We start from the raw sequence: 112,874 nt of genomic DNA, 5'->3' as shown, positions 1-112,874 counted from the left end.
AAGATCGTCGTGGTCGAACAGTTCCAGACGGCCGAGGCGGTCGCGTCGTCGGCGTTGCTCAAGCTGGTGGAGGAGCCGCCGGCGAGCACGATCTTCGTGCTGCTGGGCACCGACGTACCACCACATCAGATCACCATCGAGTCGCGGTGTACCCGGGTCGACTTCGCCGCGCTGTCGGTCGAGGCCATCGCGGATGCCCTGGTGGTCGAGGGTCTGGCCGACCCCGAACGGGCCCGGGTGGTGGCCGCGGCGGCCAACGGCGATCTCGGCCGCGCCCGGGTGCTGGTGCTCGACGAACGACTCGCGGCACGCCGCGACGCCTGGTGGTCCGTGCCCGACCGCCTCGACGGCACCGGCGCGGCGGCCGGCGCCCTGGTGGAAGAGCTGCGGATGATGATCGACGATGCCGCGACGGCCCGGGTCGCCCGCCACGACGAGGAGCTCGCCGCGCTCGATGCGCGCGAGGAGCAGCTCGGCACCCGGGGGTCGGGTCGTCGCGAGATGGAGACGCGCCACCGGCGCGAGCTCCGCCAGTACCGCACCGACGAGCTCCGGTTCGGACTGGCCACACTGGCCCGCCGCTACCACGAGGCGATCGCCGCCGGCGACCCCCGCCAGGGCCCGCTCGATGCCGTCGATCGCATCCGCCACACCGCCGAGTCGCTCATCCGCAACCCCAACGAAGCGCTGCTACTGCAGGCCTTGTTCGTCCGCCTCGCGCCCCTCGGCTGACGACGCCGCGCCCCGAGTTCCGAGGAGGATCGGCGAGGCGGTTTTGGTACCTTCTGTGTCCTGCCCGAGTAGCTCAGTTGGTAGAGCAACGCTCTCGTAAAGCGTAGGTCACGAGTTCAACTCTCGTCTCGGGCTCCACTCGCTCCCTCGGGAGCATTGAGGAGGCCCCCGTGGCTGATCCAGCCACCTTCGCAGACGACGCGATGGACTTGATGCCGTCGCTGTACGGCGCGGCCCTGCGCATGACCCGCAACCCGGCCGATGCCGAGGACCTCGTGCAGGAGACCTATCTCAAGGCCTATCGCGCCTACGAGCGTTTCGAGGCGGGCACCAACCTCAAGGCGTGGATGTACCGCATCCTCACCAACACCTACATCAACGCCTACCGCAAGAAGCAACGTCGTCCCGACGAGCAGGACCTGGGCGAGGTCGAGGACCTCTACCTGTACCGCCGCATCGGTGGACTCGAAGGCGCCGCGCTCGGACGCAGCGCGGAGGACGAGCTGATGGATCTCTTCGGCGAAGCCGAGGTGAAGGACGCGGTCGAGGACCTCCCCGAGCACTATCGGATGCCGATCCTGCTCGCCGATGTCGAAGGCTTCGCCTACAAGGAGATCGCCGAGATCCTCGATGTCCCGATCGGCACGGTGATGAGTCGTCTGCATCGTGGAAGAAAGCAGCTCCAGAAGCGGTTGTACGAATTCGCCGCACAGCGAAGGTTGCTCCCGGATGATCCGGAGCCCGCCGCCGTCGGTGCCGAGTCGAGCGACGAGAACTGATCATGGCAAACACTCCAGAGCCCGATCCGTGTGCGGGGGACCCCGACTGCCAGCAGGCGTTGGCCGAGCTCTACACGTATCTCGACGGCGAGTTGACTGTGCATCGTCGCACCATCATCCGCACGCATCTCGATCGCTGTCCGCCCTGCGGTGATCGCTACGTTTTCGAGACCGAGCTACGCCAGGTCATCTCGATGCGCTGTCAGGAAAGGGTGCCCGATGCGCTGCGTCTCCGTATCGCCGAGGCCATCCGCAACGAGATGGGTCGCTGACCCGACTTTTTCTCGCTCGAGGGGAACTCTTCGGCGGCTCGTGACGTTGTCGACGGTATGCGAGTTCAAGCCGAGCGCTTCACCAGTATCGAACGGAATCTCCCCCTCGCCGACGGTGGCCGAGTGTGCGACGAAGCGGGTTGCACGACCCAGCTCAGCGTCTACAACGAGCAGGAGTTCTGCGCGTTGCACGCGGTCATGGTCGTACCCCGCATGCGAGGGAAGATCCTCGACGACTGAGCCCGCCCGAGACCGGGTGACAGCGAGCTGAAATCTGTTGTTCATGTGGCGGCGATACGCCCGCCACGTTGAGCCGTCACGGTGGGCCCATGGAACTCACCGGTGTGCTCGAGAATGACCGGATCGGTCGGCGCTACTGGAGTGTTCGCCGAGCGACGGCGCCGCTTCATCGAGGCTGGCTCAACGTCGACCGACAGGGTCTCGCCAACGTGCCGACCCACGGTGGCGTGATCTTCGCCGCCAACCATCTGTCCTTCATCGACTCGGTGCTGCTCATGTACTCGTGCCGCCGTCAGGTGACCTTCCTCGGCAAGGCCGAGTACCTGACGATGCCGGCCACCCGGCGACTCTTCCCGGCCGCGGGGATGATCCCCGTCGATCGTTCCGGCAAGAGCGTGGGTCGCAGCCTTGGACTCGCGATCGACCGTCTGAAGGCCGGTGAGATCGTCGGGATCTTCCCCGAGGGCACACGCTCCCGCGACGGCCTGCTGCACGAGGGCCACGTCGGCGTTGCCCACTTGGCGCTGAAGAGCGGCGCGCCGATCGTTCCCGTCGGCATCATCGGCTCGGACGCGGCGATGCCGGCCGACTCGCTGCTGCCACGGCGCTCGCCGATCACGGTCCGCTTCGGCGCTCCGATCGATCTCGGTCGTTGGACCGGCTGCCGCCCCACCGGCGCGGTGAAGCGCGAGATCACCGACGAGGTGATGGACACGATCGCGGTTCTCACCGGCCAGCCCCGCGAGCGCGACGCCGCGGCGAATCCCCCCACGCCGGTGTTCGCCGCCTAGGGCACCCGGCCCGGGCGCTCAGATCTCCGACCCATCGGGCCGGTAGGTGTGCCACACCCCTTCGGGGTCGCGCCATACGGCGAACCCTTTCTGTTTGTGGCGGTTGTGGCGCCCGCAGAGCGGGCCGCCGTTGTGTGGATGGGTCTCGCCACCGTCGGCGTGGTCGATCGAGTGGTCGATCTCACACCCTGAGGTTGGCACCCCACAGCCCGGCCAGGTGCAGTGGGCGTCGGACAGCCGCGCGGCGAGGCGAGCCCCGCCGGTGAAACGCCGGGCCCGGCCGAGATCGATGACGACACCGGACGCGTCGACCACGACCCGGCGCAGCTTGTCGACGAACACCGACGTGAACGCTTCGGTCGGATCGAGCGCGACACCGTCGAGCGTGCGACACACCGAGGAGGTCGGATCCAACGGCTGGGCGCCCTCGCCGCTGAACCGGCGGGTGAGTTCGGTGATGGTGTCGGCGTCCCACACGATGTTGTGCACGATCTCGGGACAGCCGGAATCGGGGCTGGCGGCCGCATCCTGGAAGACCTGCCAGACGGCATCGGCCCGGCGCTGGGCCTCGGTGCGGGGCAGATCGGCGGCCGTGGTCGCGTCGCCGAGTTCGGCGCGGGCCTTCTCCCAGTCGGCGAGGCGCTCGGCCGAGAGGTAGTGCTCGAGGATCTCCGACATCTGGGCGCCCTGCATCGCGCCGCAGCCGCCGCCCCATTGCCACCCCAGGTCGACCGGATCCTGCACGAGACGGAGGTCGCGGTTGTCGTGGTTGCGTGAGTTCGCAGGCTCGGCCCCGTCCTCGTCGGCGAGTCGCTCCCACGTGCGGACTTCCGTCTCGAAGTCCCGGTACGACAAGCGAGCCGCAATTCGCAGGAACCAGCCCTGGGCGGCCTCCATGTGGTCGCGCACCCGGGGATTGGCCCACACCCGCCCGAGCAGGTCGAACTGGTCGACACCCAGCACGCCTCGCTCGAGGGCATCGCGCACGTCGGGCAGCCCCTTGCACATGCGCGCGCCGCGCTCTCTGGCAGCTGCCGCGGCCGGCGACAGCCGGGCGCAATGGCGAGTCATCACCTTGGCCGAGGCGTGGGCGTCCCCCGCGTAGACGCCCGACGCATCGAGCTCGGCCTGCACCTGCAGCTGCACGGCCCGAAGACGACGACCGCACGACTCGAGCGAACGAATCAAACGAGCCGCCTCACGGGCCGATCCGAGCGAGACCGGTTCCCGCAGCATGGCGTCGAGCGCGTCGTGGAGTGCCGCCTCCATGCTCTCGGGCTCCTCGGATAGATCGAACATATGTTCGTAGTATGCGGAGGGGGTGTGACACCCCGCCGCCCGCGAACCGACCCGGCTGCGGACACCGGTGCCGGACGTTCTACACTCGGGGTCATGACTGCTGTTGTGTGGCACTTCTGGATCGCGGTTCCGCTCGCGGCGAGCGCGCTGCTCGTCGCCATCATGCTCATCGCCGGCTATGTGGGCACGGTCAGCCGCGCCCGCTACCCGCGGGACTGAGGCGGATCCTTTGGCGGCCGACCCCGTCGACTGGGAGATCGCGCGCAAGGTCGCGCGTCGTGTCGCGGGCAAGGAGCCGTTCACCGGTGCTCAGCACCGCGACGGCCTCGAAGAGGACTTCGACCGCTACACGGCGATGGCCGAGGACCTGGTCGCAGCCGAGACCGGCCTGCGCTCGCTGAGCGGCAACGCTCGCGGTCGTGTCACCGATCGCAATGGTTGGATCGACGCCAACCTCAACTCGTTCGCCCGGCTGCTGCGTCCGATCACCACGAAGCTCGGCGAGAAGATGGACGAGGGGGCCGGCCCGAACCTGGGTGGCAAGGTCGCCGGTGCCGAGCTCGGGATGATGCTCGGCTGGATGTCCACCCGCGTGCTCGGTCAGTACGACCTGCTCGTGATCGAGGACGAGAACCCCGACGAGCAGGACATCGTCTACTACGTCGCCCCCAATGTGCTGGCCCTCGAACGCCGCTACGCGTTCCCCAAGCAGGAGTTCCGGCTCTGGTTGGCCCTGCACGAGGTGACCCACCGGGCGCAGTTCACCGGCGTGCCCTGGATGCGTGAGCACTTCCTGGGTCTGGTCAACTCCACGATGGAGTCGGTCGACCCCGATCCGCAGCGCTTCGTGGCCGCCGTGCAGCGCCTCATGGAGGCCCGCAAGCGGGGCGAGGACCCCATGGACCAGGGCGGCATGATGGCGCTCTTCGCGTCCGAGGATCAGCTCTCGGTGATCAACGAGGTCGCCGGTCTCATGAGCCTGCTCGAAGGTCACGGCGACGTCACGATGGACCGCGCCGGCAAGGGACTGGTGCCCTCACAGGAACGCTTCGCCCGGGTGCTGCGCCAACGCCGCCAGAACTCGAGTGGTTTCACCCGGGTGTTCCAGCGCCTGGCCGGACTCGAAGCGAAGCTCAAGCAGTATGCCGAGGGTGAGCACTTCATCTCGGTCGTCGAGGACCACGGCGGTGCGGCCCTGCTCGACCGGGCGTGGGCCGAGCCGGCCAACGTGCCGTCGATCGACGAGATCCGCGAGCCCACCCTGTGGATCGCTCGCGTGGGCGCCGACGCCGCAGCCTGAACGTGGGCGCGGTCGAGATGCTCGACCGGTGTTCGTTTCCCGCGAGTGACGCGCCGCTGCCGATGGCCGTGAGCGGGGGAGCCGACAGCGTCGCGATGGCGTTGTTGGCCCGCAAGGCCGGCCGCGACATCGTGGTGTGGCACGTCCACCACGGCCTTCGCGCCGCGGCCGACGACGACGCCGAGTTCGTGCGGGCGTTCGCCGACGGGCTCGACGCGACGTTCCAGCTCCGGCGCGTCGACTTGGCGCCGGGCGGCGATCTCGAGGCGCGGGCCCGGGCCGCCCGCTACGACGCACTGCCGGCCGATGTGTGTGTCGGTCACACGGCCGACGACCGGGCCGAGACGGTGCTGCTCAACCTGTTCCGGGGCGCGGGCCTGGCCGGCGTCGCGGCGCGCATGGCCCGTGTGGCCCGGCCGATCATCCGGCTGCGTCGTCACGAGACCGTCGCGGTGTGTGCCGCTGCCGGGATCGAAGCGCGTGACGACGAGATGAACCACGACCCGGCCTATCGGCGCGTGGGAGTGCGCGACCGGTTGCTGCCGGCGATCGAGGCGGAGTTCGGACGCGACCCGGTGCCGTTGCTCAACCGCCACGCCGACCTGGTGGCCGACGCGCTGGTCGTGATCGAGCGCGATGCCGCCGCCCTCGACGCGACCGATGCGGCAGCGGTGAGCGATGCCCCCCGCTCGGTGGCGGGCGAGGCGCTGCGATCCTGGATGGCCCGCGAGCTCGGATCGGCCGACGGGATCGATCGGGCCGCCATCGACCGGGTCCTCCTGGTCGCCGACGGCACCCACATCGCGGCCGAGCTGCCGGGCGGCCACCGTGTCGCCCGCACCGCAGGGGTGTTGCGCATCGAGCGAGCCACGTGACGCACGACGTGGCCGGCGTGCTCGACGCCGTCGCCCGGTTCGCTGCGGGCCACGGCGTGCGGGCCGAGGCACCGGTGGTCATGTCGCACTCGTCGAACATCGTCGTGCACCTCGCGCCGGCGCCGGTGGTGGCTCGGATCGCCAATGTCACCGCCGCCGGCCGAGATCGGCCCGACCGCTCGTTGGCCCGGGAACTGGCCCTCACCGCCCACCTCGCGTCGCTCCACATTCCGACCACGGCGCCGTCGGCCGAGCTCCCGCCCGGTCCCCACGAGATCGGGGGCCGATGGGTCAGCTTCATCGAGCACGTGTCGCTCGCCCCGGTCGTCGACGACGACGCAGCGCGAGCCGGCGACGCGCTCGCCGACGTGATCGAGGCCATGGCGACGTTCCAGGATCCCGACGGACTCTTCGATCGTTCGCTGGCCGACGAGGCCGACGTGGTGCTCGCTCGCCTCGAGGGCCGTATCGATGAGGGCGACCGACAACTGCTGCTCGAATGGCGAGACGAGGCGTTCCTCCCTGCTGCGGAGGACGCCCAGCCCGTGCATGCGGATCCGCATCGCAGGAACATCGGGCGCCGTGCCGATGGCGAGCTCGTGTGGTTCGACTTCGACGATGCGGTGTGCGACTCGAGGCTCGTCGACGTGGCGACCCTGTTCCGCTCGTGGCCTGCCGCGGGAATGGTCGCCGGCGAACGGCTCGGCATCGATGTCGACGGTGCAGCGGTGGCCGAGCATGTCGAGCAACGCGAGGCCTGGGGCGGTATCTGGGGACAGATGTTCGTGCTCGAGTTGGGCGATGAACATGCGGCCTACGCGGCAGCCGCACTCGCTCGACGACGCAGGTAGGGTCGGCGCCGATGAGCATTCCGAAGGGCACGCTGGGCAAGACGGTGATCGGCGCCGACGCACTCGCCACGCGGGTGCGAGATCTCGGCACCGAGATCACCCACGACTACGCCGACCGTCAGCCGCTGTTGGTCGGCGTGTTGAAGGGCGCGTTCATCTTCATGAGCGATCTGGGGCGGGCGATCAACCTGCCGGTCGAGTTCGACTTCATGGCGGTGTCGTCGTACGGCGATTCGACCACCACCAGCGGCATCGTCCGCATCGTCAAGGACCTCGAGACCGACATCCGCGGTCGCGACGTCATCCTGGTCGAGGACATCGTCGACTCCGGCCTCACGCTGCGCTATCTGCGCCAGCTGCTGCAGGACCGCAAGCCGGCCAGCCTCGAGGTGTGCGCGTTGCTCGTGCGAGAGGGCGCCCGTTCCGACGACGTGCGTTACGTGGGGTTCCCCATCCCTCCGGACTTCGTGGTCGGTTACGGCCTCGACGTGGCCCAGCACTATCGCGAGCTCGACTCGATCCGGGTGTTCGAACCCGCAGAGTGATTCCCAGTCGCTAGCTTGCGATGCGTGAGCCACACACACGATGACGATTTCGACGCCACCCGCCCGCTGATCCCGGGCGTGCACGCCGCCGAAGTCGACCAACCCCGGATCGCCGCCGCCGTGCGCGAGATCCTCGAAGCGATCGGCGAGGACCCGTCCCGGGATGGCCTGCACGACACCCCCGCTCGCGTCGCTCGCATGTACGCCGAGGTGTGCGCGGGGCTCCACCAGGAGCCGGCCGAGCATCTCAGCACCACCTTCGAAGCGGGTCACGACGAGATGGTGATGGTCCGTGACATTCCGCTCTACTCGCTGTGCGAGCACCACCTCATCCCGTTCCTGGGCAAGGCCCACGTCGCCTACATCCCCAACAGCAACGGTCGCGTCACCGGTCTGTCGAAGCTGGCTCGCCTCGTCGACGGCTACGCCAAGCGTCCGCAGGTGCAGGAACGACTCACCCGCCAGATCGCCGACGCGATCGAGATCAGCCTGGAGCCCCAGGGCGTGCTCGTGGTGATCGAGGCCGAGCACCTGTGCATGTCCATGCGGGGCGTGCGCAAGCCGGGGTCGAGCACCGTCACCTCGAGCGTCACCGGCATCTTCCGCGAGAGCGCCGCCACGCGGGCCGAGGCCATGCGCTTCCTCGAGCGGCGCTGAGGGTTCCGCCATGACCCGCGTGATGGGCATCGTCAATGTCACGCCCGATTCGTTCTCCGACGGGGGTCGATGGCTCGATCCCGACCAGGCGGTCCGTCACGCCCGCACGCTGATCGACGAGGGAGCCGACCTCATCGACATCGGTGGCCAGAGCACCCGGCCCGGTTCGTCGCCCGTCGACGAGTCGACCGAACTGGCCCGCACGATCCCGGTCATCGAGGCGCTGGCCGGCACGATCGGCGCGGTCGAGATCTCGATCGACACCACCAAGCCCGGCGTCGCTGTCGCCGCGGTCGCCGCCGGGGCCACGATCATCAACGACGTGAGCGCCCGCCTCGAGGGCATCGCGGCCGAGACGGGCGCCGGTTGGGTGGCCGTGCATTCGCCAGGGCCGAGCGCGACGATGCAGGACGACCCGCACTACGACGATGTTGTCGAGGACATCCATGCCCATCTCGCCGACGCGGCGGCCCGGGGTCGAGCCGCCGGCGTGAACCGGATCTGGGTCGATCCGGGCATCGGCTTCGGGAAAACGACGGATCACAACCTCGAATTGGTCGGGAATCTCGATCGTTTTTCGGAGATTGCGCCGGTGCTGGTGGGCGTGAGCCGCAAGCGGTTCATCGGTGAGATCCATGCCCGGAGCGACGGAATAGCGCCGGAAACGCCGGTGACGCCACCCGACGATCGACTGGCCGGATCGGTCGCGTTGGCCGCGTGGAGCACACACTTGGGTGCCGACATCGTCCGAGTGCACGATGTGCGGGCTACGGTCCACGCCGTGCGAGTTGTGCAGTCATGAGGGGCAAATGGGCCCAAGGCATCCAGCCCCGACACTTTCGGTGGGTGATCAAGGATCGCATCGCCGTTTGTGAACGGCCCGGTGGTTACGGCGACAGTCATCGCAAGGTGCGCCGCCAGGAAGAGATCATCTGGCTGCGGCAACACGAGTTCGATTTCGTCGTCTCACTGATCGGTTCCACCCACAATCTCCACAACTACGAAGAGCTCGGCCTTCCGTTCCATCACGTCCCGTTCTCCGGGCCGGGCGACGGTCCGTTGGGCCTCACGCGGGCGATGGCCTCGATTCGTGACCATGTCGATCGCGGCCACAGGATCGTCGTGCACCGTGAGGAACTCGGCGAGCGTGTGTCGGGCCTGATGGCCGCCTACCTGCTCTGGATGGGTCTCGTGCCCGACGGCCCCCGGGCGGTCAACGTCACCGAGCGGCTGTTCGAGCGCGAACTGGGTCCGGTGGCTCGCGAACTCGTGGCCATGGTGGCCAAGTGCGCACCGTCGGCCGAGGTCGAAGTCGACGCGTTCACCGTGGAAGCCGGGCCGCTCGACGACGAGGCTGCCGACGCCGGCTCGCCCGATTCCGCCGACGGCGAGAGCGACTGAGCGCAGGGCCGTGGCCTCGCACGATGCCGTCATCCAGCTCCGCGGCATCCGCGCCCTCTGCATCTGCGGCGCGCTGCCCGAGGAGCAGGATCGTCGCCAGCCCTATGAGTTCGACATCGACATCGTGGCCGACCTCCCGGCCACCGACACCGACGTGCTCGACGACACCATCGACTACGGCGCAGTACTCGACCGCATCCAGGCGGTCACCCGCGACGAATCGTTCCAGTTGTTCGAACGCATGGCGCAGCGGGTCGCGGACGCCGTGCTCACCGACCCACGGATCGAAGAGGTCACGGTCGAGGTGCGCAAGCTCCGTCCGCCGGTGCCGCAGGACGTCGCGTCGAGCGGAATGCGCCTGACCCGTCGGCGATGACCGAGTCGCATCGGGCCTTTCTCGCGCTGGGCTCCAACATCGGCGACCGGGTGGCGCACCTGCGCACGGCGGTCGAGGCGTTGCCCGATCTCGACGCGGTGTCGTCCGTGTACGAGACCCCGCCGGTGAGCGAGGTCGAGCAGGATCGGTTCCTGAACATGGTGGTCCGGCTCCGCACGACGCTCGATGCCCGGGAGCTGCTCGAGGTGTGTCGCGAGCGCGAGGCCGCGGCCAACCGCGTGCGGGTCGTCCACTGGGGGCCCCGAACGCTCGATGTCGACGTGCTGTGGGTCGACGGCGAGACCGTCGACGACCCGCCGGACCTGCTGGTGCCGCATCCCCGCATGTTCGAGCGGTCGTTCGTGCTCGTGCCCCTCGCCGACGTGGGCGCCGACTTGCTCCCCGAGGGATACGACGTCGCCGCGGTGGCGGCCGCCGACGAGATCGCCAACGTGGGCGAGCTCGCCGAGCTCTGATGCGGGCCGGGCGTCAGATGCGCTCGGGCAGCACGGTAGGGCCGTGGGGCGACGTCATCAGATCGCCGGCCGAACCCCGGGGCCGACCGCGGCCCGCGAGCTCGTTGGCCATCTCGGGGTCGCCCATGACCCAACAGTTGCGCCCCTGATCCTTGGCGGCCAGCAGGCCGGCGTCGGCGACCCGCAGCGCCGCATCGAAACCGGGCGCCATCAGTGTGTCGCTCACGCCGAAGCTCGACGTGAAGCTCGGACCGTCGCTGACCCCGAGACGGGCGGCCAGCGAGAGCTGGATCCGTTCGATCGTGGCCACTGCGTCGACGGCGGTCATCCGTGGCTGGAGCAGGACGAATTCCTCACCGCCGAGGCGGGCAGCGACATCGCCCTCCCGCACACTCGACCGCAGGACCTGACCGAAGAGCCGCAGAGCCCGGTCCCCCATTTCGTGGCCATAGTGGTCGTTGAGGTTCTTGAAGTGGTCGAGGTCGCACATGATGACGGCGTAGTCCATGTCGGCGGCGGCGAAGGCGCGAGCCTCGTTCTCCAGCGTCCGCCGATTCACTAGCCCGGTCAACCCGTCGATCGATGCCTGTTCTCGAGCACCCTGGAATGCATGGATGGTGCCCAGCCGCGCCCCGGTCTGGCTGGCCAGCGCCGCGAGACGGTCGACGGTGAGTGCGTCGGGCTTCTCGCCGTCCGGACCGGTCGCGTGGATCACTCCCATCGCCTGTCCGTTGAACGTCACGGGCACGCAGACCGCCGAACACGGTTCCCCGCGCCGCTTGAGGTGAGGGCACGCATCGATTGCGTTGCTGGATTCGAACACGAGGCGGTGCCCGCGGCGGACGGCGACGCACTGTCCCGTGGAACCGACGGGGCAGTCGGGTGCACCGGCTTCGGGATGAGTGACGGCCTGTGTCACGTGGTGTTTGCTCGAGTCCGAGAGGAGCATCTCGCTCGGGTGCTCGCCGATGAGCACCATGGCCTCCTCGACGATGTGCTGGACGTCGCTGTCATCGGCGGCCATGTCGAAGGCGTCGAACAGTTGGCGACGGAACGCATCCTGCGATGCCTCGCGCTCGAGCTTCCCGACGAGGTCTTCGAAACTGTCGGCCATCGCGTCGAAGCTCCGGGCCAGTCCGCCGAGCTCGTCCGCGCTGCGGATCTCGTTGCGCACGTGGAGCTCGCCGGCGGCCATGGCACGAGCGATCTTGGAGAGCTGTCGGAGCTGCTTGGCGATCGAGTAGGCCACCAGTGCCGTGATGGCGATGATCATCGCCGTGCCGAAGGCCGACGTGACGAGGATGCCGTCCGTCGCCGACTGCTCGGCGTTCTCGGCCGTGATCGCGGCACGCTCGGCCGCGCCTGAAGTGATCGAGGTGATCTCGGCCATGTCGGCGAAGAGGGGCTCGGCCGTCGTGAGGAAGGCGTCGAGCCGGGTGACGGCAGTGGCCTGATCGTCGGCCGCGAGCGCACTGAGACGAGCGGCGTCCTCCACGTAGCGCGCCGTGGCGAGCTCCACATCGGGAAGCGCGAGCCCCGGCGAGACCGCCGGATCGAGGGCCGAGATCGCCTCCTCGTTCCGGGTGAGCGCATCGGCCGCATCGTCGAGGTCGGCCCGGACCTCGGCGGGGGTGCGAGCCGTCACTCCCTGGGCGGCGAGCACCGATTCGAGTACGGCGCTCTGCATGATCGAGAGCTGGATCACCGAGTCCTGGTGGAAGGTCTGGAGGCTGGCGAGCGCAGCGGCGTCCTCGGTGGCCGCACCGGAGGTCTGCAGGGCCTGGATCGAACTCCACGACGCCCAACCGGCGAAGGCGATCGCGGTCACGCCGAACGCGAGAAGACGACGTCGAATCGTGAATGCGTCGCGAAACCGGTCGCGGGGCCGTCGTGCTGTCCCCATGTAGTTCCATCGGCGGCGCCCGAGCCGGGCCTGATGATTCGAACGGACCATCCGTCGATGACCACCGGTTACCGTGAATGGGTGCAGATCCACATCGTCGGACCGGGGCGGGCCGGTCGTTCGCTCGGTATCGCGCTGCAGGACGCGGGCTGGCCCGAACCGAGGTATTTCGGCCGTGGCGAGGACCTCGGTCCGGCCGGGCGCGACGCGGACATGGTCGTGATCGCCACGCCTGATGACGTGATCGCCGAGGTCGCGTCGGCGCTGCCCCACACCGACGCGCTGGTCGTGCACCTCGCCGGATCACGCGGACTCGGCGAGCTCGGCGACCGCCGGCGGGTGGGTGCGCTGCACCCGCTCGTGGCGCTTCCCGACCCGCAGACCGGGGCGGCCCGGCTCGTCGGGGCCTGGTTCGCCACGGCGGGCGACGAGGCCGTCCAGCAGATCGTCGACGCGCTCGCGGGGCGGTCGTTCACCGTCGCCGACGCCGACCGGGCGCGCTATCACGCAGCCGCAGTGGTGGCCTCCAATCATCTCGTGGCCCTGCTCGGGCAGGTCGAAGTGATCGCCGCCGGTATCGGTGTGCCCTTCGACGCGCTGCTTGATCTGGCCGACGGGTCACTCGCCAACGTGCGAGCCCTCGGCCCGGCCGCCGCGCTCACGGGACCGGCCGCCCGGGGTGACGAGGCCACCATCCGGCGACACCTCGCCGCGTTGGGCGATGACGAGCGCACCGGCTATGAAGCACTGGCCGCGGCTGCCCGTCGGCTGGCCGGACGTCCGCAACCACTCGAGGGATAGCAATGCAGGTCCTCCGCACGATCGCCGAACTTCGCATGGTGCTCGATGGTGATCGCGCCGCGGGCGGTGCCGTCGGGTTCGTCCCCACGATGGGCTACCTGCACGACGGTCACGAGTCACTCATCGAGGCATCGGTCGCCGCCAACGACCGCACCGTGGTGTCGATCTTCGTGAACCCGCTCCAGTTCGCCGAGGGCGAGGACCTGGCCGACTATCCACGCGACTTCGACGCCGATCGGCGCCGATGCGAGGGGGCGGGGGTCGACTATGTGTTCGCGCCAGCGGTCGACGAGATGTATCCCCGACCGATCGACACCGTGGTCACGGTCCCCGGCGTCGCCGCGCCCCTCGAAGGGGAGCATCGGCCGACCCACTTCGCGGGCGTCGCCACGGTCGTCGCGAAGCTCTTCGCGATCGTCGGTCCGTGCCGGGCCTACTTCGGGGCGAAGGATTGGCAGCAGGTGGCCGTGGTGACCCGGATGGTCGACGACCTGAGCATGCCCGTCGAGGTCGTGCCGTGTCCGATCGTGCGGGAGCCCGACGGTCTCGCGATGTCGAGCCGCAACGTCTACCTCTCCGCCGAGGAGCGGGCCCAGGCGCCCACGCTGCGACGAGCGCTCGGCGCGGGCTTCGACGCGATCGACGCGGGGGAGCGCGACCCGGCCGCCGTCGAGGCGGTGATGCGCGGCGTGCTCGCCGAGGCGTCCCTCGGAGCGCCGGACTATGTCGCCGCGGTGCCGGCCGACTCGCTCGTGGCCGCCGGCCCCTTGACCGGCGAGGTCCGACTGCTGGTGGCGGTGAGGTTCAGCAAGGCCCGGCTGATCGACAATCTGGGCGCCACCGTCGGGAACTGATCGCTCCCGCCTGCGTATCCTCGGGAACATGACCGACTACAAGGCCGACTGGTATCCCGATCCGGGCGGGAAGCACGAGCTGCGCTATCACGACGGTACCGAGTGGACCGAGCACGTCTCGGACCACGGACGCCAGTCCGTCGAGCCGCTGGCCGGGCCGGGCGCAGTTCCCACGACCGGCATGAGCACCGAGAAGATCCAACGCCAGGTGGCGGAGAAGGCCGGTGTGGTCTCGGCCGGCGCGGGCGGCGGCACGATGTTCAGCGAGCCCGTCCTGGTGGTGAACCAGAAGGCCAAGCTGCTCGAGATCAACACCGAGTATGCGGTCTTCGACCAGCACGGCACCCAGATCGGCGCCATCCGCCAGGTCGGTCAGTCGAACCTGAAGAAGGTCGCCCGGTTCGTCAGCAGCCTCGATCAGTTCATGACCCATTCGCTGCAGCTCGTCGACGCCGGCGGCGCGGTGCAACTCACCGTCACCCGGCCGGCCAAGTTCGCGAAGTCGAAGGTGCACGTCGCCGACGCGTCGGGCAATCCGGTGGGGTCGATCGTGCAGAAGAACATGATCGGCAAGATCCGCTTCTCCCTCGAGGGTCCGCAGGGCGAGATCGGCACGCTCAACGGCGAGAACTGGCGGGCCTGGAACTTCAACCTGCAGGACGCCGAGGGCAACGAGGTCGCCCGGATCACCAAGACCTGGGAAGGCCTGGCCAAGACCATGTTCACGACCGCCGACAACTATGTGCTGCAGATCCACCGTCCGCTCGAGGAGCCGCTGCGCAGCCTCGTGGTGGCATCCGCAGTGTCGGTCGACCTCGCCCTGAAACAGGATTCACGAGGCCTGGGCTGACCCGGTAGCGTTTCGGCGTGCTTCTCACGATCGACGTCGGCAACACGCAGAACGTGCTGGGCCTCTACGACCTCGAGAGCGAGTCGGGCGACGGGGCGGGTGTCGGTCTCGTCGACCACTGGCGACTCTCGACCGATCCGGCCCGCACGTCCGATGAGTACGCGATCGCCATCCGCTCGCTGCTCGACACCGCCGACGTCGACCTCGAACACGACCTGATCGGCGTGGCCATCTGTTCCGGCGTGCCGCGCATCCTCGCGAACCTGCGCCAGATGGTGGCCCGCTACCTGTCGTTCGATCCGATCGTGATCGAGCCCGGAGTGAAGACCGGCATGCCGATCCTCTACGACAACCCCAAGGAGGTCGGCGCCGACCGGATTGCCAACGCGATCGCCGCCCACGACCTCTACGGCGGCCCCACCGTGGTGGTCGATTTCGGCACCGGCAACAACTTCGACGTGATCTCGGCCGACGGCGAGTTCCTCGGCGGGGCGATCGCGCCCGGCATCGAGGTCAGCCTCGACGCGCTGTTCGGACGGGCGGCGCAGCTGCGAGCCATCGAGTTGGTCGAACCCCGCAGTGTCATCGGCAAGTCCACCGTCGAGTCGATCCAGTCGGGCGCCGTCTATGGATTCGCGGCGATGATCGACGGCATGGTCGAGCGCTTCCGAGGCGAACTCGGTGACATCAACGTGGTCGCCACCGGCGGTCTCGCCCACCTCATCTCCCCGGTCGCCAACTCGATCGAACACGTCGAACCGTTCCTCACCCTCCACGGTCTCCGGATCGTCCACCAACGAAACGAACGATGACCGATCCCGTCCCGTACCGCGCCGACGTCACTGCCACGACCGCGCAGATCATTCACGACCATGCCGATCTCGAGGCGGGGGCCGAGACCGACGTCGTCGTGTCCATCGCCGGTCGTCTCATGCTGCGGCGCGATCAGGGCAAGCTCGCGTTCGGTGTGCTCCAGGACCCGACTGGCCGCATCCAGCTCTTCGCGATGGCGAAGCGCACACCCGACTTCGACGGTTTCACCGGTCTGTCCATCGGCGACTGGATTCTGGTCACCGGCATCGTGATGAACACCAAGCGTGGCGAGCTCTCGGTGCGCGTCGACGAGTGGACGGTGCTGGCCCCGGCGCAGCGCTCGTTCCCCGACAAGTGGCACGGCATCAGCGACCCCGACGTCCGCTACCGCCAGCGCTATGTCGACCTGTGGGTCACCGACGAAGCGCGCACGGCGTTCCGGCAGCGGTCGGCCATCGTCGCCTCGATCCGACGCTGGCTCGGCGAGCGCGACTTCATCGAGGTCGAGACCCCGATGCTGCACCCGATACCCGGTGGCGCGCTGGCCAAGCCGTTCACGACCCACCACAACGCGCTCGACACCGAGCTGTACCTGCGCATCGCCCCCGAGCTCTACCTGAAGCGCCTCGTGGTCGGCGGCATGGAACGGGTCTTCGAGATCGGTCGGGTGTTCCGCAACGAGGGCATGTCGACCCGGCACAACCCCGAGTTCACGATGCTCGAGCTCTACTGGGCCTACCACGACCACCACGACATGATGACGCTCACCGAGGAGCTCGTGGCGGCTGCCGCCACCGAGGTCATCGGCACCACCACGATCGACTACGACGGTCGCGACGTCGACCTGTCGACTCCCTGGCGACGGGCCACGATGGACGAGCTGATCCTCGAACACGCCGGCGTCGAGGTGAGCCTCGACACGCCGATCGACGAGCTGCGCGCCCTGTGCGAGAAGTTCGGCGTCGAGGTGAAGGACCACTACGGCCCGGGCAAGCTGATCCTCGAGATCTACGAGAAGACCACCGAGTCCGAGCTGTGGGGTCCGATCTTCGTCACCGACTATCCGGTCGAAGTGTCGCCGTTGTCGCGCGAGCACCGGGAACGTCCCGGTTACACCGAGCGCTTCGAGGCCATCGTCGCCGGTCGTGAACTGTGCAACGGCTTCTCCGAGCTCACCGACCCCGTGGTGCAACGGGAACGTTTCGAGGCCCAGGAGGCCGAGGGCGCGGCGGGCGACGACGAGGCGATGGTCGTCGACGAGGACTATCTGCGGGCGCTCGAGTACGGCCTGCCCGGCACCGCCGGTCTCGGCATCGGCATCGATCGTCTGATCATGCTCCTCACCGGTACCACCACCATCCGCGACGTGGTCCTGTTCCCCACCCTGCGCCCCGAACCCCCCGAACCCCCCGAAATTGAGGCGGACTAGCCACCTCTGCGGTGGTCAACTCCACCGAGAACGGTTGGGGTGAGGGTCAGCGGGGCTTGCGGCTGAAGCGCTTGCGGCCGAGAGGGGCGGCGGCTCGTTCGATCAGGTGATCGGCGGCGGCGCGCAGCGCCCGGGCACCCGGTGTGTCGGGCAGATCGGTGAGCGTGGCGGCGGCCTTGTCGGCCCAGGACTGGGCCGCGTCGAGCGAGAGACGTACACCGTCGCTGCGGCGCACGAGCTCGCGGGCCCGGTCGCGATCGGCGATCGTGATGTCGGGCGTCAGCAGTGGTCGCAGCTCGGCGGCGATGGCCGGTTCGCCGAGGGCGTGGATGACCGGCAGGGTGTAGATCCCCTCGATGAGATCGTTGCCGGCGGGCTTTCCGATCTGCTCGTCGGTGGCGATGATGTCGAGGATGTCGTCGACGATCTGGAACGCCATGCCGTAGGCGGCGCCGAACTCGGTCATCGCCTCGACCACCGGGCGGGGCAGGTCGCCGACGATCGCCCCGATGCGGCAGGCCGTGGCCAGGAGCGAGGCGGTCTTGCCCGAGATCGACCGCTCGTAGGTGTCGATGGTGCGATCGGGCTCGTAGGCCGACTCGAGTTCGAGGATCTGGCCCTCGCACAGCTCGGTGATGGTGGTGGCGAGAATGCCGGCCACTTCGGTGCCGAGGCCCGCGGCGATCTCCGACGACCGACCGAGGAGGTAGTCGCCTGCGAGGATGGCCCGCAGGTTGCCCCACTGGGCGTTGACGCTCTTGACGCTGCGTCGACTGGTGGCTTCGTCCATGACGTCGTCGTGGTAGAGCGAGCCGATGTGGACCAGTTCGACGGCACAACCGCCGCGGATCACGTCGATCGTGGCGGCCGAGCCGGTGGGGTCGAGCACCGATGATGCGGCGATCGAGAAGCCGGGCCGGACCCGCTTCCCGCCGGCGAGGATCAGGTGACTGGCGACTTCGGTGAGGAAGTCGCCGTCGGAGGCGACGACGCGCAACAGTTCCTGCTCGACCCGATCGAGGTCGGCTTCCATGCTCGGGAGGATGGCGAGTGGAGACGCAGCCACGTCGTGAGGCTACGTGAAAAACACCGCCCACGACGCAGTGGAGACGCAGTGGGGGGGTTCACGTGGACCACCGACCTGCCGATGGTGACGAGAGTAGTTGCCGGATTCGACCGTTTCAGGCCGAGTCACCCCGGTACACTCACTTGGACGACCCAGATGTGGGAGGGAAATACCGATGTTCGAGCGGTTCACCGACAGGGCTCGACGAGTGGTGGTGCTGGCGCAGGAGGAAGCGCGTCTGCTCAATCACAACTACATCGGGACGGAGCACATCCTTCTCGGACTGATCCACGAGGGCGAGGGAGTTGCCGCGAAGGCACTCGAGTCGCTCGGCATCAGCCTCGAGGCGGTGCGCAACCAGGTCGAGGAGATCATCGGTCAGGGCGGCTCGTCGCCCAGTGGTCACATCCCCTTCACCCCTCGCGCCAAGAAGGTCCTCGAGCTGAGCCTGCGCGAAGCACTGCAGCTCGGCCACAACTACATCGGCACCGAACACATCCTCCTCGGCCTCATCCGTGAGGGCGAGGGCGTGGCGGCGCAGGTGCTCGTCAAGCTCGGCGCCGACCTGAGTCGCGTGCGCCAGCAGGTCATCCAGTTGCTCTCGGGCTACTCGGGTTCCGGCGGCAGCGGCGAAGCCGGCAGCAGCAGTGGTGGCGGCGGCGACAAGGCCGGTGCCACCGCCGGCGGTTCGAGTGGGGACAGCGCGTCGGGTTCGCTCGTGCTCGACCAGTTCGGCCGCAACCTCACCCAGCTCGCACGCGAGAAGGGCCTCGATCCGGTCATCGGTCGCAGCCGCGAGGCCGAACGGGTCATGCAGATCCTGTCGCGCCGCACCAAGAACAATCCCGTGCTCGTCGGTGAGCCCGGCGTCGGCAAGACCGCCATCGTCGAGGGCCTCGCCCAGTCGATCGCGGCGGACAATGTGCCGGAGACCCTCACGGGCAAGCAGCTCTACACCCTCGATCTGGGCGCGCTGGTCGCCGGCAGCCGCTACCGCGGCGACTTCGAGGAGCGCCTCAAGAAGGTGCTCAAGGAGATCAAGACCCGCGGCGACATCATCTTGTTCATCGACGAGATCCACACGCTCGTCGGTGCCGGTGCGGCCGAGGGAGCCATCGACGCCGCGTCGATCCTCAAGCCGATGCTCGCCCGTGGTGAGCTCCAGACCATCGGTGCCACCACGCTCGACGAGTACCGCAAGCACCTCGAGAAGGACGCCGCCCTCGAGCGCCGTTTCCAGAAGGTCGTCGTCGACGAGCCGACCGTGGGCCACACGATCGAGATCCTCAAGGGTCTGCGCGATCGCTACGAGACGCACCACCGGGTCACCATCACCGATCAGGCGCTCGTGGCCGCGGCCAACCTGGCCGATCGCTACATCGCCGATCGTCACCTGCCCGACAAGGCCATCGACCTGATCGACGAGGCCGGTTCGCGTCTGCGGATCAAGCGCATGGAGACCCCGCCGGAATACAAGGAACTCGAAGCCGAGATCGCCGCTGTCGTCGGCCAGAAGAAGGACGCCGTCGAAGGCCAGCAGTTCGAAGAGGCGGGCCGCCTGCGCGACAAGGAGAAGGAACTCCTCGCTCGCCGCGAGTCCATGGAAGGCGAAGCCAAGGCGTCCGGTCTCGATCTGTTCGACGAGGTCGACGAAGAGGCCATCGCCGAGGTGCTCTCGCTGTGGACGGGCATCCCGGTCTACAAGCTCACCGAGGAAGAGACCGAGAAGCTCCTCCGCATGGAGGACGAGCTGCACAAGCGGGTCATCGGCCAGCAGGACGCCATCAAGGCCGTGTCGCAGGCGATCCGTCGCACCCGGGCCGGTCTGAAGGACCCCAAGCGCCCCAGCGGCTCGTTCATCTTCCTGGGCCCGTCGGGCGTCGGCAAGACCGAGCTCGCGAAGACGCTCGCCGAGTTCCTGTTCGGCGATGAGACCGCCCTCATCAGCCTCGACATGTCGGAATACATGGAGAAGCACACCGTCAGCCGCCTGGTGGGTTCGCCCCCTGGCTACGTCGGTTACGAAGAGGGTGGCCAGCTCACCGAGAAGGTGCGCCGCAAGCCGTTCTCCGTCGTGCTCTTCGACGAGGTCGAGAAGGCCCACCCCGACGTCTTCAACACGCTGTTGCAGATCCTCGAGGAGGGTCGTCTCACCGACTCGCAGGGTCGCTCGGTCGACTTTCGCAACACCGTGCTGATCATGACCTCCAACCTCGGCACCGCCGACCTGCGCAAGGCGCAGATCGGGTTCGGTTCGGGCAGCGAGGCGGTCAACTACGAGAAGATGAAGGAAAAGGTCAACGACGCGCTCAAGGCGCACTTCCGGCCCGAGTTCCTCAACCGCATCGACGACACGATCGTGTTCCACGAGCTGAGCCAGCCCGAGGTTCGCCAGATCGTCGACCTCATGGTCGGCCGCACGGCGATCCAGCTCGGTGGGCAGGGAATGGGCCTCGAGCTCACCGATGCCGCCAAGGACCATCTGGCCGACAAGGGCTATGACCCCACCCTCGGTGCTCGCCCGCTGCGGCGTGCCCTTCAGCGTCTCGTGGAGGATCCGTTGTCCGAGAAGCTCCTCTACAAGGAGTTCCGGGCCGGCGAGATCATCATCGTCGACGTCGAGCCCGACCCCGAGAATGACAACGAACTCATGGTCGTCTTCCGGGCGATCGAGGGCTTCGAGCCACCGGAGCCCGAGCTCGCCGACGCGGTCGACGGCGGCGAATCCTTCTAGCTGCGTCGGCCGGGGTCGTGATCGATCCTGGTCGCCGCGCTCGGCCTCTGGCGTCTAGCGTCGTCGCAATGCGTCGGGTCCGTCTGCTCTTTCTGGGGATACTCGTCCTCGTGGCGAGCGCGTGTCGTGTCGACACCACGGTCGACATCACCGTCGAAGAGAACGGGTCCGGTGTCGTCGCCGTCACTGTGGTGGCCGACGCCGCCGCGGTCGCGGCAGTACCGGACGCGCCCGACGGGTTGCGCTTCGACGACCTCGAGGCCTCCGGCTGGGTCGTCGACGGGCCCGACATCGATGCATCAGGGGCGATGACCGTCGCCCTGTCGAAGCCGTTCGTCAATGCCGACGCGCTGCCCGACGTCCTGGCCGAGATCGCGGGCGAGGGCGTGATCTTCGATGGCGTCACGCTCGAGAAGATGCACTCGTTTGACCGGATCGGGTTGGGTCCGGCGCACACCGAGTACCGGCTCACCGGCACGGTCGACCCGAACCCCGACCTGGCCGCCTTCGCCGACGCGGACCTCCTCGAGCTGGTCGGCATCGATGCCCGCGAGGGGCTCATCGACGAGCAGCGCAACGGGGACGACCAGGTGATCGTGCGGGTGCGGCTACCCGATCGCGAATCGTCGGAGACGGGCGTGGAAGAGCCCGAGGCCGTGGCGTGGGAGACGGTATTCGGCGCCACCTCGACCATTCAGCTCGATGCCACCTCGACGACCGACGACATCTTGCCGCGGGTCTGGGCGATGGTCGCGCTGCTGGCATTCCTGCTGTTCGCCGGCATCCTGCTCTCGCGTCTCGCCGGCCTGTTGCTGGCCAAGCTGCGCACGCCGAAGGGTCGCCGCCGTCGTGATGTGCGCCGCCGTCAACAGAACGCGGCCAGCCGGGCCGAAGAGGCCAACCGTCCCCGTCGGCGGATGCTCCGTCTGCTGATCGTCGATGTCCACGGTGTACTGGTGCGACCGTCGGACCCGCTCGAGGGAGTGTTGCTCCCGTTGATTCTGGCCGAACGCCCCGACGCGTCCGCCGAACGGGTGCGCGACCTGCACCGGCGCCTCACGCTGGGGCGGATGTCGGTCGAGGAGTTCTGGGCCGAGGTCGGCCTCGGGCCGATCGCCGAGGAGATCGAGACCAAATACCTGTCCACGTTCCGTCTGGTGCCCGGGCTCCATCCGTTCCTCGACCGGATGGCGGCCAGCCGTCTCCCTGTGGCGGCGGTGGGCAATCAGCCGAGAGCCTGGGGCGACCGACTCCGGCGCATGGCGGCGCTCGACGACTCGATCGCGTCGTGGATGGTGAGCGGTGATGTGGGCTCGGCCCTTCCCGAACCGGCGCTGTTCGAGGCCACGCGTCGCACACTGTCCGTCGATCTCTTCGATTGCTTCTATCTCTCGAACGTGCCCGAGCATCTCGACGTCGCGGAGAAGCTGGGCATGGCCACGGGTCTCTTCGTCGCCGGCGACGAAGAGGCGCCCGACACGAGCCACACGGTCGTGCGAGGGTTCGAGGACCTGCTCCGCAGCCGCACCAGCTGACGTCAGCCACCGCCTCACCCGGGTGTCACACCCGGCACCTAGGGTGCTCGCATGGCACGGATCAGAACGGTTCACCGCTGCACGTCGTGTGGCGCAGGGGCACCCAAGTGGGCAGGGCGTTGCGACGGCTGCGGCGAGTGGAACACCCTGGTGGAAGAGCTTGATGTGCGCGAGCCGTCGACCATCGTGGCCGGCGCCAACAGCGTGGCGATGCCGATCGCCGACGTTCCCGACGAGTCCAACCTGCTGCGACCGACCGGTCTCGCCGAGGTCGACCGGGTGCTCGGTGGTGGGCTCGTCCCTGGTTCGGTCACGCTCGTCGGCGGCGAACCCGGCATCGGCAAGTCCACGCTGATGCTCCAGCTCGTCGGCTCGGTGGCCGGCGGCGGGCAGAAGGCGCTCTACGTGTCGGGCGAAGAGTCGGCCTCGCAGGTGCGGAGTCGGGCCGATCGTCTCGGCGCTCTCCACGACGACCTGTGGCTCGTGGGTGAGACCGTACTGCCGCACGTCCTCGGTCATCTCGATGAAGTGAAGCCCGAGGTCGTCGTGATCGACTCGGTACAGATCCTGGTGAATCCCGATCTCACCTCGGCGCCCGGTTCGGTGTCGCAGGTCCGTGAATGCGCCCATGCGTTGGTGCAGGAGGCCAAACGGCGCGGCATCGCGCTGTTGCTCGTCGGTCATGTCACGAAAGAGGGCACGCTGGCCGGGCCGCGTGTGCTCGAACACGTGGTCGACACCGTGTTGGAGTTCGACGGCGACCGCCAGCACGGGCTCCGGCTCCTGCGGGCGTCGAAGCACCGTTTCGGCCCCACGTCCGAGGTCGGCCTGCTCCAGATGGACGAGTTGGGCCTTGCGCCGGTCGACGACCCGAGCGGGCTCTTCCTGGCCGACCGGGTCACCGGCGTGTCGGGTTCGGCGGTGGTGCCCACGGTTGACGGCAACCGTCCCCTGCTCGTGGAGGTGCAGGCCCTCGTGGCCCCCTCCCAGCTCGCCACCCCGCGGCGCAGCGCCCAGGGCCTCGACCATGGTCGGCTGGCCATGCTCCTGGCCGTACTCGAGCGTCGGGTCGGGCTGCCGGTGTCGGGCGCCGAGGTCTACGCCCTCGCGGTCGGCGGTGCCCGCATCGGCGACCCCGGAGCCGATGCCGGTCTGGCGCTGGCGATCACGTCGTCACTCACCGGTCACCCGCTGGCCGACGATCTCGTCGTCGTCGGAGAGGTCGGTCTCGGTGGCGAGCTGCGCCACGTGAGCCACATCAACCGCCGGCTCGGTGAAGCGGCCCGGATGGGGTTTCGGCGAGCCATCGTTCCCCACGCCACCGGCGAGGCGCCGGCCGGTCTCACCGTGCTGCGAGCGCCCACGCTCGCCGCCGCGGTGCAGTTGGCCGACGTCGGGCCGTCGTAGCCCCGACCGGTTCCCGCATGCGAAGATGCGCCGATGCGCATCACTCTCCCGTCCGGCAACCTCGCGGAAACCGCGGGCTCATCCACCGAGCGGGGCCTGGTGGTGGTCCCCGACATCATGGGTCTGCGTCCGCTGTTCGACGACCTGGTCGAACGACTCGCCACCGAGTGGGACTGCACCGTCGTTGCCCCTGATCTCTACGCGGGTCAGACCGATCTCGACCTGCAGGGCCGATTCGCGGCCGCGTCCGGTCTCCGCGACGACGACGTGCTCGGTGACATGGTCGCCGCGGCCGATGCCACCGGTGCGGCGAGCGTCGGCGCGATCGGGTTCTGCATGGGTGGCATGTACGTCAACAAGGCCGTATCGACCGGTCGCTTCGACCGGCTCGCGTCCTTCTACGGAATGATCCACGTGCCCGATGGCTGGGTCGCCGACGGACAGGGTGAGCCGCTCGACCACCTCGGCCAGGGTGATCCGAGGACCTTGCTGGCGGTGATCGGGACGGACGATCCCTACACACGGCCCGACGAGGTCGCTGCGCTGGCCGCGACCGGCGCGTCCATCGCCGCCTACGAGGGGGCCGATCACGGGTTCGTGCACGACCCCGATCGTCCGGCCCATCGCGCCGCCGACGCCGCCGACGCCTGGCGACGGGTGGGCGACTGGCTCTGGGGGTGAAGAACTCTGGGGGGTAGGGCTCCGGGCTACCGCGAACGGATCGAGAGCTGCTCGCGGTTCGTGATCACGTAGCGCCGGTCGCTCTGATCGAGCCAGCCCAACTTCACGAACGACGCGATGGCCTTGTTGACGCGTTCGCGGCTGGCGCCGACCATGCCGGCGAGTTCCTCCTGTGTGATCGGCAGGATGAACTCGTCGCTGTCGCCCGCGAGTTCGAGCAGCCGCTTGGCGGTGCGACCGGTGACATCGAGAAACACACTGTCGGCCAGGGTCTCGTCCATCGACCGCAGGCGTTTGGCCAGCAGCTTGACCACGTTCCAGAGCTCGGCCGGTTCGTTCTCGTAGAGCGCTCGCACCGGGCCGTAGGGAATGGCGAGAACGGACGAGGGCTCGAGGGCGCGGGCTTCGGCCGATCGACCCAGGCCGTCGAACAACGGCATCTCGCCGAACAGGTCGCCGGACTCCATGAGAGCGACGACCGATTCGCGGCCGTCGATGGACTTGTTCGCGATGGCGATGCGTCCGGACGTGACGATGTAGATCTGATCGGGCTCCTCGCCTTCGGTGAAGAGCACGTCACCCCGCCGCAGGGCTCGCTCCTCGGCGGCGGCGGCAATCGTGGTGAGCTGTGCCTCTCCGACCTCGGAGAAGAGCAACGTGGCGCGGAGAGTGCTGGTGTCAGACATGAGCGAGCACCACACTAGACAGGTGACCTCACCGCGTGCATCAGTCAACCCGAAGAGTGGCCGTACGCCGGGTCCGGTGTGGACGATCGTGGTGGCGGCGGGGTCGGGTGCCCGCTTCGGAGCACCCAAGCAGTTTCTCGACCTCGCCGGGATCCCCGTGGTCGAACGGTCGGTCGCCACGGCCGCCCGACACAGCGACGGTGTCGTCGTGGTGACCCCCGTCGAACCTCCCGAGGGGATGACCCCGATCACCGCGCCGCCCGGGGTCGAGTTCCGTTCGGTCACCGGTGCCGACTCCAGGACCGGATCGGTTCGGCGAGGACTGGCCGCGGTGCCCGAGTCGGCGGCGGTGATCCTGGTCCACGACGCGGCACGTCCGCTGGCCTCGGACGCCGTCTATGCGCGGGTGATCGCGGCTGTCGCCGGGGGCGCGGATGCGGTCACGCCGGCGGTGTCGGTGGCGGACTCGTTGCGCCGCCGCAGTGGGGGAGTGGTCGACCGTGACGATGTCGTGGCCGTGCAGACACCGCAAGGCTTCGCGGCCGAGGCGCTGCGCCGAGCCCATGCCGGCGGCGAAGAAGCCACCGACGACGTGACCGTTGTGGAGAACGACGGTGGCACAGTGGTGGTCGTGGACGGCGACCGACGCAATCTCAAGCTCACGACGCCGCTCGACATGGACCTTGCTCTCCACTTCCTCGAGGACGACACGGCATGACCGACACCATCCCCTTCCGGGTGGGGCAGAGCTTCGACGTGCACGCCCGCGCCGACGACCCGGCCCGCTCCCTCGTGCTCGGTGGGGTGTCATTTCCCGACGAACCCGGCCTGGCCGGTCACAGCGATGCCGACGTGGTCGCCCACGCGTGCATCGATGCGCTGCTCGGCGCGGCCGGTCTGGGTGACATCGGCGAGATGTTCCCCGACACCGATCCCGACCTCGCCGGCGCCGACAGCATCGAACTGCTGCGGCGAGCAGCCGCCGCGGTGCGCGACGCGGGATGGCGCCCGGGCAACGTCGATTGCTCCGTCGTGCTCGATCGACCCAAGCTCGCGCCGGTGAAGGCCGAGATGGAAGCGAACCTGTCGGCCGCCGCGGGCGCACCCGTCACCGTGACCGGTCGGCGCACGGAAGGCGTCGGCGCCCTCGGTCGCGGCGAAGGCATCGTCGCGTGGGCCGTGGCCCTGGTGGCGCGATGAGCTCCCGTGGACCGCAGAAGGGCCCGAAGGGCGGGCCCCGTCGTCCGAAGTCGAGCGGTCGCGGCAAGGGGCAGCCCCGCAACCCTCGCGCCCGCAGCGGCGCCAAGGGCGGCCGCAGCCGCGACGGCCAACGGGGCACGACGCCGATCCGTGACGGCGACGCGGGCCAGTCGAAGGGCGAGTCGTTGGGTGGCGACCAGGTCGAGGGTCGTCACGCCGTGCGTGAACTGCTGATGGCGGGCACCCGTCGTACTCGCGAGGTCGTGCTCGCCGGTGACCTCGACCCGGCCCCGATCCTCGACGAGATCATCGACCTCGCCGACGAGGCCAAGGTCACCATCACCGAGATCAACCGGGTGAAGTTCGAGTCGATGACGCGCACCGAGGGCAGCCAGGGGGTGATGGCGCTCGCTCAACCGCTGCGCCCCACCCCGCTCGACGACCTGCTCGTGCCCGGCTTCGACGGCACGCTGCCCTTCCTCCTGCTGCTCGACGGCATCACCGACCCCGGCAACCTGGGCGCGATCCTGCGCACCGCCGAGTGCGCCGGCGTCACCGGAGTGGTGCTGCCGCGCCATCGGGCCGCCCACATCACGCCGACGGTCGCCAAGGCGGCCGCCGGTGCGGTGGAGCACCTGCCCATGGCGTTGGTGGCCGGGCTGCCGTCGGCCATGAAGACCCTCAAGGCCGCGGGCGTGTGGACCGTCGGTCTCGACGCGGGGGGCGATCGTCCGATCCACGACCTGGCCGTGGCGGCCGAACCCGTCGCGCTCGTACTGGGCGCGGAGGGTCCGGGCCTGTCACGGCTCGTGCGTGAGCGCTGCGACACCGTCGCCTCGATCCCGCTGCTCGGCGTACTCGATTCGCTCAACGTCTCGGCCGCCGCGGCGGTGGCCTGTTTCGAGGTCGCCCGCCGCCGAGCCGCGACGTCGACCTGAACGACGCTGCGAGCCCGAGACAGGGATCGAACCTGCGACCTGCTGTTTACAAGACAGCTGCTCTACCAACTGAGCTACTCGGGCGTGCCCGACAGGTTAGAGCGTGCCCGGCTCCACCCATGCCCCGGTTTCTGCAAGGCTGTGCCGATGGAGCTGAACGAGGGCGAACGCGCAATGCTCGATTTCGAGCGATCGTGGTGGACCGAGCCCGGTCCCAAGGAAACGGCGATCAACGAGCACCTCGAAATGTCGACGACGCGCTACTACGAGCTGTTGAACGACCTCATCGATCGACCCGAAGCCGAAGCCCACGATCCGCTCGTGGTCCGTAGACTCCGGCGCATGCGTGACCGGCGTCGCCGATCACGTGCCGAGCACGTGGGCGCGACCAGCGAGGAACACAGCCGATGACTTCACCAGGGCGTTATGCCGCATCCGACGGATCATTCGCGAAATCGGCTGGTTCAGCCGCCGCCCGCGGGGGAATCCTGATCGCCATCGCCATCGTCATCGGCCTCGTGCTGCTGGCCTGGGGATTCGATGGCGGCGACACCGATGCGGCGGTCGGGCCCGACACGAGTTCGTCCGACGATGGCGGCGACACCGGCGACGGCACCGATACCACGCCCACCGACAGCACCGACCCGACGGACAGCACCGACGGGGCGACCGACGACTCGGTCCCGACCGACAGCACCGGCGACTCGGTTCCGACCGACAGCACCGGCACCGACGACGTCGTGCTCGACGACCCGTCGACGATCAAGATCTCGGTGCTCAACGGCGCGCAGGTCGCCGGTCTCGCCGGCACGCGGGCCACGACACTCGGTGCGTTGAACTACGTCACCCTGGCGGGCAATGCCGCCGGAACGCCGATCGCCGAATCCAAGGTCTACTTCGCCACCGGCTACGGCGATGAGGCCAAGGTCGTCGCCGAGGCCCTGGGCGGCGCACCGAGCGTGCTCGAACTCGCCCCGGCCGACCCGGCCGCGCTCGAAGACGGCACCCAGGCCGAGACCGGCACGGCCAACATCATCGTCGTGCTCGGTACCGACGAAGCGTTGTAGTGCACGCAGACCCGCTCGAGGCATTCGGGCGGGCGCCGGCCCGGGCAGGACTGTTTCTCGACTTCGACGGGGTGCTGGCCGACATCGCGCCCGAGCCCGACGCAGCCCGCATCCGACCAGGCATCGCGAACCTGCTCGTCGACCTCAGTGGCCACCTCGGGCGAGTGGCCGTCATCTCGGGTCGACCGGTCGCCTATCTCGATGCGATGGTGCCGGCCGAGGTCGACATCGTGGGTCTCTACGGACTCGAGTGGCGCCGTGACACCGTGCACCGCACCCTCGACGAGGCCGAGGCGTTTCGAGCGATCGTCCACGACCTCGTCGATGACGCAACATCCCGGTTCGGCGACGCGGTGGTGGAGCCGAAGGGGCTCTCGCTCACGATCCACTATCGCAGCGACGAGTCGCTCGCCGCGCCCATGGGCGAATGGGTCGACGACCAGGCCGAGCGCACCGGCATGGAGTCGCGCCCGGCCAAGCGGTCCTACGAGCTTCACCCGCCGATCCAGCGCGACAAGGGCACGGCCCTCGTGGAGTTGGCCGAGGACCTCGATCCGGTTGCGTACTTCGGTGACGACCTCGGCGATCTCCCCGCGTTCGACGGACTCGACCGGTTGGCGGCCGATGGCGTGACCACGCTCCGGGTCGCCGTGGACTCCGCCGAGGCACCGCCGGTTCTCCGGCATCGGGCCGATCTCGTCGTGGGCGGTCCCGCCGGTGCCGAGGTCCTGCTGCGGCAGATCCTCGACCGGGCCGCCACCGCAGCCGGACGCTGAGACGAGTCAGGACTCGGCCGCAGCCAGTTGGTCGGCCAGCCAGTCGCCCGGTCCCCGCGCTTCCGCTCGCCGACGGAGTTCGGCCGCTCGGTCGCGCCGGGTGTCGGCATCGAGGTCGAGCGCCTCGGCCAGGGCCGCGGCCTGATCCTCTATGTCGAACGGGTTGACCGAACGCACCGCGCCGTCGAGCACGTCGTGAACTCCGGCTTCGCGACTGAGGACCACGGTGCCATCGCGTTCGTTGACGAGCGGACCTTCCTCGGCGACGAGGTTGAGGCCGTCACGGATCGGGTTCACTAGCAGGACGTCGTAGCGGCGCAGATGGGCGACCGACTTCGGGAAGTCGTCGACAAGGTCGAGCTCGATCGGCTGCCAGTCGTCGGTGCCCCAGCGGCGGTTGACGACGTCGGCCAGCGACTCGATTTCGGCTCGATACGCGAGGTACTCGGGGAGCCCTTCCCGGCTGGGGTAACCGAGGGCCCGGAAGACGACGGTGCCGCGCAGGTCGGGCCGGTCGCGCAGCATGGTGTCGTAGGCGCGAAAGCCCCGCAGCAGGTTCTTGGAGAGCTCGATGCGGTCCACCCGCACGATGAGGCGGCGATCGCCGAGTTCGCGCTCGATCGCCTCGACCTCCGCGTTGCAGCGTTCGCCCGACGCGACGCCACGGATGTCGGTCGCGTCGGGGGCCAGTGGAGCGACGAAGGTCCGGGGCTCGATGCCCGCGATCTCCTCACACGACCGCTGGAAATCATTGGCCCAGCGGGCCGAGTGGAAGCCGCAGGCATGGTGGCCGGCCATGCCCTCGAGCAGCTCGACGGCGAGGTCGTCGGGCAGCACCCGCATCAGGTGTGGTGGCGCGAACGGGGTGTGGGAGAAGTGCACGGCCCGCACGTCGGGACGGCGGTCTCGCAGCAGCGGGCCCATCAACGACAGGTGGTAGTCCTGCACGAGAACCACGGCGCCGTCGGGCGCCTCGTCGGCGACGACGTCGGCGAAGGCCCGGTTGTACGTGCGATAGGCGTCCCACGCAGAGCGGAACCCGGCATCGATCACCGGCCGTCGGCTCAGGTCGTGGAGCGCGTGGTGGAGGAACCACAGCATCGAGTTGCAGACCCCGTCGTAGGCGCGGGCGAGGATGTCGGGGTCGATCGCCAGGGTGCGAGCGCGGATGCCGTCGGCTTCGATGACTCCGCGGGCGGCCGCAGTGCGATCGGCGTCGCTGAGGGCCGCGGCGATCCAGACCGCGCCGGTACCGGCGACGAGCGGCGCGAGACCGGAGACGAGACCGCCGGCGCCCCGGGTGGCCACGAGCTCCCCGCCGTCGTCGCGAAACGAGAGCGGGCCGCGGTTGGAGACGAGCACGACAGGAGCAGACACGACGTTCACGGTAGTTGTCGCAGACCGGGACTTGTGGGCCACGATGGGCGGATGCGGGTTGTCGTGTGCGCGGACAAGTATCGAGGCACCGCGACCGCGCGCGAGGTCGGCGACGCGGTCGCCGTGGCGGTGCACGCCGCCGGCAGCGAGTGCATCGTCCAGCCGATGGCCGACGGCGGCGAGGGCACGCTCGACGCGTTCGGCGGCCCCAACCGCACCTCGACGGTGACCGGTCCGCTCGGTGCGCCCGTCGATGCCGACTGGGCGTTTCGCGACGGGGTCGCGGTGATCGAGATGGCCCGCGCCTCCGGACTCGAGCTCGCCGGTGGCGCGGAGGGCAACGACCCGATGGAGGCCACGACCGCCGGCACGGGCGAGCTGATCGCGGCGGCCGCCGAGAGTGGCGCCCAGCGTGTCATTGTCGGCCTCGGCGGGTCGGCCACCACCGACGGCGGCCTGGGGGCGCTCCGGGCGATGGCCCCGCTGGCCCGCTATCGAGGTGTGAGCCTGGACGTGGCGTGCGACGTGCGTACCCGTTTCGTCGATGCGGCCGCGGTCTTCGCGCCCCAGAAGGGGGCCACTCCCGCCCAGGTGCGATTGCTCGAACGTCGGCTCGAACGCCTGGCGCAGGTCTACGCCACCGAACACGGCGTCGACGTGACGGCGCTCGAGCGCGGCGGCGCGGCCGGCGGTCTCGCCGGAGGCCTTGCCGCGATCGGTGCCACGCTGGCCGACGGCTTCACACTGATCGCCGACACAGTGGAGCTGTACGACCTCATCGAGACCGCGGATCTCGTGATCACCGGCGAGGGTCGGCTCGATGCCACGTCCTTCGAGGGAAAGGTGGTCGGCGGGGTCGCCGACCTCGCGGCCGCCGCAGGTGTCGACGCGATCGCGATCGTGGGGCGGGCCGATGACGGCATCACGTCACCGATCCCGATCGTGGATCTCAGCGAACGATTCGGTGCGCAGCGGGCGATGGGTGACACCCGGGCGTGCATCACCGAGGTGGTGTCGTCCCTCGTCTCAGCGTGAGCTCTTGGCGCCGACGACCCACACCGCGACGGCCACGGCGACCACGACGACCAACGCGACCTTCACGACGGCGATGAGCGCACCGATCACCCACTGCACGACCGTGATGGCCGCGAGGATGGCCACCGCGCCCAGCGCGACCCGCGCCGGCAGCGGCAGGCCCTGTCGTTGTGGTGAGTTCTCTTGCCGTTCGATTGCCACGCAACCGAGGTTAGACCGCTCGGCGGACGAAGCTCACTCGGTCGTGACCTCGGCGGTGCCGTTGCGCAGGGTGATGATGGCGTCGGCGATGTTGAGGAGCTGGTCGCCGGTGTCGCCATTGCGGGCGAGGGCGTCCTCGAGGGCGACGCGGGCGTTCGCGTGGCGGGCGCCGCTCAGCTCGACGACGAGTTCGGCAAGGCGGTCGTGTACGAGGGCGCGTGAATCAGTGCTCATTTCGATCTCCTGGGTACGGGGGAACTCGGGTGGGGCGGGGTGCTTGCGACCGTGGCATCAGCCGGCGGTCACTAGTGGCATCGGGACATCTGACGCCCTCCTGAAGTCGATTGTGTGTTCTCCCGACCAGCAGTGACAATTGTCCCGTTGTCGAGCAGGTGGTTGGAGTCGACGGAGTTATCCCGATAAAGTTGGTCGGGATTTACTGGTTTCCCTGTTCGTCGATCATGTCGCCCTCCAGCGACACCCTTCGTGTAACGAGATGGAGCACAACATGAGCGTCACCGTCCGAGTTCCGACCACCCTTCGTACCCTCACCGCCGGCGAGTCCGAGATCGCGGTCGAGGGCGACACCGTCGCGGCCGTGCTCGACAACCTCGAAGGCGCCCACCCCGGCTTCAAGGAGCGGATCCTGGCCGACGACGGGTCGCTGCGTCGTTTCGTCAACGTATTCGTGAGCGACGACGACGTTCGTTTCCTCGACGGCCTGGGCACCCCCGTGCCGGCGGGCGAGACCCTCAGCATCGTTCCGGCGGTCGCCGGCGGCTGAAACGGTCGGAGATCGCGCGATCTGTTCGCGCGATCTGGTTGCGAAACCGTCCTCCGGCGGGTTGAATTAGCACTCTCGGCATGAGAGTGCCAACGACACGCTTTCCGGAGGAATGATGGCAAAGACCATTCAGTTCGATGAGCAGGCCCGCCGCGGCCTCGAACGAGGAATGAACCAACTGGCTGACGCCGTACGCGTCACCCTCGGCCCCAAGGGCCGCAACGTCGTCCTCGAGAAGAAGTGGGGTGCCCCCACGATCACGAACGACGGTGTGTCGATCGCCAAGGAGATCGATCTCGAGGATCCCTTCGAGCGCATCGGCGCCGAACTGGTGAAGGAAGTCGCCAAGAAGACCGACGACGTCGCCGGCGACGGCACCACCACGGCCACGGTCCTCGCCTGGTCGATGGTTCGTGAAGGTCTGAAGAACGTCGCCGCCGGGGCCAACCCGATGTCACTCAAGCGGGGCATCGAAGCCGCCGTCGAGATCGCCGTCGGGTCGATTCGCGAGAACGCGCAGGACGTCTCCGAGAACAAGGGCCAGATCGCCAACGTCGCCGCGATCTCGTCGGCCGATCCCGAGATCGGCGCCACGATCGCCGAAGCGATCGACAAGGTCGGCAAGGACGGCGTCATCACCGTCGAAGAAGGGCAGACCTTCGGTCTGGATCTCGACTTCGTCGAGGGCATGCGCTTCGACAAGGGTTACATCTCGCCCTACAGCGTCACCGACACCGAGCGCATGGAAGCCGTGCTCGAGAACCCCTACATCCTGCTCGTCGGTTCGAAGATCACCGCCGTGCGCGACCTCGTGCCGGTGCTCGAGAAGGTCATGCAGTCGAGTCGTCCGCTGCTGATCATCGCCGAGGACATCGAAGGCGAAGCGCTGGCCACCCTCGTGGTCAACAAGATCCGTGGCACGTTCACCTCGGTCTCGGTCAAGGCTCCCGGTTTCGGCGAGCGCCGCAAGGCCATGCTGCAGGACATCGCCATTCTCACCGGTGGCCAGGTCGTCAGCGAAGAGGTCGGCCTCAAGCTCGAGAGCGTGTCCCTCGACATGCTGGGTGAGGCCCGCAAGGTCGTCGTCACCAAGGACGAGACCACGGTCATCGAGGGCGCCGGCGAAGCCGCCGACGTCAGCGGCCGGATCAACCAGATCAAGGGCGAGATCGAGCACACCGATTCCGACTACGACCGCGAGAAGCTCCAGGAGCGTCTCGCCAAGCTGTCGGGCGGCGTCGCCGTCCTCAAGGTCGGTGCGGCCACCGAGGTGGAGCTCAAGGAGAAGAAGCACCGCATCGAGGATGCCGTGTCCACCACCAAGGCCGCGATCGAAGAGGGCGTGGTCGCCGGCGGCGGTACCACCCTCATCCGGGCGCAGACCGCGGTCCTCGCCGGGGTCTCCAAGATCAAGGGAGCCGACGAGAAGGTCGGCGCTCGCATGGTGGCGAAGGCGCTCGAGGCGCCGCTCACCCAGATCGCGGTCAACGCCGGTCTCGAGGGTGGCGTGATCGTCGACAAGGTGCGCAACCTCGACGGCAACCACGGTCTCAACGCGGCGACCGGTGAGTATGTCGACCTCATGGAGGCCGGCATCATCGATGCCGCCAAGGTCACCCGTTCGGCGCTGCAGAACGCGGCGTCCATCGCGGCGCTGTTCCTCACCACCGAGGCCGTCATCGCCGACGCCCCCGAAGAGGGCGGCGGCATGGCCATGCCCGACATGGACTTCTGAGCTTGCGAAGAAGTCCCGCAGCATCTGCGGAATGAATACGGACGGTCCCGCTGCGGCGGGGCCGTTCGCCGTTTTGGGGGCGTCGCGTTCGGTAGCGTGCTGGGTGATGAGTACCGGCGCTGAACTGCACGCGGCCTGCGAGGCCCTGGCTCCCCTGGTGGGGACATGGCGAGGCCCGGGTGACGGTCACTATCCGACGATCCCGGATTTCTCGTATCTCGAGGAGTTGACCTTCGGTCACGTGGGCAAGCCGTTCCTGTCGATGATGCAGCGCACCCGCGATCCGAAGTCGGACGCGCCGCTACACACCGAGGTCGGGTATCTACGGCCGCAACCGCACGCGGCGATGGAGCTCGTGCTCACCCAGCCGACGGGTGTCGTCGAGATCCACATCGGTTCGGTGGCCGATGTCGGCGGCAAGCTCGTGGTCGATCTGCGGACCGAACGTGTGGAGGGGACCCGCACGGCGAAGCCGATCACCGAGGTTCGTCGGCGGATCGAGGTCGACGGCGACCGGCTCGTCACCGAGATGTGGATGGCGGCGATGGGCCAACCGCTGACCCATCATCTGCGCGCCGAGCTCGAACGAGCGTGAGCTCCCGCGCCCGTCGCGAACAGCGCCTCGTGCGGCGATGGTCACCCGCCGCGCCTGATGCAGGACGGGCGCCGGCGATGCTCGCCACCGAGGAACCGCTGGCCATCGAGCTCGACGGCGTGCGGGTCGCCACGACGATGCGCACGCCGGGCCACGACTTCGAGTTGGCGGTGGGTTTCTGCCACGGCGAGGGACTCCTCGACGGTCATCCGGTGACCGAGGTGAAGTACTGCGCCAACGGGTCGGCCGCGTCGACGGCGTTCAACATCGTGACGGTGTCGACCGGGGGCTCGGCGCCAGCGCCGGTACCGAGGTTGGCGACCACCACGTCGTCGTGCGGCTTCTGCGGCACCGACGACATCGACGAGCTCGCGGCGCGCCTCGATCCGGTGTCGGGACCACCGTTGGAGTGGGCGGACCTGGCCGCCGCGCCGGAGATGCTTCGCACCGAACAGGACCTGTTCGACGAGACCGGTGCCGTGCACGCAGCCGGGGTGATCGAAGCCGACGGGACGGTGTCGCTCGTTCGCGAAGACGTCGGTCGGCACAACGCGGTCGACAAGCTGGTCGGGCGGCGACTGCTCGATGCCGGACTCCCGCTCACCGGTTGCGGCTTGGTGGTCAGCGGGCGGGCCAGCTTCGAGCTGGTGCACAAGGCCTGGGCCGCAGGATGTCGGGCGCTGGTGGCAGTGAGCGCGCCGACAGCCCTGGCGGTGGCGACGGCAGAACGGGCCGGCCTGCAACTCGCCGGGTTCGCCCGAGACGGCAGCCTCACCATCTACGCGCAGTAGTCGCCCTCGACCGACCGTCCCCCGTCCCTGCGGTGTCAGACACCCGTCCCTGCGGTTCCCTGCGGTGTCAGACACCTGTCCTGCGTAGGGTCACGAATCTGACGGATGGCGTCAGACACTGGTTTTCGTATCGCAATCACGCGTGCGGCGGTGAATGGGTACGCTTTTGGATCGTTCGAAACGAACTGATCCGTTCCTGGAGGGGAATCACCATGTCCAAGCGACTACTGGCGCTACTCGCGCTCTTGCTCACGTTCGGTCTGCTCGCCGCAGCCTGCGGTGACGATGACGACACCGCGGCCGGCGATGACAGCGATGACAGCGATGACAGCGATGATCTGGCCGACGGTGAACTTCCCGATCTCGAAGGCCGCACCGTCACCGTGGCCATCGAGAACGCCTACCTGCCGTTCAACTACATCGACGCCGAGACCGGCGAGCCGGGTGGCTGGGACTATGACGCCATCGATGCGATGTGCGCGCTGATCAACTGCACCCCCGAGTACGTGGCGGCCGCATGGGACGGCATGATCGTCGCCGTCGCGGACGGCCAGTACGACATGGCCGCTGACGGCATCACCATCACCGACGAACGCGCCGAGGTCGTCGACTTCTCCGATGGCTACATCAACCTCGATCAGCGGATCCTGGTTCGTGTCGGCGAGGACCGCTTCACCGATTCGGCCTCGTTGGCGGCCGACGATTCGCTGCGCATCGGCAGCCAGGTCGGCACCACCAACTACGACACCGCCGTCGAACTCGCCGGCGAAGACCGCGTCGATGCCTTCGAGCAGTTCGGGTTCGCCGTCCAGGCCCTCATCGCCGGCGACGTCGATGCGGTGATCATGGACGAGACGGCGGGCCAGGGCTACGTCGGCGAGAACGCCGACGATGTGGAACTGATCGGTGAGAGCCTCTCCTCCGACCAGCTCGGCTTCATCTTCCCGAAGGGATCTGACCTCGTCGAACCGTTCAACGCTGCGATCGCGGCGATGAAGGCCGATGGCAGCCTCGAGTCGATCTCCACCGAGTACTTCGGTGACTCGTTCACCATCACCTCCGACGACATCGCCGAGGTCGAGTACGACGGGTGATCGTTTCCGTACCGTGAACATCGGTGCATGAGTACGTGAGGATGGGGGCGCTGCCAGGGCGCCCCCGTCCCGCGTCTGCGAGGATTCGACGATGACGGTCACCGAACCGAGCGCGGCCGCCGCGTCAAGAGACCGACGCCAGGACCGATCACCGTGGTGGGACTCGTTTCCGTGGTGGGCGATCCTGCTCGGCAGCATCATCGGCATGTTCGGCTATTTCACGTTCTTCGTCGATGACTACAACCGGGCATGGAAGGCGATCTCGCCGGGCATCGGGATCACCATCACCACCACACTGTGGGCGTTCCTGTTCGCGATGATCATCGGACTCATCGCCGGGTTCGGGCGGGTGTCCCGCAATGTCGTCGCGCGCAACCTGTCCCGGACGTACATCGAGTTCATCCGGGGGGTGCCGACATTGCCGTTGCTCTTCTTCATCGCCTTCGTGATCGTGCCCGACGGTGCGGGTGCCCTGGGGATCGACAACAAGAGCATCGACAAGGAATGGCGGGGCATCGCCGGGCTCGCGATGGTGTACGGCGGCTACATCGCCGAGGTGATACGCGGCGGTATCCAGTCGATCGATCGCGGCCAGATGGAGGCGGGTCGCAGTCTCGGCCTGTCGTACGGGGCCACCATGCGTTCGATCGTGCTGCCCCAGGCCGTGCGTAATGTGCTGCCGCCGCTCGGCAACGATTTCGTGGCCATGCTGAAGGATTCGTCGCTCCTCTCGCTGCTGGCCATCCGCGAGATCACGCAGAACTCGAAGCTCTACGTGAACACGAGCTTCCAGCCCCGTGAGACGTACATCGTGTTGACGTTCACGTACATCGTGATGGTGATCGCCCTGTCGCTTGCGCTCACCCAGTTCGAACGGTGGATGACCCGCGATCGGGTCGGGGCGCGATGAGCATCATTTCGGTCAGCGGCCTTCACAAATGGTTCGGCGATGACATCCACGCGCTGCGCGGCGTCGACCTCGCCGTCGACGCAGGAGAGGTTGTGGTGATCGTCGGGCCGAGTGGTTGCGGGAAATCGACGCTGTTGCGGTGCATGAACCTCCTCGAGATCCCTACCTTGGGCACGGTCGTCTTCGAGGGCGCCACGCTTACGAGCAAGACGACCGACATCAACGGTGTACGCACCGACGTGGGGATGGTCTTTCAGCAGTTCAACCTCTTTCCTCACCTGACGGTGGGCGACAACATCACGCTGGCACTGCGCAAGGTGCTCGGCAAGAACAAGGACGAGGCCCTCGTCATCGCGCAGCAACAACTCGCGACAGTCGGCATCCCCGAGAAGATCGACGCGTACCCCCGGCAGCTGAGTGGGGGGCAGCAGCAGCGTGTGGCCATCGCCCGCTCGCTGGCCATGAACCCGAAGGTGATGCTGTTCGACGAGCCCACGTCGGCTCTCGATCCGGAGATGATCAAGGAAGTGCTCGACGTCATGCTCGCGCTGGCCGAACAGGGGATGACCATGGTGGTCGTCACCCACGAGATGGGTTTCGCCCGCGCCGCTGCCGACCGGCTGGTGTTCATCGACGAGGGTCAGATCGTGGAAGAGGGTCCGCCCGCCGAGGTGTTCGAGAATCCCGCCGAACCCCGGACCAAGGCGTTCTTCGACCAGATTCTCTGATCCCGTCCCTGCGGTGTCAGACACCCGTCCCCCGGTCGGGACGGGTGTCTGACACCGCAGGGACGGGTGGGGGTTCGACTTCGTAGGCTGGGGGGCATGCTCGAACCTGTCACCACGTCCGAGGGCGTCGCCGTCGTCCATCTGTTCTGTGAGCGCACCCCCGACACCGATGAGGCGGCGGTCATCGCCGCGGTGAAGGAGGCGCAGGCTGCCGATGTCCAGGTGGTCACCGTTGCCCTTCTCGGCCACAAGGCCTCGCTGTGTTTCATGGCGCTGCACGCCGACGGGTGGCGACTGCGCGATCTCCAGAGTGGTCTCGTGCGGGCCGGGCTGTTCGTGATCGACAGCTATGTCTCGATCACCGAGCTCTCCGAGTACGCCCAGGGTCTCCCCGAGGAGATGGCCAGGATGCGCCTCCATCCCGATCTGCCACCGGAGGGCAAGGACGCGTGGTGCTTCTACCCGATGACGAAGAGACGCAACGTCGAGCAGAACTGGTACGAGCTGCCCTATGACGACCGCAAGGCGCTCATGATGGAACACGGCACGTCGGGTCGGAAGTTCGCCGGCCGCATCGTGCAGCTCATCACCGCGTCGACCGGCCTCGACGACTTCGAATGGGGCGTCACGCTCTTCGGCGTCCACCTCGACGATCTCAAGGACACCGTCTACACGATGCGCTACGACACGGCGTCGGCGATCTACGCGGAGTTCGGCGCGTTCTACACGGGAATGGTCGGGTCGGTCGAGGAAATCGTTGCGCGCACTGCGTGAACACGCATGCGGCGAGAGTGACAGTGCGCGTTGATCGTGATCGGGCTGCCCTACACTCTCGACACCAGATACACGGCCGCGCGGAGCCGACCTTCCGCGCAAGATCCCGATGGAGGGGAATCACTATGAAGCTTTCACGCAAGCTGTTGATGTTGCTTGCCGTGCTGCTCTCGTTCTCGCTCATCGCTGCCGCATGTGGCGACGATGACGACGAGGCAGACACCGGCGACGACACCACTGACACCACCGACGAGGACGCCACCGACGACGAAGGCGACATGGCCGACGACGAAGGCGACATGGACGACGAGGGCACGGCCTCCGGCGACGAGTTCGTCATCGGCACCGTCCTGCCCGAGACCGGCGGACTCGCGTTCCTCGGCCCACCCCAGACCGAGGGTGCTGCGCTCGCCGCGGAAGACCTCGCTGCGGCCGGTGCCAACGTTCGTCTGATCACGGGTGACTCCGGCACCGACGGTGCCGTCGCCCAGGAAACCGTGGCCCGACTGCTCGGCGAAGGCGCCAACGCCATCGTTGGTGCCGCGGCTTCGGGTGTGTCCCAGGACATCATCCAGACGCTCTTCGACAACAAGATCCCGCAGTGCTCGGGATCCAACACGTCGCCGGCCTTCACCGGCCAGGAGAACGCCGGCTACTACTTCCGTACCGTGCCGCCGGACGAGGCTGTCTCGCCCATCATCGCCGACGTCGTCGCCGGTGCCGGTCACACCAACGTGGCCATCGTGGCGCGCGCCGACGACTACGGCAACGCGCTCGCCGGCCTCGTTGCGGGTGAGCTCGACGGTCTCGGCGTGGCCAACACGACGGTCAGCTACGACCCGGAGAACGTCGCATCGGACGCCGTCGTCGGTCAGGTCGGCGATGCCGGCGCCGATGCCGTCGTCATCATCGGCTTCGACGAGGCGTTCCCGATCATCCAGGCCGCCCTCGAGGCGGGCGTCACCCCTGATGCCATGTACGGCGCCGACGGCGTGTTCTCGAACACACTGAACGCCTCGATCGACGAGTCGAACCCGAACGTCATCGACGGCATGACGCTCATCGGCGCCTCTGGTGGTGCGGACTTCAACGCCCGTCTCACCGAGCGCACCGACGGCAACCTGATCTACGGCGGTCAGGTCTACGACTGTGTGATCACGCTGGCCCTCGCCTACGCCCAGGCCGGCAGCACCGATGGTGATGCGCTCATCGCCGCAGCCATCGAGGTCACCAACGACGACGGTGGCGACACCACCTGCACCACCTATGCCGATTGTGCTGCAGCCATCGAGGCCGGCGAAGGCATCAACTACGACGGTGTGGCCGGTCCGATCGATCTCGACGAGGGAGGCGACCCGACCTTCGGGCGCTACGCCATCGCCGAGTTCCAGGACGGCGTCCTCACCGCGGTCGATTCCCAGGACATCGACCTGAACTTCTGATCGTGACGGGCCGGCTGCGGTCGGCCCGAATCGACTGAAACGAGAGGAGCCCGGTGGTTCGCCACCGGGCTCTTTCGCGTGTTGGGCGGATCGCCGGCGTCAGCCTCGGGCGGCGAGGGACCCGAGGTAGAGCTCGATGACCTTCTCGTCGTGCATCAGTTCCTGACCGCTGCCGGTGTGGGCGTTGCGACCCTGATCGAGCACGTAGCCGCGGTCGCAGATCTCGAGGCAACGCTGCGCGTTCTGTTCGACCATGATGACCGAAACCCCGGCCGCGTTGATCACTGTCACCTGCTTGAAGACCTGCGCCTGGAAGGCCGGAGAGAGACCGGCCGACGGCTCGTCGAGCAGGATCACCGAGGGATCCATCATCAGGGCGCGACTCATCGCCACCATCTGCCGCTCGCCGCCGGAGAGCGACCCGGCGCGCTGGCCCGCTCGGTCGGCGAGGAGGGGGAAGAGCTCGACGACCGCCGCGAAGCGCTCGACGAAGATCTTCGGCTTCTGGAAGCAACCCATCTCCAGGTTCTCGCGAACCGTGAGACGGGGGAACACATTGTCGCTCTGGGGCACGTAGCCGATTCCGAGACCCACGAGTTCGTCGGCCCGCTTCCGGCGGATCGATTGTCCCCGCAGGGTCAGTTCACCCTCGCGGATGTCGACGAGGCCGAACATGGACTTGAGCAGGGTGGACTTGCCCGCGCCGTTCGGACCGATGATGCCGACGATCTCGCCCTCGTTCAGGGTGAGCGATGCACCGTTGAGGATGTTGACATCGGGCACGTAGCCGGCCACGAGATCCGTTGCTTCGATGAGCGCCATCAGCTGTCCTCCGTGGGGTCGCCGAGATAGGCGTCGATCACCCGCTCGTTGGTCACGATGTCGGCCGGCGTGCCCTCGGCGATCACCGAACCCTGCGCCAGCACCACGACCCAGTCGCTGATCTTCATCACGACGTCCATGTCGTGTTCCACGAACACGACCGTGGTGCCCTGATCCCGAAGGTCGGTGACATGGCTGAGCAGCGACTGCACGAGCGCAGGGTTCACCCCGGCCATCGGCTCGTCGAGCATGAGCAGCGTCGGTTCGGTCATCATCGCCCGAGCCATCTCGAGCAGCCGGCGTTGTCCGCCGGAGAGGGTGCCCGCGTACTCGTCGCGCATGTGTGAGAGGTTGAAGCGTTCGAGCATCGCCTCGGCCCGCTGCTCGACGCGGTGTTCGGTCGAACGCCACGTGGTGGGGAACATTGCCCGGGTGAATCGCTCGCCCGGGTGATCGACCGCGCCGAGCATCATGTTCTCGAGCACCGACAGGCGGGTGAGCGCCTTGGTGAGCTGGAAGGTTCGTACGGCGCCGTGCTTGGCCACACGATGGGGGGCCACGCCGGCGAGCGGGATCCCGTCGAAGGACCATTCGCCCTCGTCGGCGGTGTCGAACCCGGTGAGGAGGTTGAAGAACGTCGTCTTCCCGGCGCCGTTGGGGCCGATGAGCGCCGTGATCGCGTTGCGGGGTATCTCGAGATGGTCGACGTCCACGGCCGTGAGCCCGCCGAAGCGGCGAACGACCCCATCGACCACGAGGATCGGATCGGGCTTGGCCACCCCCGGTTCGGGCGCAACGCCGGCGAAGGTGTCAGCGGGCATCGAGGACCACCTCTTCGCGGTTGCCGAGCAGTCCCTGCGGTCGGTACACCATCAGGAGCACGAGCATGATCCCCATGCAGGTGATGGAGATGAGACCCTCGCGCCCGGCCAGGAAATCGGTGAGAAAGTCGGGAGGCCAGGACCGTTCGGACACGTCGCGCACCATGCTCTCGATCCCGATGCGCATGAACCAGAAGAGCATCGCCCCCACGACCGGGCCGAGTCGGCTCGCCGCACCACCCAGGATCAGCGCGGCGTAGGCGAAGAACGTGGTCTCGGCCCGGAACCCCTCGGGCACCGCACCGCCCGTCTGGAGAACGTCGACCACGCCACCGAGCGCACCGATCATCCCGCCGAGCACCAGGGCCTGCATCTTGTAGCCGACCACGTTCTTGCCGAGGCTGCGCGCCGCGTCCTCGTCCTCACGGATCGAACGGAGCACCCGGCCCCACGGGCTGCTGGTGAGGCGAGCGAGGAGAATCGTGATCACGATCACGGTGATCCATGCGACGGTGAGCAACCACAGGTCGGGGTTGGCGAAGTTGAAGTTTCGCCACCGGATCGCCCAGGACTCGGGGTAGGGGTTGATGTCGCGGAAGGCCCCGGCGGCCCCCTGGAGGCCGAACGGGCCGCCGGTGAGGTCGGTCGAGGCCGGAGAACGAATCAGGAATCGGATGATCTCGGCCGCGGCGATGGTGGTGATGGCGAAGTAGTCGGAGCGCAGTCGGAGGGTGGGGATGCCGAGGAGGAGGGCGAACCCGGCGGCCGCGACCAGACCGAAGGGGATGCTGATCCAGAGGCTCCATCCCCAGGTGACCACGGCGATCGAGGTGCCGTAGGCACCGACCATCATGAAGCCGACCTGGCCGAAGTTGTTGAGGCCGGTGTAGCCGTAGTGGATGTTGAGGCCGATGGCGAGGAGGGCGAAGATCGCGGCGTTGGGTCCGACCCCGGCGCGAAGCCCATCGAGAAGAATCGTGACGATGTCCATCAGCCGACCCGCTCCTTGCTCCCGAGGATGCCCTGCGGTCGCACCAGCAACACGATGATGAGGACCAGTAGGGCCCAGACGAACTTCAGGTCCGGACGCACCCACACGGTGCTGACCTCGGTGACGAGGCCGATGACGACGCCGCCGGCCATGGCCCCGTAGGCGGTGCCGAGTCCACCGAGAACGACGGCCGAGAAGATGAGGAGGAGGAAGCGGAAGCCCATGTCGAACTCGACCACTTCGGACAGACCGAAGAGCACGCCGCCGAGTGCGGCCAACGCCGAGCCCGAGACCCACACGCTGAGAATGACGCGGTTCACCGCGATGCCCGACGACGACGCGAGGTCGGCGTTGTCGGACACCGCCCGCATCGCCTTGCCCATCCGGGTGAGCTGGAGGACGGTGGCGACGCCGATCAGGACGACCAGAGACACGCCGATGATCGAGGCGTCGCGCGGGGTGAGGTCGAATGGGCCGATGTCCCAGGGCTTCTGGATCTGGTACTGCCGATAGCTCTCGTTGCCCTCGCCGATCCAGATCTGGATGAGCTGACGCCCGACCAGTGAACAGCCGATCGTGACGACGACGAACTGGAACGCACCGAGCTTTCGTCGTCGGAGCGGTCGCATCAGTCCGAGCTCGGCGACACCGCCGAGCGCCGCACCACCGATCACCGCGATGACGGTTGCGAGAATGAGCGTGGCCTCGATCGTCTGGGTGTTGAGCCACCACGCGAGCGCGGCACCGAACGTGACGAGTTCACCGTGCGCGAAGTTGATGAGACCGGTGGTCCCGAAGATGAGTGACAGTCCGATGGAACTCATCGCGATGATCAGGCCGAACTTCAGGCCGTTGACGAGGGCTTGGGCGAACTGGTCCGCGTTCGAGGTCCCCCCGGTGAGCCCGGACCCGAGCAGGAAGTTCACCACCCGCTGCTGGCCGGGTTGGGAGATGCGCGGGGAGGCGATGGCGCTCGCGGCGTTGCTGAGCTCGACGCCCTCCGGCAGGGTGGTCAGGTCGAGCTCGACCTCGTAGACGCCGCCGCGCGGCGGGAGCTCGACCCGCCAGCTTCCGTCGACCTCGGTGACGACGCTCCCGGTGAAATCACCGTCGCTCCCGCGGACGTCGATCGTGGCCCCTTCGACCGGGTCCTCGCCGTTGAGGAGCACCCCGCTGAATGCCGGTGCCGCAGGTTCTTCCCCTTCCTCTTCCTGAGCCGAGGCGTGGCCGGGAAACACGAGGAGCACGCCGAGGACGAACAAGAGGGCAGACAGGGCGCGTGACATTCGGCCGGAGCATACATCTCTCGATACGGGGCCGACGAGTGGACCGATGCTCACTTCGTGGCGGTCGCCCGTGCCTGCTCGACGGACTGCGTGGGCGTCAGCTGTCGTGGATCGACCACGAGGTGGAGCAACGCGCCACTGGACGAATCGACCGCTCGAGCGAAGGCCGGAGCGAACTCGGGGGTGTGCGAGACCCTCTCGGCGTGCATGCCGTAGGCCCGTGCGAGCGCAACGAAGTCGGGGTTCTCCAAGTCGGTACCGATCACCCGACCCGGGAACTGCCGTTCCTGGTGCATGCGGATGGTGCCGTACATGCCGTTGTCGATCAACAGCACGATCGGCTGCGCGTCCGCCTGGAGTGCGGTGCCGAGCTCGGCGATGGTCATCTGGAGATCACCGTCACCCGCGAAACACACGACGGTGCGGTCGGGGTGGGCCACCTTCGCCGCGATCGCGGCCGGCAGTCCGTAGCCCATCGCGCCGCTCTGCGGCGCGAGGAGCCGGCCGTCGGGCCCGTAGAGCAGGTACTTGTTCGGCCAGACCGTGAAGTTGCCGGCCCCGTTGGTGACGATGGCGTCACCCGGGAGGAGCCCCTGCAACCGGGCGATGACCTCTCCCATGTCGAGCGAGCCCGGCCGCGCCGGCACGTCGAGCGTGGCAAGAAACGCGCGTCGCCGGTCCCGGCACCATGCGGGGTCCGCCGGCGTCATCTCGCGGCTCGCAAGATCGGCGAGGACCGCGCCCGGGTGCGCCGCCACCCCGAGTGCCGGCTCGTAGATCTTCCCGAGCTGGTCGGCATCAGGATGGACGTGGATGAGGTCGACGTCGGGCCGAGGGGCCGGCCACAGAGTCCAGGACGAGGTGGTGATCTCGCCGAAGCGCACGCCCAGCGCCACGACACAATCGGCGCTCGTCAGGGTGTCGCGCACGGCCGTGGGCATCGCGGTGCCGGCCTCACCGGCGTAGACACGACTGTGGTTGTCGATGAGGTCGTTGCGGCGGAAAGCGGCCACCACCGGCGCCTCGAGATGCTCGGCCAGACGCGTGAGGACTCGACGGTCGTCGTCGGTCCAGGCGCCGCCGCCGACCAGGAACACGGGCCGCCGAGCCGCCGTCAGGCGGGCGGCGATCGCCTCGACCTCGGTCCCGGTGGGTCGGCCCCTGACGACCGGTATGGGTGCTGCCGCCGTCGGGTCGGTTTCACCGGCGAGCGCATCCTCGGGCAACGACACCACGACGGGTCCGGGGCGGCCCTCCTGGGCGCGATGGAATGCTTCGGCCATCATCGGGGCGGCATCGTCGGCTGACCGCAGCTCGGTCACCCATTTCGCCAATCCGCCGAACATCTGCCGGTAGTCGACCTCCTGGAAGGCCTCGCGGCCGTGGAACGCCGAAGCGACCTGGCCGACGAGAAGCACCATCGCGGTCGACGACTGACGGGCGGCGTGCACGCCGATGGCGGCGTTGGTCGCTCCCGGTCCCCGGGTGACGAGGCACACGCCGGGCTCGCCGGTCAGCTTGCACCATGCCTCGGCCATGAAGGCCGCGCCGCCCTCGTGGCGACACGTGACCACGCGGATGTCGGTGTCGACCAGCGCGTCGAGCACCGGCAGGTAGCTCTCACCGGGTACGCCGAACGTGGCCCGAACACCGTGGACGACCAGGCTCTCGGCGATGGCCCGACCACCCGACCATCGGCTCATCCTGAGCCGTCGTCGGTCACGTAGCCCTGCAGGCGGTCGTGGGCGATGTCGTCGGGGTCGCGGTCGGCGGCATCGCCGAAGCCGCCACCGCCGGGCAGGTGCATGACCAGACGGCGATCGGCGGGCACGGTCTGTCGACCCTTCGTCGCGAACGGGGTGCCGTCGTCGAGCGCGACATTGCCGGGGGCGCCGTTGCCGCCGCCGGCGCGACCCCGGGCGGGATTGGCGACGCGATCGAACATGGCCGAGAACTCGAAGAGGTAGCCGTCGGCCGGCCCGACCTCGATGATCTGGCCCAGCCCGCCCCGGTGCTGTCCGGCGCCGCCGGAATCGGGGCGTAGCTCCTTGCGCCACACGATGATGGGTCCGACCTGTTCGGTGGCCTCGGTCGACATCGTGCGCACGCCGGAGGGGAACGCCGTGGCGGCGAGGCCGTCGAGCGTCGGCCGGGCACCGGTGCCGCCGCTGTTGAACATCAGGATCTCGACGGGCGGTTGCGGGTCGTCGGCCGAGGCGCTGCGGGCGCTGGCCTGGAAGTTCCACAGGGCCCCGGCGCCCTCGGCGGGAACGATGTCGGGAAGCGCCTGGGCGATGGCGCCGAGGCAGAGGTCGGTGACGAAGTGGCCGATCACATGGCGCACCGCCACCGGTTCGGGGCGCTGCGCGTTGAGGATCACGCCGGGTGGGGCCGAGACGGTGAAGGGGGCGAGCGAGGCGAAGTTGTTGGGCAGCTCCGGGGCGAGGGCCACGAGCATGCCGTAGGTGAAATAGGCCTGGGCGTAGGTGAGCGGCACGTTGATGCCGAACGCGCTGGTGGGGGAGGTGCCCGTGAAGTCGGCGTGCATGCCGTCGTCGTCGATGGTCAAGGTGACGGCAAGCGTGAGGGTGTGGTCGTAGCCGTCGACCGTCATCTCGTTGCGATAGACACCCTTCGGTACGGGGGCGAGCGCGGAGAGCGTGGCCCGGCGGGTGCGCTCGAAGACGAAGTCGGCGAGCTCGTCGAGGTCGGGGAGATCGAATTCGTCGAGCATGGCGAGCAGCCGTCGTCGGCCGGTCTCGTTGCACGCCGCCAGTCCGTGGACGTCACCGACGACCTGGTCGGCCTCGCGCACGTTGTTGCGGATGATCGTGACGAGGTCGTGGTTGAGTGCGCCCCGTTCGGCCCACTTCATGATCGGGATGCAGATGCCTTCCTCGTAGACCTCGTGTGCGTCGGGCCCGTAGCCGCGGCCGCCGACGTCGACGACGTGGGCAGTGGAGGCGAAGAAACCGATCATGGTGTCGCGATGGAACACGGGGGTGGCCACGGTGATGTCGTGGAGATGGCCGGTGCCCTTCCACGGATCGTTGGTGATGTAGACATCGCCGGGAAAGATCCGCTCGAGCCCGATGTCGTCGATGAAGTGGGCCAGCGCGGCCGCCATCGTGTTGACGTGGCCGGGTGTCCCGGTGACGGCCTGGGCGATCATGCGGCCGTCGCGGTCGAACACACCGGCGCTGAGGTCGCCGGCCTCGCGCACCGAGGTGGAGAATGCGGTGCGCACGAGGGTGACGGCCTGCTCTTCGACCACGGAGATCAGCCGGTTCCACATCACCTGGTTCTGGAGTTCGCGTTCGCTCATCGGGGCATCGTCGCTGCTCGCGGCTGGGTGGTGATCAGCAGGGAGCCGTCGGTCTGCACGACGGCCTGGTGATGGCCGGCCAGCACGGTGGTGGTCTGGGGTTCGACGATGACCGCAGGGCCGGCGAGGCGGGCGCCCGCGGGCAGCGCGTCGCGCTGGACGATGGCGGCGTCGGCATCGTGCCCCAGGACGGCGTCGTGGATGGGGCGGGTCGAATCGGGGACGATGTCGTGGTCGTGGCTCGTCGTGAGCTCGATCGGGGGAGTGGCCGCTACGACCGACGCGACCCGCACCGCCCAACTCACCACCTCGATGACCACGTCGTCGATGGCCCGGCCGAAGAACTCGACGTAGGCCTTCGTGAACGCGTGGCGCAGCGATTCGGCGGCGAGGTCGTCGAAGGTGTCGGTCTCGATCGTGACAGGGATCTCCCAACCCTGGCCCTTGTAGCGCATCGCCACCTGCCGCTGGACGGTCACCTCGGCGTCGGTGCCGGCCCGCACGAAGCTGGTCGCTTCGCGGGTCAGCTCGTCGAGCACCCGGTTGGCGCCGACGACGTCGAAGTCCGTCGTGGTCGTGTAGAAGCTGCGCACGGCCTCGTAGCTGAACGGCGCCCGCAGGAACCCGATGGCCGAACCGACCCCGGCGCCGGGCGGCACGATCAGTTCGTCGAGTCCGAGCTTGTCGAGCAGACGGGCGGCGTGGAGCGGCGCGCCACCACCGAACGCGATCATGGAGTAGCCGGCGAGGTCCTTGCCGTTCTCCACGGCGTGCACGCGGGCTGCGTTGGCCATGTTCTCGTCGACGACCTCGACGATGCCGACGGCGGCGAGGTGGGCCTCCATGTCGAGGGGCGCACCGACGCCCGCGGCGATCGCCTCGAGCGCCCGGTCGGGCGAGAGCGTGATGTCGGTGGCGCCGAACGTGTCGGGGTGCAGCCGACCGAGCTCGACGTTGGCGTCGGTGATGGTGGCCTCGGTGCCGCCGCGGTCGTACGCGGCGGGCCCTGGCTCGCTACCCGCGCTCCTGGGTCCGATGCGGATCTGACCGAGCCCGTCGACGCTCGCGATGGAGCCGCCGCCGGCACCGATCTCGATCATGTCGATCACCGGGATCGAGATCGGCATGCCGCTGCCCTTCTTGAAGCGGGCCGTGCGATCGACCTCGAAGGTCTTCGCCGTCTGCGGCGTGTAGTCCTCGATCAGGCTGATCTTCGCCGTGGTGCCACCCATGTCGTAGGAGAGCACCCGATCGCGGCCGTAGCGCTGGGCGAGGTCGGCCGCGAAGATCGCGCCGCCGGCTGGGCCCGATTCGACGAGGCGGACCGGGAAGGCAGCTGCGGTGTCGACGTCGATGAGGCCGCCACCGGAGTGGATCAGATGGAGCGGGCAGGTGGCTCCCCGTTCGCGCAGCTGGTCGCGGAGCCGCACGACGTAGGACGCCATCAGCGGTTGCACGTAGGCGTTGGCGCACACGGTGTTGAAGCGCTCGTACTCACGCATTTGCGGTGACACTTCGCTGCTGATCGACACGGCGATGTCGGGGAGTTCGGCGAGCAGCAGGTCACGGAAACGCTGCTCGTGCACCGGGTTGCGATAGCTGTGCAGAAACCCCACGGCGACGGCCTCGTAGCCGCCGTCACGGAGCCGGCCGATCACGTCTCGCGCCCCCGCTTCGTCGAACGGCACGAGTACTTCGCCGCGGGCATTGAGCCGCTCGGCGACGACGAAGCGGTCCTTGCGTTCGACGAGCGGGCGCGGGAGCACGATGTTCAGGTCGTATTGCTCGTAGCGGCTCTCGGTGCGGGTCTCGATGACGTCGCGAAACCCTTCGGTGGTGACGAGCGCGGTCGTTGCGCCACGGCGTTCGATGAGCGCGTTGGTGGCCAGCGTGGTGCCGTGGATCACCTGCTCGACGTCGGCCAGGTCGACCCCGGCCTCAGTCGCGACTCGGGCGATTCCGTCGAGGATGCCGCGCTCGGGCGCATCGTGGGTGGTGAGCACCTTGGTGCTGTGCAGCGCGCCGTCGGATTCCAGAACGATGTCGGTGAACGTGCCGCCCACGTCGGCCCCGATGCGGGCGCCCATGGCTACAGGTCCTCGACCCGGGGGAAGCCCGACGGCGGCATGATGTCGACGGTGGCGGATCGCTGTTGGGCGAGCATGCCGCCGTCGATCCGGATCACGTCGCCGGTGATGTAGGACGCGTCGTCGGAGGCCAGGAAGAGGGCGGCACCGGTCATGTCGAACGGTTCGCCGATGCGGCCCAGGGGGACGTTCTCGCCCCGCAGCCGGCGTTCCTCGACGGTGAGGCCGCTGGTGTCGATCGAGCCGGGCATCAGGGCGTTGACCCGGATGGCGTAGGGACCGAGGTCGAGGGCGAGGGCCCGGGTGAAGGCTTCGATGCCGCCCTTGGTGGCGTCGTAGGCGGTGAACGACCGATGGGCGCGCGTGGCGCCGCCCGACGACATGTTGATGATCGAACCGCCACCGGCCTTGGCCATGATGCGGGCGGCCTGGTGGCAGCACAGGAAGTGACCGGTCAGGTTCACGTCGACGATCCTGCGCCACCAGGCCTCGTCGGCTTCGAAGAAGTGCAGCATCGGCCCGACCAGACCGGCATTGTTCACGAGCACGTCGATCGTGCCGAACTGCTCCGTCAGCGTCTCGAACATCGCACCCACCTCGCCGCCGTCGGCCACGTCGGCGGCAATGGCGAAGGCGGTGCCGCCGTCGTCGTTGATGGCCGCAGTGATGGTGTCGGCCGAATCCCGGTCGACATCGTTGACGGCGACGCGGGCGCCGACCCCGGCGAAGCGTCGGGCGAGCGCGGCACCGATGCCGTTTCCCGCGCCGGTGACCAGCACGACCTTGTCACCGAGCGATTCGTATCCGGTCGTCATGGTTCCCGTTGTCATCGTGTCCCTCGGTTCAGCAGAGAAGCAGCGGCACAGGACCCACCGTAGTATTCCGACGGTGACCTCCGAGCCGACTCTCGCCGACGACGAGGCCCGGCTGTCGACGATCGCCGCCGAGCTCGAAGCCGCGCTCCTCGACGCGCTGCCCGGGTGGTTGCGAACGATGGCGACGAGGCCCGGGCCGGCCATCGACGAGTCGGATCTCGCTGCGGCGATCGACGAGACCATGGCCTGCCTCGCACCCCAGCTCGCGCGCGTGCTCGGTGCCGATGTGGACGCGGGAGCCGGCAATCCGCTGGCCGTCGTGCGCGCCGGCACCGGCCCGATCACCTCCCTCCTCGTCGAGGCCGGGGCGGAGCCGGCCGCTCGTGACGAGTTCGACGTGCGGGCGTTTCCCGACGACCTCTTCGGGTTCGGTCCCGCCTCGTTCGCCGACATCGATCCGTCGCTGCACGAGCCCGGATTGGTGTGGGGCGCAGCTCGGGCCCACGTGCACCTTCGTCGGCGCCGGGAGACGGCCGGATGAGTGTGGTGGTGCTCACCCGCGACCTCATGGACGGGAGTCGCTTCCGGGCCGCCATCCCCGACGCGGTCGTCGTCCGCGACATCGACGCCCCGGCGCTCGCCGAGGCCACATTGATCCTGCTCGACCTCGCACTGGGCGCCGATGTCGCCGCAGTGGTGGCGATCGGCCCGCCGGTGGTGGCCTACGGGGCCCACGTCGACACCGACGCGCTCGATGACGCAGTGGCGGCCGGCTGTGCCGATGCCGTGCCCCGTTCCCGGGTCTTCCGCCGGGCCGGCGAGCTTCTGGCCTGACGCTTCCTGACTTCTCACGACCCGTCGCTAGGCTCCAGCACCGTGACCAATCGCCCTCCCTTCGTCGATGTTCTCCGCCAGGTGGCCGGCGTCGAAGGTTGGATGACCGATGATCAGGCGCGACGACTTCACGACCGGGCCCGCGACCTCGGCGCCGGCACCCGCATCGTCGAGATCGGCAGCTTCCGCGGCCGCTCGCTCATCGTGCTCGCCTCGGCGGCCACCGAGGGTGTCGAGATCGTGTCGATCGATCCGCACGCGGGCAGCGATCGTGGCCCGCAGGAGATCGCGGCCGATCAGGCCCGCGGTGACGACGACCACTCGGTCTACGTGCGGAACCTCACCGAGGCCGGGGTCCGTGACCGGGTCACCCATGTCCGCAAGATGAGCGATGACGCCCTCGCCGACGTCGACGGCGAGATCGACCTGCTCTACATCGACGGTGCGCACCGCTTCGGGCCGGCCCGGGCCGACATCGTCGATTGGGGTGATCGGGTGAGCGGCGGCGGCACGATGCTGATCCACGACTCGTTCAGCTCGATCGGTGTCACCCTGGCGCTGCTCTCGACCACCTTCTGGTCGGGCCAGTGGCGCTACATCGGCAGGTCGCAGTCGATGGCCGAGTTCCGTCGCGAGCGACTGGACGCCCGCGAGAGGGTGATCGACCTCGCACGTCAGAGCGCCCAGTTGCCGTGGTTCGTCCGCAACGTCGCGATCAAGATGTTGCTGACGGCGAAGTTGTATCCGCTGACGCGGATATTGGGTCATCGCAGCCGCGATTGGCCGTATTAGGGCCATACGAGGGCTCGACTCGTCGGACGCCGTAACAGTCGCATCAGCCGCCAGAAACACTGCCGAAACAGTGGGTTCGTAGGTTGCCTCCCGTATCCGGCCGCGGTCCCGCGGTCCCGAGGGGAGAGTCATGGAATCAGGCGATATTGCGTGGATGTTGATCTCGACGGCACTCGTCGTGTTCATGGTGCCGGGATTGGCGCTCTTCTACGGCGGAATGGTCCGTTCGAAGAACGTGCTGAACATGCTGAACATGAACACCTACTGTCTCGGCATCGTGCCGTTGCTGTGGGTGCTGTTCACCTATTCGCTCGGCAACAGCGGCGACGGTGACGGTCTCGAGGCGGTCATCGGAAACTTCGACGTGGCCGGCCTCAAGGACCTCGCCGGCAACCCGGAAGCCCTGATCGGCGTGGCGTTCTTCATGACGTTCGCGGCGATCACGCCGGCGCTCATCTCCGGTGCCGTTGCCGATCGCATGAAGTTCTCGGCCTGGGCCGTCTTCGTCCCGATCTGGTCGATTCTCGTCTACACACCGGTGACCTACTGGGTCTACACAGGGTGGCACCACTCGAAGCTCGACCCGGCGGCAATCGACTTCGCCGGGGGCACGGCAATTCACATCAACGCCGGTGTTGCCGCGCTGGCCCTGGTGATGGTGCTCGGCAAGCGCACGGGCTGGCCCGACACGGCGATGCCGCCGCACAACCTGACCTTCGTGATGCTGGGCGCGGGAATCCTCTGGTTCGGCTGGTTCGGGTTCAACGCCGGCTCGGCGGGTGCGGCCGACGGTGTCGCCGTCCAGGCGCTGCTCAACACCTTCGTGGCCGCTGCCGCGGGCATGATCGGCTGGCTCGCCATCGAACGGCTGCGCGACGGTCACGCAACGACGCTGGGTGGAGCGTCGGGTGTCGTGGCCGGACTCGTTGCCATCACCCCGGCCGCCGGCTATGTCGGCGGGCTCGCGCCGATCCTTTTCGGGCTCGTCGCCTCGGTCGCCTGCTACTTCGCCATCCAACTGAAGTCGAAGTACGGCTACGACGACTCGCTCGACGTCGTCGGCATCCACATGGTCGGTGGCATCGTCGGAGGTGTCATGCTCGGCTTCTTCGCCGACGCCCGGATCAACGGCGTGGACGGCCTGTTCTTCGGTGACGGTGCGTTGGTCGTCAGCCAGGTCGTCGCCATCGTCTCCGTCCTCGCCTATTCGTTCCTCGTCACCTTCGGTATCGCCAAGCTCCTCGATGCCACGGTGGGCCTCCGCGTCACCGACGCCGCCGAACAGACCGGCCTCGATCAGACCCAACACGCCGAAACCGCCTACCTCGACTGACCGTTGCATTTGGGGTCAGACCCCCGTTGCGCTTCGAGGGTCAGACCCCAACTGCAACGGGGGTCTGACCCCGAGTGCAACGGTGGGGCTGATCTAATGGGGTCCGCATGAACGCCATTCCCGCCACGTCCTCGGTGCTCGCCGATTCCTCGCTGATCGGCACGGGTCTGTCGCGGGCCTACACGGCCGAGATCGACGCCTGGTTGCAGCGGGTGGTGGGTGGAGTCGACGAGATGCACGGCGTCGCGCTCGCGGCGGTGGGCGGCTACGGGCGAGGCGATCTCAGCATGGGGTCCGACCTCGACCTGTTGTTGATCCACAACAATTCGGGCCATGTCGCCGAGGTGGCCGAGAACATCTGGTACCCGATCTGGGACACCGGGATGAAGCTCGGCCATGCCGTGCGAACGATCGACGAGGCACTCGATCTGGCATCGGGTGACCTCGACACGGCGACGTCGCTGCTCGACATTCGTCTCATCGGTGGCGACCATCGGCTCGTCGACGAGCTGGCCGCGAAGTCCCGAGCCCAGTGGCGCGACAACGCCGACAAGATGCTGAGCATGATCTCGGAACGAACCCGAGAGCGCCATGCCGAAGCCGGGGAGGTGGCGTTCCTCCTCGAGCCCGACCTCAAGCTCTCTCGCGGCGGCTTGCGCGACGTCCACGCGCTGCACTGGATCGACCTGGCCGACGACGGGCTCATGGAGGACTCGGAGCGCCAGGGGCTCATCGGCCCGCACGACACGCTGCTGTCAGCGCGGGTCGAGCTCCATCGCTCGACCGGTCGGCACTCCAACCAGCTGCTCCTCCAGGACCAGGACGAGGTCGCCTCGGCCCTCGGCTACGGCGACGCCGACGACCTCATGGCCGAGATCTCGCAGGCGGCCCGCACCGTCGCATGGATCACCGACGCCGTCCTGCACCGGATGCACCTGCGGTCGACCCGTCGGCGTTGGCGCAAGAAGGTCCGCGACGTCGGCCACGGCATCAAGATCACCGACGAGACGCTGCTGCTCGATGACGACGCCCCGGTGTCCACCGATCCGGTTATGCCGCTGCGGGTCGCGTACATCGCGGCGCGAGACGATGCGTTCATCGAGCGTTCGGTGCTCGATCGGCTCGCGGCCGAGAGTCCGAATCTGCCCGACCCGTGGCCGGCCGACGCCCGCGAGGTTCTCGTCGACCTGCTGCTGCTGGGCGGCGATGCCATCCGCACGCTCGAAGCGCTCGACCAGGTCGACCTGCTCTCTCGGCTGCTGCCGGAGTGGGCGCCTAACCGCAGTCGACCGCAGCGCAACGCGTATCACCGCTACACGGTCGACCGACACCTGATGGAGGCGGCGGCCGAGGCGGCCAACATCGCCGATCGTGTCGAACGCCCCGATCTGCTGGTGCTCGGCGGGCTCTTCCACGACATCGGCAAGGGCTACCCGGGCGACCACTCGGAGGTCGGCGTGGATCTTGTACGCCGGATCGGCACCCGAATGGGCTATCCGCCGGCCGACGTCGACGTACTCGCGGCGCTGGTGCGCCACCACCTGCTGCTGCCCGACACGGCAAGCCGGCGCGACCTCGAGGACGAGGACACGATCAAGTTCGTCGCCGACGAGATCGGATCGGTCAACACGCTCGAACTGCTCGGCGCCCTCACCGAGGCCGACTCGATTGCCACGAGTCGGGCCGCCTGGAACGGGTGGAAGGCCGGTCTCCTACGCGATCTCGTCGAGCGGACGAGTCACTACCTCCAGACCGGCGGCAAGGTCATCGAGTCGGTCTTCCCCTCCGACGAGCTGGTCGCTCGGCTGCTCAGCGGCGAGGAGGTCGTCGAGCTGCGCGGCCACGAGCTCACCGTCATGGCCGAGGACCGCCGGGGCACGTTCTCCCGGGTGGCCGGTGCGTTGGCGCTCCACGGCGTCGAGATCCTCGAAGCACAGTTGCACACCGAGAACGGCCGCGCGCTCGAGGTCCTGCGGCTCGACGGAGGAATCGGTCTCGATGAACGCCCTCGCGAGGTCGAGGACGAGGTGCGCGCCGCGCTGCGCGGCCGTGTCGCCATCAGGGCCCGACTCATCCAGCGGGCGCAGAACTACCGCTACCAGCGGGCGACGACTGCGGTCCTGATCGAGCCGCAGGTGATCTTCGACAACGAGATGTCGTCGTCGCACACCGTCGTCGAGATGCGCGGCCCGGACTCCATCGGGCTGCTCTACCGGGTCACCCGGGCGATCGCCGACCTCGATCTCGACATCTACACGGCGAAGGTGCAGACCCTCGGCGACGACGTGATCGACTCGTTCTACGTGCTCGACTCCGACGGCATGAAGATCACCGATCCGGCCCATCAGCGCGAGATCGAGCTGGCCATCCTCACGTCGATCGCGGCCGACGCCTGAACCTCCGTGGAGGATGCCGGTCGGGCCGGCCGACAGCATTCGGCTGTTGCGATGATTGAGGATGGATCGATCTGGGTAGGCCTTTCTGCGCGAACCGCTGCCAACCACCACGAGAGGGGAATCATGTCGAACCGTCCCACCAATCCCCATCGCCGGCCGGCCCGGCTGGTGTTGTACACCAACCGCCTCGAGGACCGGATACCGGGTCGTGCCGCGTTCGTCGTCCACCGAGGACGCACGATCGGCCGGACTCGGACGCTCGACGGCATGCGGCTCCTCGAGGAGTGGGCCCGCCGACGGGCTGAACGTCTGGCGGCGAACGGACCGGCGACCGAACGATCATCCGACATCGATCTCACCGATCGCGCCGACGGCGATTCGGGTGCCGACGACGAAGTCACGGCCGACGCTGCGTCCGACGACGAACGTCTCGCCGAAACGGCGACGCCGGACGACAGCTGGACGAAGGGCCGGATCTACGAACTGGCTCGCTCACTCGATCTCGAGGGACGGTCGAAGCTCAACAAGGCCGACCTGCTCGAAGCCGTTCTCGACGAGCTCGACGAGCGCGGGGCCCTCGACGGCCCGGTCGATCCGGTCTACGCCGAGCCTCGGACTCCGGTCGAAACGACGACCTGACCGACCACTCGAGCGACACCGACCACAGAAACGACGAGGAGAGGGAGCCTCTCATGGCCCGCCCACAGAACGAAGAACTGAACCGCAGCGGGAACACGCCGCTCGACCCCGACAGCATCGGCGGCCGGCTCGAAGCGCGCGACCAGCCGCAGGCCGATGACCACATGGGTGGCCCCGTACCACCGGAGAATCGACCCGGCCATCATCCCGAGACGGAGCAGGATCAACCCGATGCCGATGCCTTCGTCGCACGGTTCTCCGGCCGAGACGGCACCGAAGCGGGTGAGACTCGCGCGGAGATCATGTCCCGGGTGAAGGACACGGCATCGACCGTCGGTCAGACGATGGCGATGTTCTGGGCCTCCGCCCGTCGCGTGGGAAAGGCGACGGCCGACGCCGTCCGCCACGAGGTGGGCAACCGGAACGAGAAGGACGGAACCGACGAGCAGTAGTGAGCCGAGGACAGACAGATGCCGAAAGACCGCAGCCCCGACCCCGGACCTTCGATCAAGGATCCGGAGCGCTATGAGGCCCTTCGCGATGAGGGCATGAGCAAGGAGAAGGCGGCGCGAATCGCCAACAGCGACGCACACGAAGTGGGACAGAAGGGTGGCCACGCACCGCCCTACGAGGAGTGGACGAAGGACGACCTCTACGACAAGGCGAAGGAGGTCGGCATCGACGGTCGGTCCGGGATGGACAAGAACGAACTGATCGACGCTCTTCGCAACCACTGACCGACGCGTATCCGCATAGGGTCGGGCCGTGACGACAACCCCACCAAACCCGCGTCGCGCCACCGAGCGCGAGCTGATCCGGTGGGCCGAGACGCTCTCGGCCACGGCTCGCACCGGTCTCGGCTTCACCGACAGCCTCTACGAGCGCGAGCGCTTCCAAGAGGTGCTGGCGGTGGCTGCGGACATTCGATCGCATGTCCAGGGCGGGTTCCATCCCCAGGAACAGGTGCAGGAATGGCTCGACGCGGTTGGCGCAGGTGTCGCCGGCTATGTCACACCGAAGATCACCGTGGGCGCCGTCGTCGGCAACGACGATGGCGAGCTGCTGATGATCCAGCGAGCCGACTCGGGGGTCTGGCTCTATCCCACGGGTTGGGCCGACGTCGGCTATTCGCCGGCCGAGGTCGTGGTGAAGGAGGTCCACGAGGAGACCGGCATCGAATGCGAGGTGGTTCGTCCCATCGCCATCCTCGACGGACAGCGGCGGGGCTTCACCCGCATCCCCCTCATCTCGCTCGTGTTCCATTGCCGCATGACCGGCGGCAGTCTGGCCGCTCATCCGCTCGAGTGTCGCGACGTCGGCTGGTTCGCGGAAGACGCGCTGCCCGAACCCACGGCCAACTCGGCGCTGTGGGCCGAGCAGGCGTTCCGGGCCATCCGCGGTGAGGATCTGCCCGTACAGTTCGACCAACCGCGCACCCCGCCATGGCGGGGCGATGTCGACCACGAGGACTCACAATGAAGGCTGTCACTCCGACCGCGTACGACCCGGTCACCTCCACCATGGATCACGGCACGACCCGCGACGGGCTCGTCCAGGCCCGGCGCCGCTGGCAGCCCGAAGGTGATGCCCGGGGCGCGGTGCTGTTGCTCCACGGCATCGCCGAACACGGCGGGCGCTACGAACACGTGGGCCGACGCCTCGCCGATGCCGGCTTCGACACCGTCGCCATCGACCATCGCGGCTACGGCCGAAGTGGGGGTCGGCGTGGCCATGTCGACCGCTGGTCGCAGTTCACCGACGACGTGCAGGACCAGCTCGCCGAGGTCCGCACGCTCGGCCGGCCGACGATTCTGCTGGGCCACTCGATGGGCGGGCTGATGGCGACCCGCTATTGCGTCGACCCCGATCGGCCCCAACCGGACCTGCTCGTGCTGTGCGGCCCGGCCCTCGGCGCAGAGATCCCGACGCACCTGCGGGTCGCCGCCCCGCTCGTATCACGCTTCGCCCCCCGAATGGAGATCAAGGAGAAAGGCGACCCGTCGTTTCTCTCCAGGGATCCCGCCGTCGGCGAGATCTTCTACGCCGACCCGTATCGCGTGCCCTTCCCGACGGCCCGGCTCGGCGCCGAACTCATGCAGGCAATGGCCGACACCCGTGAACGGATCGCCGACCTGACCGTTCCGACGTTCGTGATCCACGGCGGCGACGACAAGCTGGTGCCCGCCGAGGCCAGCGAGATATTCGACACGCTGCCCAACGCCGAACGCATCGTCTACGACGGGCTCCGCCACGAACTCTTCAACGAGGCGGAAGGCCTCGAGATCCTCGACACCGTCATCACCTGGATCAACGGCCGGCTCGGCTGAGCACCAGGGCCTGGGAGCGCTACTCGTTGTCGCGGAGGAACTGTTCGACTTCGGCCAGCAGTGTCTCGGGGTCGTCGTCGAGCGACTCGTCGCTCTCGGCGTCGAGCTCGTCGTTCTCTTCGTCGGCGTCGTCCCACGCTTCTTCGAGATCGGCGACATAGCTCGCCGTGTCGTCGTCCTCGGCCACGAGTTCGTCGACCTGGCGTTCGTAGGTGGCCGCCGCGATCTCGAGGTCGGTGCAGTAGACCGAGGTGCCGATGACGTCGCACACCCTTTCGACGAGGGCGAGTCCGGCCTTCGGCGACGGCGCGCCGGGCACGTAGGACGGCACGGTGGCCCACACCGATGCGGTCGGCATCCGTGCTTCGTTGCACTGGCTCGCCAGCACGCCGACGATGCCGGTGGGGCCCTCGTAGGTCGACGGCTCGAGGTCGAGCTCGGCCATGAGCTGCGCGTTGTCGGTGGCGCCGTAGACCTCGACGGGCCGGGAGTGGGGCACGTCGGCGAGCAGGGCACCGAGGGTGATGATCTGGCTCACGTCGAGTGCCCTCGCCGTCTCGATGATCTGGTCGCAGAAGGTGCGCCAGCGAAGCTGGGGCTCGAGACCGAGCAACACGATCGCATCGCGCGAAGCGCCCGGCACTCGGCAGGCCCGGAACATGTTCGTCGGCCAGGTCAGCGAGCGCTGACGATCGTCGTCGAGCTGCACCAGCGGGCGGGTGGTGCTGAAGTCGTAGAACAACTCGGCATCGATCTCGGCCAGCGGGGTGCCGTCCCAACGATCGGCGAGGTGTGCAGCAGCGATGCTGGCAGCATCGCCGGCGTCGTTCCAGCCCTCGAATGCAGTGATGAGCACCGGCGAGCGCAGTTGGGGGACGTTCGAGAGCCAGCGAACGTGGGCGGGGGTTTCGGCGTGCGTCGACACCCGATCAACGCTATCGGCGGGCGGTGGCTCATCGTGCCCGGAACCTTGCGGTGGTCTGTACGACCGTGGACCGGTGGACCGGTGCCGGAGGGTGTGGATAGCGTTCGCCCACACGCACGCGACTGAGGGGGGGGGGCTGATGCGCCGTCGACGACGACCCCTACCGGGAGGTCGACTCGCGCTGGTCGTGGCGGTGCTCGCGTCGATGCTCGCGCTGCCCGCATCGGCGTCGGCGCAGGGATGCCGCGATAGTGGAAGCGATCCGTCAGCGGGTGGCGCAGGATGCCGTCTTCCGGGCTGCGTTCGCGGCCGCCATCAACGGCGGATGATCAGCGTGCCCGCGTGACGCGGTAGGTGCCGTCGGCGTTGCGGCTGACCACGACGCCGTCGTTGCGCTTCCGTAACTCGTCGGCGGTCGAACGGTCGACGCCGTTTGCCAGGACGTAGCCACCGGTGGTGTTCGGGATACTCACTTCAGCTCCTTGGCGGCTGCCCTGCGGGGGACGAGGCAACCTGACCCGCATTCCACAGAGTAGTACGTCATGTGATGACTTTCCGTCACCCAACTGACATATTTTCGAAATCTACGACCGGCGCTCGTCTGGGCACCGATCGTGGATGTCGCTAACGTCGCGGTCCATGGACGACCAGACCACGATTTTCATCGACAACGACCACGTCACGGCGGCGAGCTCCGACCGCATCGAGGTCATCAATCCGGCTACGGAGGAGATGATCGGTTCGGTGCCGGATTGCGGTCCGGCCGACATCGATCGTGCCGTCGCCAGTTCGGTCGCTGCGTTCAACGGCGAGTGGCGCAAGTGGACCCCCGACGATCGCATCGAGGCGCTGAGCCGATTCGCCCAGGCGATCGAGGCGCGCACGCAGGACTTCGCCGACGTCATCACCGCAGAGGTCGGCACGCCGACCACCCAGTCGATGATGGTGCAGGTCTACGCGTCGAAGATGGTGCTCGACCACTACGTGAATGCCGCCAAGAACTACCAGTGGCAGGAGCAGCGTCAGGGCTCGATGGGCCAGAAGGTGCTGATCAACCGTCAGCCCGTGGGCGTATGCGCCGGCATCGTGCCGTGGAACGTGCCGTTGTTCATCGCGGCGATGAAGCTCGGTCCGGTCATCGCGACCGGTTCGACCATGATCCTGAAGACGGCCCCGGAGACCCCGTTGCACGGTCGACTCATCGGCGAGGCCGTGAAGGAAGCCGGTCTGCCCGAGGGTGTCGTCAACGTCATCTCCGCCGATCGGGTGGGCAGTGAATACCTGGTGCGCCACAACGACATCGACAAGGTGAGCTTCACCGGGTCGGCTCTCACCGGCGGCATCGTGGCCGGTATCTGTGGCGAGCAGATCAAGCGCTGCACCCTCGAGCTCGGCGGCAAGTCGGCCGCGATCGTGCTCGAGGATGTCGATCTCGATGCCGTCATGGGCGACCTCGTCATGTCGGGCATGCTCAACACGGGCCAGGCCTGTGGCGCGCAGACCCGTATCCTCGTGCCCGCCGGGCGCTATGACGAGATCACCGAGGCACTCGGTGCCGCCGTCGCCGCGGTGCCCTACGGTGACCCGACCGATCCCGAGATGGTGCTCGGCCCGCTCGTCGCCAAGCGTCAGTACGACAAGGTCGGCGGTTACCTCCAGTCCGGCAAGGACGAGGGCGCCGTCGTGGTCACCGGCGGCAACCTGGCCGACGTCGACAAGGGATTCTTCGTGGAGCCCACCGTGTTCCGTAACGTCACCAACGACATGAAGATCGCTCGTGAGGAGATCTTCGGGCCGGTGTTGTCGTGCATCAAGTACGACACGGTCGACGAGGCCATCAAGATCGCCAACGACAGCGAGTACGGCCTCAGCGGTTCGGTGTGGACGCAGGACATCGATCGCGCCGCCCACATCGCCGGCCAGATCCGCACCGGCGTCGTGGCCGTCAACAGTGCGGCCATCCTCGACATGGCCAGCCCGTTCGGCGGCTTCAAGAAGAGTGGCATCGGCCGTGAGCTCGGCCCCGAGGGCTTCGGCCCCTTCACCGAGATCCAGTCCGTCCTGCTCCCGGCCTAGTTGGGACGGGGGTCAGACCCCAGCGTCCCAACGTTGGGACACCGGGGTCTGACCCCGGTGTCCCAACTCAGGAGTCGTGCTGGTCGGGGGGGCTGAAGCGGTAGACGTTGGTGTCCCGCTGCACGAAACCGATGCGCTGGTAGAGACGGTTGGCTGCGTCGCGGCTCGGCCGGGAGGTGAGGTCCACCGTGATGGCACCCCGGGCGAACGCATGGTCGATCGCGGCCTCGTTGAGGATGCGACCCACGCCCTTGCCGCGGGCGGCCTCGTCGACGATGACGTCCTCGATCCACGCCCGGATGCCGGTGGGAATGCGGAAGAGGATCAGGGTGAGCGTGCCGAGGATGCCGGTCTCGTCGCGACACATGAACAGGATCGAGGCATCGGAGTCGATCATCTCCTGCAGCGCTTCGTCGGTGGGCGGCGGATTCGACTTGGACAGCTGGGGCACGAGCCGGTCCATGGCCTCGCGCAGTTCGGCGGTGACTTCGGTTGCGATGTACGTCTCGACCATGGGCCGAGCGTAGAGGTCAGGAAACGGGAGGTGGCGCAGACCAGGGCGCGTCGGCCAGATAGTCCTCGACCGGTGTGGGTTCCTCCACCCGGAACCCGACCGGCAACCAGAGGTCGCCGGCGGCGGCCGAGTAGTGGATCTCCCACCCGTGGGTGGCGAGGAACGAGCGCTCGTCGTCGCGGAACAGATTCGCGTAGTGGGTGACCGCGGCGACGTAGGCGTCGGAGTTGTTGTAGCCGAACAGCGCCCCGTGCATGTCGGCGGGACCGCCTCTGCGCACGAGGTACCGGGCCGCCGCCGGGATGGCATCGAACGGGTCGGTGATGTCGCCGTCGCTGACCTCCTCCCAGGTCGTGGGCAGGAACTGCATCGGCCCCTGCGCGCCGGCGGTCGAGAGTCCGTCGATGCGCCCGAAGCCCGTCTCGATCAGATTGATCGCGGCGAGGAACGACCAACCGATGCCGGTGTCGGCCTCGGCGGCCTCGTAGAGCGACCGGAGTTCGTCGGCGGGCAGCGGCTCGATGATCTCCCACGCCGGCACGTTGACCGGCGGCTCGCCGCCGTGGCTGATGTCGGCGATCGACTGGCGGGCCGCGAGGTGGCTCGCGATCACCGGTGTGAGTTCGTCGGACGCGCCGGCGAGTGCCGCCTGCACCCACTCGGGATCGCGGGCGATGATCCGGTAGAGCATCTGTTGTTCGTGGGCGAGGTCGGCCCATCGTTCGTCGCCGGGGTCGAGGTCGGGGTCGTGCAGCAGCTGCTCGACCTCCAGGACACGGGCCGCGGCCGCATCGGCGGTGCCGGGAACCGAGGGGTAAACCCGGCCGTTCGGGGCCGCCGGGTGCGGGGGAGTGGTTGTCGTAGGGGTCGTCGTCGGGGTCGTCGTCGGGGTCGTCGTGCTCGAGGCGGCCGAAAGGGTGGTCGTCGCCGGTGTCTCGTCCGGATCGGCGAGTTCGCCCTGGTCGCCGCCCGAACAGGCGAGGGTGAAGGTGGCGACGGCCGCGATGAGCGCGACCCGGAGGGGCCGGGGCCGGATGCTCACCCGGCGACGAGGCGGCTGATCCCGCCCCCGAGCGACAGCGTCAACAGCTCGCCCTCGGCATCGGCGGTGATCCCGACGAGATCCTGGATCGGCACGCCGAGGTCGCGGAACACGACGTCGTCATCCACGATCGACAGCGCCCACACCGAGGACTGGCAGTAGTCGCCGAACACGTAGGATCCGACCAGCTCGGGGATCGCGGAACCCCGATAGACCTCACCGCCGCTGATGCTGCAACCGCTCGGCGTGCTGCCTGCGTGCGGGTACTCGAACACGGGGTCGACATTGCCCGACGGGCGGTCGCCGCTGAACTCGTTGGTGCCTTCGCGCAGGTTCCACCCGAGGTTCGCGCCGAGGCCGAAGCCATTGGCGCCGAGCAGCAGGTCGACCTCCTCCCACTGGTTCTGACCGACGTCGGCGATCCAGAGGTCGTCGGTGAGCGGGTCGAAGGAGAACCGCCACGGGTTGCGGAGTCCGATGGCGAAGATCTCGGGTCGCCCGTCGACCCCGTCGGCGTAGGGATTGTCGGCCGGGATCTCGTAGGGCGATGCGGCCCCGGGGGTGGGGTCGATGCGCAGGAGCGAACCCAGGATCTGCGTCGGGTCCTGGCCGGCGCCGAGGGGGTCGCCACCGCTCCCGCCGTCGCCGACGCCGATGTAGAGATGGCCGTCGGGTCCGATCGCCATCCCCCCACCGTTGTGGTTGCCGAAGGGTTGTTCGATCGTGAGGAGGTGGTGGCGTTCGCCGGGGCGGCCGTCGGTATCGAGCACGAAGGCATCGATGTTGGTGTGGCCGTCGAGGTCGGTGAAGTTGACGTAGAGGTGGGTCTCGTCGGCGGCCATTCCGAGCAGACCTCGCTCGCCGCCGGCGACGGTCTCGGCCGAGAGGTCGACCACGGTGTCGCCGAGGTCGCCGGTGGCGGGGTCGAGCACGGCCACGATCCCGCTGCGCTGTGCGAGCCACAGCTCGCCGTTGGCGGCGACCGTCGTGTCGACCGGTTCGTCGTAGACACCGAGGGGACTCGCGCCGACGACGGCCTGGGTGAGGTCGCCGTCGACCGACCCGGGCGCCGGAGCGTCGGTGGTCGTCGTGGTCTCCTCCGGCGACTCGGGGTCGACGCCGGAGTCGGGCATGGTCGTGTCGGCGTTCGTGGTGCTCGGTGCCTCGGTGACGACGGGGACCGTCGTGCCCGACGACTCGGCGACGGGATCGTCGCTGCCGCAGGCCGTCAGCGCGACCGCGAGGGCGACGCACACGGCGATGGGTCGAAGAGAGCTCATGCCGGCACTCTACGAATGAGACCCTCTTGCACGACGCTGGCGATGAGTCGGCCGTCGTGGGTGAACACCCGGCCGGTGGCCAGTCCGCGGGCGCCCGTGGCGGCGGGGGTGTGCTGGTCGTAGAGGAGCCATTCGTCGGCCCGGAAGCCGCCGTGGAACCACATGGCGTGGTCGAGGCTCGCCATCTGGATCGTCTGATCGGTCGATCCCGTGCCGTGGGGCAACAGGCTGGTGTCGAGCAGGGTCATGTCGGACGCATAGGTGAGCAGACAGGTGTGGAGCACCTGGTTGTCGGGCAGGCGGCCATCGGCGCGGAACCACACCTGTTGCACGGGCGGCAGGGGCTCGGTCCGGCCGAGGGGGCTGGCGGTGATGTAGCGGATGTCGAGCGGGTGGGGATGGTCACCGAACGGGTCCTCGACGCCGGAGGCTGCGAAGCGCTCGGCCCGGGTGGGCAGATCGTCGGCCGGCGGAACCTGGGGCATCGGTTCGAGGTGCTCGAGGCCGGGTTCCTTGATGTGGAACGACGCGGCGAGGTTGAAGATCGCCTTGCCGTGCTGGATGGCGACCACCCGGCGCGTCGTGAACGAGCGACCATCACGGATGCGATCGACCTCGTAGAGCACCGGGACGCTCGGATCGCCGGGTCGCAGGAAATAGGCGTGGAGCGAGTGCACCGGACGTTCGTCGCTCACCGTGCGGGCCGCGGCCACGAGCGCCTGGCCGGCCACCTGGCCGCCGAAGATGCGCTGGCGACTCTCGTCGGGGGACACCCCGCGGAAGATGTTGACCTCGATGGACTCGAGATCCAGGAGGTCGACGAGATCGTCCACTGCGGTCTGCATGGACGACATTCTGCCGCATGGTCAACAGGTGGCGGCGTTCGGCCGACAAGTCGGGGTATGACGCTAGCCTCCTCCTCCATGTCGACCGTCGAGCGTCTGGGGCTCAGCCGCCTCATCGAGGACCACGGACGGAAGTTCCTTCGCTATTGCGGCGTGTCGGTGGTCAACGTGATCACCGGCAACGGGACGCTGCTCCTGTGCCTCGAGGTGTTCGATCTGCACCGGGTCCTGGCCGTCCTGATCGCGTGGTCGGTCAGCACGGTGCCGGCCTACCTGCTGAGCCGTCGCTGGGTGTGGCAACAGACCGGGGCGAACTCGATGCGCAACGAGGTCGCCCCCTTCTGGGTCCTGGCCCTCATCGGCCTCGGTTTCTCGGGCCTGTGCGTGTGGGTCGCCGGTTTCTTCACCGATTCGTCGCTCATGCTGCTCCTGGTGAACCTCGGCGCGTTCGGCGTGGTCTGGGTGGCGAAGTACCTCCTGCTCGAGCGGCTCATGTGGGGCATCCGCCTCGACGTCGAGGTCGAAACCGTCTGATGGACGCCGAGCGCCGCGCGTTCGCCGAGGCCGCCCGGGGGTTCATGCCGCCCGACGAGGGCGTCGCCCTGTACGAGGCCGCGCTCGGTGTCGACGTCGACGGCCCGTTCCTCGAAGTCGGCAGCTATTGCGGGAAGTCGGGCGTCTACATCGGGTCGGCCGCGCAGACCATGGGGCGGGTGCTCTTCGCGCTCGATCACCATCGTGGGTCCGAGGAGAACCAGGCCGGCTGGGAATGGCACGAGCCGGATCTCGTCGATGAGGCCGTCGGAAAGATGGACACACTCCCCACCTTTCGTCGCACGATCCACGATGCCGGCCTCGAGGGCTCGGTCGTCGCGCTGGTGGGCGACTCGCCCACCGTCGGGTCGGTGTGGGCGACGCCGCTGGCGCTGCTCTTCATCGACGGGGGGCACGGCCACGATCCTGCCCACCGTGACTACGAGATCTGGGTGCCCCATGTCGTGATCGGCGGTCGGCTGCTGATCCACGACGTGTTCCCGAACCCCGACGACGGCGGCCGCCCGCCGTACGAGATCTACTGCCGAGCCATGGAGGCCGGCGGTTTCCGGGAACTGGCCGCGGTGGGCTCCCTCCGCGTACTGGAGCGCATCGCACTCGGCGAGTAGGCGCCGCGGGGTTGTGACGGTCGGCGAATGGGGTGGACCAGCGGCGCCACTCTCGCCGGGTTCGCGGTCGCCGCAGTCGCGCTGGCCGCCTTCGTCGGCTGGGAGCTGAGGATGCCCTCGCCGATGCTCTTCGGCTTCATCTTCCTGGTGACGCAGTACTTCCAACTCGTGCGCGGCTATGGCCAGTTCGAGGCCGGCATGCGCACGATCCCGGTGGCTCTCTCGATCGCGACCGCCGCAGTGGTCGCGCCCAAGGTCGTCGAGCGGATCGGCACGAAGCGGGTCGTCAGCGTCGGGCTCGCCCTCATGGGTACCGGGTTCCTGTGGGTCTCCGTCGTGTCGGCGACGACGCCGTATCCGGAGATCGTCGGCCAGATGGTGTTCCTCGGCGTGGGTCTCGGTCTGACCACGGCGCCGGCCACCGAGTCGATCCTGGGCTCCCTGCCGGCCGACAAGGCCGGTATCGGATCCGCGGTCAACGAGCCGCCCGGGCGGAGGAACCGACGCTGGAGGCCGACGCCCACCTGGTGAGCGTCTGACCGTCAGTCCCGGGCGCGTTGGTCGAGCGTGCTGCTGGGCTGATCGCTCGGTTCGACATCGATGATGGCCGGCAGGAAGCCGTGGTCGGAGAAGAGACGGGCGGCCGGACTCGACCCGTCGATCGCCTCGGCGGTGAGCAGTACGGCGGCCGACGAGTAGGTCGAGCGCTCCTCGGGCGGGAACAGGGTGCCGTCCGGGTGGACGATGCCGGTGATGTAGCGACCGTCGTCCTCGCGGGTGGCCTGCGCGGCGGCGAAGAGCTGGCGGGCGATGTCGGTCTCGCCGACGCCGAGGTGGGCGAGCGCGCACTCGCAGGTCTCGGCCGTGGTGACCCACGGCCGATCGCTGACGCAGCGGATGCCCTTGTCGTCGAGCATGAACGTGTCGAAGCGCTCGGCCAGGTGGGCGCGGCCGACCTCGCCGGTGAGCACGCCGGCCAGCACCGGGTAGTACCAGTCCATCGCCCAGCGGTGCTTGGGCGAGAACGCCTCGTCGCGTTCGAAGCGGATGGCTCGGGCGAGCCGGCCGACCGAGAGCTCCCAGTCGGGCCGTTCGTGGTGCAGTTCCTCGGCGATGGCAACTGCGCAGCGAAGGCTGTGGGCGATCGACGACGAGCCGGTGAGCAGCGCGAACGACCACGGGGTCCCGTCGGGGTGGCGGGCCCACAGGATCTCGCCGCGGGGCTGTTGGAGGTCGAGTACGAAGTCGATGGCGGGCTCGACGACCTTCCACATCTCCTCGAGATAGCCCAGATCGCGGAAGTGGAGGTAGTGGTGCCACACGCCGGTCGCGATGTAGGCGATGACGTTGGCGTCGAGCTTGTCCTGCTCGACCCCGTCCGCGAGGTAGTACTGATGCCACGACCCGTCGGGACGCTGCACGTCGACCAGCCACTGGTAGGCGGCCTCGGCCTCGGCCCGGTGGTCACCGATGACGAGCGCCATCGCGGCCTCGATGTGGTTCCACGGGTCGGCGTGGCCGCCGGGGAACCACGGGATCATGCCGGACGGCAACTGCCACGAGGCGATGTGGTCGGCGGTGTCGCGGATCTGTCGGGCGGAAAGAACGCCGGGGATGTCAGGCGGCATGGGATCCCTCCAGGATGCGCGTCGAACGGAGCGGCGACTTCGTGGCGTAGACCACCAAGCTCTTGCCGAGGACGGGATTGAGGACCTTCTCCGCCGTGCGAGTCAACCACGGCTGCTTCACGATGTCCCACTCGAGGAGCCGGTGGTAGGTCTTCACCGACCAGTTGTCGTCGATCTCGTTGTTGACGCCCACCGCACAGCGGATCCACCAGTAGGGCGAGTGCAGGGCATGGGCACGATGCGAATCGACGGGGTCGAGACCGGCGCCGCGCAGCTTCTCGCGCACCTCCTGCTCGGTGTAGATGCGGACGTGGCCGCCCTCGGCCTTCGGGGCGTAGTACTCGTCGCTCAGCCTCCAGCAGATCTTCTCGGGGAGGGTGGCCGGCACGGTGACGGCGATGGTGCCACCCGGCTTGAGGATGCGCATGAACTCGTCGTAGGCCGCCTGGTCGTCGGGCACGTGCTCGAGGACCTCGGAGGCGATGATCTTGTCGAAGGTCTCGTCGGGGTAGGGGAGGCGGGTGCCGTCGCCCTGCACCTGGGCGCGCAGCAGGGCCCCGTCGAAGAGCCCGTCGTCGACCAGGATTGGGCCGGTGTTGCGGATCGCCTCGAGTTCGGGCAGCGCCATGTCGCAGCTGACGACGCTGGCGCCGCGGACGAGAGCCTCGTAGGTGTGGCGTCCGAAACCGCAGCCGAGGTCGAGCAGGAGATCCCCGGCGCGCAGATCGAACCTGTCGTAGTCGACCGTCAACATCAGCGGGCTCCGTGGGTGGCTTCGTGCTCGGCGAGGAGGGCGCGGTACTGCTCGACCGTGCGCTGCGCGGTGTGGCGCCACGACCATTGGTCGATGACGCGCTGGCGACCCTGGGCGCCGACCTTGGCGCACAGCTCCGGGTTGTCGAGCGCCATCTTGATCGTGGCCGCGAGTGCCTCGCTGTTGCCCGGCTCGGTGAGGAAACAGGTCTCGCCGCTGATGCCGGCCACCTCGGGCAGCGCGCCCCCGGTCGTGGCCACCAGTGGGACGCCGCACGACATCGCCTCGATGGCGGGCAGCGAGAAGCCCTCGTAGAGGGAGGGCACGACGGCGAGTTCGGCCTCGCTGTAGAGCTCGACGATGCGCTGATCGGGCACACCGGACACGAACTCGACACAGTCGTCGAGGCCGAGTCGGGTCATCACCGTGCTCGCGTGGCTGTCGGGGCGACGTTTGCCGATGATCGTGAGCTCGATGTGGCGTTCGGTGCGCAGCTTGGCGACCGCCTCGAGGAGGAACTTCAGGCCCTTCATGGCGACGTCGGCCGACGCGGTGGTGACGAGGTGGCCCGGTCGACGCTCGACGCCCGGCACCGGGAGGAAGAGCTGGGGGTCGACGCCCACCGGCACGACGTGGAGCTTCTCGGGATCGATGCCGTGGTCGGCGCTGATGTCGCCCTTGGACGACTCCGACACGGTCATCACGCGGGGCATGCGCTTGCCGACCTGGGTCTGCATCTTGGTGAAGGAGTACCAGCGGCGTTTGCCGAACTTCTCCCACGGGGTGCGGGCGTGTTCGAGTTCGAGCTTGCGATCGACGGTGATCGGGTGATGGATGGTCTCGAGGATCGGCCACCCCTCCTGCTGGAGTTTCAGCAGGCCCCATCCGAGTGTCTGGTTGTCGTGGATCAGGTCGAACTCGTCGCGCCGGTGCCGGAGGTGACGCCAGGCGCGGAGGCTGAACGCCATCGGTTCGGAGAAGTTGCCGGTGCTGAACGAGGCGTGTTCGGCGACGTCGGTCCAGTCCTTCCACTCCCAGACGCGGGGCTTGCGCATCGGGTGCGGGTCACCCCAGATGTCGAGGCTCGGTAGTTCGATCAGCGGGACACGCTCGTCGAGGATCGGATACGGCGGTCCACCGAGCACCTCGACATGGTGGCCGAGATCGACCAGCGCCTTGCTGAGATGGCGGATGTAGACGCCCTGTCCGCCGACGTGCGGCTTGCCTCGATAGGTGAGCAGCGCGATACGCAGAGCGCCATCTCGGTCGTCGGGCATGAGTCACCAGGTTTCCGCGGGGTACGTCAGGACGTCAAATGATGCCCGAGATCGGCTCGTTTCCACCCTCACGGTGACGTCGGGCACGTCTCGCGCCGGTAGAACGGGCCCATGCGAGCACTGATCCAGCGGGTGATCCGAGCGAGAGTGACCGTGGACGCCGAGGGACCGGACCCGGAGATCACCGGCCGGATCGGCCCGGGGGTGCTCGCCTTCGTGGGGGTCACGCACGACGACACACCGGCGCAGGCCGCCAAACTGGCCGCCAGGATCTGGCACCTGCGGATCTTCGACGACGAGGACGGGGTGATGAACCTGTCGGTGGCCGACACCACGTGTGAGGTGCTCGTGGTGAGCCAGTTCACGCTGTATGCCGACACCCGCAAGGGGCGTCGGCCCGGCTACGCCGACGCGGCGCGTCCCGAGGTGGCCGAGCCGCTCGTCGACGCGGTGGTCGCCGAGCTACGGACGCTCGGCGCGACCGTGGCGACCGGTCGCTTCCGTGCCGACATGACCGTCGAGCTCGTCAACGACGGGCCCGTCACCCTCGCCGTCGAGGTCTGAGCCCCGCCGGGCGCGACCGAGAGCGAACAGTGCGAGGGCCAACATCGGCCAGGGTCCGACGATGGTGGCCAGTGTGCGGCCCTGACGAAGGGGCACGGCCTGGCGCAGGACCGTCTGCTCGCTGATGCTGGTGCGCTGGTGGACCTCGCCGTCGTTCCCGACGACGGCCGAGAAGCCGGTCGGTGCGGCCTGGAGGACCCACCGATCGTTCTCGATGGCGCGCAGGCGACTCGACGCGACCTGCTGGGTCTGCACGATCGTGAGCCAGTAGGACGAACCGTTCGTGGGGTTCAGCAGCATCTGGCCGCCGTTGTTCATCGCGTCGCGTGCTCGATAGTCGAAGAAGATCTCCCACGAGATCGAGACGCCGAGCGGACCGAACTCGGTGTCGAGCACGGCGGGTCCGGTGCCGGCCCGGACGTCGCGTCCGGGGAGCTCGTCGCTGAACTTCTCGAGCAGCGAGCGCAGCGGCACGAACTCGCCGAACGGGACCAGACGGACCTTGTCGTAGCGGTCGCCCTGGCGACCATCGGGGGTGGTGACGACCGAGTAGTTCTCGTTGGCGGTGCGGTCGTCGGACGGCTCGAACCAGCCGCTCACGATCGTGGCGTCGGTCGCGGCGGCGAGACGCCGGAGCTCGCCGAGTGCCTCGTCGGCGCGCAGCACGGGCTCGTCGCAACGGGTCGGAGTGGGGATCAGTTCGTCGACGGGATGGATCACGTCCTCGGGCCAGAGGATGAGGTCGACGTCCTCGTCGGCGGCGATCAGTTCGGTGGCCGCCACATGACGCTCGAACACATTGCGGTTCTCGCACGTGTCGGCCCGCGTGTTCTGCGGGCCGCCACCCTGCACGACGACCACGTCGATCGTGCGCACGGTGTCGACGCCGATACCGCCGAGATAGCCGAGCAGGACGGCGGCGCACACCGCACCGATCGGCCGCCACGGGACGTGGCGGCGCACGACGGCATCGCGCAGGCCCGCGGCGATGACCACGGTGACGAACACGAGGAACGGCGATCCGAGGAAGCGAGCGGCGACGGCCCAGGGCGTGTCGACCGAGGCCATCGCGAGGGTGGCGAGCGGCACGCCGCCGAAGGGCACGTGCCAGCGGACGACCTCGGCCAGCACGACGGCACCGGCGAACGCAGTCGGACGGCGCGCACCCTCCCCGGGGGTCGCCCAACCGGCGAGGGCGACGAGCAGGGTGAAGAGGCCGGCGGCCACCGGCCACCCGGCGGGCGTGAGATCGAGCATCCACAGGGTCGAGGGAAAGGCCCAGAAGGCGCCGACCGCCACCGACCGACCGAGGCGGGTGCGGGCCGGCACGTCGGCGAGCAGGTGGAACCAGAGACCCAGGCCGGCGAGGGTGAGCGGCCACCAGCCCCAGGGCGGGAGGCCCGCGGCGATGAGCAACCCGGCGAGTGCGCTCGCGGCGCGCGGGTGTCTCACTTCGGACGGATGTCGGCCTGCAGGCGATGCACGCCGCCGACGGCCCCGACGCCCTTGATGCGCACCGTGACGTCGCCGTCGGTGGTGACCCAGTCGGGCAGACCCTCGGGGTCGGTGACCGCGAGCACCTCGCCCGGGGCGGCGGCGGCGCAGAGCTTGGCCGCCATGTTCACCGGTTCGCCGATGTAGTCATCGCCCTCGAACAGGAGGGCGATGCCGGTGGCCAGCCCGACCCGAACGCGGATGGCCGAGTCCGAGAAGTGGTGCACGAGGTGTACGCCGAGCGCGATCGTGGGCGCCGGCTCGGTGCCGACGAGCATGACGCCGTCGCCCAGCCACTTGGCCACCCGCACGCCGCGCTTCGCGGCGACGTTTCGCGTGACCCGACGGAACTCGCCCAGTTGACGAACCGCGGCGTGGGGACCGTTGTCCCGGGTGAAGGCGGTGAATCCGCTCAGGTCGGCGAAGCAGAACGTGCGGGTGACGTTGAGATGTGTGTCGCCCTCCGTCAACTGATCCGGGCTCGCCACCTGATCGGCCTGGGCGGCCTCGGCCCAATCGAGGGCGGGGCCGGTGTCCCGAGCCAGGAGCGGCACCAGCAGTTCTCCGGTCGCGTCGACGCGTCGCAGGGTCGAAGCGGGGGTCGACCGGGAGGGCGAAGGGGAAGGCGTGGGGATGTCGGGCGACGTCACGCCGTCAGACTCCCACACACCTTCCCGAGTCTCGCGGTCAGAACTCTGCGGTGGTGCGAGGGGCGCGGGTGTCAGACCCGGTGGCCGCAGATCGGCCATGGCTGCTTGCCCCGCTCGGACCACAGCGCACGGGCCATGGCGTCCTGCCACCAGGGCTCGGCGGCAGCCGGATCGATGCCCTCGAGCCACGGGAAGAACCGGTCGGCGACGTCGTCCCAGGTGGTCTGGTCGAACTGATAGGCACCGCGGTAGAGACCGCTCGACGACACGGCCCGGTAGTTGTCGGTGGATTCGCACTGACGCAGGCGGGAGAGGTCCTCGTTGGAGAGTACGTCTCGCACCTCGGCGGTGGAGTCGAGATAGAGCGCAACCTGTTCGGGGGTGCAGGCGGCGGTCAGGAAGAGTGCGGTCAGGGTGAACGCGATGAACCGGATTGTTCGGCGCATGAAGAGTGCTGCCTCCTCGGGCGGATGGCCCGTGTCGTGCGTTGTGCAGGGTGATCGGTCACACGACTCGATGGTCGTGGGCAGGGGTGCGGGGCGATCACCAACGCCTCAGCGACCGACAAGGTAGACACACTTCGTCACACAACCGCAATGTTGAGACGGAAGTCACATTCGGGTCATCGCGGGGATTCGGATCTCGACTCCCCGGGTTCTCGCCGTTGTCAGCCGCGGTGGTCTCGGAACCAGGCGCGGAGGATCGCCGTGCCGAGCTCGTTCAAGTCGACGTCGGAGGAGTCTTCGGGGACGAGAAATCCGCGCAGGCGGAGCCCGTCGGCCACGGCCAGCGACAGGGTGGCGAGGATCTCGTCGGCATCGGCTCCGGCGGGGAGCAGAGTGGCCGGCTCGGTGGCGCCCGGCTCGAATGCCGCCGTGCGGGCGGCGTAGTTCGCTTGCGCCCCGGCGGCGGCTGCCCCGCGCACGGTCTCGTCGGCGCCGGAGGATGACATGGCGACCATGGTCTGGAGCCAGTCGACCCATGCGTCGCGATCGCCGGGGTGGTCGTCCCACAGGCCCGCGCGTTGGATGACCGACAGCTGATACTCCTGGAGCGAGTTCCAGATGCGTTCGTGGACGGAGCCGTAGGTGACCTTGATCCCGTGGGTCTGCTCGAGGTGTTCGAACACCTTCGCGTAGCTGACCGAGGAGAGTTGGGTCTCGACACCCAGCTCCCTGAGCACGTCGACACCCCCCTGGATCATGAGCTCCTTGAGTTCGGCTCGAGGGCGGCGGGACTTCTTGGCGGGAGTGTCGTCAACCATGTCGTGCACCGTGGGTTCTGTGAGGGAGTCGGACAGTAATCGCAAGGAAGTCTTGCAGATCGTCGTTGCAATTGCCCGTCATCTCGGGGACGCGGTCACGGCGGCCCGACCCTGACGCACGCAGGCCGGGAGTCCGAGCCCGCGCATCGACGCCCCGGTCACGACCACGCCGGGAGCGTCCCGGGCCAGCCACGTGTCGATCTCGTCGCATCGGTCGAGATGGCCGGGCCGGTACTGGGGGAGCGCACGACGCCATTCGCGGACCCGCACGGCCGTCTCGCCGCGCAGCCCCACGGTGAGCGCCAGCTCCTCGCGGAGCACCTCGACGAGCTCGGTGGGGTCGATCGCGAGCCAGCGCCGGTCGTCGGTGCGGCCGGCGGACACCCGCAGCACGACATGTTCACCGTCGTCGTAGTGCTCCCACTTGTAGGACGCGACGGAGCAGGCAGTGGTGAGGAGCCCCTGGTCCCGGGGCACCAGGAACCCCGCACCGTCGAGTGCGTGATCCAGCTGGTCGCGGTGGGCGACGAAGGTGGCGAGGACGACGTCGGAGTAGTCGAGACCGGCAAGGACGGCGGCCGCCTCGGGCGCGTGCGATGCGAGGAGGGCGGCGCTGACCCAGCCGGGGGTGGTCAGCACCACCCGCTCGGCCGTGAACGTCTCGTCGTCGGTGCGGACCGTCCACGACGTCCCGGTCCGCTCGAGGTCGAACACCTCGGCGCCGGTGCGTACCCGGTCGCCCAGTTCGTCGGTCAGCGCGTCGATGATGCGTCGACTCCCGCCGCGCACGGCGTGGAACACCGGTCCGCCGGTGACCGCCGCGGCGACATGGTCGCGCAGGGCGGTGCCGAAGGGCACCGCACGGGATGCGGCGGCGGCCAGGGCGGCGGCCCCGGCCCGGATCGACAGGTGATCGGCCGAGCCGGCGTTGATCCCGCCGATCAGCGGATCGACGAGGCGGGTGAACACCTCGTCGCCGATTCGCGGCCGGAGAACCTCGCCGACGGACGCGTCGCCGACGAGCGGGGGAATGTCGGCGGCCAGCCCGGCCCGCAACGCCTCGACGGCGTCGTCGCCGACGATGCCGCTCGCCGCCACCGCGTCGGGATCGAGCGGGGCACCGAGCACGCCGGGCGGGATCCGCCGCAGCGCACCGTCGACCCACATGAAGGCGCCGCCCGGCCGGGGCGACACCAGGTCGGCCCCGAGTCCCAGCTCGACGCAGAGTTGTGTCATCTCCGGTTCGCGGGCGAGGAAGCCGTCGGCGGCGGCATCGACGTCGAAGTCGATGTCCGCGTCGGCGATCGGGCCGCCGTCGATCTTGCCGCCGGCGCGCTCATCGCCCTCGAGCACGACCACCTCACGGCCCTGCCGAACCAGCTCATGGGCGGCGGCCAGACCGGTGATGCCACCGCCGACGATCACCACCCGGTCGGTCACGACCCTGCGGTCCGAACGGTCCCCTCGGCATCCCCGGGTCGGTCCCCTACGGTCCCCTCGGCATTGCCGGGTCGGTCCCCTACGGTCCCCTCGGCATCCTCGGGTCGGGTCCCTACGGTCCCCTCGGTGTGCACGACCCGGACGACCTCGCTGAGCACGTCGGGATCGACGGCAGGCATCACGCCGTGGCCGAGGTTGAACACGTGGCCGGGGTGGCCGGCGTTGCGGGCCAGCACGTCGCGTGTGCCCTCGACGGCCGGATCGACCCCGGCGAGCACCATCGTGGGGTCGAGGTTGCCCTGGAGGGCGACGTCGTGGCCCACCCGGTCGCGGGCCCGGTCGAGCGGCACCCGCCAGTCGACCCCGACGACGTCGGCACCCGCGTCGCGTATGAGTTCGAGAAGTTCACCGGTGGTGACACCGAAGTGGATCCGGGGCACGCCGGTGTCGGCCACGCCGGCCAGCACCTTCGACGAGTGGGGGAGCACGTAGCGCTCGTACTGTGGAGGTGAGAGCGCGCCGGCCCACGAGTCGAACAGCTGTACCGCCGACGCACCGCTGTCGATCTGCGACCGCAACGAAGCGATGGCGATGTCGGCGAGCCGGTCCATCAGTGCGTGCCACAGCGCCTCGTCGTTGAACATCAGGCTCTTCGTGTGGGCGTAGTCGCGCGACGGGCGCCCCTCGATCAGGTAGGAGGCGACGGTGAACGGCGCCCCGGCGAACCCGATCAGCGGCACATCGAGCTCGGCCACCAGCTGACGCACGGTCTCGAGCACATACGGCGTGTCGGCCTCGGGGTCGAGCGGGCGCAGTCGTTCGAGATCGGCGGCCGAGCGAAACGGCTTCTCGACCTCGGGCCCCACACCGGGGGTGACCGTGAGCCCGAACCCGACGGCGTGGGCGGGCACGACGATGTCGGAGTAGAGGATGGCGGCGTCGACCCCGTAGCGGCGCACGGGCTGGAGCGTGATCTCGGTCGAGAGGTCGGGATCGGCGATGGCATCGAGGATCGTGCCCTCGCCACGGATGGCCCGATACTCGGGAAGCGAGCGCCCGGCCTGGCGCATGAACCAGACCGGCACCCGTTCGTGAGGGAGCCCGCGGCAGGCAAGGATGAAAGGATGGTCGTCGAATCGGCCGGCGGACATGTCGGCGAGGCTACCGAGCGGGACGGTCCGGGACGGCAGTGGCCGAGCAGTACGCTCGCGCCGATGTTCTCTCGCTCCCGCGCCGTTCGGTTCGTCACCGTGGCGACGGCCTTGGCGCTGTCGGCCGCCGGGTGCGGGATCGGCGACAACGGCGATGTCGACGTGGCGCCCTTGGTCTCGCCCGACGAGTCGACCACCACGGGCGCCCCGACGACCAGTAGCCCCACCACCAGCTCGACGACGAGCACGACGACCTCGACGACCAGCGCCCCGACGACGACCAGCACGACGACCACCGTGCCGGACGGGCCCGTCTACACGGTGCAGGACCACACGCGCTTCGCCACCGCCGGACCCGTCGAACTGTTCCATCCCGCCGCGGAGGTCGAGCTGATCGGCTTTCACGAGGCCGGCCACGACGGGTCGCAGCAGCAGACCGCCGTCGAGGGTGCCGCGCCGTCGGTGACGCTCGAGAGTCGCAGCCGCAGCACCGGGTCGCGCACTGCCGCCGACATCGTCGTGCGGCCCGAGGCCGAGATCCGCTCGCCGGTCACCGGCACCGTGGTTCGGGCCGGGACCTACGTCCTGTACTGCGACCACTCCGACGACTTCGTGGTGATCGAACCCGACTCGGCGCCCGGGTGGGAAGTGAAGGTGTTCCACATCGACGGCGTGATGGTGTCGGCCGGCGACCGGGTCGAGGCGGGCGTCACCGTCATCGCACCCCGACCCACCCGCTTGCCGTTCGAGTCACAGGTCGACGAGTTCGCCTTCGAGCCGTCGACGCCGCACGTGCACGTCGAAGTGATCGATCCCTCGATCCCCGACATCCCCACGCCCGGTTCGGGCTGCTGAGCACCGCTTGCCAACAGGTTGGTCGCCGGTCAGCGATCGGCGGCCCGCTCGATGAGCTCGGCCAGTCCGTCGCCGGTGCGACCGGTGAGCACCCGATCGACCGCGGTGGCGCCAGCGGTGGCCGCGTTGGCGCGTGCGTCGTCGGCGGTCTTGTCCAGCGCGGTGACCAGCTCGGCGTCGGGCTCGACGACGACGACGGCCGTGCCGCGGGCTCGAACCTCGGTCGCTTCGGCCTCGAGCTTGCGGCTGAACCACGCCCGGCTGGTGTCGGCGAGCCAGTTGCGCCTGTCCGCCGCGATGGTCATGGCCGACGACACGATCACGAGATCGAATCCCAGCATGGCGGTGAGGTCGAGGTTGGTCGAGGAGTGCACACCACCGTCGACGTACTCGCGGTCGCCGATCCGGCCGGGGAGATAGAAGCCGGGGACCGCCGACGACGAGCGCACGGCTTGGCCGACGTCGCCCCTCACGTCGTCTCGGCCGAACACCACCCGGCGGCCGTCGGACACCCGGACGGCGACGATCCAGGTGGGAAGTTCAGGCCATCCGTCGGGATGCAGTTCGTTCATGCGCTTCTGGAGTGGTTCGCCCGATCGCGAGCCGCGGGGAAGATTTCCCGCCGCCAGGCGGACGGGGTCGGCCTTCCATGGCGGCCAGGCGGCGCGGACCGCCATCATCGGCGAGGTCGGACGCCAGTCGCGCTCGACCTCGGGTTCGTCGTAGGGCGTGACGATGCGGGCGTAGATCGACTCGGCTTCAGGGCTGATCGGTCCACCGGTCATGTGGAGTTTGCGGTCGACGGCGGCCACCCCGGCCCGCAGGGTGACGGCGGTGATGGACCCCGCCGACGTGCCGACGATCAGGTCGGCCTTGCGGGCGTCCCAGTCGGTGACCTCCTGGAGACGGCCGAGGACGCCCGAATGCCAGGGGTCGCCGAGCGATCCGCCGGCGCTGAGTACGAGTCCGATCGAGAACATCCCCGCCGAGGGTAGGTCTCCCGCGGCGTGAAGGTGCAGGGGGCACAGGTAGAATCAAGTGTTTCCCCCTTCCGGAGTACTCCGTCGACGTGACCGACCGCCACCCCGATCTCGATGCCGAACAGGCCCACATCGACTGGGCCTATGCGTGTCTCGAGGACGCGCGCGAGCGCGCCCACGGCATCACGGGTGGCCACGAGGCGCAGAAGGGCGGCACGAACCAGCACCGGTTCGAGCGCGAGTCGATGATCGAGGGCGCCGTCAACCGTCTCAGCCAGCTCAATCTGGGCGATCGTTCCCTGGTGTTCGGTCGTATCGACCTCGAGGACACCGACGAGCGCTTCCACATCGGTCGACTCGGCGTGTGGGACCGCGAGCAGAACCCGCTGGTCGTCGACTGGCGGGCGCCCATCGCCGAACCGTTCTACCGCGCCACCGGTCGCACCCCGATGGGCATCTCGCGGCGCCGCCACTTCGCCACCCGCGGTCGCACGCTGCTCGGGATCGACGACGAACTCTTCGGCGACCTCCGCGACCTGGGAGCCGACGACATCGCCACCCGCGGGCAGGGCGCCCTGATCGCCGCGCTCGAGGCATCGCGCACCGGTCGTCTCGGTGACATCGTCGCCACCATCCAGGGCGAGCAGGACGAGATCATCCGCTCCGACATGCCCGGGGTGATGGTTGTGCAGGGCGGGCCCGGCACCGGCAAGACCGTGGTCGCGTTGCACCGCGCCGCCTACCTTCTCTACACCCACCGCTTCCCGCTCGAGGGCCAGGGCGTGCTGGTGGTCGGTCCCAACCGGCTCTTCGTCGCCTACATCGAGCAGGTGCTGCCGTCGTTGGGCGAGGCCGGCGTCGACATCGCGGTGCTGGCCGATCTCGTCCGGCCCAAGGTCCGCGTGGACAAGCTCGACGACGAAGCGGCCGGCCGGGTCAAGGGCGACAGCCGGATGATCAAGGTGATCGCCCGGGCCGCCGCCGACCGGGAGCGTCCGCTCCGCGACGACCTCGAGGTGGGCTTCGGTCTCCAGAAGCTGCGGATCACGGTGGCCGAATCGGCGGCGGTGATCAAGGAGGCCCGCCGGCGTTCGCGGGGTCACAACTCCGGCCGCAGGATCGTCGAGGAGTTGTTCTTCCAACGGCTGGCGGCGAGCGCGCGACGCCATGTCGACGCGAGCACCGTGCGCGAACGCATACGCCACGAGCTCCCGATACGCGAGGCGCTCGAGTGGATGTGGCCGGTGCTCGACCCTGCCCATCTCCTGCACGACCTCTACGGCTCCCGTGCCCTGCTGCGCTCGGCCAACCGGGGGGTGTTCACCGACGACGAGATCCAGCTGCTCCACCGTCCCCGCGGCACCCATGCCGACGACGTCATCTGGCGCTTCCAGGACGTGCCGCTGCTCGACGAGGCCCGGGCCGTGCTCGGCTATCGGCCGGGCCAGCGCGACAAGGATTCGATCCGCACCTACGGCCACATCTGTCTGGACGAGGCGCAGGACCTCTCGCCGATGGAGCTGCGCATGATCGCCCGGCGTTCGCTCAACGGTTCGATGACCATCGTCGGCGACATCGCTCAGGCCACCGGCGCGTGGGCCAACGACGGCTGGGACGCCATCGTCGACGCCCTGCCCCGGAAGCGCGAAACCCGCTATCGGGAACTCACGATCGGCTATCGCATCCCCGGGCCGGCGATGGCGCTCGCCAACCGGGTGCTGCCGGTGGCCGCGCCGGGGCTCCGACCGCCGCAACCGGTGCGTACCGACGGCGATGCGCCCCGCATCGTCGCCGTCACCGAATTCACCGACGGCCTCGTCGAGGTCGTCCGGGCCGAGCTCGGCGCCGTCGCCGAGGGAAATGTCGCGGTCATCGTCCCCGACTCGCTCGTCGACGAGGTCCACGCGGCGTTCGCGGCGCACGAGATGCCGGTGGGCGGTCCCACCCGTCACGGCCTCGACCAGCGGGTCACCGTGGTGCCCGTTCGCCTGGTCAAGGGCCTCGAAGTCGACGCCGCGGTGATCGTCGAACCGGCCCGCATCGTCGACGAGGAGCGCCAGGGTGTCCGCTCCCTCTACGTGGCGCTCACTCGGGCGACGAAGCGCATTGCCGTCGTGCATCGCGAGCCGCTGCCTGCCATCCTGAGCACACCATGACCCTCGCGTTCGACCCGTCCCTGCTGCCCCCCGACGACGAGTCCGAGCGCTGCGCCGCCCATGCCGAACGCATCGCGCTCGATCCGGGCGGCACCGCGTTGTGGGTCGACGAGCTGATCGTGGTCGACGTGCCGTTGCCGTGGCCGAAGCCGGTCTGGGCCAAGGACGGTTTCACCGCGGTGCCCGAGCTGGTGATGGCGGCCGGCGAGGCCGGCCGGCGGGTCCGGGTGCTGGCCGCCGTACCCCTCGGCGACGGCATCGGCCGGGTGGTCACCCATCGCCTCGTCGACGACGCTCGCTTCGAACGCGCCGAGCATCAGGTCGTCGAAGCCGATGTTGCCGGCCTTCTCGCTGGGCTCCTCGGTGACGGCCTCGAATCGTCGCCGGCCACGGTCGTTTCCCACGAGCCGGTACGTGAACTCCTGCTGTGCACGCAGGGCAGCCACGACATCTGCTGCGGTTCGCTCGGTATGTCGATGCTCACCGCTCTCGCCGCCGCCAACCCCGACGCGTCGGTCCGGCGGGTGAGCCACACCGGCGGCCACCGGATGGCCCCGACGGGCGTCACACTGCCCGACGGGCGCATGTGGGGCATGGTCGACATCGGTGAGATGGTCGCGATCCTCGATCTCGAGGGCAGCCCGGCGGCGCTGGCCACGCGTTGCCGCGGGTGGATCGGCGCCGCCGGTGGCGCCGAGCAGGTCGCCGAACGCGCGGTGATGGCCGAGATCGACGACTGGAAATTCGACTCGATGTCGCGCACCACGACGGTGCTGGACGACGTGAGCGACCACGACACCACGGTCGTCGAGGTCGCCGCCGACGCCGGTGTGTGGCGGGTCGAGGTCGAGGTCGGACGGACGGTGCCGACCATCGCCTGCGGTGCCCCCGGCGGTCAGCCCGCGAAGCCGGGCACCGAGTGGCGGGTCCGCTCGATCACCCGATCGGGCTGAATCCCGACACTTCGACTCTTCCGAATGCGAGCGCTCGTGTCAGCCCCGGGTTTTGGGAATATCTGGCCTACCGCTAATCTGTAAAGTATGCCTGACACGCCGGGGGTTGCCATCCGTGATGTGCATGTCGACCTCGGCGGCGCGGCGGTGTTGCGCGGGGTTTCGCTCGACGCGCCGGCCGGCAGCCAGCTCGCGCTCCTGGGACCCAGCGGGTGCGGGAAGACCACGCTCCTGCGGGTCATCGCCGGACTCCAGGCAGTCTCTCGAGGCGAGGTGTGGCTCGGCGAGCACAAGGTGGCCGGTGATGGGGTCAGCGTGGCGGCCGAGAACCGCCGGGTTGGCCTCGTGTTCCAGGACTGGGCTCTCTTTCCCCACCTGTCCGTCGCCGCCAACGTCGCCTACGGGCTCCCGCGCGAGATCCGCCCCCGCCGCTTCGGACGCCGCAACGCGGAAGCCGAGCAGCGGATCTCGGCTCTGCTCGAGATGGTCGGCATCGGCAATCTGGCCGATCGCATGCCGGGCTCGCTCTCGGGTGGCCAGCAACAGCGCGTGGCGCTGGCCCGAGCGCTCGCGCCCCGACCCCATGTGCTCCTCCTCGACGAGCCGTTCTCGAGCCTCGACACCAACCTGCGGGCCGACGTGCGTTCCGAGGTCGCCCAGCTGCTTCGCGATCTCTCGGTCACGGCGATCTTCGTGACCCACGATCAGGACGAGGCGTTCGTACTCGGCGACGAGGTCGCGGTCATGCGAGATGGGGTGGTGGTGCAGCAGGCGTCGCCGACCGAGCTCTACTCTCGGCCGGCAGACGTGTGGCTCGCCGAGTTCGTGGGTGAGGCTGTCCTGCTCGACGGCGACGCTCACGGCGAGCACGCCCTCACCGCCCTCGGCCGGATCCCGCTCGCTTCGACGGCGACGGGTGCGGTCCGGGTGCTGGTTCGCCCCGAGGAGGTCGGGTTGGCCGCCGGCACCGATGGCGTCGTGACCGAGGTCGAGTACCACGGCCACGACGCGCTCTCCACGATCCGGCTCGACGGTGGCGTCGTCGTGCGTAGCCGCGTCGTGGGGTCGTCGCCGTTCACCGTCGGCACGACGGTCGGGGTTCGCCATCGGGGAGCCGCGACGGTCGCCTTCCCGCGAGTGCCGAGTCCCGGCGGTGTGACACACGCCACAGGTTAGGAATACCTAACTGTTTGCGAGAAGTATGTATGTTGCCCGGCATGAGAAAACCATTCCGCATACTCACCCTGCTTCTCGTATTCGTGCTGTTCGCGGCCGCGTGCGGGGACGACAGCGAAACGGCCGGCGACGGCGACCCCACCGACGGCGTCACGCCCGAGGAAGAGATGGCCGACTCCATCACCGTGTATTCGGGCCGCGACGAGGAGCTGATCGGTCCGCTCCTCGAGGCGTTCACCGAGGAGACCGGTATCGACGTACAGGCGCAGTACGCCGACTCCGCCGAGCTTGCTCTGCTCATCCAAACCGAGGGCGACAGCTCCCCGGCCGACGTCTTCATCTCGCAGAGTCCGGGCGCGCTCGGTTTCCTCGCCGGTGAAGAGATGCTCGCCGAGCTCGATCCGTCGATCACCGACCTGGTCGGACCCGAGTATGCGGCCAGCGACGACACCTGGGTCGGTCTCACCGGTCGGGTTCGGGTCCTCGTCTTCAACAGCGAACTCGTCGACGAGGCGGACCTCCCCGAGTCGGTGCTCGACCTGACCGATCCTTCCTATGCCGGGCGCGTTGCGCTGGCGCCGACGAACGGATCGTTCCAGGATTTCGTCACGGCCATGCGCAACGAACTCGGCGATGACGCGACCCTCGAGTGGCTCGAAGGCATGGCGGCCAATGAGTCCCCGAACTACTCGGGCAACTCCCCGATCGTCGAGGCGGTCGGTCGCGGCGAAGTCGAGATGGGTCTGGTCAACCACTACTACAACGTGCGTGCCCTCGAAGCCGATCCGTCGTTGCCCAGCCGCAATCACTTCTTCGCGGCGGACGACATCGGTTCGCTCGTGGTGATCACGGGTGGTGCGGTTCTCTCGTCGTCCGACGCAGTGACTGGTGCCGAAGCCCTGCTGGCCTTCCTTCTGAGCGAGGAGTCGCAGGCTCAGTTCGTCGACGAGATCCAGGAGTACCCGATCCTCCCGGGCGTTGACGCCCCCGAAGGGTTGCCGCCGCTCGCAGGGTATGCCGCCGACACGATCGACTATGAACTACTCGGTGAGGGACTCACGGGAACGATCGAGCTCATCCGGGAAAGTGGCATCGAGCAGTAACCCGCTCGACTCGCCTGATGTGGCGATGGCCGGGGGCGCAGCCCCCGGCCTCGTCGCGCCATCCCGTATGCCTCGGCCCCGGCCGCCTCGGCCACTTCTGGTCGCCGGCATGGTGGTCGGGCTCGTGTTCGTCGGCCCCTTCGCGTACGTGGTCTCTCGAAACGTCGAGTTGGGCACCGACCTCCTCTCGATCCTGTGGTCGCGCGACACCTGGGATCCGCTACGCCGATCGTTGTGGCTCGGTCTCACGGTGTCGTCGTCGGCCGCGGTGGTCGGCACGGGCCTGGCGTGGCTCACGATGCGTACCGACCTGCCGGGGCGCCGTCTCTTCCGTGCGCTGTCGCCGCTCCCGTTGGTCTTTCCGAGTTTCGTCGGTGCCACCGCGCTGATCGCCGCTTTCGCCACCGGCGGTCTGGCCGAGCGCATGCTCGGCCCGCTCGGTGTCACCGACCTTCCCGACGTCTCCGGGTTCCGGGGCGCCTGGCTGGTCCTGACCCTGTTCACCTTTCCCTACGTGTACCTGCCGGTCGCGGCCCGGATGGCCTCGCTTTCGCCATCGCTCGAAGAGTCGGCACGGATGCTGGGTCGATCTCCGTGGACGGTGTTTCGCACAGTCGTGCTCCCGCAGGTTTCGGGAGCGATCTGGGCCGGTGTGTTGCTGGTCTTCCTCTACACGATCAGCGACTGGGGTGCCGTGAACCTGCTCCGATACAGCACGCTGACCCGCGACATCTACGCCGACCGGTTGTTCGACCAGCCCCGGGCCATGGGACTGTCCTTGGTGCTCGGTGTCGTTGCCTTGCTCGTCGTGGCCGCGGAGCGCTCGCTCGATCGTCGGCGCCACCGGGTCGAGGCGGTCCGAACCCGTGATGCCCTGGTCGTCCCGCTGGGCCGTTGGCGGTGGCCCGCGGTGGGTGTTGCCGGGTTGGTGCTCGGCAACGCGCTGATCGGTCCGGTCGCGGTGTTCGCCTTCTGGGGTTGGCGGGGCCTGCGGTCCGATTCCACGACGATCGGCCTCGGCACCGACGTCCGGGCGCTGGTGGACCCGGCGGTCAACACGGCGCAGGCCGGGTTGATCACGGCGGCGATCGCGATCGCTGTGGTGTTGCCGGTTGCCTGGCTCACCGCCCGCTATCGGAGTCGGGTGGGCGGCGCGGCCAACACGATGGTCGTGGCCGGCTTTGCGCTCCCCGGGCTCGTGATCGCGCTGTCGCTGGTCTTCTGGGCGATCGACGCGCCGATCATCGGCCGCTGGTACCAGACGTTTCCGCTGCTGATCCTCGCCTACGTGTTGCACTTCGGCGCCCAGGCGACACGGGCGGCCCATGTTGCCGTCGGTGCGGTGCCACAACGTCTGGGTGATGCCGCCGCCACACTCGGGGCCGGCCGGATCCGACGTCTGGTGACTGTCGAGCTGCCACTCATGACACCCGGCCTGCTCGCCGGCGCCGGCTTGGTGATGCTGTCGACGATGAAGGAACTGCCGGCAACGAAGCTGCTCGCGCCGCCGGGCTACAACACGCTCGCCACCCGCATCTGGAGTGCGGGGGAGTCGGGTGCCCTGGCGCAGGGGGCGTTGGCGTCGTTGGCGCTCGTATTCGTCAGCGCGGTGCTGACATGGTTCGTGGTACTCCGCCGCCTCGATCACTACTGAACTGGTGAACGCTGGCTCTCCCGGTCCATGGTGATCGGGAGTACGGGCTGGTCCTCCGTCAGGCGGTGGAGACGAGTATCCGGGCCGTGGCGAAGCCACCGACGCCCACCGTGGAACCGTCGATCTCGACCGTGGCGGTGCCGTCGGGGGACTTGTTGGTGAGCAATCCCTTCGACCCCGGGGTGATCGACGAGTTCTCGAGGAAGTCGAGCATTCCCTCGCGGAACTCGAGCTCCTCGGGGATGCGGCGAACCGTGAAGCGATTGCCGATGGCGATCGAGTCGAGGGTGACCAGGTCGGGGGCCTCGTAGCCACTGCCCGGGATGGGGTTGCCATGAGGGCAGGTGGTGGGGTCGTCGAGTCGAGCCATCATGGCGGCCTCGACGGTGGGGGAGATCACGTGCTCCCACTTGCCGGCCTCCTGGTGCGCGTCGGCCCAGGAGAGGCCGAGGATGTCGGTGAGGAAGCACTCGGCCAGGCGGTGGCGCCGGACGACGGTCTCGGCGAGACGCAGACCGGCAGGGGTCAGCGTGATCTGGCGACCGGCTTCGATGAGGCCCTCGGCCTCCATGCGCTTCACCATCTCGGAGACGGCCGGGCGCGAAACTTCGAGCCGTTCGGCGATACGTGCCTGGATCACGTCGAAATCGTCTTCCTCGAGCTCGAAGATCGTTTCGCAGTACTCCTCGAACGCAGGGTGCCACTCGGGCGATTCGTACTCGGCCATGGAAGCAAGTCTATTGTGTCGCGGCCGGAATTTCTGAGCGACCGGGAAACCCCGAGGGTATGGCGTCACACGACGTCGGTAGCGTGCGTTCATGGGTGACGACGATCCGGCGATCGAGGCCGCGCTGTCCCGGTTCTCCGAACCGGTGCGGGCCTGGTTCAGCTCCACGTTCCACGCCCCCACACCACCCCAGATCAAGGGCTGGCCGGCGATCGCCGATGGCGACCACACGCTCATCCTCGCGCCCACCGGCACCGGCAAGACCCTGTCGGCCTTCCTGTGGGCGCTCGACCGGCTCTCGGTCGAGCCGGTGCCCGACGACGAGCAACAACGCACCCGGGTCGTCTATCTCTCCCCGCTGCGGGCCCTGGCCGTCGACGTCGAGAAGAACCTCCGGGCACCGCTCAAGGGCATCGGTTTCGCCGCCGAGCGAACCGGGGCCGGCGTCCACACGCCCACGGTGGGCATCCGAACGGGCGACACGCCCACGAAGGATCGTCGGCAGCTGATCCGGCACCCGCCCGACATCCTGATCACCACCCCCGAGTCGCTCTATCTGATGCTCACCTCGAAGGCGCGGGAGACACTGGCCAACGTCCAGCACGTGATCATCGACGAGATCCACGCGATGGCCGGCACCAAGCGCGGCGCCCACCTGATGCTCTCGCTCGAACGGCTCGAGGAGCTCACCGCCGCGCCGCCGCAGCGCATCGCGTTGTCGGCCACCCAGCGCCCGCTCGACGAGATCGCCCGTTTCCTGGGTGGCGCCACGATCGGGGCCGACGGGTCGGTCACCCCGCGTCCGGTCACCGTCGTCGATGCGGGGGCCCGCAAGGAGCTCGACATCGAGGTGATCGTGCCGATCGACGACATGGGCGCGCTCGGTGAACGGGTCGAGCCGTCCATGGACGGTCCGGCCGCCGCATCCCCCGGTCGGCGCAGCATCTGGCCGTCGATGCATCCTCGGTTGCTGGAGCTGGTGGAGACCCACCACTCCACGCTGATCTTCTCCAACGCCCGGCGTCTCAGCGAGCGCCTGGCCACCCGCCTCAACGAGCTCTCGATCGAGCAGCGGGCCCTCGCCGAAGGTCGTGAGCTGCCGGCGCCGTCGGTGATCGTCGGCGCGGGCGACGAGCAGTCGGGCACGAGTGCGCTCGAAGGCGAGGAGCTGGTGAAGGCCCACCACGGGTCCTTGTCACGAGAACGACGGCTCCAGATCGAGGACGAGCTCAAGCGGGGTGATCTCAAAGGTCTGGTGGCCACGTCGTCGCTCGAGCTGGGCATCGACATGGGCGCGGTCGACCTCGTCATCCAGGTGGCCAGCCCCGGGTCGGTGGCATCGGGCATGCAGCGCATCGGCCGGGCCGGGCACCAGGTCGGCCAGCCGAGTCGGGGCAAGATCTTCCCGAAGCACCGCGCCGACCTCCTGGAGACGGCAGTGGTGGTCGATCGGATGCACCGCGGCCTCATCGAGGAGACCCACTACCCCCGCAACCCGCTCGACGTGCTGGCCCAGCAGATCGTGGCCATGTGCGCGATGGACGACTGGGAGGTCGCCGAGCTCGCCGCCGTGGTGCGCCGCAGTGCGAACTTCAACGACCTGTCCGACGAGGTGCTCGGCAACGTGCTCGACCTCTTGTCGGGCACCTACCCGTCCGAGGAGTTCGCCGAGCTGCGCCCTCGCATCGTCCACGACCGCATCGCCGGCATCGTGCGCGGCCGGGCCGGCTCGCAACGGCTCGCGGTCACCAACGCGGGCACCATCCCCGACCGTGGCCTGTTCGGCGTGTTCCTGCCCGACGGCACCCGCGTGGGCGAGCTCGACGAGGAGATGGTCTACGAGAGCCGGGTGGGCGAGAACTTCCTGTTGGGGGCGTCCACCTGGCGCATCGAGGACATCACGTTCGAGCGGGTGATCGTCACCCCGGCCCCAGGCCAGCCCGGAAAGATGCCCTTCTGGCACGGCGACGGACCCGGCCGACCGCTCGAACTCGGCCGGGCCATCGGCGAGTTCGTCCGCGAGATCCGCGAAGAGAGGGATCCGATCGCCCGGTTGAAGGACCGCCACGGGCTCGACGATCTCGCGGCCCGGAACCTCATGTCCTATCTCGACGAGCAGTTCGAGGTGAGCGGCACGATTCCCGACGATCGTACGATCGTGGTCGAGCGGTTCCGCGACGAGATCGGCGACTGGCGGGTCTGCATCCTCACGCCGTTCGGTGCCCAGGTCCACGCCCCCTGGGGAATGGCACTGCGGGCCCGGCTGAGCGAGGAATGGGGCACCGAGGTCGACCTGGTGTGGAGCGACGACGGCATCGTGCTGCGACTGCCCGAGGCGGTCGATCGACTCCCGGTCGACGAGCTGCTCTTCGATCCCGACGAGATCGACGACCTCGTCATCAGCCGGCTCCCCGACACGTCGATGTTCGCTTCGCGTTTTCGCGAGTGCTCGGCCCGGGCGCTCCTCCTGCCTCGGCGCCGGCCCGACCAGCGCACCCCGCTGTGGCAGCAACGCCAGCGGGCGGCCGACCTGCTCTCGGTGGCCACCAAGTATCCGTCGTTCCCGATGCTGCTCGAGGCCACCAGGGAATGCGTCAACGACGTCTTCGACCTGCCCGCGCTGCGCGAGGTGATGACCGATCTGCGCAGTCGCCGGGTGCGGGTCGTGCCGGTCGAGACCGCAAAGGCCTCGCCCTTCGCCCAGTCGCTGCTCTTCTCGTGGATCGCCGTCTACATGTACGAGGGCGACGCACCCATGGCCGAACGACGGGCGGCGGCGCTGGCCCTCGATCGCGACCTGTTGCGCGATCTCCTCGGTGCCGAGGAGCTGCGCGAGCTGCTGTCGGCCGACGTGCTCGCCGATGTCGAGCTCGAACTCCAGTGCCTGGTCGACGGGCGCAAGGCCCGTGATCGCGACGAACTCCACGACCTGCTGCGGCGGCTCGGCCCGTTGTCGCGCCTCGATCTCGAGGCGCGGTCGATCGACGGCGCCGACGTCGAGGAGTGGACCCGTCAGCTCGTCGAGGAGCGCCGCATCATCGATGTCCGCATCGCCGATCAGCCTCGGTTCGCCGCCTCCGACGACGCCGCCCGTCTGCGTGACGCCGTGGGTGTGGCGCTGCCGGTCGGGCTCCCGGCGGTCTTCACCGACCCGGTCGACGACCCGCTGGGCGATCTCTGCCGCCGCTACGCCCGCACCCACGGACCGTTCCTGGGCCGTGACATCGCCCAGTGGATCGGGGTCACCACCGACCGGGTGACCGTCGCCCTCGATGCGTTGCTCTCCGAGGGCCGGGTCGTGCGGGGCGAGTTCCGGCCCGCCGGCATCGAGCGCGAGTACTGCGACGACGACGTGCTGCGCCAGCTGCGACGCCGTTCGCTGGCCGAGCTGCGCCACGAGATCGAACCGGTCGAAACCGACGCGCTCGCCCGTTTCCTCCCCGCATGGCAGGGCGTGGGCGGCCGTCGGCGCGGTATCGACGGGCTGGCCGAGGTGCTGGCTCAGCTCCAGGGGGCGCCGTTGGCCGCATCGGTGATCGAAGCCGACGTTCTCCCGGCCCGGCTGGCCGGCTATCAGCCAAGCGATCTCGACACCCTGTGCACCACCGGCGAGGTCGTGTGGGTCGGGGCCGGCGCCGTCGGTGCCACCGACGGCCGGGTGCGTCTGCTGTTTCGTGACCAGGTCGGTCTGCTGGCGCCGCCGGCCGACGACCCGCCGGGCGAGCCGGTGCACGACGCCATCCGCACCCATCTCGCCGAGCGGGGCGCCTCGTTCTGGCCCGACCTCGTGGGCGCGGTGGCCGCGGCCGAGTTGCCCTACGACGACACCTCGGTGCTTGCCGCGCTGTGGGACCTGGTGTGGGCCGGCGAGGTCACCAACGACACGCTGGCCCCGCTGCGCGCGGTCGTGTCGGGCGCGACCAGGAAAAAGGGCGCCCGAGCGACATCGGCGCGCTCGAGCGTTCGGCGTCGCCCCCGACCCGGTGACATGAGCCGTCTCGGCCCGCCCACCGCGGCCGGTCGCTGGTCGTTGGTCGCACCACTGCGTCTGCCGGTGCCGACGCCGACCGAGATGGCCCACGCCCGGGCCCATCAGCTCCTCGACCGCTACGGGGTGCTCACCCGTGAGGCCGCGCTCGGCGAGGGTCACGAGGGTGGGTTCGCCGGCGTCTACCCGTTGCTGAAGGCGCTCGAAGAGCGGGGCGAGGTGCGCCGCGGCTACTTCGTGGCCGGCCTCGGCGCGGCCCAGTTCGCGTTGCCCGGCGCCGTCGATCGCCTGCGGTCGGCCCGCGAGCCCGAGCCCGACACCGAGACGATCGTGTTGGCCGCCACCGACCCCGCCCAGCCCTACGGCGCCGCCCTCGCCTGGCCCGAGACCGAGGGTCGTCCCGTGCGGGCGGCGGGCGCCCATGTGGTGCTCCACCAGGGCCGTCCGTTGGTCGAGCTCGAACGCGGCGGCCGGTCGCTCATCACCTTCCCCGGGGCCGACGACGGCCCGCCGTGGATCGCCGCGCTCCAGGACCTGGTGAAGGACGGACGACTGCGCAAGCTCGAGATCGGCAAGGTCGACGGCAAGCCGATCCGCGAGACCGCGTGGGCGGCCCGCCTCGAGTCCGCCGGTTTCTCGTCCGGCTATCGGGGCATGACATTCAGGGGCTGATCGGCCGCGATCACCGCCCGGCCACGACCTCGGCGTAGAAGTCGAGCATGCGAGCACTGTCATCTCGCCAGTTGTAGTGCTCGCGCACGGCGGCGTGGCCGTTGCGGCCGAGCCGATTTCGCAACTCGGGGTCCTCACGGAGTTCCGCGATGGCGTCGACGACGGCGTCCGGGTCATCGAACGGCACCACGATCCCACAGTCGTGGCCCTCCACGACCTCGAGGGCAACCGGCAGAGGCGTGGTGATCACGGGCAACCCGTGCGCCAGGTACTCGAGGATCTTGGTCGGGAGCGAATGGCGGTAGTTGGGAAGGTCTCGGAGCAGCGCGAGTCCGGCGGTCGCCCCCGAGAGCTCACCGAGTGCGACATTGTTCGGCACGAATCCACGGCCGTGGACGGACGCGGGAAGGGTGAGTCCCGGGTCGAGCGGTCCGATGACGTCGACCGTCATCGGCGCGGGGAGTCCGGCGGCTATGGCCCCGAGGAGATCCGCCCCGCGTCCGGGAGAGACCCGGCCCAGGTAGACGACCCGGTCGTCGCCGGTCGGGGCGATCTCGTCGGGAACGGTCACGGAGTTGCGGACGAGCACCGCATCCGGGTGGGCTCGGCCGTAGCCGACCTCGGCGATCGTTCGGGGCAACCGTCGGCCGCGTCGTTCCAGGCCCCGGGCCAGGAGGCCACCGATCGGGTGCAACAGCTCGGGAAGCCATGGTTTGTCCGCCATCTGGGCGTGGAGGTCCTCGTGGACGTCCCAGATCACCGGTCCTGTTATCGCGCCGGCGACGGCGAGAAGTTCCGGATCGTGGAGCACGGTCAGATCGACGACGGCGGAGTGTCGGCGAAGCGCGCGACGAACTTCCCGAAGCGCGCCCAACCGATCGCGCCCCGCCGCGCGGGGGACCCGGATCCGCGAGAGACGATCCGGCAGCGGCGTCAGGTCGCCGGGCGGCGCGGCGTAGATCACTTCCCACCCGGCCTCGAGCAGCGCAGGAATCTGACGATGCCGTATCCGAGCGTCCTCGGGATGATGGACGACGGTGGCGACGAGCACCCGCATTGCGTCAGCCTCGTCGAGAACGAAGCATCCGGACCCCGCGTTGAAGCAGGGGGTGATCGCGGACCGACGCCGGCACCGATCGCCAGATCTTCCGGACGGTCGACGGTTCCGGGGAGAGTCCGTCCAGCGTGCGATCGAGTGCGACGGCAGCCGCGCTCGACTCCTGCGGTCTCGTGATCACCGTCGTGAGAACGTCATGGCGTAGATCCCACCGCGGGTACGCACTCAGCTCATCGTGGAACCGCTGGTAGAAGTCCTCATCGAACTCCACCGTGACGGGCGTGGAGCGCGACTGTGTCGCGAAGCCGACTCGTTCGATGGCTTCGATGTACTGGCCGCAGGTGAGTTTGTTGACCCACGCCGGCCGCCTCGGCTCGCGCCCGATCGATTCGTAGTACTCCTCGAAGACCTGGGGGGTGAAGAGAAGGTGCGGCCACGGGAAGAAGATCTCACGGTAGCGATGAGACGCCTTCGGCCCGCGGTGCAACTGAGCCTGGAGGAACATCCGGCCACCCGGCGCCAGCAGCTCGAAGCAACGTTCGAGGGCAGCGTGAGGGTGCACGAGGTGTTCCCACACCGAGAACGAGAACATCGCATCGAACGAACCGAGGCCCTCGGGCGGAGAAGAGATGTCACCCTGCAGGTAGCTGACCCGGTCGAGCGAATTGTCGTCCCACGCGGGGTACCGGTCGATGTCGATACCGACAACGGTGCAGTCGAACCGTTCGGCCAATTGCCGGCCGACACTTCCGGTGCCACAGCCGATCTCGAGCACTCGCTTCCCGCGAAGATCGAGATGGCGGTCGAGTCGGGTTGTTCGCTTCTCGGCCTCTCGAGCCATGGAGGCCGGGTCGAACTTTCGGGGACTCGGCACCAGGGGCTTCGTCGCGTACTCCTCGTTGAGCGAGGTGAACAGTGCAAGGTCGAACCGGGGGGGCATGGCCGGGGACCCTACCAGTCGGCTTTCTACCCGCTTCGGCTCACCGCGCGAACCGATAGCGTTGCCGAGATGAGCGCGACGGTTCTCGGGTTCTTGCCCTTCGCTGCGGCCGTCCGGCTTCGCTCCATCGATGTGAGCGAGCCCGTCGCTGCGGTGCGTCGTCGGTACGAGGCGGCGTTCGGCGTCGATCCGGAGGACCGCGGCGGGTGGTATCACGACGACGACTGGCGACGGATCAGCTTTGTTCTCGATCGGGTGGGCTCCGGTGAACGCTTGCTCGATGTCGGCACCGGTGCAGGTCAGTTCGTGAACGCGGTGGCACAGTCGGGTCGCTTTGCGGAGATTCACGGTGCGGATCCCCACCGATTCTCGAAGTATCTCGACCTCTTTGATGCTGTGAACGCCGTTCGGGTGGGGATCGACAAGCTGCCGTTCCCGGACGACCACTTCGATGTGGTCACCTGCATGGAGGTACTCGAACACGTGCCTGCACCTGTTCTCGAGGCCGGGATGGCCGAACTACGGCGTGTGTGCAGGGGAAAGCTCATCATGAGCGTTCCCTTCGCCGAACCGGAGCCGATCTATGAAGGTCATCAGCGGCGATTCGGCGTCAACGATGTTGCCCGTACCTTTCCCGAGGGCGAGCGGACCCTTCTCTACCGACTGATCACTCCGTGGGTCGTCGTCGAGGAGTGGACCGGGTCGTCGGGCCGCGGTGCTCCGGCCCCGCAGTCGCGACCCCGCACCTCTGCGGTGGTCGCCGCAGTTGCCGGACTGACGTCACTCGTGGTTTCCCGAGCGGTCACGGCGAGTCAACGGGTGCGCGGTCGGACGAGCCGTCAGGTCGATTCGTAGAGGTCGAGAACCTCGTCGGTCGGCCCGTCGGTGATGATCTCGCCCTTTTCCAGCCAGATGACGCGGTCACAGGATCGTCGGAGTTCACCGAGGACGTGACTGACGATGACGATCGTCCCTGCGGACTTCTTGTGGAGGTCGAAGCGGCGGGCGCTCTTTTCGCGGAACTGCCGATCGCCGACGGCGAGCGCCTCGTCGATCAGCAGAATCTCCGGCGTCACGGCCGTGGCGATGGAGAAGTGGAGCCGTGCCCGCATGCCGCTGGAGTAGGTGTCCATCGGGTAGTCGATGAACTCATCGAGCTCGCTGAACTCGATGACCTCCTTCTCGAGTTCCGGGATCTGTACCCCACGAATGCCCTGGGCCAGCAGACCGATCTGAATGTTCCGCCGGCCGGTCATTCGTGGGCGTAGGACGGCGCTCACACCCAGCAGGGTCGGCATGGAACGAACGAGAACATCGCCTCGCGTCGGTGGCAGAAGGCCCGCGATGGTGCGCAGGAGCGTGCTCTTGCCGGAACCGTTGGGTCCGATGATTCCCACGCTCTCGCCGACGGTGACATCGAGGTTGACGCCGCGGACAGCCTTGATGGTCCGTCCCGCCGACACCGAACCCCGAAGCCGGTCCCGCACCGTCGACTGGCGTCCGCGAATGAGGTACTCGACCTCGACGTTGCGGCATGCGATCGCGAGTTCGGTCATCAGCTCGCCCGGCCGTAGCCGGCCTCGCCGGCGCGGAAGAACGCGAACCCGGCGATCGGGGTGATGATGGCCCACAACACCGCGCCGAGGACCGTCCATCCATCCACGGGTGTTCCGAGAAGCCCCCAGCGCCACAAGGTCAGGTAGTCATAGAGCGGGTTCAGGGCGAAGGCCGCACGCCACCCTCCGTGATCCACGAAGCGGTCGACGGAATAGAGCACGCCCGAGAGATAGAAGAGCAGTCGAAAGACGAACGGCAGGGTGTTCTCCATGTCCGCGTACAAATGGTTCAGGCGGGCGACGAAGAAGCTTCCTCCTGCGCTGAAGAGCACTTGGAGTAGGAAGATCGGGACCAGTAGCAACCAGCGAAGGTCGGGAAAGTTGCCGAAGGCGAGGACGGTGACGAGCATCACCAAGAAGTTGGGCGCGAATCGAATGATGCTTGCCACGGCGGTCGAGATCGGAAGAACCGCCCGAGGGAATCGGATCGCTCGAACCAGGCCGATACTCGAGGAGACGGATTTGGCTCCGTTGACGATCATTCGGTTGCTGAAGAGGAAGGTGAAGACACCGATGACCAGGAACGCGATGTAGTCGTCGACGCCGCGACTTGCGTCCAGGATCACACCGAACACCAGGTAGTAGATCGCGACGGACAGCAGCGGGTTGATGATCAGCCACGCGTTGCCCAGGAGAGTGTTGGCCTGCTCGACCCGTAGCTCGTTGAGCGGTACCTGAAGGATGTAGTCCCGACGCTGCCATACTCCGCGGAGATAGAGACCCAGAGGATCGACCTGGTTCGCAGGCGAAAGTTCGGACAAATCGGCTGATAACTGCTCGGTCATAGGTTCGGTTGCCCATCGTCGGCCCGCAAGGGATACCGAGGGCGACTGGTAGTGTAAGCCAGTGCTGTTCGTCCTCAATACCGGGCGATCGGGTTCACGCTCGATCGCGAACGTACTCTCGCAACACCCCGAGTTGGTGTGTCTCCATGAACCCCTCCCGCGACTGATCGAGGAGACCGTTTCCTACCGCTACGGCGAGCTTCCCGGCGAGGATCTCGGCGAGATCCTGAAAGAGAGCAGGCCCGCCCAGATCGACGGTCGGCGCTATTGCGAGTCGGCGAATCGCCTGTCGCTGGCGGTGCCGGTGCTCGCCGAGGTATTCCCGGACGCGCAATTCATCTGGATGGTCCGCGACGGGCGCGACGTCGTTTCGTCGGGCGTGCAGCGCGGCTGGTTCGACCCGGACCGCGCCAAGGACACACCATGGGAGCGACATCGGCTTCGGGGTGACCGCCTGCACGACGTGAGCGAGGACGAGTGGGCGCAGTGGCCGCCCTTCCGTCGAGTCTGTTGGACCTGGCGGCGGACGAACGAGATCATCGGCAGCGACCTCGCCTCACTCGATCCCGATCGCGTGATGCGGCTCCGGCTCGAGGACATGGCCGACCGCATGGACGACGTCGCCGAGTTTCTCGACATCGCGCCGATGGAGTGGGTCGTGCCCCGCATGAACGCCCGAGCGAAGCGTCCTGACACCGGTCCGGAGACGGCGAACCAGGTCGACCACCGGTTCGGTCCAGAAGACTGGACCGAGGACCAGGTCGCGGCTTTTGCCGAAGAGTGCGGGAACCTCATGGACGATTGGTATCCCGGCTGGGACCGCGATGACGCAACGGCAGACGCGGACACGGGAGGGACCGAGCCGGCACCGGACCCGGCCGAGCGCCTTCAGGTCGAACTCGCAGACTTGCGTGTTCTGCGGGGGGAGTTGAACCTCCTCACCTCGCACACTCTCCGTATCGATCGACGGCTGGTCGAGTCCCGTGGCGCCAACGAAAAGCTGGCCGCCACGAATGCCTTGCTCATGGAGAAGATGGATGCCCGCCAGGAGAACACGAGGCGGGTGGAGCTCCGACTGGCCGACGAGAGCACTCGCTCGGCGATGCTGAAGAAGGAGCTCGACGCAGCGACTCGTTCACTTGCGGAGGCGAAGTCCGAGGCGGCGGCCGTTCGACGGCGTCAGCAACTTGTCGAGAACAGCACGAGTTTTCGAGTCGGGCATCGACTCGTCCGTCTTGCCACGACTCCGCAGCGACTGTCGAACGCGCTTCGCCGTCGCGGCAGGGTTCGCACGGTGGTGCCGGCGAAGTCCAGTGCGGTCGATGCACCGCCGGTGGTCACGGTGTCGCCCGAACCCGAAGTCGGGTTCGCGGATCTCGACCGACTCGAGGCCGAGACGATCGAGTCCGGGGCTCTCCGACATTTTCGGATGACCTTGCCATCGGAGGAGATTGCCGAGGACAAGGTGCGAGCGGCCATGGCGACGCTGGCACCCGAGGGCATCGGGGAGATCGTGCTGCCCGGCGACAGCGAACCGCACCGAGTGAGCTCGGTGCTCGGCCTGATCACCGATTCGGGCCGCGCCGTGAGCATCGACGCCCATGCCGGACGGCTCGTGCTCCGACTCGAAGCAGAGGGTAGCGAACCCGTGCCGGTCGCCGAGGTGGCGTTGTTGGGCGCAGCGTCGGCGACGGAAGAACTCACGCGCGTCCGGTCCGAGTTGGCGAAGGCGGAGAAGTCGCTCGCCCAGGAGCGCAAGACCACGAACGCTCGACTCGAGAAGGCGCACGACAGCACGCAGTATCGACTCGGTTCTGCGTTGTTGGACGTCGTGCAGAACCCCGCCAAGGTCGCCAAACTGCCGCGGGAACTCTGGCACCTGCAACGGCGCCGTACGAAGCCGGTACCGGTCGGGCCGAGCGAGTCTGCGTCGGTCCCACCGGCGCTCGACCTCAAGGTCGTGTCGATCCTCGATGAGTTCACGCACGATTGCTTCGCCCCGGAGTTCGAACTGACACCGCTCGATCGAACTGGCTGGCGAGCACAACTCGACGGGGCCGGTCTCGTCTTCGTCGAGTCGGCCTGGAGGGGCAACGGAGGTGCGTGGAGCTACACGCTCAACAAGTTCGAGAAGAACGGCGAGGATCTCAAGGAGATGCTCGAGGCCGCACGTTCCGCCGGCATCCCGTCGGTCTTCTGGAACAAGGAGGATCCGGTCTCCTTCGACGTGTTCCTGCCCGCCACCCGAGCGTTCGACGCGGTGCTCACCACCGATCTCGATGTCGTCGACGACTACAAGTCGGCTCTCGGCCACGACCGGGTGGCAGCGATGGCGTTTGCCGCCCAGCCTCGACTGCACAATCCCATCGGCCGTGGGCGCGACGTGGCCGGCCGCGTGTGCTTCGCGGGAAGCTGGCGAGGCGACAAGTACGCGCAGCGGGGCAGTGACTTCGACATCTTGCTGGGCCCTCCGCTCGAACGCGGCGCCCTCGACATCTACGACCGGTACGCCGGCGGTCCCGACGCCGAAAGGCTCGGTTTCCCCGATCCCTTCAGGTCAGCCGTCGTCGGAAGCCTTCCCTATTCCGAGATGGGAAACGCCTACCGCCGCTACGCCGCGTTCCTGAACGTCAACAGCGTGCAGACCTCGCCGACCATGTTCAGCCGACGAGTGTTCGAGCTTCTTGCCTGCGGCACGCCGGTGATCTCGACGCGAGCGCAGGGGATCGACGAGCTTCTCGGCGACACCGTGCTCGTCACGGAGAGCCGTGAACAAACGGGCGAGTATGTCGACTGGGTGCTGAACGAGCCGGTTGCCCGTGATCGTCACTCGCACCTCGGATATCGCCTGGTTCACCGGGAACACAGCTATGAGCAGCGCGTGGACGCGATGCTGTCGATGATCGGCACCCCGGCCAGTCGGCCTCGACGCCGCGTCTCGGTCATCTGCGTCAGCAATCGGCCTGAGATGCTCGATCACGCGCTCGACAGCTACCTTCGCCAGACCTACACGGACACCGAGTTCGTCTTCGTGGCGAACTCGGCGTCGTTCGACGAGAGCGTGCTCGCGTCGGTCGAGTCTCGCGTGCCCGGAGCCAAGGTCCTGCGCATCGATGAAGCAGCCACGCTGGGCGATTGTCTCAACGAGGCGCTCGGTGTGGCGACGGGTGAGTACTTCGCAAAGTTCGACGATGACGATCACTACGGCGACGAGTACCTCGCCGACGTGATGATGACGTTCCCCTACACGGGCGCTGCGGTCGCCGGCAAGCAGTGCTACTACGCCTACCTCGAGGGGCAGGATCGGACGGTGCTCCGGTTCCCGGGCCGAGAGTTCCGGGACGCCCCGAGGGTTGTCGGCGGCACGATCGTTGCCGACCGCTCCCAGGTCGGCGACATCGCGTTCGAGGCGGTTCCTCAGGGCACTGATTCACGGTTCTTGAACGCCGTTCGCGCTCGGGGACTCACCGTCTTCAGCGCCGATCGATTCAACTTCTGCCAGGTTCGACACGCGAACGTCGCGTCGCACACCTGGGCGATCGAAGACGACGAGTTCCTGAAGGCGTGCGCACCGGTCGGCGCCGGCTTCCGCGAGGACGAGATCTTCCTCTAGGGATGCCCGCCGGGTTGGTCAGAGGAGCCACGCGCTGATGTCCTCGAGCAGTGACATCGTGAACGTCCGCGTCAGGTGATGGGAATCGCGGTACGTGATGATGCCGTCGTCGGTGACGACAGCACAGGGGTCGTCGGGACACGTCAGGGGAACCGGGTCGACGATGCGGACCCCGAACGCGTCGGCGATCGGTCGCTCGACCTCGAGGAGCGCCAGATCCCGGATCGCGGGCTGGAGCGGGAACGAGCATTCGGTGAGGTCCGCCGGGCGTTCCGAGAGGCACTCGGGGGGAGAGAATCCCGGCCAGGGGGTGTCAGCGAGCAGCACGACGTCATCGGCGAGCGATGTGAAGGTCTCCGCAGTGCGAGAGAACGCCTGATGCCAGTGCTCGGGTGACTCCTCGACCGCAAGGACGTCGCCGCCGTTCATGATCTGGTTCCGGTAGCCGGCCGCGCGGGCGAGGACGACGAGGTCGACATGGCCGATCTCAGCTACCTGATCCGTGACCGCCTCTCGCCATTCGTCACACTCCCGATACGGGCGCTCCTGGGAGTCGAGATAGATGGACGCGTCGATGATCGAGCAGCCCGACTTCGTCCAGGCATGGACCCGCCAACCCTCCTCACGGCCGATTTCGTCGATCGCATCCACCCACTGTCGCGCGTGACTGTCACCGAGGATCACGATGGTGCGCTCACCCTCAGTGTCACCGAAGACACAACCGTCGGCGGGCGTCGTGTCCGCGATGTCGGCATGGCAACTGTCGCTCGCCAGAGTGTCGTCGTCGAGGGCTTCCGCGGGCGTCTGGACCAGTTCGATGGCACCGCTCTCGGATGCAACGATCACGGGGCCATCACCACGGTCGACGCTGGAGATGAGCAGGGCACCGAACAACAGGGGCGCCACGGTGAGGGCAGCCCCCATCGCGAAGTTCGGCGCTGATCGATCGCGGAGCAGGTGGGCGTGACGGACCGGGTTCTCGATCGCGTGATGGAGAACGAAGGCGATCCCGAACGAAGCGGCCACGGCGAATGCAGTCGTGGCCCCGACTCCGAGCCCCCAGTCGAATCGTTCGCGCGCCAAGAGGAGAAGGCCGATCGAGGGCCAGTGAACCAGGTACCACGCGTACGAGAGCCGACCGATGAGTCGGAGTGGGGCGGTCGCCAAGACCCGAGCGACGGAGCCGCCACCCTGGGATCCTGCAACGAGGACGGCCACACACCCGACGACCGGGAGCAGTGCCATCGAGCCGGGGAACGGCGTCGACTCGTCGAACGTCATCGCGGCATAGGCGATGAGGACGAGGCCGCCGACGCCGAGTGCCTCGACTCCCCACCGCGAAAGGGTTGGGAGCTTGTGCATCGTCAGCGCCATCCCGGCGCCCATGGCCATCTCCCAGAGACGGGTGTGGGTCAAGTAGTAGGCCCCCACGCCTTCGTTGTTGGTGATGACGACGGAGAAGGCGAACGACGCCACCCCGAGCGTGCCGAGCAGGACACCGAGTACCCGTCGGGTCGGTTGCTTCAGAAGTCGAGCAACACCGAGGCCGGCGATGATCAGCAGGGGCCAGAGAACGTAGAACTGCTCCTCGATGGCCAGCGACCAGAAGTGGACGAGCAGGCTGTCGGTGACTTCGGTGTCGGAGTAGGCGGTGGCCTTTGAGGCATAGCGCCAGTTGGCGACATAGAGCGAGGCAGCCCGCGCGTCGTCGACGAGGCTCTCACGGGCGACCGGTGGAAGTAGCCACATGCCACCGGCGAGCGTCGCGATGATCGTGAAGAATGACAGCGGAAGGAGGCGTCGGATTCGTCGGGCATAGAACTCACGCATCGAGACGCGCCCGGAGCGCTCGATCTCACGAACGAGCAGTCCCGTGATGAGGAATCCCGAGATCACGAAGAAGACATCGACACCGACATAGCCGCCGGCAACGCGGGAGACCCCTGCGTGAAAGAGCACGACGGCGATGATCGAGAGTGCCCGCAGACCATCGATGTCGCCGCGGTAACCGGCACTTGCAGGTCTGGGCACGGTGTGCTGCGTCGACGACATCCCGGAGAGAGTACCGGCGTGAGGAACCCTCTCAGGGGCGCGAGTCCGCTGACGGGCTTCTCCACGAACGGGTGCGTGCGACGCAGCGGCGGTCGAGTGGATGGTGGCCGAGGGCTTGACGACGGGGACGTCGCCGTCGTCGGCGCGGTGGTCGGCCTGCTCGCCGAGTACGCCCACCGTGCGTTCAGTACCTACGCCGTCGTTCGGTTCCCCGGCCCCTCTAATTAGGCTCGCCGGATGCACATGGTCCTCGTCGCCGGCGCGCGACCCAACTTCATGAAGGTCGCCCCGGTGTTGTGGGCCGCAGAACAGCGCGGCATCGAGGTCACGCTGGTTCACAGCGGTCAGCACTACGACCACAAGATGAGCGACGTCTTCTTCGACGATCTGGGGATTCGGCCCCCCGACATCAATCTCGGCGTCGGCTCGGGCACGCAGGCTGAGCAGACTGCGGGCGTGATGGTCGCGTTCGAGAAGGTCATCGCGGACCGTGACGTCGACATCCTCACCGTGGTCGGCGATGTCAACAGCACCGTTGCCTGCAGCCTTGTGGCTGCAAAGTTCGGCGTCCACGTGGCCCATGTCGAAGCCGGCCTCCGCAGCCGCGACTGGGGGATGCCCGAGGAAATCAATCGGGTCGTCACCGACCGGTTGAGCGACTTCCTCTTCGCGCCATCACCCGACGGTGTGGACAACCTCCGCGCCGAGGGCTACCGGGAGGACCAGATCCATCTCGTCGGCAACGTGATGGTCGACACGTTGCTCGCCAATCTCGACAGGGCCCGCGAGCGCGGAATCACCTCAGAGATCGGGGTCGAGCCCGGGGCCTACGGGCTGGTGACGATGCATCGTCCATCCAACGTCGATCACGCCGAGGTGTTCGGGCCGATCGTCGACGCGCTCAACACGGTGGCGGCCGATCTGCCGTTGGTCTTCCCTCTGCACCCGCGTACCAGGCCGATGCTCGAACGATTCTTGCTCCACCCGCAGATCCGGCTCATCGAGCCGGCCGGCTATCTGGATTTCATCGCGCTCCAAGCTGAAGCTCGACTCGTTCTCACCGACTCGGGCGGCGTGCAGGAGGAAACCACGATGCTCGGCGTTCCCTGCCTCACGCTTCGGGAGAACACGGAACGTCCGATCACCGTCACGGACGGGTCGAACCGCGTCGTGGGCACCGATCCGGACATGATCGTCGCGGCGGCGGCCGAGGCGCTCGCCTTCGACGGCGAGTACTCCCGTCCCGAACTCTGGGACGGAGCGGCGGCTGAACGCATCATCGACGTCTTGCTGGCCGAACCCCTGGCCGATCGCTCACGACCCACCGACCTCGTCCCGACGGCCTGAGTCAGGCGCAGTCGATGACCTCGAAGGCCGGGTACGGGAGCCCGGTCTCGGTCCAGCACGGGAGCACGGCGGCATCGTCGGTCAGCGTGGCCCAGGCGCTCACGAGGGGCAGTCCGCATGCCGCCGCGGTCGACTGGTCGAGTTCGAAGACCAAGGCCTCGAACTCATCGAGACTCGGTGGATCGGCCGCCGCAGCGATGAAGGCCGCGACCTGGTTGCGAATGTCGATGCTGAGCGATGCCGTGGAGGCGGGGAGCCGTTCGAGATCCGCGCTCGCCGCCGCGTCGGTCCGGAAGAGCGTGGCCAGGTCGGCGCATTCGGGCGCAGGGTTGAGGGCCACGATGTCGGGAGCATCGGGATCGATTGTGGCGCTCCGATCGATCTCGATCGTTCGAGGATCGCCGGCGGTGGACCATCGATCGTCGACCGCCTGGACGACCTTGCCGGTCACACAGTCGACGGCGAGATGATCGCCGTCGTCGCTCCAACACGGAAGAAACGTGGGCCGTCCCTCCATCGTGCAGCGGGTCTCCGCCGCCGGCGCGACGTACGCCGCAATCGGGATCTCCATCTCGAAGTGGCACTCGGGGAAGCCGGAGGTCGCGTAGAGCGCGCTGAACGCGGGGATACCGCACGCCGTTGCCGTGGCATCGTCGATGGCGCGGCCCGCCGTCAGCAGCAGGTCGTGGCGGAGGACGGCGACTTCGCCGTTCGACAGGAGCTCACCGCTCGACGTCGTGGTTGCGGTACCGAGATCACCGATGTCGCTCAGCAGCGGGAGCGCCGACGTGGCCCCGGTCGTGGCGGCGATACGGGCGAGCGCGGCAAGGGTTCCGTCGAGCTCGGTCTCGTCCGCGTGGGAACCAGTGGCCAGTTCCCGGATGTCGTCGCACACGCCGACCGGCTCGGCGGTCTCCTCGGGTGGCGGGGTGAGGCGTTCGACCGACCACTCATCCGGTGGTTCGGGCGCGGCACAGGCCGCGCCGAGTAGCACGAGCACGAGCCAGATCCGGGACTTCATGGATGTCCAATCGGCCGATTCCGTCCGCTCTGTAGTGATGCGAGCGTCTATCGTGAACGGATGAACGACGAGATCTTCGCCGGCGCCGAGGCGCTCACCTTCGATGACTTGCTCGTGGTCCCTGGTTGGAGCGAGGTGTTGCCCTCCGAGGTCGACACCACCACCTCTCTGGCCGGGATCGAACTGCGGGTCCCGCTCATGTCCGCCGCGATGGACACGGTGACCGAGGCGCCACTCGCGATCGCCATCGCGCGCGCCGGGGGACTCGGCGTGCTGCACCGCAACTTCTCGATCGAGGAGCAGTCCGACGAGGTGGATCGGGTCAAGCGGGCCCAGGCCGGCATGATCTCGTCGCCGATCAGCCTGCCGCCCACCGCCACCCTCGACGACGCCGAACGACTCATGGGCCGCCACAAGATCAGCGGCGTGCCGATCTGTGATGCCGACGGGCGTCTGGTCGGCATTCTCACCAATCGCGACATCCGGTTCTGCACGACGGACGAATACGCCAAACCGGTCACCGAGTTCATGACGGCGGCACCGCTGGTCACGGCGCCGGTGGGCACCGAGCTCGAGGCGGCGGTGGCGATCCTGCACCGTCACCGCATCGAGAAGCTGCCGTTGGTCGACGACGAGGGGCGACTCGCCGGTCTCATCACGGTGAAGGACATCACCAAGCGAATCGAGAATCCCGACAGCACGCTCGATGCCGACGGTCGGCTCCGGGTGGCCGCGGCCATCGGCGTCTCCGACACCGCGGAGCGCACCGAGGCGCTCGAGGCCGCCGGGGTCGACATGCTCGTGATCGACACCGCCCACGGTCACACCCAGGGTGTGGTCGACGCGGTGCGGACCATCAAGAAGGGCTGGCCCGATCTCCCGGTCGTCGGCGGCAACGTGGTCACCCGGGAAGGTGTCGAGGCGCTGGTCGAGGCGGGCGCCGATGTGATCAAGATCGGGGTGGGGGCGGGCAGCATCTGCACCACCCGCATCGTGGCCGGGGCCGGAATGCCCCAGATGAGCGCCATCAACGAGTGCGCCAAGGCAGCCCGAGAGCTCGGGGTGCCGATCATCGCCGACGGTGGCGTGGTCACCTCGGGCGACATCGTCAAGGCGTTCGTGGCCGGTGCCGACTGCGTCATGCTCGGCAACCTGCTGGCCGGCGTCGACGAGGCCCCCGGCGATCTCGAACTGGTCGACGGCGCGATGTGGAAGACCTATCGCGGCATGGGGTCCGCCGGCGCCATGCGGGGCCGAGCATCCGATCGCTACGGCACGGGTCAGGCGCCGGGCAAGCACGTGGCCGAGGGCGTCGAAGCCCGCGTGCGCTATGCCGGACCGATGGCCGAGCTGATCGCCCAGGTCATGGGCGGGCTCCGTTCGGGCATGGGCTACGCCGGAGCGGCCGATCTCGACGATCTGCGCCGGCGCACCCGCCTGGTGCGCATCACCGGCGCGGGCCTGCGGGAGAGCCACCCCCACGATGTCGCGGTGTTGCGCGACGAGTAACGGCGGCGCCGCGAAGCGCGCCGCTCAGAGACGGTCGACGTTGGCGCCGCGGAGCTTTCCGCGGGTGTCGAGGATCGACGTGGCGGAGTCGAAGTCGGCCTCGTCCATCACGGCGCTGTGGGCCTGGAGCAGGATCACCAGATCGGCGTCCTTCATCGCCGCGGCGAGGTCGGTCGCCTGGGTGACGGCGTGCTCGCCGACGATGAACCTGGACACGTGCGGGTCGTAGAACGAGAGGTCGGCGCCGAGCTCGAGAAGACGGGCGGCGAGGGGACGAGCGGGGGTCTCGCGCTCGTCGGAGATGTCGGCCTTGTAGGTCACACCGAGCAGAAGGATCTTGGCCCCGTTGACCGACAGTCGTTGCTCGTTCAGCAGTGACTGGGCCCGTGTCGCCACATAGGCGGGCATGCGGGAGGACACGTCCTGGGCCAGCTCGACGAAGCGGAACTGGTAGCCGAGCGAGCGCACGGCGTAGGACAGATAGTTCGGGTCGATCGGGATGCAGTGGCCACCGACACCGGGGCCGGGATAGAAGGCCTGGAAACCGAACGGCTTGGTCTTCGCCGCGTCGATGACCGACCAGAGGTCGATGTCGAGCTCGTGGGCGAAGATGGCCATCTCGTTCATCAGCGCGATGTTGACGTGGCGATAGGTGTTCTCGAGCAGCTTCGCCATCTCGGCCTCACGGGTGCCGACGGTGCGGACGACCTCGTCGACGATGCGCCCGTAGAACGCGGCGGCGACCTCGGTGTCGGCCGGGGTGTAGCCACCGACCACCTTTGGCGTGTTGCGGAGGCCGAACTGCGGGTTGCCCGGGTCGATCCGCTCGGGTGAGAAGGCCAGGTGGAAGTCGACGCCGGCCGTGAGCCCGCTGAGTTCCTCGAGGATGGGGCGGACGATGTCGTTGGTGGTGCCCGGATAGGTGGTCGACTCGAGCACGACCAGGGTGCCGGCGGTGAGGTTGCGGCCGATGTCGCCCGTCGCACCCTCGATGGCACGAAGGTCGGGGGTGCCGTCGTCGCTCAGCGGCGTCGGCACGCAGATCACGATCGCGTCGGCCTCCGCGAGGCTCGTCGGGTCGGTGGTCGCGCGAAAGCCGGCGGCCCGCATCTCGTCGATGTCGGCGTCGCTCAGGTCGTCGATGTGTGATGTGCCGCTGTTGAGACCGTCCACGGCCTCGGCCGACACGTCGTAGCCCACGACCGTGAGCCCGGACCGGGTGGCCTCCTGGGCCAACGGGAGACCCACGTAGCCGAGGCCCACCACAACTAGATCGACGTTCATTCGCACTCCCTGGATTCGACCCTCACCCATTCGGTTCGAGCAGTTCAAACAATAGGGCTCGCGGGAAAGTTCTCCTGCCGACGGCCCTACGTTGGTGGCATGAATCGTCTGGCAAGAACGGCCGCTCGGGCGACGAGCCGACTACCGAAGCGGGCGTTGCGTCGCATCGCCGGTGATCCGCCGGAGATCGACGGCAATGTCCTCGACCTCCAGATGCACGTCTTCGCTGCCGCGGCGGCCCGGCAGCAGGGCGACGAGTCGCCGACGGTCGAATCCATCCGCTCGGCCTTCGACGACCTGGTCTCGATCGTCGCCCCCGATCCGGTGGCGTCGGTGTCGATCCACGACCGGACCATCCCCGGTCCGGGCGGCGACCTCCCGGTGCGCATCTACCATCCGCCGTCCACGCACGGCGCGGCCCCCGCACTGCTCTGGTTCCATCAGGGTGGCTACGTGATCGGCGGGCTCGACACCGATCATTCGCTGTGTGCCACCCTCGCCGATCGGTGTGGGGCGGTGGTGATCTCGGTCGCCTACCGACGTGCGCCCGAACACCCGTTCCCGGCGTTCGTCGACGACGGTGTCGCAGCCCATCGGTGGGTCGTCGAACAGGCGGATGGCCTCGGCATCGATCCCGGCCGTGTGGCGGTGGCGGGCACGTCGGCCGGCGCGATGCTCGCGGCGGTCATCTGCCAGCAGGCACGAGTCCGAGGGTCCACACAACCGGTCGCGCAGGTCCTCGTGTATCCGTGGATCGACATCACCGCCACGGGCGGCAGTCGAGACAGTTGTGCCGAGACGTTCCCGCTGTCGAGGGCCACCCTGGACTTCTTCGCGGCGCTGGCGCTGCCCGATCCGTCGGCGGCCCATGATGTGCGGGCCAGCCCGGGGCTCACCGAGGAGTTGTGGGGGCTGGCCCCGGCCCTGGTGGTCACCGCCGGCTTCGACCCCCTGCGGGATGAAGGGCGTCGGTACGCGGCGGCGTTGGCGAAAGCCGGTGTGCCGGTGACGGCACGCACCGAGTCGTCGTTGACCCACTCCTTCACGTTGTTCGGTGGTGTCAGCAGGGAAGCGGGCGCCGCGATCGATCGGCTGGCCGACGACGTGGCCACCCTGCTCGGTATCGACTGACGTGCCCGAGGGCGACACGCTCCACAACACCGCACTGCGGCTACGGCCGGCGTTGGTCGGTCGGCGTCTCGCCACCGTCTCGTTTCCCCGACTTCGGGGCGTCGACCGGGTGAAGGCCGGCGACCTGGTCACGCGGATCGAGAGCCGTGGGAAGTACCTCGAGATCGAGGTCGACCGCGGTCTCGTCGTCCGCTCCCACCTGCAGATGACCGGGAGTTGGGACCTCTATCGGCGCGGCGACCGTTGGCGGAAGCCCCGGCACCTGGCTCGCGCCGTGCTGGAGACCGATGCGGCCGCCGCCGTCTGCTTCTCGGCGCCGGTGGTCGAGATCGGCCGGCCGGGCGACGGGCGGCTCGATCACCTCGGTCCCGACCTGTGTGTGGCACCGGTCGACATCGACGAGATCCTTCGCCGGGTCGCCGCGTGGGCCGACCCGCGAGCCGAGATCGCCGAGGTGTTGCTCGAGCAGCGACTCGCCGCGGGGATCGGCAACGTCTACAAGTGCGAGACGCTGTTCGCCTGCGGCGTCGACCCTTTCCTGCCCTTGGCCGATGTGGCCCCGGCGATGCAACGATCGCTCTACGAGACGGCCGCCGCGCAGCTCCAGGCCAACCTCGGCCGAGGTCGACGGGCGACGTTCGGCGACGGACTGGCCGTCTACGGTCGCGATCGACAGGGGTGTCGCGTGTGCGGTGCGGGTATCAGCTCGCGGATTCAGGGCGGGCAGGGCCGCCGAACCTGGTGGTGCCCGCGTTGCCAGCCGTCGCTCGGTTGATGGCCTCGGCTCCGTGCACGTAGCGATGCAGCTTGGCGACCGCGAAGCCGGCGTGGAGGTTGACGAGGTGGGTGGTCACCGCATGATCGGCGGCGATCTCGGCCGAGCGATGTCCCTCGCCGAGGCGAGCCAGCACCTCGCGCTCGGTCGGTGTGAGCGTGGGTGGCGGATGGATCGGGTCGGCAGATCGCCGGGCCCAGGCGTCGACGTCGTGCAGCAGCCGTGTCGCGGCTCGTGCCGAGAGCACCGCTTCGCCCCGGACGACCTCGTGGAGGGTCTGAACGACGTGTGCATCGGTGTCGTCGAGCAGCACGACGCCGACGGCGCCGGCGACGATGGTGGTGTAGGCCCGTTCGTCGTCGCGGGGGGTGGCAGCGACGACCCTGGTCGCCGGGGCCCACTCCCGCACGCGGCGACAGACGGCGCGAGCATCCCGGTCGTCGATGCGAACATCGAGCAGCAGCACGTCGGGAATCTCGGTGAGCACACAGGCGACCGCCTCGTTGCCCGTGGGGACGTGGCCGACCACCACCAGATCACCGACAGGAACGCGAAGGGCATCGGGACGGTCGGAGTCGCCGGCCACGAGGACCGTCAGCTCGTCGTTGCTCGTCGGGTCGCGGGTCATCTGGTGATCTGTCGGCACTCCCGTGGGAAAAACTGAGCCCGAACTGGGCCGAATGGCCCAGCCCTGTGAGATCGCGTCAGCCCTGTGAGATGGCTTCGAGCACCTTGAGCCGGGCGGCGCGACGGGCCGGCACGATGGCGGCGGCGATGCCGGCCACCGCGGCGATGGCCAGGTACTGCAGCAGGCTCACGACCGGCACGTCCAGCGTGCTGATGAACGTGTCGGGAATGACGACGACGGCAGCCGAGCCGAAGACGGTGCCGAGCGCCACGCCGAGCACACCGCCGAACACGGCGATGATGGCGCCTTCGAACAGGACCATCCGCATCATCTGTTGCGAGGTCATGCCGACGGCCCGCACGAGACCGAGCTCCCGCGTTCTTTCGAAGACCGACAGGGCGAGTGTGATCGCGATGCCCAGCAAGGCGATGATGATCGCCACGAGCAAGAGCGCGTTGAACACCAGGAGGACGGAGTCGATCTGGCCTTCCTGGCGATCCTGGAACTCCTGACGGGTGTCGACGTTGACCTGTGTGTACTTCCCGGTGACCGATTCGATGGCCGCGCGGGCGTCGTCCTCGGACACGCCATCGGTGATGATGACCGACGCGAACTGGTCGACACCGAGATCGAAGTGTTCGTTCCACAGCTCGAGGTCGATGATGCGGTTTCCGTAGATGCTGGAGTCGGTGAAGATGCCGGACACGGTGACGGTCTCGGACTCGCCGTCGTTGAAGTCGATGGCGAACTCCGACCCGAGGGAGAAGCCGTTGTCGTCGGCGAAGTCCTCGTGGACCCAGATCGCGTTGCGGTCGGGGATGGACTCGTCGTACTCCACGAGGTCGGGGTCGATGTGGTCGAGCGACGGGCCGAGGCTCGTGGCCGAACTGTCACGGACGAGGCCGTCGAACCCGGTGCGGTACGCCTCGAGGCTGAACTGGTAGCTGAGCACGCTCTCGGTTTCGGGCAAGGCCCGTAGCTCCTCGGAGAGATCGGAGCTGAAGCCCGAGGAGGGCGCCTGCTGGTTGGCCGGCGAGATGAACCAGTCGGAGGTCACCGACGTCTCGAGGATGTCGGCGAAGGTCGCCTTGAACGACGAGGTGACGACGGTGGCGGTGCTGACGAGGGCCAGGCCGATCATCAACGCGGCTGCCGCCGACGCCGTGCGCTGCGGACTGCGTCCAGCGTTCTCGCGGGCCATACGCGCGTTCGACTTCATGGCGGACGGGACGAATCGACGCAGCACCCAGGCGACACCGAAGACGACGACGCCGGCGGCGAGGAGCGCGGACTGGTCCCATTCGCCGGTGAGTAGACCGACGCTGCCGAGCAGGACGAGCACGATCCCCGCGGCACCCACCGTGAAGATCCCGAGACCGGTGAGCACCTGCGTCCATCGCCAACCCATGATGAAGGAGGCATCGATGGCTCGCAGACCCACGGCGAGGATCGCCATCGAGAGGGCCAGTGGGATGAACGCGCCGAAGAACCCGAGCACACCGGCGAGGTCGAAGTCGGTGACGACGTCCCAGAGCGAGATGACGATCAGGGCGAACGAGCCGAGCGTGGCGGCGGCCCCGAGGAGCGTGGTGACGATCCCGCCGATGCCCAGCAGCATGGCGAGCGGCCAGCGGCCGAGAAGGTGACTCACCGGTCGGGCCAACGCCGGACTGATGCTGTTGATACCGAGGAACAATGTGATCGCGGCGACACCGAGAAGTGACAGCAGCGCGACCACGTCGAGGTCGGCGAGCACCGCCACGAGCAGCAGCACGATGCCGAGGGCGAGGGTGCTGTAGCGACCGAGGGTGGGGCTGAGCCGCCGAATGCCGAAGGTGCTGGCGAAGGCACCGATGAGCCCGAGCGAGAGGATCGACCCGACCTCGCCCGACGCGACGGCCAGCACGATGAGCGCCCATCCGGCGAGGGTGACGATGCCGCCGAGCGGGAGGTTGACGGCCGGGAGCCGCTTCGAGAGTCGGGCATCCTCGCGCAACGCGGCCATCGGACTGACGTGGCGGGCCCTCAGGGCCGGTGCGGTTGCGCTGGCCATGGTGACGAGGATGCCGACGACGGCTCCCCAGATGAAGGTGGCCGGCTTGAGCACGAGCTCGTTGCCCTCGGGACCGAAGTCGACCTGCTGGAGGAGGAAGCGCAGGAGCCAGCCGAAACCGATGCCCAACGCGGTGCCCACCACCATCGCGAACACGCCGACCAGGAAGGCCTCACCGAGGAGCGCACCGGTGACCTGACGCCCGGTGGCGCCGATGGCCCGGAGCAGACCGAGTTCGCGGATGCGCTGGCTGATCAGGATCGAGAAGACGTTGAAGATGACGAACGCCGACACGATGAGGATGATGAAGGCGAAGACGAGGAGGATGGTCTGGAAGATGCCGATGAACTCGTCGAACTGTTCTGCCTGCTCGGCGGCGAGATCCTCGCCGCTGATGATCTCGTAGTCGGGGCCGATCGCGTCGCTGATCGTGCGGGTCGCTTCGGCGCGGTCGACGCCGTCGGCGAGCACGACGGTGATGTCGTTGTAGCCGGTGCCCTGGTTGAGGATCTCGAGGGCCCAGTCGAGATCGAACGCGGCGAGCTTCGCGCCGGCCAGGGCGCTGCCGTCCTCCTGCGCGAAGTTGTAGGTGCCGACGAGTTCGACGTCGTCATAGACCCCGGTGGGTGTCTCGATCGTGTAGCTGTCGCCGATGGTGAAGTTGCCGTCGGCGAACGAGTCGGCGTCGAACGCGAACTCGGCGGGCGCGTCCGGCGGACGCCCGTCGACGAGGAACAGGCGCGGATTCGGCGTCTCGGCCTCCCAGTTGAACCCGATGTTGGGGCCGTTGTTCCCCTGCTGGGCCTCGCCGTCGGCGTCGATCACCGTGGTGTTGCCGAGATCGATGATGCGGGGCTGGACGGCGGCGACCTCGGGAAGGGACCGCATGGTGTCGGCCACTGCGACATCGATGACCGGGCGGGCGAAGTCGCCACCGAAGTCGACCTCGGTGCGGACGGCGAGATCGACGTTGCCCTCGATGTCGCCGGCGAGATCGGAGAAGGTCTCGCGGAGGCCGTCGGTGAACACGAAGATGCCCACCACGAACATGACGCCGGCGGTGACCGCCGAACACGTCAGCAGGAACCGGAACGGCTTGCCGGTGACGTTGCGGCGGATCAGCTTCCAGATCATCGGCGCAGCTGCTTCATCTGGTCGATCACCTTCTCGGCGTCGGGATCGAGCAGTTCACCGACGACCTTGCCGTCGGCGAGGAAGATGACCCGGTCGGCGTAGGCCGCGGCGACGGGATCGTGGGTGACCATCACGATCGTCTGGCCGAGGGTGTCGACCGCCTTCTTCATGAAGTCGAGGATCTCCGTGCCGGTCGTGGAGTCGAGGTTGCCGGTGGGTTCGTCGGCGAAGATGATCTCGGGCCGGCTGGCGAGGGCGCGGCTGACGGCGACGCGTTGTTGTTGACCGCCGGACAGTTCGTTCGGGCGGTGTGAGGTGCGGTCGGCGAGC

The 112,874-nt window shown here is 68.3% G+C and carries 110 protein-coding genes and 2 tRNA genes (1 of these 112 running past the window's edge); 69 read left to right on the top strand and 43 right to left on the bottom strand.

Annotated features, from left to right (window positions below; translation table 11 throughout):
- From RIB98_18770 to RIB98_18745, 6 genes are all read left to right on the top strand, one after another.
- On the top strand, positions 1-732 hold the 3' portion of the coding sequence (locus RIB98_18770) for a hypothetical protein (GenBank protein MEQ8843025.1). Its footprint begins 348 nt before the window's first position; only the last 732 of its 1,080 coding nucleotides appear in the window; its start codon lies beyond the left edge, outside the window; the stop codon is at positions 730-732.
- Between the two features lie 62 nt (positions 733-794).
- Positions 795-870 (top strand) — tRNA-Thr (locus tag RIB98_18765).
- Between the two features lie 32 nt (positions 871-902).
- On the top strand, positions 903-1,511 hold the full coding sequence (locus RIB98_18760; protein MEQ8843024.1) for a sigma-70 family RNA polymerase sigma factor: 609 nt from the start codon (positions 903-905) through the stop codon (positions 1,509-1,511).
- A 2-nt stretch (positions 1,512-1,513) separates the two neighbouring features.
- A complete protein-coding gene (gene rsrA / locus RIB98_18755) occupies positions 1,514-1,783 on the top strand; it encodes a mycothiol system anti-sigma-R factor (protein MEQ8843023.1) in 270 nt (89 codons plus the stop codon).
- A 57-nt stretch (positions 1,784-1,840) separates the two neighbouring features.
- Positions 1,841-2,023, top strand: coding sequence for a hypothetical protein (locus tag RIB98_18750; GenBank protein ID MEQ8843022.1), 183 nt, complete (start codon positions 1,841-1,843; stop codon positions 2,021-2,023).
- A gap of 89 nt (positions 2,024-2,112) precedes the next feature.
- Positions 2,113-2,814, top strand: coding sequence for a lysophospholipid acyltransferase family protein (locus RIB98_18745; protein MEQ8843021.1), 702 nt, complete (start codon positions 2,113-2,115; stop codon positions 2,812-2,814).
- A gap of 18 nt (positions 2,815-2,832) precedes the next feature.
- Here RIB98_18745 and RIB98_18740 read toward each other — a convergent pair whose 3' ends face one another.
- Positions 2,833-4,113 (bottom strand): HNH endonuclease signature motif containing protein, encoded by a 1,281-nt coding sequence (locus tag RIB98_18740; protein MEQ8843020.1) that lies wholly within the window; start codon positions 4,111-4,113, stop codon positions 2,833-2,835.
- 93 nt (positions 4,114-4,206) lie between these two features.
- Between RIB98_18740 and RIB98_18735 the strand changes: the two genes are divergently transcribed.
- From RIB98_18735 to folK, 10 genes are read left to right on the top strand one after another with little or no spacing between them, the layout of a single operon-like run.
- On the top strand, positions 4,207-4,332 hold the full coding sequence (locus RIB98_18735; GenBank protein ID MEQ8843019.1) for a hypothetical protein: 126 nt from the start codon (positions 4,207-4,209) through the stop codon (positions 4,330-4,332).
- A 10-nt stretch (positions 4,333-4,342) separates the two neighbouring features.
- Positions 4,343-5,413, top strand: a complete 1,071-nt coding sequence (locus RIB98_18730; GenBank protein MEQ8843018.1) for a zinc-dependent metalloprotease — start codon at positions 4,343-4,345, stop codon at positions 5,411-5,413.
- Positions 5,377-6,288 (top strand): tRNA lysidine(34) synthetase TilS, encoded by a 912-nt coding sequence (gene tilS, locus RIB98_18725; GenBank protein ID MEQ8843017.1) that lies wholly within the window; start codon positions 5,377-5,379, stop codon positions 6,286-6,288. The genes RIB98_18730 and tilS overlap by 37 nt, the downstream gene beginning before the upstream one ends.
- Positions 6,285-7,139, top strand: a complete 855-nt coding sequence (locus tag RIB98_18720) for a phosphotransferase (protein MEQ8843016.1) — start codon at positions 6,285-6,287, stop codon at positions 7,137-7,139. Before tilS ends, RIB98_18720 begins: the two co-directional genes overlap by 4 nt.
- Positions 7,140-7,150: 11 nt before the next feature.
- Positions 7,151-7,684: a hypoxanthine phosphoribosyltransferase gene (hpt, locus tag RIB98_18715; protein MEQ8843015.1), complete on the top strand. Its 534-nt coding sequence runs from the start codon at positions 7,151-7,153 to the stop codon at positions 7,682-7,684.
- A gap of 24 nt (positions 7,685-7,708) precedes the next feature.
- Entirely contained in the window at positions 7,709-8,341 is a 633-nt protein-coding gene (gene folE / locus RIB98_18710; protein ID MEQ8843014.1) for a GTP cyclohydrolase I FolE, read from the top strand.
- A gap of 10 nt (positions 8,342-8,351) precedes the next feature.
- The gene (gene folP, locus RIB98_18705) at positions 8,352-9,143 is read left to right on the top strand and encodes a dihydropteroate synthase (protein ID MEQ8843013.1); all 792 of its coding nucleotides are present in this window, start codon (positions 8,352-8,354) and stop codon (positions 9,141-9,143) included.
- 44 nt (positions 9,144-9,187) lie between these two features.
- A complete protein-coding gene (locus RIB98_18700) occupies positions 9,188-9,742 on the top strand; it encodes a hypothetical protein (protein MEQ8843012.1) in 555 nt (184 codons plus the stop codon).
- Positions 9,743-9,752: 10 nt separating this feature from the next.
- The gene (gene folB, locus RIB98_18695) at positions 9,753-10,118 is read left to right on the top strand and encodes a dihydroneopterin aldolase (protein ID MEQ8843011.1); all 366 of its coding nucleotides are present in this window, start codon (positions 9,753-9,755) and stop codon (positions 10,116-10,118) included.
- The gene (folK, locus tag RIB98_18690; GenBank protein MEQ8843010.1) at positions 10,115-10,594 is read left to right on the top strand and encodes a 2-amino-4-hydroxy-6-hydroxymethyldihydropteridine diphosphokinase; all 480 of its coding nucleotides are present in this window, start codon (positions 10,115-10,117) and stop codon (positions 10,592-10,594) included. Before folB ends, folK begins: the two co-directional genes overlap by 4 nt.
- A gap of 13 nt (positions 10,595-10,607) precedes the next feature.
- On the opposite strand, the gene RIB98_18685 is transcribed toward folK, so the two are convergent.
- The gene (locus RIB98_18685) at positions 10,608-12,422 is read right to left on the bottom strand and encodes a diguanylate cyclase (protein MEQ8843009.1); all 1,815 of its coding nucleotides are present in this window, start codon (positions 12,420-12,422) and stop codon (positions 10,608-10,610) included.
- 132 nt (positions 12,423-12,554) lie between these two features.
- Between RIB98_18685 and RIB98_18680 the strand changes: the two genes are divergently transcribed.
- The 5 genes from RIB98_18680 to lysS are packed head-to-tail and all read left to right on the top strand — an operon-like array spanning position 12,555 to position 17,244.
- Complete coding sequence (locus tag RIB98_18680) at positions 12,555-13,298, top strand: DUF2520 domain-containing protein (protein ID MEQ8843008.1); 744 nt, start codon at positions 12,555-12,557, stop codon at positions 13,296-13,298.
- 2 nt (positions 13,299-13,300) lie between these two features.
- A complete protein-coding gene (gene panC / locus RIB98_18675; protein MEQ8843007.1) occupies positions 13,301-14,152 on the top strand; it encodes a pantoate--beta-alanine ligase in 852 nt (283 codons plus the stop codon).
- 28 nt (positions 14,153-14,180) lie between these two features.
- Positions 14,181-15,002, top strand: a complete 822-nt coding sequence (locus RIB98_18670) for a phospholipid scramblase-related protein (GenBank protein MEQ8843006.1) — start codon at positions 14,181-14,183, stop codon at positions 15,000-15,002.
- 17 nt (positions 15,003-15,019) lie between these two features.
- Complete coding sequence (locus RIB98_18665; GenBank protein MEQ8843005.1) at positions 15,020-15,814, top strand: type III pantothenate kinase; 795 nt, start codon at positions 15,020-15,022, stop codon at positions 15,812-15,814.
- A complete protein-coding gene (gene lysS / locus RIB98_18660) occupies positions 15,811-17,244 on the top strand; it encodes a lysine--tRNA ligase (GenBank protein MEQ8843004.1) in 1,434 nt (477 codons plus the stop codon). Before RIB98_18665 ends, lysS begins: the two co-directional genes overlap by 4 nt.
- Before the next feature lie 46 nt (positions 17,245-17,290).
- Here the strand turns inward: lysS and RIB98_18655 are convergent, their stop codons facing one another.
- Complete coding sequence (locus RIB98_18655; protein MEQ8843003.1) at positions 17,291-18,310, bottom strand: polyprenyl synthetase family protein; 1,020 nt, start codon at positions 18,308-18,310, stop codon at positions 17,291-17,293.
- Between the two features lie 175 nt (positions 18,311-18,485).
- On the opposite strand from RIB98_18655, the gene RIB98_18650 reads away from it, so the two are divergent.
- The 4 genes from RIB98_18650 (at position 18,486) to RIB98_18635 (ending at position 24,667) form a co-directional block, all read left to right on the top strand.
- Complete coding sequence (locus RIB98_18650; GenBank protein MEQ8843002.1) at positions 18,486-21,044, top strand: ATP-dependent Clp protease ATP-binding subunit; 2,559 nt, start codon at positions 18,486-18,488, stop codon at positions 21,042-21,044.
- Positions 21,045-21,112: 68 nt separating this feature from the next.
- On the top strand, positions 21,113-22,579 hold the full coding sequence (locus RIB98_18645; GenBank protein ID MEQ8843001.1) for a hypothetical protein: 1,467 nt from the start codon (positions 21,113-21,115) through the stop codon (positions 22,577-22,579).
- Positions 22,580-22,630: 51 nt separating this feature from the next.
- Positions 22,631-23,986 (top strand): DNA repair protein RadA, encoded by a 1,356-nt coding sequence (radA, locus tag RIB98_18640; protein ID MEQ8843000.1) that lies wholly within the window; start codon positions 22,631-22,633, stop codon positions 23,984-23,986.
- Between the two features lie 33 nt (positions 23,987-24,019).
- Entirely contained in the window at positions 24,020-24,667 is a 648-nt protein-coding gene (locus RIB98_18635) for a dienelactone hydrolase family protein (GenBank protein ID MEQ8842999.1), read from the top strand.
- Between the two features lie 26 nt (positions 24,668-24,693).
- Here the strand turns inward: RIB98_18635 and RIB98_18630 are convergent, their stop codons facing one another.
- Positions 24,694-25,353 (bottom strand): Crp/Fnr family transcriptional regulator, encoded by a 660-nt coding sequence (locus tag RIB98_18630; GenBank protein ID MEQ8842998.1) that lies wholly within the window; start codon positions 25,351-25,353, stop codon positions 24,694-24,696.
- Positions 25,354-25,375: 22 nt separating this feature from the next.
- On the opposite strand from RIB98_18630, the gene RIB98_18625 reads away from it, so the two are divergent.
- The 3 genes from RIB98_18625 to rlmB are packed head-to-tail and all read left to right on the top strand — an operon-like array spanning position 25,376 to position 27,491.
- Positions 25,376-26,071, top strand: a complete 696-nt coding sequence (locus RIB98_18625; protein ID MEQ8842997.1) for a 2-C-methyl-D-erythritol 4-phosphate cytidylyltransferase — start codon at positions 25,376-25,378, stop codon at positions 26,069-26,071.
- Complete coding sequence (gene ispF, locus RIB98_18620; protein ID MEQ8842996.1) at positions 26,068-26,553, top strand: 2-C-methyl-D-erythritol 2,4-cyclodiphosphate synthase; 486 nt, start codon at positions 26,068-26,070, stop codon at positions 26,551-26,553. Before RIB98_18625 ends, ispF begins: the two co-directional genes overlap by 4 nt.
- Positions 26,550-27,491, top strand: coding sequence for a 23S rRNA (guanosine(2251)-2'-O)-methyltransferase RlmB (rlmB, locus tag RIB98_18615; protein MEQ8842995.1), 942 nt, complete (start codon positions 26,550-26,552; stop codon positions 27,489-27,491). Before ispF ends, rlmB begins: the two co-directional genes overlap by 4 nt.
- Positions 27,492-27,502: 11 nt before the next feature.
- On the opposite strand, the gene RIB98_18610 is transcribed toward rlmB, so the two are convergent.
- Positions 27,503-27,575: transfer RNA gene (locus RIB98_18610), tRNA-Thr, on the bottom strand.
- A gap of 63 nt (positions 27,576-27,638) precedes the next feature.
- On the opposite strand from RIB98_18610, the gene RIB98_18605 reads away from it, so the two are divergent.
- From RIB98_18605 to otsB, 3 genes are read left to right on the top strand one after another with little or no spacing between them, the layout of a single operon-like run.
- Positions 27,639-27,902 carry a DUF3263 domain-containing protein gene (locus tag RIB98_18605; GenBank protein MEQ8842994.1) on the top strand — a complete coding sequence of 88 codons (264 nt, stop codon included), beginning with the start codon at positions 27,639-27,641 and terminating at the stop codon, positions 27,900-27,902.
- Complete coding sequence (locus RIB98_18600) at positions 27,899-28,558, top strand: LytR C-terminal domain-containing protein (GenBank protein MEQ8842993.1); 660 nt, start codon at positions 27,899-27,901, stop codon at positions 28,556-28,558. Before RIB98_18605 ends, RIB98_18600 begins: the two co-directional genes overlap by 4 nt.
- Positions 28,558-29,334, top strand: a complete 777-nt coding sequence (otsB, locus tag RIB98_18595; protein MEQ8842992.1) for a trehalose-phosphatase — start codon at positions 28,558-28,560, stop codon at positions 29,332-29,334. The genes RIB98_18600 and otsB overlap by 1 nt, the downstream gene beginning before the upstream one ends.
- A gap of 6 nt (positions 29,335-29,340) precedes the next feature.
- Here the strand turns inward: otsB and RIB98_18590 are convergent, their stop codons facing one another.
- Positions 29,341-30,711, bottom strand: a complete 1,371-nt coding sequence (locus RIB98_18590; protein MEQ8842991.1) for a trehalose-6-phosphate synthase — start codon at positions 30,709-30,711, stop codon at positions 29,341-29,343.
- 51 nt (positions 30,712-30,762) lie between these two features.
- On the opposite strand from RIB98_18590, the gene RIB98_18585 reads away from it, so the two are divergent.
- Entirely contained in the window at positions 30,763-31,746 is a 984-nt protein-coding gene (locus RIB98_18585; GenBank protein MEQ8842990.1) for a glycerate kinase, read from the top strand.
- Here RIB98_18585 and RIB98_18580 read toward each other — a convergent pair.
- Complete coding sequence (locus RIB98_18580) at positions 31,738-31,947, bottom strand: hypothetical protein (protein MEQ8842989.1); 210 nt, start codon at positions 31,945-31,947, stop codon at positions 31,738-31,740. The two genes, RIB98_18585 and RIB98_18580, sit on opposite strands and share 9 nt — an antisense overlap.
- A gap of 33 nt (positions 31,948-31,980) precedes the next feature.
- Positions 31,981-32,181, bottom strand: a complete 201-nt coding sequence (locus RIB98_18575; GenBank protein MEQ8842988.1) for a hypothetical protein — start codon at positions 32,179-32,181, stop codon at positions 31,981-31,983.
- 274 nt (positions 32,182-32,455) lie between these two features.
- Here RIB98_18575 and RIB98_18570 point away from each other — a divergent pair, with 274 nt between their 5' ends.
- From RIB98_18570 to RIB98_18530, 9 genes are all read left to right on the top strand, one after another.
- Positions 32,456-32,731: a ubiquitin-like small modifier protein 1 gene (locus RIB98_18570; protein ID MEQ8842987.1), complete on the top strand. Its 276-nt coding sequence runs from the start codon at positions 32,456-32,458 to the stop codon at positions 32,729-32,731.
- Between the two features lie 112 nt (positions 32,732-32,843).
- Positions 32,844-34,466, top strand: coding sequence for a chaperonin GroEL (groL, locus tag RIB98_18565; protein MEQ8842986.1), 1,623 nt, complete (start codon positions 32,844-32,846; stop codon positions 34,464-34,466).
- 106 nt (positions 34,467-34,572) lie between these two features.
- Positions 34,573-35,061: an FABP family protein gene (locus tag RIB98_18560; GenBank protein MEQ8842985.1), complete on the top strand. Its 489-nt coding sequence runs from the start codon at positions 34,573-34,575 to the stop codon at positions 35,059-35,061.
- Positions 35,058-35,852, top strand: a complete 795-nt coding sequence (locus RIB98_18555) for a formate dehydrogenase accessory sulfurtransferase FdhD (protein MEQ8842984.1) — start codon at positions 35,058-35,060, stop codon at positions 35,850-35,852. Before RIB98_18560 ends, RIB98_18555 begins: the two co-directional genes overlap by 4 nt.
- Positions 35,853-36,064: 212 nt before the next feature.
- Positions 36,065-36,946: a transporter substrate-binding domain-containing protein gene (locus tag RIB98_18550; GenBank protein ID MEQ8842983.1), complete on the top strand. Its 882-nt coding sequence runs from the start codon at positions 36,065-36,067 to the stop codon at positions 36,944-36,946.
- Positions 36,947-37,037: 91 nt separating this feature from the next.
- Positions 37,038-37,856, top strand: a complete 819-nt coding sequence (locus RIB98_18545; GenBank protein ID MEQ8842982.1) for an amino acid ABC transporter permease — start codon at positions 37,038-37,040, stop codon at positions 37,854-37,856.
- Positions 37,853-38,584 carry an amino acid ABC transporter ATP-binding protein gene (locus RIB98_18540; protein MEQ8842981.1) on the top strand — a complete coding sequence of 244 codons (732 nt, stop codon included), beginning with the start codon at positions 37,853-37,855 and terminating at the stop codon, positions 38,582-38,584. The genes RIB98_18545 and RIB98_18540 overlap by 4 nt, the downstream gene beginning before the upstream one ends.
- A gap of 96 nt (positions 38,585-38,680) precedes the next feature.
- Positions 38,681-39,358, top strand: a complete 678-nt coding sequence (locus tag RIB98_18535; protein ID MEQ8842980.1) for a chlorite dismutase family protein — start codon at positions 38,681-38,683, stop codon at positions 39,356-39,358.
- A 125-nt stretch (positions 39,359-39,483) separates the two neighbouring features.
- The gene (locus RIB98_18530) at positions 39,484-40,800 is read left to right on the top strand and encodes an ABC transporter substrate-binding protein (GenBank protein MEQ8842979.1); all 1,317 of its coding nucleotides are present in this window, start codon (positions 39,484-39,486) and stop codon (positions 40,798-40,800) included.
- Between the two features lie 99 nt (positions 40,801-40,899).
- On the opposite strand, the gene RIB98_18525 is transcribed toward RIB98_18530, so the two are convergent.
- From RIB98_18525 to RIB98_18490, 8 genes are read right to left on the bottom strand one after another with little or no spacing between them, the layout of a single operon-like run.
- Positions 40,900-41,622 (bottom strand): ABC transporter ATP-binding protein, encoded by a 723-nt coding sequence (locus tag RIB98_18525; GenBank protein ID MEQ8842978.1) that lies wholly within the window; start codon positions 41,620-41,622, stop codon positions 40,900-40,902.
- On the bottom strand, positions 41,622-42,443 hold the full coding sequence (locus RIB98_18520; protein ID MEQ8842977.1) for an ABC transporter ATP-binding protein: 822 nt from the start codon (positions 42,441-42,443) through the stop codon (positions 41,622-41,624). Before RIB98_18520 ends, RIB98_18525 begins: the two co-directional genes overlap by 1 nt.
- Entirely contained in the window at positions 42,433-43,434 is a 1,002-nt protein-coding gene (locus tag RIB98_18515) for a branched-chain amino acid ABC transporter permease (protein MEQ8842976.1), read from the bottom strand. The genes RIB98_18520 and RIB98_18515 overlap by 11 nt, the downstream gene beginning before the upstream one ends.
- Positions 43,434-44,720, bottom strand: coding sequence for a branched-chain amino acid ABC transporter permease (locus RIB98_18510; GenBank protein MEQ8842975.1), 1,287 nt, complete (start codon positions 44,718-44,720; stop codon positions 43,434-43,436). Before RIB98_18510 ends, RIB98_18515 begins: the two co-directional genes overlap by 1 nt.
- Before the next feature lie 50 nt (positions 44,721-44,770).
- A complete protein-coding gene (locus RIB98_18505) occupies positions 44,771-46,423 on the bottom strand; it encodes a thiamine pyrophosphate-binding protein (GenBank protein MEQ8842974.1) in 1,653 nt (550 codons plus the stop codon).
- Positions 46,420-48,045, bottom strand: a complete 1,626-nt coding sequence (locus tag RIB98_18500) for a hydantoinase B/oxoprolinase family protein (protein ID MEQ8842973.1) — start codon at positions 48,043-48,045, stop codon at positions 46,420-46,422. The genes RIB98_18505 and RIB98_18500 overlap by 4 nt, the downstream gene beginning before the upstream one ends.
- Positions 48,042-50,132, bottom strand: coding sequence for a hydantoinase/oxoprolinase family protein (locus tag RIB98_18495; GenBank protein ID MEQ8842972.1), 2,091 nt, complete (start codon positions 50,130-50,132; stop codon positions 48,042-48,044). Before RIB98_18495 ends, RIB98_18500 begins: the two co-directional genes overlap by 4 nt.
- Positions 50,133-50,134: 2 nt before the next feature.
- Positions 50,135-50,947 carry an SDR family NAD(P)-dependent oxidoreductase gene (locus tag RIB98_18490; GenBank protein MEQ8842971.1) on the bottom strand — a complete coding sequence of 271 codons (813 nt, stop codon included), beginning with the start codon at positions 50,945-50,947 and terminating at the stop codon, positions 50,135-50,137.
- 73 nt (positions 50,948-51,020) lie between these two features.
- Between RIB98_18490 and RIB98_18485 the strand changes: the two genes are divergently transcribed.
- The 10 genes from RIB98_18485 to RIB98_18440 all read left to right on the top strand — a co-directional run bounded on the left by RIB98_18485 (position 51,021) and on the right by RIB98_18440 (position 59,268).
- Positions 51,021-51,488, top strand: a complete 468-nt coding sequence (locus RIB98_18485) for a hypothetical protein (protein ID MEQ8842970.1) — start codon at positions 51,021-51,023, stop codon at positions 51,486-51,488.
- Positions 51,485-51,781: a hypothetical protein gene (locus tag RIB98_18480; protein ID MEQ8842969.1), complete on the top strand. Its 297-nt coding sequence runs from the start codon at positions 51,485-51,487 to the stop codon at positions 51,779-51,781. Before RIB98_18485 ends, RIB98_18480 begins: the two co-directional genes overlap by 4 nt.
- 42 nt (positions 51,782-51,823) lie before the next feature.
- A complete protein-coding gene (locus RIB98_18475; GenBank protein MEQ8842968.1) occupies positions 51,824-52,573 on the top strand; it encodes a class I SAM-dependent methyltransferase in 750 nt (249 codons plus the stop codon).
- 130 nt (positions 52,574-52,703) lie between these two features.
- Complete coding sequence (locus RIB98_18470) at positions 52,704-53,906, top strand: ammonium transporter (protein ID MEQ8842967.1); 1,203 nt, start codon at positions 52,704-52,706, stop codon at positions 53,904-53,906.
- 107 nt (positions 53,907-54,013) lie between these two features.
- Positions 54,014-56,302 (top strand): [protein-PII] uridylyltransferase, encoded by a 2,289-nt coding sequence (locus RIB98_18465; protein MEQ8842966.1) that lies wholly within the window; start codon positions 54,014-54,016, stop codon positions 56,300-56,302.
- Positions 56,303-56,425: 123 nt separating this feature from the next.
- Positions 56,426-56,941 (top strand): hypothetical protein, encoded by a 516-nt coding sequence (locus RIB98_18460; protein MEQ8842965.1) that lies wholly within the window; start codon positions 56,426-56,428, stop codon positions 56,939-56,941.
- 53 nt (positions 56,942-56,994) lie between these two features.
- Positions 56,995-57,393: a hypothetical protein gene (locus tag RIB98_18455; protein ID MEQ8842964.1), complete on the top strand. Its 399-nt coding sequence runs from the start codon at positions 56,995-56,997 to the stop codon at positions 57,391-57,393.
- Between the two features lie 18 nt (positions 57,394-57,411).
- Positions 57,412-57,678: a Rho termination factor N-terminal domain-containing protein gene (locus tag RIB98_18450; GenBank protein ID MEQ8842963.1), complete on the top strand. Its 267-nt coding sequence runs from the start codon at positions 57,412-57,414 to the stop codon at positions 57,676-57,678.
- A 28-nt stretch (positions 57,679-57,706) separates the two neighbouring features.
- Positions 57,707-58,420, top strand: a complete 714-nt coding sequence (locus RIB98_18445; protein ID MEQ8842962.1) for an NUDIX hydrolase N-terminal domain-containing protein — start codon at positions 57,707-57,709, stop codon at positions 58,418-58,420.
- The gene (locus RIB98_18440) at positions 58,417-59,268 is read left to right on the top strand and encodes an alpha/beta hydrolase (protein ID MEQ8842961.1); all 852 of its coding nucleotides are present in this window, start codon (positions 58,417-58,419) and stop codon (positions 59,266-59,268) included. The genes RIB98_18445 and RIB98_18440 overlap by 4 nt, the downstream gene beginning before the upstream one ends.
- A 19-nt stretch (positions 59,269-59,287) precedes the next feature.
- Here the strand turns inward: RIB98_18440 and RIB98_18435 are convergent, their stop codons facing one another.
- Both RIB98_18435 and RIB98_18430 read right to left on the bottom strand, forming a co-directional pair.
- Entirely contained in the window at positions 59,288-60,193 is a 906-nt protein-coding gene (locus RIB98_18435; protein ID MEQ8842960.1) for a PAC2 family protein, read from the bottom strand.
- 329 nt (positions 60,194-60,522) lie between these two features.
- The gene (locus RIB98_18430; protein MEQ8842959.1) at positions 60,523-60,666 is read right to left on the bottom strand and encodes a hypothetical protein; all 144 of its coding nucleotides are present in this window, start codon (positions 60,664-60,666) and stop codon (positions 60,523-60,525) included.
- Between the two features lie 166 nt (positions 60,667-60,832).
- Between RIB98_18430 and RIB98_18425 the strand changes: the two genes are divergently transcribed.
- The gene (locus RIB98_18425) at positions 60,833-62,269 is read left to right on the top strand and encodes an aldehyde dehydrogenase (GenBank protein MEQ8842958.1); all 1,437 of its coding nucleotides are present in this window, start codon (positions 60,833-60,835) and stop codon (positions 62,267-62,269) included.
- A gap of 67 nt (positions 62,270-62,336) precedes the next feature.
- On the opposite strand, the gene RIB98_18420 is transcribed toward RIB98_18425, so the two are convergent.
- Genes RIB98_18420 through RIB98_18405 form a run of 4 tightly spaced genes read right to left on the bottom strand, consistent with a single transcriptional unit; the run spans position 62,337 to position 65,950 of the window.
- A complete protein-coding gene (locus RIB98_18420) occupies positions 62,337-62,783 on the bottom strand; it encodes a GNAT family N-acetyltransferase (GenBank protein MEQ8842957.1) in 447 nt (148 codons plus the stop codon).
- A gap of 16 nt (positions 62,784-62,799) precedes the next feature.
- A complete protein-coding gene (locus RIB98_18415; GenBank protein ID MEQ8842956.1) occupies positions 62,800-63,825 on the bottom strand; it encodes a transglycosylase SLT domain-containing protein in 1,026 nt (341 codons plus the stop codon).
- Positions 63,822-65,105: a PQQ-dependent sugar dehydrogenase gene (locus tag RIB98_18410; GenBank protein MEQ8842955.1), complete on the bottom strand. Its 1,284-nt coding sequence runs from the start codon at positions 65,103-65,105 to the stop codon at positions 63,822-63,824. The genes RIB98_18415 and RIB98_18410 overlap by 4 nt, the downstream gene beginning before the upstream one ends.
- Positions 65,102-65,950 (bottom strand): acyl-CoA thioesterase II, encoded by an 849-nt coding sequence (locus RIB98_18405; GenBank protein MEQ8842954.1) that lies wholly within the window; start codon positions 65,948-65,950, stop codon positions 65,102-65,104. The genes RIB98_18410 and RIB98_18405 overlap by 4 nt, the downstream gene beginning before the upstream one ends.
- A gap of 78 nt (positions 65,951-66,028) precedes the next feature.
- Between RIB98_18405 and RIB98_18400 the strand changes: the two genes are divergently transcribed.
- From RIB98_18400 to RIB98_18390, 3 genes are read left to right on the top strand one after another with little or no spacing between them, the layout of a single operon-like run.
- Positions 66,029-66,484, top strand: coding sequence for a GtrA family protein (locus RIB98_18400; protein ID MEQ8842953.1), 456 nt, complete (start codon positions 66,029-66,031; stop codon positions 66,482-66,484).
- Positions 66,484-67,113 (top strand): class I SAM-dependent methyltransferase, encoded by a 630-nt coding sequence (locus RIB98_18395; protein MEQ8842952.1) that lies wholly within the window; start codon positions 66,484-66,486, stop codon positions 67,111-67,113. Before RIB98_18400 ends, RIB98_18395 begins: the two co-directional genes overlap by 1 nt.
- Before the next feature lie 27 nt (positions 67,114-67,140).
- Positions 67,141-67,644 (top strand): hypothetical protein, encoded by a 504-nt coding sequence (locus RIB98_18390; GenBank protein ID MEQ8842951.1) that lies wholly within the window; start codon positions 67,141-67,143, stop codon positions 67,642-67,644.
- Positions 67,645-67,655: 11 nt separating this feature from the next.
- Here the strand turns inward: RIB98_18390 and RIB98_18385 are convergent, their stop codons facing one another.
- From RIB98_18385 to RIB98_18375, 3 genes are read right to left on the bottom strand one after another with little or no spacing between them, the layout of a single operon-like run.
- Complete coding sequence (locus tag RIB98_18385; GenBank protein MEQ8842950.1) at positions 67,656-68,741, bottom strand: hypothetical protein; 1,086 nt, start codon at positions 68,739-68,741, stop codon at positions 67,656-67,658.
- Positions 68,731-69,495 (bottom strand): class I SAM-dependent methyltransferase, encoded by a 765-nt coding sequence (locus tag RIB98_18380; GenBank protein ID MEQ8842949.1) that lies wholly within the window; start codon positions 69,493-69,495, stop codon positions 68,731-68,733. The genes RIB98_18385 and RIB98_18380 overlap by 11 nt, the downstream gene beginning before the upstream one ends.
- Positions 69,495-70,772, bottom strand: a complete 1,278-nt coding sequence (locus tag RIB98_18375; GenBank protein MEQ8842948.1) for a glycosyltransferase family 4 protein — start codon at positions 70,770-70,772, stop codon at positions 69,495-69,497. Before RIB98_18375 ends, RIB98_18380 begins: the two co-directional genes overlap by 1 nt.
- 111 nt (positions 70,773-70,883) lie before the next feature.
- Between RIB98_18375 and dtd the strand changes: the two genes are divergently transcribed.
- A complete protein-coding gene (gene dtd / locus RIB98_18370) occupies positions 70,884-71,336 on the top strand; it encodes a D-aminoacyl-tRNA deacylase (GenBank protein ID MEQ8842947.1) in 453 nt (150 codons plus the stop codon).
- Here dtd and lnt read toward each other — a convergent pair.
- The 6 genes from lnt to hemE form a co-directional block, all read right to left on the bottom strand.
- Entirely contained in the window at positions 71,235-72,788 is a 1,554-nt protein-coding gene (gene lnt, locus RIB98_18365) for an apolipoprotein N-acyltransferase (GenBank protein MEQ8842946.1), read from the bottom strand. The genes dtd and lnt overlap by 102 nt on opposite strands.
- Positions 72,785-73,480: an adenylate/guanylate cyclase domain-containing protein gene (locus RIB98_18360; GenBank protein MEQ8842945.1), complete on the bottom strand. Its 696-nt coding sequence runs from the start codon at positions 73,478-73,480 to the stop codon at positions 72,785-72,787. The genes lnt and RIB98_18360 overlap by 4 nt, the downstream gene beginning before the upstream one ends.
- 71 nt (positions 73,481-73,551) lie before the next feature.
- A complete protein-coding gene (locus tag RIB98_18355) occupies positions 73,552-73,926 on the bottom strand; it encodes a transglycosylase family protein (GenBank protein ID MEQ8842944.1) in 375 nt (124 codons plus the stop codon).
- A gap of 221 nt (positions 73,927-74,147) precedes the next feature.
- Positions 74,148-74,744: a hypothetical protein gene (locus RIB98_18350; protein ID MEQ8842943.1), complete on the bottom strand. Its 597-nt coding sequence runs from the start codon at positions 74,742-74,744 to the stop codon at positions 74,148-74,150.
- Positions 74,745-74,822: 78 nt separating this feature from the next.
- Positions 74,823-76,184, bottom strand: a complete 1,362-nt coding sequence (gene hemG / locus RIB98_18345; protein MEQ8842942.1) for a protoporphyrinogen oxidase — start codon at positions 76,182-76,184, stop codon at positions 74,823-74,825.
- Positions 76,181-77,335 (bottom strand): uroporphyrinogen decarboxylase, encoded by a 1,155-nt coding sequence (gene hemE, locus RIB98_18340; protein ID MEQ8842941.1) that lies wholly within the window; start codon positions 77,333-77,335, stop codon positions 76,181-76,183. The genes hemG and hemE overlap by 4 nt, the downstream gene beginning before the upstream one ends.
- A gap of 63 nt (positions 77,336-77,398) precedes the next feature.
- On the opposite strand from hemE, the gene RIB98_18335 reads away from it, so the two are divergent.
- Entirely contained in the window at positions 77,399-78,190 is a 792-nt protein-coding gene (locus tag RIB98_18335) for a hypothetical protein (GenBank protein ID MEQ8842940.1), read from the top strand.
- A 29-nt stretch (positions 78,191-78,219) separates the two neighbouring features.
- Here RIB98_18335 and RIB98_18330 read toward each other — a convergent pair whose 3' ends face one another.
- Entirely contained in the window at positions 78,220-79,170 is a 951-nt protein-coding gene (locus RIB98_18330) for a patatin-like phospholipase family protein (protein ID MEQ8842939.1), read from the bottom strand.
- 89 nt (positions 79,171-79,259) lie between these two features.
- Between RIB98_18330 and RIB98_18325 the strand changes: the two genes are divergently transcribed.
- The 5 genes from RIB98_18325 to RIB98_18305 all read left to right on the top strand — a co-directional run bounded on the left by RIB98_18325 (position 79,260) and on the right by RIB98_18305 (position 86,212).
- Complete coding sequence (locus RIB98_18325) at positions 79,260-81,326, top strand: AAA family ATPase (protein ID MEQ8842938.1); 2,067 nt, start codon at positions 79,260-79,262, stop codon at positions 81,324-81,326.
- Positions 81,323-82,279, top strand: coding sequence for a sucrase ferredoxin (locus RIB98_18320; protein ID MEQ8842937.1), 957 nt, complete (start codon positions 81,323-81,325; stop codon positions 82,277-82,279). Before RIB98_18325 ends, RIB98_18320 begins: the two co-directional genes overlap by 4 nt.
- Before the next feature lie 87 nt (positions 82,280-82,366).
- On the top strand, positions 82,367-83,455 hold the full coding sequence (locus RIB98_18315; GenBank protein MEQ8842936.1) for an ABC transporter ATP-binding protein: 1,089 nt from the start codon (positions 82,367-82,369) through the stop codon (positions 83,453-83,455).
- A 41-nt stretch (positions 83,456-83,496) separates the two neighbouring features.
- A complete protein-coding gene (locus RIB98_18310) occupies positions 83,497-84,558 on the top strand; it encodes an extracellular solute-binding protein (protein ID MEQ8842935.1) in 1,062 nt (353 codons plus the stop codon).
- A 109-nt stretch (positions 84,559-84,667) separates the two neighbouring features.
- Positions 84,668-86,212: an iron ABC transporter permease gene (locus RIB98_18305; protein ID MEQ8842934.1), complete on the top strand. Its 1,545-nt coding sequence runs from the start codon at positions 84,668-84,670 to the stop codon at positions 86,210-86,212.
- A gap of 58 nt (positions 86,213-86,270) precedes the next feature.
- Here the strand turns inward: RIB98_18305 and RIB98_18300 are convergent, their stop codons facing one another.
- The gene (locus RIB98_18300; protein MEQ8842933.1) at positions 86,271-86,939 is read right to left on the bottom strand and encodes a metal-dependent transcriptional regulator; all 669 of its coding nucleotides are present in this window, start codon (positions 86,937-86,939) and stop codon (positions 86,271-86,273) included.
- A gap of 91 nt (positions 86,940-87,030) precedes the next feature.
- Between RIB98_18300 and RIB98_18295 the strand changes: the two genes are divergently transcribed.
- Positions 87,031-91,599 carry a crosslink repair DNA glycosylase YcaQ family protein gene (locus RIB98_18295; GenBank protein MEQ8842932.1) on the top strand — a complete coding sequence of 1,523 codons (4,569 nt, stop codon included), beginning with the start codon at positions 87,031-87,033 and terminating at the stop codon, positions 91,597-91,599.
- Positions 91,600-91,609: 10 nt separating this feature from the next.
- On the opposite strand, the gene RIB98_18290 is transcribed toward RIB98_18295, so the two are convergent.
- Both RIB98_18290 and RIB98_18285 read right to left on the bottom strand, forming a co-directional pair.
- Positions 91,610-92,656 carry a glycosyltransferase family 4 protein gene (locus tag RIB98_18290; GenBank protein ID MEQ8842931.1) on the bottom strand — a complete coding sequence of 349 codons (1,047 nt, stop codon included), beginning with the start codon at positions 92,654-92,656 and terminating at the stop codon, positions 91,610-91,612.
- 4 nt (positions 92,657-92,660) lie between these two features.
- Complete coding sequence (locus tag RIB98_18285) at positions 92,661-93,596, bottom strand: class I SAM-dependent methyltransferase (protein MEQ8842930.1); 936 nt, start codon at positions 93,594-93,596, stop codon at positions 92,661-92,663.
- Between the two features lie 69 nt (positions 93,597-93,665).
- On the opposite strand from RIB98_18285, the gene RIB98_18280 reads away from it, so the two are divergent.
- Positions 93,666-94,451: a class I SAM-dependent methyltransferase gene (locus RIB98_18280; GenBank protein MEQ8842929.1), complete on the top strand. Its 786-nt coding sequence runs from the start codon at positions 93,666-93,668 to the stop codon at positions 94,449-94,451.
- On the opposite strand, the gene RIB98_18275 is transcribed toward RIB98_18280, so the two are convergent.
- Together RIB98_18275 and RIB98_18270 are read right to left on the bottom strand one after the other, a co-directional pair.
- Positions 94,436-95,152, bottom strand: a complete 717-nt coding sequence (locus RIB98_18275) for an ATP-binding cassette domain-containing protein (GenBank protein ID MEQ8842928.1) — start codon at positions 95,150-95,152, stop codon at positions 94,436-94,438. The genes RIB98_18280 and RIB98_18275 overlap by 16 nt on opposite strands.
- The gene (locus RIB98_18270; GenBank protein MEQ8842927.1) at positions 95,152-95,973 is read right to left on the bottom strand and encodes an ABC transporter permease; all 822 of its coding nucleotides are present in this window, start codon (positions 95,971-95,973) and stop codon (positions 95,152-95,154) included. The genes RIB98_18275 and RIB98_18270 overlap by 1 nt, the downstream gene beginning before the upstream one ends.
- An 85-nt stretch (positions 95,974-96,058) precedes the next feature.
- Here RIB98_18270 and RIB98_18265 point away from each other — a divergent pair, with 85 nt between their 5' ends.
- Positions 96,059-99,610, top strand: a complete 3,552-nt coding sequence (locus RIB98_18265) for a glycosyltransferase (GenBank protein MEQ8842926.1) — start codon at positions 96,059-96,061, stop codon at positions 99,608-99,610.
- A gap of 18 nt (positions 99,611-99,628) precedes the next feature.
- Here RIB98_18265 and RIB98_18260 read toward each other — a convergent pair whose 3' ends face one another.
- On the bottom strand, positions 99,629-101,662 hold the full coding sequence (locus tag RIB98_18260; protein ID MEQ8842925.1) for an acyltransferase family protein: 2,034 nt from the start codon (positions 101,660-101,662) through the stop codon (positions 99,629-99,631).
- 237 nt (positions 101,663-101,899) lie between these two features.
- Between RIB98_18260 and wecB the strand changes: the two genes are divergently transcribed.
- Positions 101,900-103,009 (top strand): UDP-N-acetylglucosamine 2-epimerase (non-hydrolyzing), encoded by a 1,110-nt coding sequence (gene wecB, locus RIB98_18255; GenBank protein ID MEQ8842924.1) that lies wholly within the window; start codon positions 101,900-101,902, stop codon positions 103,007-103,009.
- A 1-nt stretch (position 103,010) separates the two neighbouring features.
- Here wecB and RIB98_18250 read toward each other — a convergent pair whose 3' ends face one another.
- Positions 103,011-104,030 (bottom strand): hypothetical protein, encoded by a 1,020-nt coding sequence (locus RIB98_18250; protein ID MEQ8842923.1) that lies wholly within the window; start codon positions 104,028-104,030, stop codon positions 103,011-103,013.
- 60 nt (positions 104,031-104,090) lie between these two features.
- Here RIB98_18250 and guaB point away from each other — a divergent pair, with 60 nt between their 5' ends.
- The gene (guaB, locus tag RIB98_18245; protein ID MEQ8842922.1) at positions 104,091-105,539 is read left to right on the top strand and encodes an IMP dehydrogenase; all 1,449 of its coding nucleotides are present in this window, start codon (positions 104,091-104,093) and stop codon (positions 105,537-105,539) included.
- A gap of 24 nt (positions 105,540-105,563) precedes the next feature.
- On the opposite strand, the gene RIB98_18240 is transcribed toward guaB, so the two are convergent.
- Positions 105,564-106,823 carry a nucleotide sugar dehydrogenase gene (locus RIB98_18240; GenBank protein ID MEQ8842921.1) on the bottom strand — a complete coding sequence of 420 codons (1,260 nt, stop codon included), beginning with the start codon at positions 106,821-106,823 and terminating at the stop codon, positions 105,564-105,566.
- Positions 106,824-106,922: 99 nt separating this feature from the next.
- Here RIB98_18240 and RIB98_18235 point away from each other — a divergent pair, with 99 nt between their 5' ends.
- Both RIB98_18235 and RIB98_18230 read left to right on the top strand, forming a co-directional pair.
- Positions 106,923-107,954: an alpha/beta hydrolase gene (locus RIB98_18235; protein ID MEQ8842920.1), complete on the top strand. Its 1,032-nt coding sequence runs from the start codon at positions 106,923-106,925 to the stop codon at positions 107,952-107,954.
- A 1-nt stretch (position 107,955) separates the two neighbouring features.
- Complete coding sequence (locus RIB98_18230) at positions 107,956-108,729, top strand: DNA-formamidopyrimidine glycosylase family protein (protein MEQ8842919.1); 774 nt, start codon at positions 107,956-107,958, stop codon at positions 108,727-108,729.
- Here RIB98_18230 and RIB98_18225 read toward each other — a convergent pair.
- From RIB98_18225 to RIB98_18215, 3 genes are all read right to left on the bottom strand, one after another.
- A complete protein-coding gene (locus RIB98_18225) occupies positions 108,656-109,357 on the bottom strand; it encodes a response regulator transcription factor (GenBank protein ID MEQ8842918.1) in 702 nt (233 codons plus the stop codon). The genes RIB98_18230 and RIB98_18225 overlap by 74 nt on opposite strands.
- A 76-nt stretch (positions 109,358-109,433) precedes the next feature.
- Positions 109,434-112,544, bottom strand: coding sequence for an FtsX-like permease family protein (locus RIB98_18220; GenBank protein ID MEQ8842917.1), 3,111 nt, complete (start codon positions 112,542-112,544; stop codon positions 109,434-109,436).
- The coding region (locus tag RIB98_18215; protein MEQ8842916.1) for an ATP-binding cassette domain-containing protein at positions 112,541-112,874 on the bottom strand (334 nt) is incomplete at its 5' end. The genes RIB98_18215 and RIB98_18220, both read right to left, overlap by 4 nt.

It is taken from the genome of Acidimicrobiales bacterium (genome assembly GCA_040219515.1).
Lineage (GTDB): Bacteria > Actinomycetota > Acidimicrobiia > Acidimicrobiales > Aldehydirespiratoraceae > JAJRXC01.
This window is presented reverse-complemented; position numbering and strand designations above follow the sequence as displayed.

What these genes read in the sequence shown, in the direction of transcription:
- rsrA (MEQ8843023.1), top strand. Translation starts at nt 1,514, where the DNA reads ATGGCAAACACTCCAGAGCCCGATCCGTGTGCGGGGGACCCCGACTGC.
- RIB98_18750 (MEQ8843022.1), top strand. Translation starts at nt 1,841, where the DNA reads ATGCGAGTTCAAGCCGAGCGCTTCACCAGTATCGAACGGAATCTCCCC.
- RIB98_18745 (MEQ8843021.1), top strand. Translation starts at nt 2,113, where the DNA reads ATGGAACTCACCGGTGTGCTCGAGAATGACCGGATCGGTCGGCGCTAC.
- RIB98_18740 (MEQ8843020.1), bottom strand. Translation starts at nt 4,113, where the DNA reads ATGTTCGATCTATCCGAGGAGCCCGAGAGCATGGAGGCGGCACTCCAC.
- RIB98_18735 (MEQ8843019.1), top strand. Translation starts at nt 4,207, where the DNA reads ATGACTGCTGTTGTGTGGCACTTCTGGATCGCGGTTCCGCTCGCGGCG.
- hpt (MEQ8843015.1), top strand. Translation starts at nt 7,151, where the DNA reads ATGAGCATTCCGAAGGGCACGCTGGGCAAGACGGTGATCGGCGCCGAC.
- folP (MEQ8843013.1), top strand. Translation starts at nt 8,352, where the DNA reads ATGACCCGCGTGATGGGCATCGTCAATGTCACGCCCGATTCGTTCTCC.
- folK (MEQ8843010.1), top strand. Translation starts at nt 10,115, where the DNA reads ATGACCGAGTCGCATCGGGCCTTTCTCGCGCTGGGCTCCAACATCGGC.
- RIB98_18680 (MEQ8843008.1), top strand. Translation starts at nt 12,555, where the DNA reads ATGACCACCGGTTACCGTGAATGGGTGCAGATCCACATCGTCGGACCG.
- panC (MEQ8843007.1), top strand. Translation starts at nt 13,301, where the DNA reads ATGCAGGTCCTCCGCACGATCGCCGAACTTCGCATGGTGCTCGATGGT.
- RIB98_18670 (MEQ8843006.1), top strand. Translation starts at nt 14,181, where the DNA reads ATGACCGACTACAAGGCCGACTGGTATCCCGATCCGGGCGGGAAGCAC.
- lysS (MEQ8843004.1), top strand. Translation starts at nt 15,811, where the DNA reads ATGACCGATCCCGTCCCGTACCGCGCCGACGTCACTGCCACGACCGCG.
- RIB98_18650 (MEQ8843002.1), top strand. Translation starts at nt 18,486, where the DNA reads ATGTTCGAGCGGTTCACCGACAGGGCTCGACGAGTGGTGGTGCTGGCG.
- RIB98_18645 (MEQ8843001.1), top strand. Translation starts at nt 21,113, where the DNA reads ATGCGTCGGGTCCGTCTGCTCTTTCTGGGGATACTCGTCCTCGTGGCG.
- radA (MEQ8843000.1), top strand. Translation starts at nt 22,631, where the DNA reads ATGGCACGGATCAGAACGGTTCACCGCTGCACGTCGTGTGGCGCAGGG.
- RIB98_18635 (MEQ8842999.1), top strand. Translation starts at nt 24,020, where the DNA reads ATGCGCATCACTCTCCCGTCCGGCAACCTCGCGGAAACCGCGGGCTCA.
- RIB98_18630 (MEQ8842998.1), bottom strand. Translation starts at nt 25,353, where the DNA reads ATGTCTGACACCAGCACTCTCCGCGCCACGTTGCTCTTCTCCGAGGTC.
- ispF (MEQ8842996.1), top strand. Translation starts at nt 26,068, where the DNA reads ATGACCGACACCATCCCCTTCCGGGTGGGGCAGAGCTTCGACGTGCAC.
- rlmB (MEQ8842995.1), top strand. Translation starts at nt 26,550, where the DNA reads ATGAGCTCCCGTGGACCGCAGAAGGGCCCGAAGGGCGGGCCCCGTCGT.
- RIB98_18605 (MEQ8842994.1), top strand. Translation starts at nt 27,639, where the DNA reads ATGGAGCTGAACGAGGGCGAACGCGCAATGCTCGATTTCGAGCGATCG.
- RIB98_18600 (MEQ8842993.1), top strand. Translation starts at nt 27,899, where the DNA reads ATGACTTCACCAGGGCGTTATGCCGCATCCGACGGATCATTCGCGAAA.
- RIB98_18585 (MEQ8842990.1), top strand. Translation starts at nt 30,763, where the DNA reads ATGCGGGTTGTCGTGTGCGCGGACAAGTATCGAGGCACCGCGACCGCG.
- RIB98_18575 (MEQ8842988.1), bottom strand. Translation starts at nt 32,181, where the DNA reads ATGAGCACTGATTCACGCGCCCTCGTACACGACCGCCTTGCCGAACTC.
- RIB98_18570 (MEQ8842987.1), top strand. Translation starts at nt 32,456, where the DNA reads ATGAGCGTCACCGTCCGAGTTCCGACCACCCTTCGTACCCTCACCGCC.
- groL (MEQ8842986.1), top strand. Translation starts at nt 32,844, where the DNA reads ATGATGGCAAAGACCATTCAGTTCGATGAGCAGGCCCGCCGCGGCCTC.
- RIB98_18560 (MEQ8842985.1), top strand. Translation starts at nt 34,573, where the DNA reads ATGAGTACCGGCGCTGAACTGCACGCGGCCTGCGAGGCCCTGGCTCCC.
- RIB98_18550 (MEQ8842983.1), top strand. Translation starts at nt 36,065, where the DNA reads ATGTCCAAGCGACTACTGGCGCTACTCGCGCTCTTGCTCACGTTCGGT.
- RIB98_18545 (MEQ8842982.1), top strand. Translation starts at nt 37,038, where the DNA reads ATGACGGTCACCGAACCGAGCGCGGCCGCCGCGTCAAGAGACCGACGC.
- RIB98_18540 (MEQ8842981.1), top strand. Translation starts at nt 37,853, where the DNA reads ATGAGCATCATTTCGGTCAGCGGCCTTCACAAATGGTTCGGCGATGAC.
- RIB98_18535 (MEQ8842980.1), top strand. Translation starts at nt 38,681, where the DNA reads ATGCTCGAACCTGTCACCACGTCCGAGGGCGTCGCCGTCGTCCATCTG.
- RIB98_18530 (MEQ8842979.1), top strand. Translation starts at nt 39,484, where the DNA reads ATGAAGCTTTCACGCAAGCTGTTGATGTTGCTTGCCGTGCTGCTCTCG.
- RIB98_18525 (MEQ8842978.1), bottom strand. Translation starts at nt 41,622, where the DNA reads ATGGCGCTCATCGAAGCAACGGATCTCGTGGCCGGCTACGTGCCCGAT.
- RIB98_18520 (MEQ8842977.1), bottom strand. Translation starts at nt 42,443, where the DNA reads ATGCCCGCTGACACCTTCGCCGGCGTTGCGCCCGAACCGGGGGTGGCC.
- RIB98_18515 (MEQ8842976.1), bottom strand. Translation starts at nt 43,434, where the DNA reads ATGGACATCGTCACGATTCTTCTCGATGGGCTTCGCGCCGGGGTCGGA.
- RIB98_18510 (MEQ8842975.1), bottom strand. Translation starts at nt 44,720, where the DNA reads ATGTCACGCGCCCTGTCTGCCCTCTTGTTCGTCCTCGGCGTGCTCCTC.
- RIB98_18505 (MEQ8842974.1), bottom strand. Translation starts at nt 46,423, where the DNA reads ATGAGCCGATGGTCGGGTGGTCGGGCCATCGCCGAGAGCCTGGTCGTC.
- RIB98_18500 (MEQ8842973.1), bottom strand. Translation starts at nt 48,045, where the DNA reads ATGAGCGAACGCGAACTCCAGAACCAGGTGATGTGGAACCGGCTGATC.
- RIB98_18495 (MEQ8842972.1), bottom strand. Translation starts at nt 50,132, where the DNA reads ATGGGCGCCCGCATCGGGGCCGACGTGGGCGGCACGTTCACCGACATC.
- RIB98_18490 (MEQ8842971.1), bottom strand. Translation starts at nt 50,947, where the DNA reads ATGACGACCGGATACGAATCGCTCGGTGACAAGGTCGTGCTGGTCACC.
- RIB98_18480 (MEQ8842969.1), top strand. Translation starts at nt 51,485, where the DNA reads ATGAGTGTGGTGGTGCTCACCCGCGACCTCATGGACGGGAGTCGCTTC.
- RIB98_18470 (MEQ8842967.1), top strand. Translation starts at nt 52,704, where the DNA reads ATGGAATCAGGCGATATTGCGTGGATGTTGATCTCGACGGCACTCGTC.
- RIB98_18465 (MEQ8842966.1), top strand. Translation starts at nt 54,014, where the DNA reads ATGAACGCCATTCCCGCCACGTCCTCGGTGCTCGCCGATTCCTCGCTG.
- RIB98_18460 (MEQ8842965.1), top strand. Translation starts at nt 56,426, where the DNA reads ATGTCGAACCGTCCCACCAATCCCCATCGCCGGCCGGCCCGGCTGGTG.
- RIB98_18455 (MEQ8842964.1), top strand. Translation starts at nt 56,995, where the DNA reads ATGGCCCGCCCACAGAACGAAGAACTGAACCGCAGCGGGAACACGCCG.
- RIB98_18450 (MEQ8842963.1), top strand. Translation starts at nt 57,412, where the DNA reads ATGCCGAAAGACCGCAGCCCCGACCCCGGACCTTCGATCAAGGATCCG.
- RIB98_18440 (MEQ8842961.1), top strand. Translation starts at nt 58,417, where the DNA reads ATGAAGGCTGTCACTCCGACCGCGTACGACCCGGTCACCTCCACCATG.
- RIB98_18425 (MEQ8842958.1), top strand. Translation starts at nt 60,833, where the DNA reads ATGGACGACCAGACCACGATTTTCATCGACAACGACCACGTCACGGCG.
- RIB98_18420 (MEQ8842957.1), bottom strand. Translation starts at nt 62,783, where the DNA reads ATGGTCGAGACGTACATCGCAACCGAAGTCACCGCCGAACTGCGCGAG.
- RIB98_18410 (MEQ8842955.1), bottom strand. Translation starts at nt 65,105, where the DNA reads ATGAGCTCTCTTCGACCCATCGCCGTGTGCGTCGCCCTCGCGGTCGCG.
- RIB98_18405 (MEQ8842954.1), bottom strand. Translation starts at nt 65,950, where the DNA reads ATGCAGACCGCAGTGGACGATCTCGTCGACCTCCTGGATCTCGAGTCC.
- RIB98_18400 (MEQ8842953.1), top strand. Translation starts at nt 66,029, where the DNA reads ATGTCGACCGTCGAGCGTCTGGGGCTCAGCCGCCTCATCGAGGACCAC.
- RIB98_18395 (MEQ8842952.1), top strand. Translation starts at nt 66,484, where the DNA reads ATGGACGCCGAGCGCCGCGCGTTCGCCGAGGCCGCCCGGGGGTTCATG.
- RIB98_18390 (MEQ8842951.1), top strand. Translation starts at nt 67,141, where the DNA reads ATGGGGTGGACCAGCGGCGCCACTCTCGCCGGGTTCGCGGTCGCCGCA.
- RIB98_18385 (MEQ8842950.1), bottom strand. Translation starts at nt 68,741, where the DNA reads ATGCCGCCTGACATCCCCGGCGTTCTTTCCGCCCGACAGATCCGCGAC.
- RIB98_18380 (MEQ8842949.1), bottom strand. Translation starts at nt 69,495, where the DNA reads ATGTTGACGGTCGACTACGACAGGTTCGATCTGCGCGCCGGGGATCTC.
- RIB98_18375 (MEQ8842948.1), bottom strand. Translation starts at nt 70,772, where the DNA reads ATGCCCGACGACCGAGATGGCGCTCTGCGTATCGCGCTGCTCACCTAT.
- dtd (MEQ8842947.1), top strand. Translation starts at nt 70,884, where the DNA reads ATGCGAGCACTGATCCAGCGGGTGATCCGAGCGAGAGTGACCGTGGAC.
- RIB98_18355 (MEQ8842944.1), bottom strand. Translation starts at nt 73,926, where the DNA reads ATGCGCCGAACAATCCGGTTCATCGCGTTCACCCTGACCGCACTCTTC.
- RIB98_18350 (MEQ8842943.1), bottom strand. Translation starts at nt 74,744, where the DNA reads ATGGTTGACGACACTCCCGCCAAGAAGTCCCGCCGCCCTCGAGCCGAA.
- hemE (MEQ8842941.1), bottom strand. Translation starts at nt 77,335, where the DNA reads ATGTCCGCCGGCCGATTCGACGACCATCCTTTCATCCTTGCCTGCCGC.
- RIB98_18335 (MEQ8842940.1), top strand. Translation starts at nt 77,399, where the DNA reads ATGTTCTCTCGCTCCCGCGCCGTTCGGTTCGTCACCGTGGCGACGGCC.
- RIB98_18330 (MEQ8842939.1), bottom strand. Translation starts at nt 79,170, where the DNA reads ATGTTCTCGATCGGACTCGTACTCAGCGCCGGCGGATCGCTCGGCGAC.
- RIB98_18320 (MEQ8842937.1), top strand. Translation starts at nt 81,323, where the DNA reads ATGACCCTCGCGTTCGACCCGTCCCTGCTGCCCCCCGACGACGAGTCC.
- RIB98_18315 (MEQ8842936.1), top strand. Translation starts at nt 82,367, where the DNA reads ATGCCTGACACGCCGGGGGTTGCCATCCGTGATGTGCATGTCGACCTC.
- RIB98_18310 (MEQ8842935.1), top strand. Translation starts at nt 83,497, where the DNA reads ATGAGAAAACCATTCCGCATACTCACCCTGCTTCTCGTATTCGTGCTG.
- RIB98_18305 (MEQ8842934.1), top strand. Translation starts at nt 84,668, where the DNA reads ATGGTGGTCGGGCTCGTGTTCGTCGGCCCCTTCGCGTACGTGGTCTCT.
- RIB98_18300 (MEQ8842933.1), bottom strand. Translation starts at nt 86,939, where the DNA reads ATGGCCGAGTACGAATCGCCCGAGTGGCACCCTGCGTTCGAGGAGTAC.
- RIB98_18295 (MEQ8842932.1), top strand. Translation starts at nt 87,031, where the DNA reads ATGGGTGACGACGATCCGGCGATCGAGGCCGCGCTGTCCCGGTTCTCC.
- RIB98_18290 (MEQ8842931.1), bottom strand. Translation starts at nt 92,656, where the DNA reads ATGCGGGTGCTCGTCGCCACCGTCGTCCATCATCCCGAGGACGCTCGG.
- RIB98_18285 (MEQ8842930.1), bottom strand. Translation starts at nt 93,596, where the DNA reads ATGCCCCCCCGGTTCGACCTTGCACTGTTCACCTCGCTCAACGAGGAG.
- RIB98_18280 (MEQ8842929.1), top strand. Translation starts at nt 93,666, where the DNA reads ATGAGCGCGACGGTTCTCGGGTTCTTGCCCTTCGCTGCGGCCGTCCGG.
- RIB98_18275 (MEQ8842928.1), bottom strand. Translation starts at nt 95,152, where the DNA reads ATGACCGAACTCGCGATCGCATGCCGCAACGTCGAGGTCGAGTACCTC.
- RIB98_18260 (MEQ8842925.1), bottom strand. Translation starts at nt 101,662, where the DNA reads ATGTCGTCGACGCAGCACACCGTGCCCAGACCTGCAAGTGCCGGTTAC.
- wecB (MEQ8842924.1), top strand. Translation starts at nt 101,900, where the DNA reads ATGCACATGGTCCTCGTCGCCGGCGCGCGACCCAACTTCATGAAGGTC.
- RIB98_18250 (MEQ8842923.1), bottom strand. Translation starts at nt 104,030, where the DNA reads ATGAAGTCCCGGATCTGGCTCGTGCTCGTGCTACTCGGCGCGGCCTGT.
- guaB (MEQ8842922.1), top strand. Translation starts at nt 104,091, where the DNA reads ATGAACGACGAGATCTTCGCCGGCGCCGAGGCGCTCACCTTCGATGAC.
- RIB98_18240 (MEQ8842921.1), bottom strand. Translation starts at nt 106,823, where the DNA reads ATGAACGTCGATCTAGTTGTGGTGGGCCTCGGCTACGTGGGTCTCCCG.
- RIB98_18235 (MEQ8842920.1), top strand. Translation starts at nt 106,923, where the DNA reads ATGAATCGTCTGGCAAGAACGGCCGCTCGGGCGACGAGCCGACTACCG.
- RIB98_18225 (MEQ8842918.1), bottom strand. Translation starts at nt 109,357, where the DNA reads ATGACCCGCGACCCGACGAGCAACGACGAGCTGACGGTCCTCGTGGCC.
- RIB98_18220 (MEQ8842917.1), bottom strand. Translation starts at nt 112,544, where the DNA reads ATGATCTGGAAGCTGATCCGCCGCAACGTCACCGGCAAGCCGTTCCGG.